Origin of the sequence: Bartonella sp. TS82HLJMH, assembly GCF_042193495.1 — a bacterium.
Classification (GTDB): Bacteria; Pseudomonadota; Alphaproteobacteria; order Rhizobiales; family Rhizobiaceae; genus Bartonella; species Bartonella grahamii.
This window is the reverse complement of the sequence record NZ_JBHILU010000009.1, coordinates 1-89474: the sequence shown is the minus strand read 5'-3', so window position 1 is coordinate 89474 and position 89474 is coordinate 1. Positions and strand designations below refer to the sequence as shown.

General features: G+C 38.9%; 62 protein-coding genes and 3 pseudogenes. 29 read left to right on the top strand and 36 right to left on the bottom strand.

Annotated features, from left to right (window positions below):
• Positions 1–1690: 1690 nt before the first annotated feature.
• The 5 genes from ACFIKO_RS06005 to tkt all read right to left on the bottom strand — a co-directional run bounded on the left by ACFIKO_RS06005 (position 1691) and on the right by tkt (position 8842).
• Positions 1691–1942, bottom strand: a complete 252-nt coding sequence (locus tag ACFIKO_RS06005) for a hypothetical protein (RefSeq protein ID WP_375673515.1) — start codon at positions 1940–1942, stop codon at positions 1691–1693.
• An 833-nt stretch (positions 1943–2775) separates the two neighbouring features.
• The gene (locus ACFIKO_RS06000) at positions 2776–3807 is read right to left on the bottom strand and encodes a class I fructose-bisphosphate aldolase (protein ID WP_375673514.1); all 1032 of its coding nucleotides are present in this window, start codon (positions 3805–3807) and stop codon (positions 2776–2778) included.
• A 130-nt stretch (positions 3808–3937) separates the two neighbouring features.
• Entirely contained in the window at positions 3938–5131 is a 1194-nt protein-coding gene (locus tag ACFIKO_RS05995; protein WP_375620052.1) for a phosphoglycerate kinase, read from the bottom strand.
• A gap of 515 nt (positions 5132–5646) precedes the next feature.
• On the bottom strand, positions 5647–6654 hold the full coding sequence (gene gap, locus ACFIKO_RS05990; RefSeq protein WP_375620047.1) for a type I glyceraldehyde-3-phosphate dehydrogenase: 1008 nt from the start codon (positions 6652–6654) through the stop codon (positions 5647–5649).
• Positions 6655–6835: 181 nt separating this feature from the next.
• Entirely contained in the window at positions 6836–8842 is a 2007-nt protein-coding gene (gene tkt, locus ACFIKO_RS05985) for a transketolase (protein WP_375673513.1), read from the bottom strand.
• Positions 8843–9177: 335 nt separating this feature from the next.
• On the opposite strand from tkt, the gene ACFIKO_RS05980 reads away from it, so the two are divergent.
• On the top strand, positions 9178–9453 hold the full coding sequence (locus ACFIKO_RS05980) for a DUF4164 domain-containing protein (RefSeq protein WP_005774573.1): 276 nt from the start codon (positions 9178–9180) through the stop codon (positions 9451–9453).
• Between the two features lie 12 nt (positions 9454–9465).
• Entirely contained in the window at positions 9466–9849 is a 384-nt protein-coding gene (locus ACFIKO_RS05975) for a cell division protein ZapA (protein ID WP_375620045.1), read from the top strand.
• A gap of 1394 nt (positions 9850–11243) precedes the next feature.
• On the opposite strand, the gene pyk is transcribed toward ACFIKO_RS05975, so the two are convergent.
• Both pyk and ACFIKO_RS05965 read right to left on the bottom strand, forming a co-directional pair.
• Positions 11244–12680: a pyruvate kinase gene (pyk, locus tag ACFIKO_RS05970; protein WP_375673512.1), complete on the bottom strand. Its 1437-nt coding sequence runs from the start codon at positions 12678–12680 to the stop codon at positions 11244–11246.
• On the bottom strand, positions 12677–13165 hold the full coding sequence (locus tag ACFIKO_RS05965) for a DUF1036 domain-containing protein (protein ID WP_375620043.1): 489 nt from the start codon (positions 13163–13165) through the stop codon (positions 12677–12679). The genes pyk and ACFIKO_RS05965 overlap by 4 nt, the downstream gene beginning before the upstream one ends.
• Positions 13166–13429: 264 nt before the next feature.
• Between ACFIKO_RS05965 and ACFIKO_RS05960 the strand changes: the two genes are divergently transcribed.
• Positions 13430–13690 carry a DUF2312 domain-containing protein gene (locus ACFIKO_RS05960; protein WP_039760779.1) on the top strand — a complete coding sequence of 87 codons (261 nt, stop codon included), beginning with the start codon at positions 13430–13432 and terminating at the stop codon, positions 13688–13690.
• Positions 13691–14226: 536 nt separating this feature from the next.
• On the opposite strand, the pseudogene rimJ reads toward ACFIKO_RS05960, so the two are convergent.
• From rimJ to ACFIKO_RS05940, 4 genes and pseudogenes are all read right to left on the bottom strand, one after another.
• Positions 14227–14790 (bottom strand): annotated as a pseudogene (rimJ, locus tag ACFIKO_RS05955) (ribosomal protein S5-alanine N-acetyltransferase).
• Positions 14791–15326: 536 nt separating this feature from the next.
• Complete coding sequence (locus ACFIKO_RS05950) at positions 15327–17189, bottom strand: ABC-F family ATP-binding cassette domain-containing protein (protein ID WP_375673517.1); 1863 nt, start codon at positions 17187–17189, stop codon at positions 15327–15329.
• Positions 17189–17575 carry a hypothetical protein gene (locus tag ACFIKO_RS05945; protein ID WP_375673511.1) on the bottom strand — a complete coding sequence of 129 codons (387 nt, stop codon included), beginning with the start codon at positions 17573–17575 and terminating at the stop codon, positions 17189–17191. Before ACFIKO_RS05945 ends, ACFIKO_RS05950 begins: the two co-directional genes overlap by 1 nt.
• A 103-nt stretch (positions 17576–17678) precedes the next feature.
• On the bottom strand, positions 17679–18314 hold the full coding sequence (locus ACFIKO_RS05940; RefSeq protein WP_375620041.1) for a thiamine diphosphokinase: 636 nt from the start codon (positions 18312–18314) through the stop codon (positions 17679–17681).
• A 153-nt stretch (positions 18315–18467) separates the two neighbouring features.
• On the opposite strand from ACFIKO_RS05940, the gene ACFIKO_RS05935 reads away from it, so the two are divergent.
• Complete coding sequence (locus ACFIKO_RS05935) at positions 18468–20045, top strand: M48 family metalloprotease (protein WP_375673510.1); 1578 nt, start codon at positions 18468–18470, stop codon at positions 20043–20045.
• Positions 20046–20359: 314 nt separating this feature from the next.
• Here the strand turns inward: ACFIKO_RS05935 and ACFIKO_RS05930 are convergent, their stop codons facing one another.
• The gene (locus ACFIKO_RS05930) at positions 20360–21271 is read right to left on the bottom strand and encodes an RNA polymerase factor sigma-32 (RefSeq protein WP_015856975.1); all 912 of its coding nucleotides are present in this window, start codon (positions 21269–21271) and stop codon (positions 20360–20362) included.
• Positions 21272–21845: 574 nt separating this feature from the next.
• Here ACFIKO_RS05930 and ACFIKO_RS05925 point away from each other — a divergent pair.
• From ACFIKO_RS05925 to ACFIKO_RS05915, 3 genes are all read left to right on the top strand, one after another.
• Positions 21846–23432, top strand: a complete 1587-nt coding sequence (locus tag ACFIKO_RS05925) for a hypothetical protein (RefSeq protein WP_375673509.1) — start codon at positions 21846–21848, stop codon at positions 23430–23432.
• Positions 23433–23453: 21 nt separating this feature from the next.
• Positions 23454–23795, top strand: a complete 342-nt coding sequence (gene fdxA / locus ACFIKO_RS05920) for a ferredoxin FdxA (RefSeq protein ID WP_375620038.1) — start codon at positions 23454–23456, stop codon at positions 23793–23795.
• 304 nt (positions 23796–24099) lie between these two features.
• Positions 24100–24684: a CarD family transcriptional regulator gene (locus ACFIKO_RS05915; RefSeq protein ID WP_273787664.1), complete on the top strand. Its 585-nt coding sequence runs from the start codon at positions 24100–24102 to the stop codon at positions 24682–24684.
• Positions 24685–25963: 1279 nt separating this feature from the next.
• Here ACFIKO_RS05915 and ACFIKO_RS05910 read toward each other — a convergent pair.
• Together ACFIKO_RS05910 and rpmF are read right to left on the bottom strand one after the other, a co-directional pair.
• Positions 25964–26092: a hypothetical protein gene (locus tag ACFIKO_RS05910; RefSeq protein WP_375620053.1), complete on the bottom strand. Its 129-nt coding sequence runs from the start codon at positions 26090–26092 to the stop codon at positions 25964–25966.
• 268 nt (positions 26093–26360) lie between these two features.
• Positions 26361–26540, bottom strand: a complete 180-nt coding sequence (rpmF, locus tag ACFIKO_RS05905; protein WP_005774555.1) for a 50S ribosomal protein L32 — start codon at positions 26538–26540, stop codon at positions 26361–26363.
• A 373-nt stretch (positions 26541–26913) separates the two neighbouring features.
• On the opposite strand from rpmF, the gene ACFIKO_RS05900 reads away from it, so the two are divergent.
• Positions 26914–27816, top strand: coding sequence for a polyprenyl synthetase family protein (locus ACFIKO_RS05900; protein ID WP_375673508.1), 903 nt, complete (start codon positions 26914–26916; stop codon positions 27814–27816).
• Between the two features lie 1899 nt (positions 27817–29715).
• Here the strand turns inward: ACFIKO_RS05900 and ACFIKO_RS05895 are convergent.
• From ACFIKO_RS05895 to ispG, 3 genes are all read right to left on the bottom strand, one after another.
• Positions 29716–30093: a hypothetical protein gene (locus ACFIKO_RS05895; RefSeq protein WP_375673507.1), complete on the bottom strand. Its 378-nt coding sequence runs from the start codon at positions 30091–30093 to the stop codon at positions 29716–29718.
• A gap of 775 nt (positions 30094–30868) precedes the next feature.
• Positions 30869–32020 (bottom strand): MFS transporter, encoded by a 1152-nt coding sequence (locus ACFIKO_RS05890; protein ID WP_375620035.1) that lies wholly within the window; start codon positions 32018–32020, stop codon positions 30869–30871.
• 491 nt (positions 32021–32511) lie between these two features.
• On the bottom strand, positions 32512–33753 hold the full coding sequence (gene ispG / locus ACFIKO_RS05885) for a flavodoxin-dependent (E)-4-hydroxy-3-methylbut-2-enyl-diphosphate synthase (RefSeq protein WP_375620034.1): 1242 nt from the start codon (positions 33751–33753) through the stop codon (positions 32512–32514).
• A gap of 869 nt (positions 33754–34622) precedes the next feature.
• Here ispG and ACFIKO_RS05880 point away from each other — a divergent pair.
• On the top strand, positions 34623–34907 hold the full coding sequence (locus tag ACFIKO_RS05880) for a hypothetical protein (protein ID WP_375620033.1): 285 nt from the start codon (positions 34623–34625) through the stop codon (positions 34905–34907).
• Positions 34908–35383: 476 nt separating this feature from the next.
• Here the strand turns inward: ACFIKO_RS05880 and ACFIKO_RS05875 are convergent, their stop codons facing one another.
• The 8 genes from ACFIKO_RS05875 to ACFIKO_RS05840 form a co-directional block, all read right to left on the bottom strand.
• The gene (locus ACFIKO_RS05875) at positions 35384–36391 is read right to left on the bottom strand and encodes an HlyD family secretion protein (RefSeq protein WP_375673506.1); all 1008 of its coding nucleotides are present in this window, start codon (positions 36389–36391) and stop codon (positions 35384–35386) included.
• A gap of 29 nt (positions 36392–36420) precedes the next feature.
• Complete coding sequence (locus ACFIKO_RS05870; RefSeq protein ID WP_375620031.1) at positions 36421–38049, bottom strand: MFS transporter; 1629 nt, start codon at positions 38047–38049, stop codon at positions 36421–36423.
• Between the two features lie 24 nt (positions 38050–38073).
• The gene (gene atpC, locus ACFIKO_RS05865) at positions 38074–38490 is read right to left on the bottom strand and encodes an ATP synthase F1 subunit epsilon (RefSeq protein ID WP_015856985.1); all 417 of its coding nucleotides are present in this window, start codon (positions 38488–38490) and stop codon (positions 38074–38076) included.
• Between the two features lie 108 nt (positions 38491–38598).
• Positions 38599–40242: a F0F1 ATP synthase subunit beta gene (atpD, locus tag ACFIKO_RS05860; RefSeq protein ID WP_375620030.1), complete on the bottom strand. Its 1644-nt coding sequence runs from the start codon at positions 40240–40242 to the stop codon at positions 38599–38601.
• Positions 40243–40261: 19 nt separating this feature from the next.
• Complete coding sequence (locus tag ACFIKO_RS05855; RefSeq protein WP_375620029.1) at positions 40262–41173, bottom strand: F0F1 ATP synthase subunit gamma; 912 nt, start codon at positions 41171–41173, stop codon at positions 40262–40264.
• A gap of 20 nt (positions 41174–41193) precedes the next feature.
• A complete protein-coding gene (gene atpA / locus ACFIKO_RS05850; RefSeq protein ID WP_026500438.1) occupies positions 41194–42729 on the bottom strand; it encodes a F0F1 ATP synthase subunit alpha in 1536 nt (511 codons plus the stop codon).
• A complete protein-coding gene (gene atpH / locus ACFIKO_RS05845; protein ID WP_375620028.1) occupies positions 42729–43313 on the bottom strand; it encodes an ATP synthase F1 subunit delta in 585 nt (194 codons plus the stop codon). The genes atpA and atpH overlap by 1 nt, the downstream gene beginning before the upstream one ends.
• 1880 nt (positions 43314–45193) lie before the next feature.
• Positions 45194–47401 carry a primosomal protein N' gene (locus ACFIKO_RS05840; RefSeq protein WP_375673505.1) on the bottom strand — a complete coding sequence of 736 codons (2208 nt, stop codon included), beginning with the start codon at positions 47399–47401 and terminating at the stop codon, positions 45194–45196.
• 1140 nt (positions 47402–48541) lie between these two features.
• Here ACFIKO_RS05840 and fsa point away from each other — a divergent pair.
• A complete protein-coding gene (gene fsa, locus ACFIKO_RS05835) occupies positions 48542–49195 on the top strand; it encodes a fructose-6-phosphate aldolase (RefSeq protein ID WP_375620026.1) in 654 nt (217 codons plus the stop codon).
• Here the strand turns inward: fsa and ACFIKO_RS05830 are convergent.
• On the bottom strand, positions 49192–49788 hold the full coding sequence (locus tag ACFIKO_RS05830; RefSeq protein WP_375620025.1) for a hypothetical protein: 597 nt from the start codon (positions 49786–49788) through the stop codon (positions 49192–49194). The genes fsa and ACFIKO_RS05830 overlap by 4 nt on opposite strands.
• Positions 49775–52417 carry a leucine--tRNA ligase gene (leuS, locus tag ACFIKO_RS05825; protein WP_375673516.1) on the bottom strand — a complete coding sequence of 881 codons (2643 nt, stop codon included), beginning with the start codon at positions 52415–52417 and terminating at the stop codon, positions 49775–49777. The genes ACFIKO_RS05830 and leuS overlap by 14 nt, the downstream gene beginning before the upstream one ends.
• A 165-nt stretch (positions 52418–52582) precedes the next feature.
• On the opposite strand from leuS, the gene ACFIKO_RS05820 reads away from it, so the two are divergent.
• The 6 genes from ACFIKO_RS05820 to ACFIKO_RS05795 all read left to right on the top strand — a co-directional run bounded on the left by ACFIKO_RS05820 (position 52583) and on the right by ACFIKO_RS05795 (position 60869).
• Complete coding sequence (locus ACFIKO_RS05820; protein WP_375673504.1) at positions 52583–53272, top strand: YggS family pyridoxal phosphate-dependent enzyme; 690 nt, start codon at positions 52583–52585, stop codon at positions 53270–53272.
• Positions 53273–54390: 1118 nt separating this feature from the next.
• Positions 54391–54684, top strand: a complete 294-nt coding sequence (locus ACFIKO_RS05815; protein WP_375673503.1) for a hypothetical protein — start codon at positions 54391–54393, stop codon at positions 54682–54684.
• Positions 54685–56086: 1402 nt separating this feature from the next.
• Positions 56087–58030: an acetate--CoA ligase gene (gene acs, locus ACFIKO_RS05810; RefSeq protein ID WP_375673502.1), complete on the top strand. Its 1944-nt coding sequence runs from the start codon at positions 56087–56089 to the stop codon at positions 58028–58030.
• A 557-nt stretch (positions 58031–58587) separates the two neighbouring features.
• Positions 58588–59247 (top strand): cell division ATP-binding protein FtsE, encoded by a 660-nt coding sequence (gene ftsE / locus ACFIKO_RS05805; RefSeq protein WP_273723097.1) that lies wholly within the window; start codon positions 58588–58590, stop codon positions 59245–59247.
• Positions 59240–60193, top strand: a complete 954-nt coding sequence (locus ACFIKO_RS05800) for a cell division protein FtsX (protein ID WP_375620020.1) — start codon at positions 59240–59242, stop codon at positions 60191–60193. Before ftsE ends, ACFIKO_RS05800 begins: the two co-directional genes overlap by 8 nt.
• A 4-nt stretch (positions 60194–60197) precedes the next feature.
• Positions 60198–60869: a YdcF family protein gene (locus tag ACFIKO_RS05795; RefSeq protein ID WP_375620019.1), complete on the top strand. Its 672-nt coding sequence runs from the start codon at positions 60198–60200 to the stop codon at positions 60867–60869.
• Between the two features lie 1354 nt (positions 60870–62223).
• On the opposite strand, the gene ACFIKO_RS05790 is transcribed toward ACFIKO_RS05795, so the two are convergent.
• The 8 genes and pseudogenes from ACFIKO_RS05790 to ACFIKO_RS05755 form a co-directional block, all read right to left on the bottom strand.
• On the bottom strand, positions 62224–67185 hold the full coding sequence (locus tag ACFIKO_RS05790) for a DEAD/DEAH box helicase (protein WP_375673501.1): 4962 nt from the start codon (positions 67183–67185) through the stop codon (positions 62224–62226).
• A gap of 970 nt (positions 67186–68155) precedes the next feature.
• Positions 68156–70165, bottom strand: a complete 2010-nt coding sequence (locus ACFIKO_RS05785; RefSeq protein ID WP_375620017.1) for a MacB family efflux pump subunit — start codon at positions 70163–70165, stop codon at positions 68156–68158.
• Positions 70166–70168: 3 nt separating this feature from the next.
• Positions 70169–71395 carry an efflux RND transporter periplasmic adaptor subunit gene (locus ACFIKO_RS05780; RefSeq protein ID WP_375620016.1) on the bottom strand — a complete coding sequence of 409 codons (1227 nt, stop codon included), beginning with the start codon at positions 71393–71395 and terminating at the stop codon, positions 70169–70171.
• Positions 71392–72873, bottom strand: a complete 1482-nt coding sequence (locus tag ACFIKO_RS05775) for an efflux transporter outer membrane subunit (protein ID WP_375620015.1) — start codon at positions 72871–72873, stop codon at positions 71392–71394. The genes ACFIKO_RS05780 and ACFIKO_RS05775 overlap by 4 nt, the downstream gene beginning before the upstream one ends.
• Before the next feature lie 61 nt (positions 72874–72934).
• Positions 72935–73750: an exodeoxyribonuclease III gene (locus ACFIKO_RS05770; protein WP_375620014.1), complete on the bottom strand. Its 816-nt coding sequence runs from the start codon at positions 73748–73750 to the stop codon at positions 72935–72937.
• 30 nt (positions 73751–73780) lie between these two features.
• Positions 73781–74389 (bottom strand): outer-membrane lipoprotein carrier protein LolA, encoded by a 609-nt coding sequence (locus ACFIKO_RS05765; RefSeq protein ID WP_375620013.1) that lies wholly within the window; start codon positions 74387–74389, stop codon positions 73781–73783.
• Positions 74390–74521: 132 nt separating this feature from the next.
• Positions 74522–74784: pseudogene (locus tag ACFIKO_RS05760) on the bottom strand (DNA translocase FtsK); the annotation flags it as partial.
• A gap of 717 nt (positions 74785–75501) precedes the next feature.
• The gene (locus ACFIKO_RS05755; RefSeq protein WP_375673500.1) at positions 75502–77943 is read right to left on the bottom strand and encodes a DNA translocase FtsK 4TM domain-containing protein; all 2442 of its coding nucleotides are present in this window, start codon (positions 77941–77943) and stop codon (positions 75502–75504) included.
• A 731-nt stretch (positions 77944–78674) separates the two neighbouring features.
• Between ACFIKO_RS05755 and ACFIKO_RS05750 the strand changes: the two genes are divergently transcribed.
• Entirely contained in the window at positions 78675–79952 is a 1278-nt protein-coding gene (locus ACFIKO_RS05750) for a ubiquinone biosynthesis hydroxylase (RefSeq protein ID WP_375673499.1), read from the top strand.
• 1547 nt (positions 79953–81499) lie between these two features.
• On the opposite strand, the gene ACFIKO_RS05745 is transcribed toward ACFIKO_RS05750, so the two are convergent.
• Positions 81500–81787: an H-NS family nucleoid-associated regulatory protein gene (locus ACFIKO_RS05745; protein WP_015857007.1), complete on the bottom strand. Its 288-nt coding sequence runs from the start codon at positions 81785–81787 to the stop codon at positions 81500–81502.
• Positions 81788–81915: 128 nt separating this feature from the next.
• Between ACFIKO_RS05745 and ACFIKO_RS05740 the strand changes: the two genes are divergently transcribed.
• The 12 genes and pseudogenes from ACFIKO_RS05740 to ACFIKO_RS05685 all read left to right on the top strand — a co-directional run.
• Positions 81916–82530 carry a hypothetical protein gene (locus ACFIKO_RS05740; RefSeq protein ID WP_375673498.1) on the top strand — a complete coding sequence of 205 codons (615 nt, stop codon included), beginning with the start codon at positions 81916–81918 and terminating at the stop codon, positions 82528–82530.
• Positions 82530–83153 (top strand): TrwN protein, encoded by a 624-nt coding sequence (locus tag ACFIKO_RS05735; RefSeq protein WP_375673497.1) that lies wholly within the window; start codon positions 82530–82532, stop codon positions 83151–83153. Before ACFIKO_RS05740 ends, ACFIKO_RS05735 begins: the two co-directional genes overlap by 1 nt.
• Positions 83154–83277: 124 nt before the next feature.
• Complete coding sequence (gene korA / locus ACFIKO_RS05730) at positions 83278–83577, top strand: KorA family transcriptional regulator (protein ID WP_015857010.1); 300 nt, start codon at positions 83278–83280, stop codon at positions 83575–83577.
• On the top strand, positions 83540–83863 hold the full coding sequence (gene trwL, locus ACFIKO_RS05725; protein ID WP_375673496.1) for a VirB2 family type IV secretion system major pilin TrwL: 324 nt from the start codon (positions 83540–83542) through the stop codon (positions 83861–83863). Before korA ends, trwL (ACFIKO_RS05725) begins: the two co-directional genes overlap by 38 nt.
• 80 nt (positions 83864–83943) lie before the next feature.
• The gene (gene trwL / locus ACFIKO_RS05720; RefSeq protein WP_375673495.1) at positions 83944–84261 is read left to right on the top strand and encodes a VirB2 family type IV secretion system major pilin TrwL; all 318 of its coding nucleotides are present in this window, start codon (positions 83944–83946) and stop codon (positions 84259–84261) included.
• A gap of 79 nt (positions 84262–84340) precedes the next feature.
• On the top strand, positions 84341–84661 hold the full coding sequence (trwL, locus tag ACFIKO_RS05715; protein ID WP_375673494.1) for a VirB2 family type IV secretion system major pilin TrwL: 321 nt from the start codon (positions 84341–84343) through the stop codon (positions 84659–84661).
• An 81-nt stretch (positions 84662–84742) separates the two neighbouring features.
• Positions 84743–85066: a VirB2 family type IV secretion system major pilin TrwL gene (trwL, locus tag ACFIKO_RS05710; RefSeq protein WP_375673493.1), complete on the top strand. Its 324-nt coding sequence runs from the start codon at positions 84743–84745 to the stop codon at positions 85064–85066.
• 240 nt (positions 85067–85306) lie between these two features.
• Positions 85307–85621, top strand: coding sequence for a conjugal transfer protein (locus ACFIKO_RS05705; protein WP_375673492.1), 315 nt, complete (start codon positions 85307–85309; stop codon positions 85619–85621).
• A 12-nt stretch (positions 85622–85633) separates the two neighbouring features.
• Complete coding sequence (locus tag ACFIKO_RS05700) at positions 85634–85942, top strand: type IV secretion system protein VirB3 (protein WP_375606609.1); 309 nt, start codon at positions 85634–85636, stop codon at positions 85940–85942.
• A gap of 2 nt (positions 85943–85944) precedes the next feature.
• Complete coding sequence (locus ACFIKO_RS05695) at positions 85945–88416, top strand: VirB4 family type IV secretion/conjugal transfer ATPase (protein ID WP_375673491.1); 2472 nt, start codon at positions 85945–85947, stop codon at positions 88414–88416.
• Entirely contained in the window at positions 88413–89177 is a 765-nt protein-coding gene (locus ACFIKO_RS05690) for a type IV secretion system protein (RefSeq protein WP_375673490.1), read from the top strand. Before ACFIKO_RS05695 ends, ACFIKO_RS05690 begins: the two co-directional genes overlap by 4 nt.
• A 189-nt stretch (positions 89178–89366) precedes the next feature.
• A pseudogene (locus ACFIKO_RS05685) lies at positions 89367–89474 on the top strand (trwi protein); the annotation flags it as partial.

The following is an 89474-nucleotide window of genomic DNA, read 5'->3' as shown; positions in this document are numbered from 1 at the left end:
TTTTCATAACAGCACTGTCACGTTGATTTATAAGGATAATTCATTGTTTTTCATGAGAGATCATGAATACCATAGGATTTTCTCATGTCAAACCCTCATAGTGAATCAAACAAAATCTCTTGGCTTGCACATCACAAGCGGAGTGAGCATGTGGAGTGAAACTGTACAAAAAAGAACAAAATGCCTATCTTACCTCTTTTAATACCAAAGGCTGTCACAACATTGGGGCGCTGACAAAAGAGTATACGCTGGAAAAAAATATAATGGTGCTCGTTTTCTGGAGGTCCTTATGCGGCTCACTTGATAGGCTATAGGGACACAAGCTCTATCCTAAAGACTCATCACACTCTTTAAAAAACTTAATACGAAAAATTTTTCATACCCTCTATCACCGCCCTAAACAATAGTGTTTACCGAAAATCATGACAAATTGTAATTCACAAATAGGCTTTTCTCATCTACAAGAGTATCCTTTATTCTCTTTCAAAAGAACGAAGACTCTTTTAGCGCTTTTGGGCTTCTTATAACTTTTTTGTGAGCGCGTATAAGCAACAGCTTTTATAATAAACCAGCTGTTGGCAAAATCGTAAAATTTTATCAAATTTATTGTTTGTAAATATTACCACGACCACTGTTTTGCTCTTGCAGACACACAACCTCAAAACACTTTCTCTTTGCTCACAAATTGTCTCTCCAGCTCTCTCTTCCAGTCATAACCTACAAAAATAAGGATAGAATGCTTCGATTGGACACCATCTTCCCACACCACCACCAATCCCATCATTTATATATTTACAGCCCTCAACTTTATAGCACCCCCTGTCGTGCTTTAAGAAGGCACGTTAACGATAATAGAAACATGTACAATGAGAATATATCTTTACGGTATTTATGTTTTAAAGCTTGCACCAAAGCATAATTTTTTTGCATAACTGACCAAGCCTATGCAGAACTGACACCCTAACCCTTTCAAATCATTCAGCTGTTTTAGTAACAGATAAGCCAAGTTCTATGATTATATCTTCAACCACAAATTCACCGAGGTGCAGAGAGGTTTTTCCATCATTTTTTAGCACTCCCTCTTCAGTAATCCTCTAGATAATCAACTAATTCGGCATCTATACCAGCAAAGCGAAATATTACGTGCTAACTTTCCTTTACAATCATTAACTAATAGCCCTCAAAATGATCTTTTAGTGAATAGAGCTAAAAGGCTAAGTCATTCAAAATCATTTGGTGATATAGCTATATCAAAAGCACCTAAAATACGCCTTAGTTGCTGAGTATAAGCGATTTTCCCCCTTTTTATCGTATCAGTCTTGTAGAAGACTTTAAATCCTTTATGTTCAAATCAAAAAATCACAATTGGATTATATTGCATAAAAACGCTTTTTCTCATTTTTCCATTTAACACACGATAAGGTACCATTTAGGCACCATGAGAAGCTTTCCTCTTATATCATGATTTCAGAGCCGCATGAGAAAAACAAAATAAGCCATTTGGGGGTCTTAGGTCAAGGATACCGTTAGGCGCAACCTTTAAAGGATTGCCTTGAGCTTAATGACCAAGGCTTGTTAGTCCCTTCATTAAACGCGGGTCTGATGTCATGATTTTGGAGAGCAGTTATTAAGAATTTGAGAAGAAGACAGCTTCTCATTTTGATTTGTACACAAACAAAGTGCGCCCTATTTATTCAGGGAGAATAAGAACATACCCAGGAGGTGCTAAACGGAATAAGAGAGCGTCGTAACCCCACGCAGCAGACATGCAGCAAATAGAAAAAACGCCTTCACCAATTGCTAAGAGTAACGTGAGCGATATACCGGCTTCATCTGCTGTTGCTTCGCGGCGTTGTAAGTAGTATCCGATAAAAAAGAAAAAGCACGCTAATCCACTCGCACCCGAAAAGAAGCCTAATGCGGTATGAACCAATCCACGCATGCGGAACAGGATAAGAAAAATTATGAAAGTAAACACTCCAAATATTATAGCGAATGTTCTACGCACCATATTGCACAATTTTCGCATCATAATTACAGAAAAGCTCTGTTCTGCGTATCGATTTTTTCTTTTGATGCTTGTATTCTTAGAAGATATGCTGTCCACAACTCCCCCCATTTTAAGCCAAAATGCTGTAAAATTAGTTATTTGTAATTATATCATCATAAAATACAAGAAAAATTTATTCATTTTAACGAAAAATAGGTGTTTTATTGAGGTGCAAATCTATTTTGTTAGCAAGAGTTATTCAATCCGTTCGTCAATAAAAAGCCACCCACCTTGCAGAGGAAGCTATCCTGACGCACAAAAACTTCATAAGCTATATATCCAATCCACTTAGACATCGCAACTCTCTAATCTACCCGCTTTTCCACCTTTGAAACTGCAATCAAATGAATTCTGCTAATGACAAGTAATGATAACATGAAAAAGAAAAAATATCACAAGATCAAACTATTCAATACAGTATTAGCTTTATGATTTTCACTCAAAAAGTAAGTGCCACCTCATGAGTGACAACACACTAAGATGCTGCGCATTCATAAATTCCCTTTAAAGCACCATCTCCCCTTCCCGAAATTGCACCTCTCCCGCAATCTTATCTCTCGATAGCACCCATTAAAGACTTTTAAAATATCCAAGAAGAAAACTCTCTGAAAAGGCTTTCAAGCCTAAAATGCCCTCGCCATTTTTATCATGATGAGAGCACCCCAAATCACGCAGAAACATGTAAAATCTCTCCGCATTTAGGCACTAGGCACAGAGCTTGTGCTTCAAGCGCACACTTTTTCTTGTTCTGTTGTCCATTGTCCCAAAGCCGCAAGATGATTCATCCGAGCCCGATGACTAAATGCCTTCTGTGCAACAGCAATATTCTCATCTTTTCCAGCCCATGCTTTTAAAGCAGCTGCTTGCAATGCTCGTCCATAAGAAAAAGTCAATTTCCAAGGCAATGCGCCCAAAGAATTCATGGCAGATAAATGCGCCGTTGCTTCCTGATCAGACTGCCCTCCAGAAAGAAAGGCAATTCCTGGAACAGCGGCAGGAACAGTCTGTTTAAGTACCTGGACGGTCTTTTCAGCCACTTCTTCAACAGAAGCGTTGCGGGCATCCTTTCCATCAATCACCATATTGGGCTTTAAAATCATCCCCTCCAAAACAACACGAGCTTCAAACAATTCTTTAAAGACTGTCTGTAAGACAGCTTTTGTCACCTCAAAGCAGCGTGTAATGGAATGCCCACACGATGGTCCATCCATCAACACTTCCGGCTCGACAATCGGCACAATCTTGAACTCCTGACACAACGCAGCATAGCGTGCAAGAGCTTGTGCATTTTGTCTTATTGCTCCTCTTGTTGGCAAAGTGTGTTCATCAATAGCAATCACCGCACGCCATTTAGCAAAACGTGCTCCCAAAGCATAATAGTCTTTTAGCCGCTCACGAAGACCGTCCAACCCTTCTGTAATCGTTTCCTGAGGAAAAGCCGCTAAGGATTTGGCACCAGTATCAACTTTAATCCCTGGCAAAGCACCTGCATCCCGAATAAGATCCGTCAACATTTTCCCAGTTGATGCTTTTTGCCGAATGGTTTCATCAAATAAAATAACCCCAGAGATAGTGCTTTCCATTGCTTCTTTTGTACTAAAAAGAATTTCACGATAAGCACGGCGCCTATCTTCATTGGATTCAACACCAATGCTTTCAAAACGCTTTCCAATGGTCGCCGTACTTTCATCTGCCGCCAAAATACCTTTACCCGCATGCACCAAAGCAAGTGCAATATCTTCAAGCCGTTCATTCATAAAAAATTCCTCTTTATTTTGTCTTAAAATTTCATTTTGTCTTAAAACTTCCAAAAGTGCGCAACACATTAAACACAGTCTACACAACGACACACAGCTCTTTTTTAAAGCTGCTCTTTCAATAAACTCTCTAAGCCTGCATAAGGGCAAGAATGCCAGGCAGAACCTTACCTTCCATCCATTCTAAAAAAGCCCCTCCAGCAGTCGAGAGATAAGTAAAATCATTGGCAACACCAGCATGATTAAGAGCAAAAACTGTATCGCCCCCTCCCGCAATTGAAACCAACTTTCCCGTCAAACTACGTTCTGCTGCATGGCGTGCAACTGCAATGGTTCCCTTATCAAAAGGAGACATTTCAAAAACACCAAGGGGTCCATTCCACACAAGAGTAGCAGCTTTATCTATCACAGTATTGATATGCGCAATAGAGCGTGTCCCAATATCCAATATCATGCCATCTTGTGGAATATCTTCAATGTCATAAAGACGATGCGGTGCATCTTTTTCAAAGCGAAATCCAACGACAGCATCCTGAGGGAGCAGAAGCGTACATTGACACTCTTGCGCTTTTTTGATGATTTTTTTTATCGTGTCCATCAGTGCATGTTCACACAGTGACTTACCAACAGACACACCTTGCGCTGCTAAAAAACTGTTAGCCATGCCCCCACCAATCACGAGATGATCAACCTTTTCCACCAAATGATTGAGCACAAAAAGCTTGCTGGAAACTTTCGCTCCTCCCACAATGGCAACCACAGGGTGTGTTGGATTGCCAAGTCCTTTCTCTAATGCCTGCATCTCACCTTGCAAAGAGCGCCCTGCATAAGAAGGCAACAAATGCGTTATTCCCTCCACCGAAGCATGGGCACGATGAGAAACTGAAAAAGCATCATTGATATAGAGATCCCCATTATGGGCCAAAGCTTCCGCAAAAGAACAATCATTCTTTTCTTCACCAGCATAAAAACGAACATTTTCAAGCAGTAAAACACCCCCATTTTGTAATGACTCAACCGCAACCTGCACCGCCGAACCGATACAGTCAGGAGCAAAAGAAACAGGCTGATTAATGATCTTTTCCAGCACTTGCACAACAGGACGGAGTGAAAACTCTGGCTCTACCTTTCCTTTGGGGCGACCACAATGAGAAAGCAGAATAAGTTTAGCACCCCGCTTTTGTAGCTCAACGAGTGTCTCTTTATGTCGCTCTAAGCGCGTCGTATCACAGACCTCGCCCTGCGCCATTGGCACATTAAAATCCACCCGCACAAGAACACGTTTTCCAGTGACATCAACATCATCAAGTGTACGAAACCCCATCACTGCTTCCTCTTCACTTTCCATTATTTCAAATAAAAACGTATCCAACAACCCTGCCCACTTTTCTTTCCACTTATCCCCCTCTTTGCTTTTACAAGAGATCCAAGACAACCTATCTCTCACCCTCTGCTTGAAAAGCCGAAGCTTTCATCATCAAATGTACAAAAGTCTACCATTGCTCTTAATCTTCATATCCTATTGCGACAAAAAAAAATGCATTGGCTCAATTTGATCTCTATTAAAGCTTCCTTTTACTTCTAGGCAAAAGAGTTTACATCTCCTATTTTCTGACGTTTTCTCAAAGGGCATCTCGTTCAGATCTTACTTTTTCAAAGTTTACTCTTTCATGCAGCTTGTAAAAGCACGTATTAATCCAGTATTAAAACAAAACACATCATCAATTTTTCAATAGTTTCTTCTCTCTAGCGCATGAAAACAACAGCCTCTATCTGTTTTTCTCAAAATTGTACAAAAATGAGACTTTTTCCTATAAAAAGAAGGACCCTGAGGTCTTCTTATATTGTCTTAGCAAAAGCCACAGCCGTATCACTCATACGGTTAGAAAAGCCCCATTCATTATCATACCAAACCAAAACGCGACAGAGCTTACCATCAATCACTTTTGTTTGATCATTGTGGAAAATAGCTGAATGAGGATTATGATTAAAATCACAACTTACGAGTTTTTCTTCTGTATAATCCAAAACGCCCTTCAAAGGACCTTGTGCAGCAATAGCAATGGCTGTATTAATTTCTTCGATTGTTGTGGAACGCTTAGCGGTAAATGTCAAATCAACCACAGAAACATTAGGGGTCGGAACACGAATCGATACACCATCAAGCAATCCCTTTAATTCTGGCAAGACCAATCCCACAGCTTTTGCCGCTCCTGTTGAGGTAGGAATCATAGAAAGAGCTGCCGCACGTGCACGATAAAGATCACGATGCATTGTATCCAACACAGGTTGATCACCCGTATAAGAATGGATTGTTGTCATAAAGCCCTTTTCAATGCCCACCGTGTTGTGCAAGACTTGTGCAACAGGCGCCAAACAATTGGTTGTACAAGAAGCATTTGAAACAACGCGATGCTCGCTGCTTAAAGATTGATGATTAACCCCATAGACAACCGTAAGATCTGCTCCTTCAGAAGGCGCAGAAACAAGAACACGCTTTGCCCCCGCATCCAAATGAGCACTTGCTTTATCACGCGCAGTAAAAATGCCCGTACATTCTAAAGCAATATCGATATCCAAATCTTTCCAAGGCAATTGAGCAGGATCACGCTCTGCGCATACCTTTATTAAACCACCCCCCACATCAATGGCATCCCCTACCACCTTAACGTTCCTAGGGAAACGCCCATGAACTGAATCATAGCGCAATAAATGGGCATTTGTTTCCACCGATCCCAAATCATTAATTGCGACCACTTCAACATCTTGCCGTTCACTTTCCACAAGTGCACGTAAAATATTGCGACCAATACGACCAAACCCATTAATTGCAACACGAACTGTCATTTCACATGTTTCCTCATCAATTTTTTTAAGCACAACATTTAAAACACAATAAATGGGTATTTCACCAATCTAAAATCATTAATTCCCACAATGTCAATATCTTGATCACTCACTCACTTATCCACAATAATGCACAGAATATGATGCCCTAAAACCACCCCATTCATGACAACACAAACTGTCATTTTGTCTTTTCCTCTTTGATCTTTTCAAGCTCTTTTTCAACGGTAGCGACCACATTCTCACAAGTAATACCAAAATGCGCATAAAGGGCATCAATTGTTCCACTTGCCCCAAAGTCCTCCATACCAATAAACACACCATCACAGCCAATAAAACGGTCCCATCCTTGCCGGATAGCAGCTTCAATGGCAATTTTAATCGGCGCATCTCCAATGAGAGCACGCTGATAGGAGCAAGACTGTTGAGAAAAGAGTTCAAAACAAGGCACAGAAACCACACGCGTTGGGATGCCTTTTTCTTCTAACACCGCATGTGCCTCCACCGCAATTTGCAGTTCCGAACCAGAAGCAAACAGCGTCACTTGTGCATCATCGCTAGCTGTTAGGAATTCATAAGCACCAAGCATACAGAGATTTTCTTCTTCATACTCTTGACGCAAAAGCGGTAAATTTTGTCGGCTCAAAGCCAAAGTAGAAGGCGTTTTGCGTGCTTTCAAAGCCAATTGCCAACACTCGACTGTCTCCATAGCATCAGCAGGACGAAACACAAGATGATTAGGCATTGCACGCAAGGAAGACAAATGCTCTACGGGTTGATGGGTCGGACCATCCTCACCAAGGCCAATAGAATCATGAGTCATGACATAAATCACCCGCAATCCCATAAGAGAAGAGAGCCGCATAGCAGGACGCATATAGTCAGAAAAGCATAAAAAGGTTCCCCCATAAGGAATAAAGCCGCCATAAAGGGCAAGACCATTCATCACAGCCCCCATTACATGTTCGCGAATTCCATAATGCAGATAGCGCCCTGAAAAATCTTCAGCAGAGATACTTTTCATCTGGCTGCTTTTTGTATTATTAGATCCGGTTAGATCAGCCGAACCACCAATGGTCTCAGCAACGACTCCATTGATAACTTCAAGAGCCATTTCCGAAGCTTTACGCGTAGCAACAACAGGGCGCTCTTCAACCAGTTTCTGTTTATAAATATCAATAGCGCCATCAAATCCGCCCACGAGATCGCCTCGCATCAATCTTTCAAACTCCACACGCTCTGAGACAGGAAGATCAGCAAATTTTGCTTCCCACTTTTGGCGTTTTTTAGCAGCATTGAGACTAGCCAAGCGCCAATTATCGAGAATATCAGCTGGAATAACGAAAGGCTCAGCATCCCACCCTAAAGCGATACGGGTTTCAGTGATTTCTCGTGCACCCAAAGGAGCTCCATGAACTTTATTGGTACCCGCTTTATTTGGCGCTCCAAAACCAATTGTTGTTTTACAAGCAATCAAAGTCGGTTTATCGGAATTTTGTGCCGCCTCAATAGCCCGTGCAATTGCTGCTTGATCATGCCCATTGACTTTATGTGTCTCCCAACCAGAAGCTTTAAAACGCGCAATCTGATCAGTACTGTCAGCAAGGGAAATCTCTCCATCAATGGAAATATTATTATCGTCCCACAACACAATAAGCTTATTGAGTTTCAAATGACCAGCAAGGGAAATCGCTTCTTGAGATATCCCTTCCATAAGGCATCCATCGCCCACCAACGCGTAAGTGTAATGATTGATGAGATCACCAAAACGGGCATTTTGCAAACGCTCCCCAAGAGCCATTCCCACGGCATTTGCCAACCCTTGTCCAAGAGGACCAGTCGTTGTTTCGATTCCCGCCACATGCCCATATTCTGGATGCCCAGCAAGCTTTGCCCCTAATTGGCGAAAATTTTTGAGATCCTCAAGAGAGAGATCTTCATAACCAGAAAGATACAAAAGAGCATAAAGCAACATAGACCCATGCCCCGCCGATAACACAAAACGATCACGGTTAGGCCAGCGAGGATTTTTAGGATCATGAGCAAGGAATTGTGTATAAAGAACCGTAGCAATATCGGCTGCCCCCATTGGCAAGCCCGGATGACCAGAATTTGCTTTTTCAATCGCATCAATAGCAAGAAAACGGATAGCATTGGCCATCTGATTCTGTTGGTGGGTATTTGTCATGAATAATCGACCATTTCGTTAAATACGTTATTCTGTTGCTTTTTCCGTATTCTCTTAAAAATTCTCAAGAAATACTATTTTCTAACCATTAGCGTGAGACTTTTTGCCACCACTTCAATAACATTAATAACATTCCCCTCACGCGTCCTGTATATCCATGTCATTTATGCCAATACGCGCAAAAAATCCAGCTTTTAATTTATATCTATCCCCTGCTTTGCTTGCTAAAATATCCTACATACTTAAAAATAAAATGCACACAATACAAGAGTGAAAGTGATTCGTTTTTGCATAACACATTGATAAAGGATACAATTACCCAAAGGATAAAAGCAATGAACCAAGAAACGACGGTTCTACAAGATGCTCTAGAGCACCTAGAAAAAGCACTTAGAACTTTAGAGATCACCATAATAAACCGCAATGCCGTTATTGATAAAAATAACGAATGGGAAGAAGAAATTCAACGAATGAATGCTGACCGCAGCCATCTTGCCCAAGCGCTTGACAAAGCTGAAGCCCAAATTGAACGCTTAGAGTCCGTAAACAAAGAAGTTTCCAAACGTCTTATTAAAGCAATGGAAACAATTCGTGTTGTCATTGATAGATAAAGGTTTGAATGTATGGAAACTGTTTCCGTTACCATTGATGGTAAAATTTACCGCATGGCTTGTGATAAAGGACAAGAACGTCGTCTTATTGCGCTTGCTGCTCAATTGGATCAATATATCACACATTTAAAGAACAATTTTGGTGAAATTGGCGACCATCGTTTATCGGTTATGGCTGGCATAATGATTATCGATGAAATGGAAGAAATAAAACGAGAAAATAAAAAATTACAAGAAGACTACAATGCTCTTTTACGACTCCACAACGAAAAAGACCGCACCATGGGGAAAATTATGCGTGACACCACACAACGCATTGAAAATCTCACCAACCAATTGCTCAAAGATGATCAAAACAGCACAAACATTCAAGAACAAGAACAGGAAGATTTCTAAACGTACATCAGCGCGTAACAAACCAGTGATTTGACTTGTCCGCTACACCCCACAGGATAAAAATTCTTAAACCACACCAGTCTGTAAATGGTCCGGTTTTTTATAGAGAGGATTCCAGCTACTCACCACTTATGGGATTAACTTAAAACTCAACAAGAAAACCCGACTCTGAATCTTTCATCTCCGCACAAACACTTCTTATATCAAGGAGGCAACCTTATACCACAACACTTCAAATGAGATGTCTTTTAACAGCGCAACAAGATAACAAAACCAACATCATTGTAAAAAAAATCATATAAATGACAACAGTAACAAACAAATAAAGCATCCTTCGAGAAAAAGAACTATATTCATATTCCCTATGAATGCATACCAAAAGTCCTTTCCCTTAGATAATATCAAGCAGATTCAATATATATTAAAAATATATTAAAAAAATAACCTTATCTATTATTCCGTAAAACACCGCCATTTGATAATATAAGCACCATGCAGTCTTTGCACCTGAAATGTCCATCCGATGAAACCCACCGAAAAGAGCCGTATCATTTATAAACCAGCGTGAATTAAGTATTTTCATCCTTTAGAGCAGGAAAAAAGTCAAACCCGAAGAGTATGTTAATCTCATACAACCTCAAACATCATAAACAACAATAATAGCTCTTAAAAACATCCTCTACCGCTATTTTTATCCTTATAACAAATAATCCATATTCCTCTCCCCACCCCTCAAAATCTCCACGCTTAATAAAAGAGGAAATCGGCACCATCATTATAGCCAGCCCTCAATATTGCGACAGCCCTTAACACTTGAAACGATTCATAAGAGGCATTTTTAGTCATTTTTGTACAATTTTTACCCATATGGACCACTCACTTGTGACGTGCAAGCAAATAGTTATGATTAACAAAACATAAATAAATTTAAGAGAATCTTACGGTATTCGGACTTCTAATTCAAGTTTAATCCAGCATGACTTTTTAGGCACATAATTCTAATTTTATTCATTTTTATTTGCAAAAGTTTAAAATGAGAAAAATTTCAAGGCTCTCATTCAAAAAGCAAAAGAATGAACTCTCATTATCAATGAACATCTCGCTCATATAACCATCAATAAAGCAATCCCCAATATGCCTCAATGAAATAAAAGGGGGGATCCCATTAAATGCCCTACCGTAAAAGCAGTTTCCTCAGAACTAAAACGAAATCAACAGACAACATCACTGCATCTGCTCCCATTCCCAAACCTGACGACCTAACGCAGCACCTTTCTATCTTACGATAGGAGATAAAAAATAATGGGTCTAGGGAGGCATTCACAAGAGGCGCACAGCCGTTGTTTTTTAAAGCCTGTTCAAAAACGCATGAAAAAACACCATGCGTAAACGGCTCAAATCCCTTTCGTTCCATCTTGAGAGACAGAAGCAATACGCAAGAGATTTGTGGCACCAGGCGTTCCAAGGGGAACACCAGCTGTCACAAGGAAACGATCTCCCCCTTTGCAAAAACCTTCCTGAAATGCAATGGCTGCTGCACGATCAACCATATCCTCTAAACTCCGCGCATCTTGCGTGACCACACAATGAAGCCCCCAAACTAAGGCCAAACGCCGAGCTGTTTCCACAATGGGAGATAAAGCAATAATCGGTCTATTGGGACGTTCACGAGAGGCGCGCACCCCCGTTGTTCCTGAAGCCGTATAGGCAACGATAGCGGATAGCGCAAGTGTTTCAGCAATCTGACGCGCAGCAAGAGAAATCGCATCCGTTCCTGTTGATTCTGGTGCTGGATGTTGTGCCCCAACCTGAGCTGCATAAGTATGATCTTGTTCGATTTGCCGCGCGATTCGGTCCATCATAAGCACAGCTTCTTCAGGATAACGACCAGAAGCAGATTCAGCAGACAACATCACCGCATCTGTTCCTGCATAAACTGCTGTAGCAACATCCGACACTTCTGCGCGTGTCGGAACAGGAGATGTGATCATTGATTCGAGCATTTGTGTTGCCACCACAACAGGCTTTCCTGCTAAACGACAAGCTTTTATGAGCTCCATCTGAAGTGCTGGGACCCTTTCCAAAGGCATTTCCACTCCAAGATCACCCCGTGCAATCATAATACCATCGGATACCTCAATAATTTTCTCTATATGCTTTAAAGCTTGAGGCTTTTCGATTTTAGCCATCAAAGACACCTTGCTTTTCGTCAACCGGCGCACCGCTATAATATCTTCTGGACGTTGAATAAAAGAAAGAGCAACCCAATCAACAGGCTGCTGTAAAAGAGCCTGAAGATCCTCCTTATCTTTTGACGTCATCGAATCAAAAGGCAAAATTGTATCGGGAAAACTGACACCCTTTCGATCAGAGATATGAGTTCCAGCAACCACGCGACACTGTACAGAATGACCATCACACAACTCAGCACGCAGTTCCAGTTTTCCGTCATCAATCAATAACCGATCTCCTGGTTTAACAGCCGAAAATACATCCTCATGAGGGAAAAAAACACGCTGTGCATCACCCAACACATCGCGATTATCTAACGTAAAGCTTTGCCCAACACGCAAATCCTCTTGACCCTTAGTAAAACGACCCACACGCAGTTTTGGCCCCTGAAGATCCACTAAAATACCTATGGGTCGCCGAACTGTTTTTTCAACTTCTCGTATAGACTTGACCAAATCACCCATCATATCACGGTCAGTATGGCTCATATTAAGACGAAAAACATCTGCTCCTGCCCTAAAAAGCTTCTCAATCATCAAACGAGAAAAAGAAGAAGGACCAAGAGTCGCAATAATTTTTACTTTACGTGCACGTTTCACGGTGGAGAGTTTCCTGAAAGAGAAGGTATGACTGAATTGTTTAATAAAGACTCATCCGTCAACTGTACCATCCAACTGGTTTGATTTCCGGTATCGATTTCTTTAAATTCAGCCTTTTGATATCCTCGAGGGAAACAATCATGAACCCCTTGAATGGTAAATTGGCTATCTTGCACACACATGGTTACAGAACCTGCCCAATTCCCTTTTTTTTGTGCCCCTTCCGCATAAAAATAATAAAACCGTGAAGCAAGAGGCCCTTCAATTAAGGTTTTACACTCCGTCACTGGTACCGTCCACCAGCCTTCGCTCACCCACCCTGAAAATGTACGATATCCAAGAGCAACCCCTACAGACTGTTGAGTTGTATTACAAACCCTAAAGTCAGCTTTTGCAAAAACAACAAGGGGAAACAAGAGCAAAATGCTCAAGAAAAAAACCTTTAATCCTTTTTGAAATACCCAATATCGTTTTTTTAAAATCACAAAACTTCCTCTATGATGTCAAATTTTCAAAACAAATTACACATTTCTTTTTTCAAAAGCTTTTCAAGCCTAAAACGTATATTTTTATATTTTTCTTTTTATAGCCCTTTTATCAATGCATATATCTTAAAAATTTTACAAAATATTTAAAGTCAATTTGTAAAAAAACTGTGTAGCTTGATTTACTTTTTGTTTTTCAAGCTTTTTCAACATAAATTCGTCGTCGAAAAATAACTTAAAATATATAACTTGGAGAAAAATACAATGAACGATACAGTAACCGATCAAACACACGCTATATCCGTCAACCAATTACGCTCTTTTATCGAACGCATTGAACGGCTAGAAGAAGAAAAAAAAACCATTTCTGATGATATTAAAGACGTTTACACTGAACTTAAAGGCTCTGGTTTTGATAGTAAAGCCGTTCGCAGCATTATACGGTTGCGTAAAAAAGAAGAGCATGAACGAATGGAAGAAGAAGCAATCATTGAGCTTTATAAAAATGCGCTTGGTATGAGTTAAAGCTATTGATAAAATTGGAATTTTTCTTAAGAAAAGAAAATGCAAAAAAACAAATGAATGTATAAAAATTTCACCCAATAATAAGCTGTTTGTGTAACTTGTAACGAGACTATCGGTCACAGAATACACAATATTGCAACAGCCCTCACATTAAAAGGATTTATACAGAGCATTTTTATCCTTGTCCTCCAATCATTTTTATCCACACAACCCCTCACTTGTACGCCAATCCAATTTGTGATGTGCAAGAGAGGTAATTTTTATGATTAAACATTAATAGATTTGAAATGAGAAAGTCTTACGATATTGAGGACTCTCTTCCTTCAAATTGAAAAATGAATTATGATGATAAATCAATTCATTATCTACGAAAAGAAACATATAAAGTGGTCAGCAGTTGAAATCCGCTAAATATAGAGTCTGAACTGTTTACAAAAGAATAGCTGGTTAAGGATCTTTATCTTTTAGGATAGGGAAAAATTCAGCATATTTACACATTTGATAAAAAGCCCCTTCATAGAACTTTTAACAAAACTTTATTCGAATCTATTGACTGACTCATAGAGATCATTGATTCGAGAAGTTAGAATGTGGTCTCTCCATTTTCCAGAAATCATCAAATAGTCTTTGGCATAGCCTTCTTTTTCAAAATGAAGGCGCTTTCATAAACGTTCGCTTTTTATGTTCTCAGGTCTATAATTTGCCATCACTCTATGTAGATGATAAACATGAAAGATATGCCGGATTAAAGCCGATAAACTCTCAAACATGAAACCTTTGCCTTGTTGTTGTTCATCAAGAGAAAAACCAAGATGACAAGCTTGAAAAACACCCCGAACCACATTTGTAAAATTCACAACACCAATGACTGTGTTTTCATTTTTTAATCGTACGGCATATCGGTATGCTTGTCCTTGTGCACTTTCATAAGCAAATTCATTAGCTCGTATTTCCCAAGCTGTTAGGCTGTGGTAACCATCAGATCTTAACGGTTCAAAAGGACGCAAATGATTCGCATTACGGAGGTAATAAGAAGACAGTTCAGCTGCATCTTCTAAACTGATCAATGTGGAAATTGTTCGCTTTGTTTTAATTGCCATCATTTTCTCTTCCTAGAAATGTTACAACAACACGTTGATTTATACTGACAAATCATCATTTTTAAACTTAAATCATAACGTCGAATACAGTAAGCTTTCCTCATCACAACACTTCTCACAGTAGAATCAATGAGGATCATTTGCTTTTCCGTCATAAGCGGGGATGGTGTATTTAGGGTATAAGGTAAAGACAAGGAAATATTTCTTATGGATGCCCTCAAGTTCCAAAGGGGCTGTAGAAACATTGGGAACTGGCGTGCTTCCATATACGAAATTTTGAAAAAACTCACGGCAAAGGTAGTTTTGTTTCTTTGCCTTGTAAGCTCAGAGCATGCTTGTTTTGCGCTATCATATCACTGCACCCACATACAAATCCCAATGACCATCGCTTTGAGGTGCTATAGTTACAGTGCGATCTAAAAGTCTCTGCCATAACTCGTCAACAACACTGTTTCCGCTAAATCAGCCATAAACTCTTGTAACAAATCGAAGAAACCGTAATAATGCAATACAAATCTTTTAAAATGTCTTAGACATTACCGTGAACAAGCTTCCATTTCTTCGCGTAAAATTTCAAGTTCTAACCATTCTTCTTCTTTTTGTGTGCAAGTATTTTTCTTTTTTTCCAACGCTGTTGATAAACGCTCAAAACGCTCTTTATCACTGCGATAAAGAGCTGGATCAGAGAGTTCTTGCTCAATTTTTTTGATTTCATTTTGCAAAACAGCAATTTCTTCAGGCAATTTTTCCAATGCATAAACCTGCTTATAAGACAATTTACCTCGTGTTTTTTTCTCCCGCACTATCAAGCTATGATCTGTTGATGAATCCTGCTTTGAAAGCTCTCCCGCATGAGATTTTGAAGGTGCTTTACGCTGCGATAATTCTGTTTTTCTGCGTTGTAAACTCAGAGCATGCTGATTTTGCGCCATCATATCACTATAGCCGCCCGCATACAAAACCCAATGACCATCACCTTGAGGTGCTAACATATGCGTTACAGTACGATCTAAAAAGTCTCTGTCATGGCTGACCAACAATACTGTTCCCACAAAATCAGCAATAAATTCTTGCAACAAATCCAAAGTTTCCATATCTAAATCATTGGTCGGTTCATCAAGAATCAAAAAGTTTGCAGGACGTGAAAGAAGTCGTGCAAGCATGAGGCGTGCTCTTTCTCCCCCCGAAAATTCTTTAAGGGGAGTGCGTGCTTGTTCAGGCAAAAATAAAAAGTCTTTCATATAAGAAACTACATGCCGCTCCAGCCCATTGATCACAAGAGTATCACCCCTTCCTCCCGTTAAATAATGCGCTAAAGTTTCCTCTTCATTTAAAATACGTTGCTGATCAAGCAATGCCATAGAGAGGTTATAGCCATGCCTCACCGTTCCACTATCCACGGCTTCTTGCCCAATTAATGCAGAAAGGAGCGTTGTCTTTCCGATACCATTGGGTCCTACCAACCCGATTCGATCACCACGCTGAATACGCAAAGAGAAATCTTTCACGATAATGCGATCACCATAGGATTTTGAAATTTTCTTTGCTTCAAGCACCAATTGCCCAGACTCATGACTTTTCGTTGCTGTCAAAAGTGCATTTCCCGGCTGCCCTTTATAGTTTTGATGACGCTGTCTTAAGTTTTTTAATTCCCCCAAGCGCCGTACGTTACGCTTACGCCGTGCGCTCACGCCATAACGTAACCATTGCTCTTCACGGGCAATTTGGCGCCCCAATTTATGCTGCTCGATGGCTTCTTCTTGCAACGCCTTATCACGCCAACTTTCAAATTCTGAAAAACGCTTTTCCAGTCTTTTGGTTGTGCCACGATCAAGCCATACCGTTGACCGTGTAACATTTTCTAAAAATCGCCGATCATGGGAAATCACCACAATCGCTGAACGCAAAGACGATAAAACCGCTTCCAGCCATTCAATGGTTGGTAAATCAAGATGATTGGTTGGTTCATCCAAGAACAAAATATCGGGTTTTGCAGCAATGGCCTGTAATAATGAAACACGCCGCTTTTCGCCTCCCGAAAGCGTTTCCAATTTTTCCGCCCCCGAAAACCTTAAATTTGTGCGAAGCGTATTGATCCACTGAACATCAGATGTATCATCCAGCCCCGCTTCCATATAAGCGTTAATATCTTCAAATCCTGCACAATCCGGATTTTGTGAGACATAACGGAGCGTCACTCGCGGGTGGCGAAAAATTTCACCACCATGAGGCTCTAATATCCCTGCGGCAATTTTTAACAGGGTTGATTTTCCACAACCATTACGACCGACCAACGCGATACGCGCCCCCTGCTCAACCGATAAACAAGCTTGATTGAGCAAAGGCGTTTTTCCAAAATTTAAGAAAATGCGGTCAAGCCGCAGAAGCGGCGGCGCCATTAACGAACGCGGTGCGGACAAGGTGCTTTATACATCACCCCTCTAGAATCACGGTAAGAACACAATTGTCGTACAGGGACTCTTTGGGCACAAGGTGCTTGGTAAACATGTCCTCTACGACCACGATACGTACACAATTGTGATGCCTGTCTTTGTTGTTTTCTTTGATTTGCAGCCGCACCTGTTACTGTTCCAGCCAAAGCACCAAATGCTGCACCGGTAAGTGCTGCTCCAGGAGTACTTCCAGCAATAGCAGTTCCAGCCAAAGCACCGATTGCTGCTCCTCCTACGCCGTAACGTGCAACGCGTTCATCGTTTGTGGTACAAGCGACTGAACTGAAACCAATGGCTGAAACAACTGCCACTTTAAAAATTGATTTTAACATATCAAAACCTTTCCTTCTCAAGATCAATACATAATATATCGTTTATGTCGGCACTTAATCACTAGGCCCCCCCCTGCCTTATTCAAAATATATTGGAAGAGCTTTATGGAATAGGCACAGACGCTAACAATATAGCTTTTCCAGAACCTAAATGGCAAGAAAAGGTTCCACAAATACGGTTAGAAAGTGTTAAAGAAGAGCCAAATGACACATTTTTGTCACAAATCGGCCATTTTACCCCTGCAAGAGTTAAGCCTTCTAAATCAGAAAAACCGATAATACTAAACAAACATCCCTTAGGCAAATCATACGAACAAGGTTTCGACAAAACCGGCCAACCTTCTTCTAAACCACTTGTCAACAACACTGAAATACCCCTTTCAGCCATCATCAACGCTTGCGTCATATGAGAAAGGCTATGATCACTTCGCTCACCTGCCAAAGCACCGCATAAAATAAGCTTTTTAGCGCCATTTTGCAACGCTCTTTCACATGCCAGAGCACTATCTGTCATATCTTTATCAGAAGGAAAAACTTCACGCGGAACATGACTATATTCGCGTATTAAATTCTCATCCGATGAATCAAAGTCGCCTAACCACAACTCAGGCGACACATTAAGCGCTGCCGCATGACGCATACCACCATCGGCAGCAATCACCCGACTGTTTTGAATTTGATTAAGCAAGCGATCAGTGATACAAATGTCTCCATTTAACAATATCGTAAATGTTGTCATGCCATACTTTGCCTTTCACAAAATTTCCTTTATAGCTATAGCGCACCCTTTTATAAGCGAGAGTTATTTTTTATAAACAAAAAGCATGATATAGCCAAACGAGTCCTTATCCCTAATGACTCTCTTAAAGAAACATACGATACAAAGATACAAATGCAATTTGCCAAATTACTCCGCAAAAACAATGTGCACCATGGTCCAACGCACCCCATTTTTCAACGCAATCTTCTTTTTCGCTCGCGCCTGTATAAAGCAACTTTCATAAGTTTAATGTTTCTCCTTTCAGCTTGTCATACGCCCCTCTCTCAAAATGATAAGCTTTCTTCCACATCTTCTAAAACGATCAAACGTACCAACAATCACAATATCTATGTCACATTAAGCGCTCGGCAACACCCACGTATTTTGAAAATGTATGGCGGCGCTTATTATAATGCAAAACTTGAACACCTTTTAGCAAAGATTGTCCATAAACTGACAGTTGCATCACATAGTTCTCATCAAAGCTATTCTGTAACAATTTTAAACTCAGAAAGTATTAACGCATTTGCGCTCCCCAATGGTGCGATCTACATCACTCGTGGTATGCTGGCATTAGCCAATGATTCTTCAGAAGTTGCAGCCATTTTAGCCCATGAGATAGCACATATCAGAGCCAATCATGGCATTTTACGCCTGCAAAAAGAAGCTCAATTAAAGATGACAAGTCATACATCTTCACGTCTTCTTTCTTCTATTGGCAAAAAACTTCATAACCCTATGCAAAACAAGCAACAACTCGCGCAATTTTCCCGCAATCAAGAGCTGGAAGCTGATTCCCTTGCACTTGAAATGCTCCAACAAGCAGGATATGATCCATTTGCTTCACCGCGCTTTCTTCAAACAATGGAAGCCTATAGTGCTTTGCGTAATATCTCTGGCACCCAAAATGCCTCTCTAGATTTTTTAGCCTCCCACCCAACCACCCCTCAACGCATTCGACTTGCGATAGAAAAAGCGCGTAAAATCAGTAAAGGGAATAGTAAAACAACTGATCGCGATTCTTTTCTCAAAAGCATTGATGGCATGATTTTTGGAGGAGGCTTTTATACAGGTTTTGTACGAGGCAACCAATTTATTCACCCACAATTGCGCATAGCTTTTTCTGTTCCAAACAATTTTACAATAGAATATTCAGCACACACTGTTTGGGCCAGTGGACCAGATAAAATTGCGATTCGTTTTGATGCTATTCCGCATCCTGCTGGAATATCTGCGAGTGATTATTTGAAAAGCGGCTGGATTATCGGGCTAGACCAATCATCTATCCGCCCCATCAAAATTCAGGGGCTCCCCCATCAAGAATTTACGCGTCAAGGATTTCAAAGCCAAAGTTTACTTGGAGCACAAGCCCATGCTACCAATGAGCAATGGCAATTTGATGTAGTTGTCATTCCATTCAACAACCACATCTTTCGTTTTCTGACAGCCGCCCCACATAATTCTCAAAATTTTGTAGAGGTTGCACAAAAAACTCTACAAAGCTTTCATTCTCTTTCATCTTCACAATTAAAAAAACTGAAGCCCTTAAAAATCCGTGTTGTTCGCGTAAAACAAGGAGAAAACGTTGCAAACCTAGCCAATAAAATGCAACACACACCAGATAAAGAAAAACTCTTTCGCATCCTCAATGCCCTCTCACCAACACAAACTTTATCCGCAGGTACAAAAGTGAAAATTATTACAGAATAAGCCTTTTTTCTCATCTGCTACAGTTTTGATTCTTTTCTATCTGTATCACGCCCTCCCCCTTAAAGCATATTCGCAAATGAAGAGGACATTTTAAAAACCAATTTCATCATACCTTCATACGACTCCGTTTGATACATACTTCCTAGAACTAATATCACCCCCAATCCTCCTCTGTTCATCAATAGCACCAAACGCATCCCCAAGGAGGCATATCCCTAGACAAATCTGGCAATCCCTAAATCCAACTTCACCATACTCTCATATACCCCTACTTATACGTTCTCTCTCTGTCCTCCCACAAAGCCTTTCACTGCTTATATATCGTAAGCATCTTCTGAATGAACCGTAAGAAGAGCAGAACGCAATTTCTGCAAAGCCCGAGCTTCAATTTGACGCACGCGCTCTTTCGAGATTCCTAACTTTTCACCCAAAACTTCAAGAGTCGCACCCTCTTCATTTAAGCGACGAAAGCGAATAATTTCCAACTCCCGTTCATTGAGAATTTGTAACGCATCGTAAAGCCATTGTGTACGCCGTTGACCATCAATTACTTGCTCAATTAAAGCATCAGGAAGAGGACTATCATCCACCAAAACATCCATCTTAGCAATGGGATTATCACTGTTTTCAGAAACAGAAACACTCAAGGAATTATCAGAACTGGAAAAACGAAAATCCATTGTTTCAACATCGCGCACGGAAACGCCAAGCTTTTCAGCGATTGTGCGAAAAATATCCTGTTTTGACAAAGCACTATCATCTTGTATCAGTTTTGCACGCAAACGCCTAAGATTAAAGAAAAGTGCTTTTTGCGAAGAACTAGTTCCCCCTCGAACGATTGACCAATTTCGCAAAATATAATCTTGAATAGAAGCGCGTATCCACCACGTTGCATACGTTGAAAAACGCACTTCCCGATCAGGTTCAAAACGTGCAGCTGCTTCCAATAGCCCCACATACCCTTCTTGTACCAAATCCCCCAATGGCATTTTGAAACGTTTAAAGCGGTTAGCAATAGCAATCACTAAACGCATATGAGCCGCTGCAATTTGATGCATGGCATCATCATCACGTTTGTCTTTCCACCGCAGAGCCAAATCATGCTCTTTTTGTCGTTCAAGATAAGGTGCTTGCATAGCAGAACGCATCATATTACGTCCTAAGCTTTTGTCTGCATCGCTATAATTTTTGCTGCTTTTATAAACAGCATTTGAAAGATTACCCATAATAACCCCTTGCGATTAAAATTATCAAAATTGATTTGGCAACGACATCATTGTTCTTTGCATTGTTCTTTGCTTAAAAAGAACGCAAAAGTTGTTAACTTCCGCACCCACTACTTTAACGTGTATTTTTATAATCGCAATTGTTTTTTTTACTGTCATGGTAAAATTTCTTGTCATAAGACACAATTTCACCTGAAAAATGCCTTTAAAATATGCCTTTTAGCCTATGAAATATTTGAAAAAACTTTCTCTGCACCTTTCATAACAAAACAGCAAAAAAATAAAATGATCATGTAAAACAAAAGCTGTTTTTTGATAACCGGTTCTATTTCCTTTTAAATTGAAGAATTTATTTAGGCTTTCAGCTTTACAATACAACTAATAAGTGTAATTTGCAAATATAAAGCATCAAAACTGAATAAAAAAAAGAATCATCCAAGTTTTAAAGACGCAAAAAGAAACAGCAAAAAACGACAAGAGTGATTGAAGCAAACGCAACAAACGTGTTAAAGAAAAAGAAGCATTATGAAATTGTCGCAAAAAGCTTTTGACCAATTTCGCACTGAGAAAGAAAATGATCATGGATAGCAAGATTGTTCAACAGGATGAAATTCTTCAAGATGATATTCTCATTGAAAAAAACGGAAGGGGTAAATTTGAAGGTTTTCGTTTTTATGCCAACAAAAACAGTACTGATCAAATAGCTGAGAAGCAAATTTCAACAGAGAATGAAAATTTGATTCTTGCTTTTTCCAAACGCGCGACACGTTTTTGTGCTTGTGCAAATGGAGATTTTACCCTCAGTTCTGATGGAATTGTGCGCTGGATTGGTCAACCCGTAGGACAGCTTGTAGCAACAGAAGATTTTTTCAAACCAAAACTGATTGTTTTAGCAGATGAACAACTCACAGGAGAATCCCGCAATAACGTTGTGAAGCGATTAGAACGCTTTGTCACCTTTCATTTTGAAACGACTTTAAAACCTCTATTTGATTTGCGTAATGCTGATAATTTAACGGATTCAACAAACAGTCTTGCTTTACAACTTTTTAACTCTTTAGGGATTTTACCACGCCGCGAAGTCTTAGACATTGTCAAAGAACTTGCGCAAGAATCACGTGCTGTGCTTCGGCGTCTAGGCGTACGTTTTGGCGCTTTTCACATCTATGTTGCCGGAATGCTTAAACCTGCTCCGGTTCAAGCCATTACTCTCCTGTGGAATCTTCAAAATGCGGGACAAGATCAAACTGGTTTGGGTGAAATTTTGTCAGCATTATCTGCTGGTCGAACCTCTTTGATTGTTGACCCTACCTATAACCGCCAATTTTATCAATTAGCCGGTTACCGAATCTTAGGACAACGTGCTGTACGGATTGATATTTTAGAACGTCTCGCCAATCTCATCCGCCCCGCACTTCATTGGAAACAAGGAAGTGATCCCAAACCCGATGGCGCCTATGATGGCAAAAGTTTTTTTGTTACACCAGCCATGATGTCCATTCTTGGAGCCAATGGAAACGATATGGAAGAAATCCTCAAAGGACTTGGTTATCAATCGTACAGCATAAGCAATACTGTTTTTGAACAAAATCTCCTTGCACACCAAGCCTCTTCCCCTGTCAATGAGACAATGCAAGATGTTCCTGCAGCAGAATGCGTTGGCAGTCAATGGAAAACAATAAGCGATTCAGAAACAACACAAGAAGAAAAAAATACCTCATACCCAAATACTTTATCCTCTGGTATTGAAAAACATCCCCATAAAACCAATCGTTTACCGGTGGCTGAACCTGTTGGGAATTTTGCCAAAACCCCTCTCCCTACACAAGAAGATAAAGTTATTTTACTATGGCATTATAGACATCAATTTCACCACCACGCACAAAAAAAACGTGATAAATTAGGAAATAAGTGGCAAAATAAATCGAAGAACGCTGTAAAAAAAGGGGAACACACAAATGAAAATTTCCCTCAAGCAGCACCATCACAAACAAAACGCTCTTATAAGTTACACAAATCCCAAGGCAAACATGCAAATCATAAGCCTTTACAAAAAGAAAAGCGCTTTAATCCTGATTCACCTTTTGCGAAACTAGCTATACTACGCGATCAACTCACCAATCATAAAAATACGCACACACTTTCCTCTAAAGAGAATTAAAGTAACAAATGGAGTTTGATCTTGACCCACGTAGTAACCGACAACTGCATTCACTGCAAATATACGGATTGCGTTGAAGTCTGCCCTGTTGATTGTTTTTATGAAGGGGAAAACATGCTTGTTATTCACCCCGACGAATGTATCGATTGTGGTGTTTGTGTGCCAGAATGCCCAGCAGAAGCGATTTTACCTGATACAGAACCAGGATTAGAAAAGTGGTTAGAACTTAATCTTCATTATGCAAACAAATGGCCTAATCTAACCACCCAAAAAAATCCTCTTCCTCAAGCAAAAGAAATGGATGGCGTTCCAAATAAATTAGAAAAGTATTTTTCAGAAAATCCAGGAAGCGGCAAAGAGTAATGATACAGTGTACACCCTCCTCCTTCAACAATTGAAAGACTTCTCTTGTAAAAATAAAAAAATCCTTAAGCGAAATGATTGATTCTTTGAAAGTTTGATGTTAGTGTTATTTTAACATGATCATCTTTCTAAGTATTTTTCTTTGCTTTTTATAGTAAAGCGACGTATTTTTTTTGGATTTAAAAGTACTCGGCTTTTATGCTCACTTAATTGGTACAATATACTTGGTTAAAGAAAACTCAACCCTCAGGTTTATAACCTGTTTTCCGATACATTTGTTGATCATAAGGGAGTAAACTAAAATATGGCATCCCAACATGGAACGTCTTCCAAGACCAAAGAATTTGCAACCTCTGAATATATCGTCTACCCTACGCATGGAGTAGGGCAGATTATAGCGATTGAAGATCAAGAAGTTGCAGGACATAAATTAAAACTTTTTGTCATTCATTTCGCGAAAGATAAGATGGATGTCAAAGTTCCCATTGCAAAAGCCCTTTCCGTTGGAATGCGTAAATTATCTGCTAGTGATTCTGTCGAACGCGCCTTAAAAGTTTTACGTGGAAAAGCACGCGTTAAACGAACCATGTGGTCACGTCGTGCACAAGAATATGATGCTAAAATCAACTCAGGAGATCTTATTTGTATCGCCGAAGTGGTACGTGATCTTTTCCGCTCTAATTTACAGCCTGAACAATCTTACTCTGAGCGCCAACTTTATACAGCTGCTCTTGAAAGAATGGCCCGCGAAATTGCGGTTATTAATAGTCTTTCTGAAACAGAAGCTATTAATCTCATAGAGATGCATCTCTCCAACAAGCCAAAACGCGAATTTAAAACTGAGAGAGAAGAAACAGATGAAAACAGTAAAGCTGTCTACGCTGCGTAACACACTCTTTCATCATAATGATGATATTTTGATAAAACCAGCTTTTCGCTGGTTTTATTTTTTTAACATCCTCTCTGCCCTTAAGGACGAAGTTTCTTAACCAGCGCCAACCTATAAACAATCTAACTTTTCGACAAATTCCTCCTCCTCATTTTCTTGCTTGATAGATAACAAATTGATTAATCATCATAATCTAGAATTATTCATATTAAATTAGAATCTTGAATATCGTAAGATTTCTCATTTCAAATTTTTTTCATGCTGAATCAATCAAAATCTCTTGCTTTTCAGTCACAAGCGAGGCTGATCTGTGGATAAAAACTGTACAAAAAGAGCTAGTAGAACTGTCCAAGCACCAAAGGATATACCAACATTGGAATCTAGCAAAATGTGTAAGGGGCTGCGGACTTGCTTTTTCATTAAGCGTAAAGACCATAGTGCCGTTTACACACTGCACCGAGACTTTACCATTTACCCTTCTACAAAACCATTATAACATTCAAAAACGCTGTCATAAAATGGATGCAACAAATATTGAAAAATATTCCTTTTAAAAAAACGCGTGACGGTACAACATAAACATATTTTGTCTTGGGCGCTCTATTTTGCATGAGAAGCATTCCCCATTAAAGAACACGATAAAGAAAAGCATAAACTAAAACATCATCTCCATTCTGTAAAAGGCATTCCAAATACTTTTGAAAGTATTCATTATAGACATTTTGTCCTTTCTTATAGAATGTTCATCCACATGCCAGCCCCACTTGTGACCGAAAAGCAAGTGATTGCCATTGATTCAACATGCAAGAAATTTGAAATGAGAAAATCCTACGATAGACCTTTCATTCAAGGCACAAAACAACGAATGAACTTTATAAATCAATGTGATGTAAATCTCTATTTTTATGGAGAATCACATGTCACAATATAAGCCTATAGACAAACCATTGCCTTAAATATTCTCATAAAAAACACCAGTATGCTTAAAACCTTATATGGGTTAACCACCTTAAACGACGATATTTACGGTCTAATAGGATTTCCTTCTAGAGTGAGTAAAATAAGTGCGATACAAAATAACTCCATTACTGACCTAACTTATATCAATACCCCAGCTCTTAACGAAATCATCATAAAAGACACTGACACAAGCAATCCTTTATAGCCTCTCAAAAAAACAAAAAAATCATCTCCCACAATAGAATCATTTTTCTATGGCAAAGCCTTATCCCACACATGTTCTCAAGAAAAAGCGAAAAACGCATCTTACCCAATGCATTCACTCATGAATCAAAGGAAGCTTACCACTGGAAAAAAGATAAAACGCTAAAGTTTTAACCACTAAAACGGAACGCCCGCGATACATTCCCGTTTTCAAATCAATGTGATGAGGGCGACGCAAGGACACCTCAACATCCATCTTAAAGCGAAAATGCACGCCCCAAACGTGCATTCACTCATGAATCAAAAGAAGTTTACTACTGGAAAAGAGATAAAACGCTAAAGTTTTAACCACTAAAACGGAACGCCCGCGATACATTCCCGTTTTCAAATCAATGTGATAAGGGGCGACGCAAGGACACCTCAATATCTATCTTAAAGCGAAAATGCACGCCCCAAGCGTGCATTCACTCATGAATCAAAAGAAGCTTACTACTGGAAAAAAGATAAAACGCTCAGTCTTTAACCACTAAAACGGAACGCCCGCGATACATTCCCGTTTTCAAATCAATGTGATGAGGACGGCGTAATTCACCAGAATTTTTATCTTCGATATAAGTCGGCGCCTTCAGAGCATCAGCCGAACGGCGCATGCCCCTCTTCGCTGGAGAGGTTTTTCGTTTAGGTACAGCCATAAAAAGACACTCCAAATCCACTAAAACAGAAAAAGCAATGTCAAAAATGACAATGCTTCATTTAAAAACACCATAAAATTTGAGGATGTTATACACTGATAAAAAAGAAGAGGCAATGTCAAAATGAACAAATGAATATCAAAAACACCACAAAATTTGAAAATTTTATACACCAATGAAAGCATTCTCATAAGACCTTCATTCAATTTTTATTTGGCTTAAAAAGGGATTTGCACATACAATAGAGATACGGATAAAAAGAGAAATTGATTTTTAATAAAAAGCGACGCCAATTTATGAAAACAAGAAAAAGCAACAACATTTCTCTTTAAAACTTCATAATTTCATTTTTGTAAAAACAAAGGAAGCAAGAATGCACGAATTTACCACCCTTCTTGCAAAACACGGACACACCGTTGAAAAACGGCTTGATACCCTGTTAAGTGATCAAATCGAAAATGGTGAAATTTCACGCCCTAAAAAATTAATCAATGCCATGCGCTATGGTGTGCTGAACGGTGGAAAACGCCTACGTCCTTTTCTTGTGATTCAAAGTGCTGCACTTTTTGATATTCCTGTAGAACATTCTCTTGATGTTGCATGTGCCTTAGAATGTATCCATTGTTATTCGCTCATTCATGATGATCTTCCCGCTATGGATAACGATATACTCCGGCGTGGAAAACCCACCGTCCATATAGCATTTGACGAAGCAACAGCAATTCTAGCAGGCAATGCCCTCTTAACATTTGCCTTTGAAATCATTGCCCATAAAGCCAGTACTCTATCTACAGACATTAGAATCAAACTGATCACGTCTCTTGCACAATCGGCAGGACTTGGGGGTATGTTAGGTGGACAAATGCTGGACCTTGAAGCTGAAAAAAGACCGCAAGAAAGTACTGACATCATCACTCTACAACACATGAAAACAGCAGCCCTGATAAGCTTTGCTTGCCAAGCAGGCGCCATCATTGGCAATGCATCTAAAGAATTAACCGAAAAACTTACTAATTTTGGTACCTATCTTGGTTTAGCCTTTCAATTAACCGATGACCTTCTTGATGTCACCGCCAACACGCAAACCTTAGGAAAAACTGCTGGGAAAGATGAAACGGCACAAAAAGCAACTTTTGTTCATCTTTATGGCATTGAAGAAACCCAAAAAAAGCGAGATACACTCATCAATAAAGCAGAAGCATTCTTACATCCTTTTGGCGCTAAGGCACTCCCCCTCCAACAAGCAGCACACTTTAGTGCAATACGCAAAAATTAAACTTCATCCGCTCTTTTGCACATAGTGTACACCATCATCTTTGTTGAATGCATAATAAATCTTTCAAAGAAACGTTACCATTAATCTCCATTATAGTCCTTCTCATGAAATGAGATGCGACAAATATTGAGAGGAATTTCATTAAAAAAAACGCGTGAATTTATAACACAAGTGCATTCCAGGTATCCTATTTTGCATGAAAAATACCTTCCATTAAAGAATGAACGAAAAAAAATGTGAAACAATGCGCAATCACCATACTTTAAAAGATATTACCGTGAATGCTTTAAAGCCGAATAAAAACGACCGGAAAAAAGAAAACTCGTTTTCTCTTTCATGTCTTTAATCTTCTAACGATAAGGCAAAAAATAAACAGGATAAGTATCAAACAAGGCATTTTATAAACCTGTAAAAAACAATAAAATAAGTACAGTGCCCTAAGTAAATGCCCTCAGTAGAGAATCATAATTTTTATGCCTTTCCACGCTATCTTGTTATAGAAGATCAAATATGGTTACATTCTGTAAATTCACTCGTATATTGCTTTCTCTCTAAAAACACTTTTACAAAAATGCTCGTTGTTTAGTTCAGGCATCATTTTTTTGAAGCCCGTATTTAAAATATCAGAAAAAATGAACACAATGGCTATTTTGATTTTTATGCCACCCTCAAAGAACAAAGTTTTTTAACCCAATCTGCTCTGTAAACAGTCTAGATTCTTAACCGAGTAAGTTCCTCTAGCTTTCCACGCATGCGATTCACTTAAACTAAAGACTCGATAAACAAGACTTAAGAATATTTACCATGCAATTTTTAAAATACTTAATGTGTCAAACAGGCGACCTTCACCACCCCTCAAATGACAGTGTGTTACGGCATAATAGGATAAATAAAGTCATCAATTTCAATAGAACGAAAGACCAAAGCAGTATTATTACTGATCTCTCTTTTCTTCGCAAGAAAGCTACAAATAATTTATTTATAATGATAATTCAACGTTATTCAACTTGAATAAGAACCCTGAACACCGCAAAATTTTTTCATTTCAAATCTGTATATGTTGAATCAATCAAAACCATTGGCTTGCGTCACAAGCTGGACTTGGAGTGTGGATAAAAAACACCAAAGAAAGAGCTAAAAAACACCTCTTATGAATCGTCTCAAGAGCCAAGAGCTGTAGCAACATTGGGGGACAGCAAAGTGAATGATAGTGTCGGCGCGCTCCTTCAAAAGTAGAAACATTTTTACAAAACTATGGAATAATTTCAATTTAATAATAATCACGATCACTGTAGAACTTTAATTCGTCACGCTCTTTATCTCGTTTATTCAATTCATCACATAAAAAGAGAATTGATAAGATTAAACAGAGAATGATCATTGCAACAGAAAGATAAAAAAGATCTTATTATTATATGTAATAGCGCAATTTAATTGATGATAAGTACTTTTTTCAAACTAAGTTTAAATTTCCTCCTTTAAGTGAAATTTTCTTATTAAGATGAAAAGCATCATTGTAAATGAACCTATGCCTGTTGCCAAAGCTGGAAAATATGTCCACCTTTTGAAGCCATAATGAACAAATATGCAACATGGATAAGAAAATGCTGCGATTATTAAGACTATTATAGCCATTTAATATCCTTCGAGAAAGTTTTACCCATTACCCATTAAATGTCATTTGTAAATTCTTCTTGGTTTCATCATGTCATATATCGTATTGAGCTCTATACAAAAACGCGCTATTTGTTTAGTGTTTTCATTATGACCAGCTCTCATACTAGACATAAAGTCAATAACTTGTGTTATTAGGCTAATACCATTTCCGCTTGAAGAATTAAGAAATTTTTTCGCATAATCAATCATGGGGTCGGTAGAATTCATAGACATATTATAAGCCTAGATAAAATCGCTTTCTCTCCAATTATAGTCATAACGCAAACTGCTTATGACATTGGGTAGCATTGCCCATGACATCTCCTCATTGTAATCACCACGTAATAAATTAACAAAGCGTCCACATAAAACAATAAGTATGTGACGATGCCATATAATATCAAATTTGGGCGCTATATTCTGATAACCACGGCTATAGACGAAATTTCTTGCTTGTTCTTGCTTTTGAAAATGTTCAAAATCCTCGTATTTTTCACTGATGTATTCTTCGTAAAGTTTATTGTACTGCTCTAGACTATCTACGCGCGTACATCCCAACAACACAGATACAGAAAAAAGAGTTGTAAATGTTACAATATGCGTTATGGATAACGATTCCATCACTTTACCTTTTAATAACCATAATTTGTACGGCTTAACAAATTCCTATCAAATATATCAAATATGGGTTGGTTTCTTATGGCTTATTTATAGCAAATTGTACTCAACAATATTTCTGTACTTGGTTTTATTCCTTCTCAAAGAGGAGGATGTCATTCAAAGTTTCCATAGATAAGTTTATTATCTGGATCAGAAATTCTATGACATCAGAAAATACAGAGCTAACGCCACAACCAAAGAGAAAATACTCAAAATGAGAATGAACAACGTAAAAAATTATCTCAACAAGATGATTGATATTTTAAAGAAAACAGCAATAAAACGCGTTAAATATATCAATAATAAAATCAGTCATGAGGAAAGCCTATTTAAACAGGCTATAAATTGTCCGACTGCTTAAATTAGCTCTAATGAGATAAAGTGTTACCAGCCAGTAACCAATGAAAATGGGAAAACTGCTCCATCACCATTCCTTAATAAGCATATAATCCGGTACAATCATTTTCTTTATCAGCATCCAATCTTGTCAGCAACTCTTGGTGCAATATTCATGAGAAGCATTTTTATTTCCTTTTTAACGATTGTGATGCCACGCCCACTTATAACGTATAAGCAGATGACTTTGATTGCTTCAACATACATAGATTTGAAGTGAGAGTAACTGACACTATTCAGCTTTCTCATTCAACATGCAAAAACAACGATGCGCCTTAATAAATAAAAGCCTTGATCCACTATAAACCCCATGAAACACACGTGAAATACGTTACTATTTTCACTGAGATTTCTTTAGGGCTCCTTCTAAAAAAAACATTGCCAACAGATAAACCAATAAATAGATACCAAAAACATAAACGAGTGAGAAAAAGCCAAATATATCGACCATATACGCACTCATGTAAAAAAATACCAATAAGCTAAATCTCCCAACAGTTGACAAGAAAGATTCATATGTAGCCCTGAAATGATCACTAATGCTATCGTGCAAAACAACTTCTACACGCAGATATGTATACTTAATTAAGTAAAAAATCATACAGACTAAAATAACAGCAATTTCTTTTTTCGGCTCAAAGAAAACCACTGTAAAAATCAGTGAAACCAAAAGAAACAGCAATAAAATAAAATTCACTCTTTCACTTAGTTTTGTAAAGAGAAAACTAGCCAAGAGCTGAGAGAGCAATATCAGTGAAAATGTCACACCAAGATCAAAATAAGTGACATTAATATTATGATCTTTAAATATCCACTGCCAATACTGCGAGAATATATTGAAAAAGATCAGTGAAAAATAAAAGCATAAAGAGATATAAGGAACTTTAATAAAAATAGACAACATCTCTTTAGCATCATAAATGAGAGAATTCGCTTTATTTGGTTTTTTCTCTCCCTTCAGGTCATCAAGAAAAAACAAACCAAATAGTGTTGTCATCAACATTAAAAACGCCGCGATATACCATATATATTGGCTAGAATAATCAGCAAAATATGCGCCAATTAAACTGAATATAAACATGCCGATGTAATTATATTGAGAGCTCGCTCCCAGCACTTTTTTAGTCGATGTCAATTTTTCTTTTGCATATTGAACAAGTAAAGCATTATAGGCGCCAGCAATCAATGTCAGCGATAAGGCATTAAAAGATTCTGCCAAAAGAAATCCATAAAAGCTTGTAGAAAATCCCATGAGACATAGCCATGTAGCAGCAAAAGCCGCTGCCAAAACGATCGATATTTTATAACTTTTTCTATCGGCAAAATATCCCAGAGGAATATCGGTCACCATCATAATAAAAGCCTGAAATGACTTAATAATCCCAATATCAATAAGAGTTAGCCCTTTTTCAAGCATATAAAATACAATAAAGGCACCTGTTAAAATTCTTATACCGTTAAATAAAAATCCAAATGCTAATATACTGGTCATGCATTCCCCCAATAACGCCCCAAAAGACACCCGTATACATCATTTTATATCAACATAAAAGCTTACATTTTACGACAAATAGGGCAATAACCGCTATAAGGATCTTCGATCCTATCAATTTTATAGCTGGAAAATGCCGAAACAATACCGAAACAATGAATGAATAATGTTTTTTCTATAATTTGACATTTGAAAAATCCGTTATTACTACCTCAAGAGCAGTCAAAGAACCAGCAACAACATTTACGGATCTATCAAAGTATTCATATAGTTTTGCTTAATAGTCTTAACAAACTCATTAACATCCTTCATATGATTCTGATTCACACATGCATAACATCTGGTTTTACCTAGAATAATAAAGCCGCCCAATAACAATATTGACCGTAGCTAAAGCAACATATAACAGCATCCTCTTCACATTGAAGACAGCTTGTTTTTAAAAAACAACATCACCACCTTTTTTACTCCAACCTTATGCGACTTTTACCTCAACCTTGCCCAAAGCGTGTATGAATATAATCACTCAAAAGCGCTTCAAATTCTTCAGCAATGTGATCACCCCGCAAAGTTTTTACCTTTTGTCCCTCAATAAAAACAGGTGCCGCAGGACTTTCCCCCACTCCAGGCAAAGAGATTCCAATATCCGCATGTTTTGACTCCCCCGGTCCATTGACGATACACCCCATCACAGCAACTTTCAAACTTTCAACGCCAGGGTATTTTTCACGCCAAACAGGCATATTTTTGTATAAATCTGCTTCAATTTTTTGCGCCAATTGTTGAAAGACCGTTGAAGTTGTGCGCCCACAACCAGGACAAGCCGCAACCACGGGCAAAAATTGCCGAAAACCCATCACTTGCAAAAGTTCTTGCCCCACCTTTACTTCTCGTGTCCGATCACCACCAGGTTTTGGTGTTAAGGAAATTCTTATCGTATCGCCAATCCCTTGCTGTAATAAAATGCCCAAAGCCACCGAAGAAGCAACAACGCCCTTTGTTCCCATCCCAGCTTCCGTTAATCCCAAATGAAGAGCATAATCACAACGCGCCGCCAAGGTGGTATAAACAGCAATAAGATCTTGAACATCACTCACTTTAGCAGAAAGAATAATTTTATCACGTCCCAATCCCATCTCTTCAGCCCAAAGAGCCGATTGCAGAGCAGACTGCACAACAGTTTCCCGCATCACTTCAGCAACCGATAAAGGATTTTCTTGCTGTGCATTTTCATCCATAAGCCGTGTTAATAATGCATTATCAAGAGAGCCCCAATTCACGCCAATGCGAATAGGTTTATGATACCGACAAGCAATCTCTATAATTTCTGCAAATTGACGATCTTTTTTTGCGCCAAAACCAACATTTCCAGGATTGATGCGATATTTTGCAAGCGCCTCAGCACACGCAGGATGCTCAGATAAAAGCTTATGACCAATATAATGAAAATCCCCAACCAATGGTACAAAAAATCCTAACCTCTCCAATCGCTCCCGTATTTTTGGTACAGCTGCCGCCGCTTCATCGCGATCAACAGTAATTCGAACCAATTGTGAACCAGCTTGCCAAAGAGCAGCCACTTGAGCAACAGTTGCATCAACATCAGCTGTATCCGTATTGGTCATTGACTGTACAACTATCGGGCTCTGCCCCCCAACGATCACATCACCAACAGCAACACCAATAGACCGACGACGCTCAAGTGGTTTAGATAAAAAATAGGTCGTACTCATCAAGTCCTCAAATTTTTAAAACCTGCGCTATCAATCATCATTTACATTGACTTCCTCCGCGCTTCAAAGGACGAAAATTACACCGCCCCCCAATCTTAACCGATTGCTCTCAAAAGGCTCCACCTACTAACCACTGACGCAATTCAACTCATAGGTGCGATTCATCCTATAGACGCACCGGATAAGTTCTACTACTTCTGTTCAAGTTTATACTTCTACACTTGGTTGATTCAAAAAGAAACCGAAACCAAACAGAGACAATACTGTATTTTTAAGTTGTATGCCTATCACTTAACATCCACGTCATCGCAAAACAGTGTTTTACAACGCAACAGATAACGGCGATCAAAGCACAATTTTTAAAAATGCATGAAAAACACCATCCAATTAATCCAACATACTGATTTATAATAATCTATTTTTTACAGATTTGAACGGCAACCCCAAATATCGTAAGATTTTCTCATTTTAAATCTTCTTAATTGAATCAATCAATACCACTCCCTAAAGCCACAAGAGAACACGTAGATAAAAACTTCTTATAAACTATTTCAAGTGCCAAAAGCTATCCCAACACTTTAAACAAACAAAACAATGAAGACACCGGCTTACATCTTTATGAAATAAAGATGATTGAATGAATCTTACACCATTTTGTAAAAATTTTTACCTTACATCCTTAACAAACACCATCATGAAATGAACTCGAACACATTAAAAAATGCCTCATTAAAACCAAACTCTTAATTCTCATCTCACCCACGCGCAGCATTATCAATGCAACCTTTCAATTTTCAAGCCGTTATAGCAAAACCCCAAACACAATTCCAACTGCCACGCAACAATTTAACACATGAAGGAGTCAATAAATGTGTCTATTTTCACCCAACGCCAAAAATGCTAAAATTAAAAAACGTATAGCACAATTAAAAAGAGAGCTGGTCCCCGTAAATCATTGGAGTTCTCAAAATGATAACTTTGAAAACATTTCTGAGCTGTTTAACACATGGAAACAAAAAGTCCGTCACGCGCTTTATCACCTCAACGAACATGCTACAGAATTAAAGAAAAAAGCAAAAGAAAATCCTAAAAAAACCCTCGCACTAGCAGCGGGAGTCGTTTTAGTAAGCTTCTTGCTGATCCGTAAAAATTAATAACACACCCAACAACCTTCCCTTTTAATGCCCGATTCAAAGCGGGCATTTTTTATGGTTTACAAAATATAAACTTTACGTCTTTCCCCCTAACTTTACATTTTTCTTCAAAAGATAAGTTTTCCATCCATCTCGCCAGTCTATTATCCAATTTTTTATCTGGCAATCCCCTACCCCTGTCCTCAAAACATGCGGTGGCACCACTTCTCAAAGGGCAGTGTTGTGAGAAACTATAAGAAAAGTTTTCAACATTGCATCTATCCCCCCTACTGAGTTATTTCAAAAGAAATGGAAGTGAGTAAAGATGCATGCGCTTTAATATTCTAAGAAACATTATTTTACATCATGATATAGGAGTATAAGAAGCTTAAGAGCTTTAAAAGATGTATCATAACAAACCAAACGAAATCTTCCAACGTGAAGAGCCATTTACTATAAGTAAATGGCACAAGAATTAAACTGAAAAAACCCAAAATTTATCCTCCAGAATCGACCCGCTGCGAAGTATCCACATACGTAACCACAGACATCCCAGGAATGAGCTTTTCAATCCCCTCCTGCCCAGGATCTAAAGAAATCCGTACTGAAATACGTTGCGCAATTTTAATAAAATTACCAATTGTCGTATCTGTTTTTAACAATGAAAACTCTGAACCTGTCGCTGGAGCAAAACGAACCACACGCCCCGTTAACTTTTTGTTGTTCAATGCATCAACAGAAAAAACAACCGGCTGTCCCACACGCATCTGAGAAAGTTGCGTTTCCTTATAATTAGCAATAATCCAAATATCATCAGAAATAACAGAGACCAATTGCGTACCCGGCATAACATATTGCCCTACCCTAGCGCCAACCAATCCAATATAGCCTGTTCTAGGAGATAAAATCTTTGTATGATCGAGATTAAGTTTTGCCAATTCAACACTCACCTTTGCTCCCGAAACTTCTGACTGTAAACTTTGTTTTTCAAGATTTAATTGTTTTTGCAATTGTCGTTTTGTTTCTAGAGCTGCTAAGAGTTGTGAAAGAGGGCGAGAAACAGAAATTGCCGCATCACCAAAGCCTAACTTTTTACTATCAGGAACAACATTAGAGAATGCTCGTGAACGCGCTAATTCTGCTTCTGCAGCATTAACTTCTCCCTGTAAAATCTGAGCTTGCAATTCAATACTTGCCAGTTTTGCATTTTTTGAATCGAGAACAGCCTGTGCTCGTGCAAGCTGCTGACGAAAAAGAGAATCATCAAGCTCAAAGAGCAGCATTCCTTTTTCAACACGTTGATAATCTTGCACATAAATCCGTGCAATCACCCCAGAGATCTGTGAACTAACCAGAGTAACATTGCCCTTAATGGAAGCATTATCCGTTATTTGAATGTTATTTACAAAAGGAGGAAGTCTCCAAGCCCACAAAATTAGCAAAATACCCGTAATACCTGACAGGAATGCAACAATCGTAGCTTTTGACCGTAATGCTTTTATCATTTTTTGCACCCCTCTTCTATAATATCACTCTACTTTTCTAACGCCCGCAAAGAGCATGACTTAACAACCATTGTGACAAGAAAGATAATGAATACAACCATTGAAATATAAAAATAAAGCCGAAAAACGTCATCATAAGCAAAAATATTTGCTGTTAACTTAAATTTTTCTATCAACATAGAAGTACCCTGTTCACTCCCCAAGCCATGGGGAACAGAAGCACCATAAGAAGGTGAAAACAAAGTATTCATCTCACCAGAAATAAGCGGATCAGTCACAACAATATTTTGTGTTAAGGACTCAAAGTTTTTATGGGCAAAATAAAACTGTAGGCTGCCAAAAAAAGCTGATCCCATCAATCCCCCTGTCACTTGCGTTAGCAAAAAAATCGCAATAAAACTCAAAACATAACGCGGTCCTCGCTCACCAGCAATCACAAACCCTTTGAAAAGAGCAGGAGGCAAAAAAAGTGCATAACTAAAACTCACCAACCCTTGGCTCAACATCATATCTTTCGGACGCGTTAAATAGTTCACACGACTATCTAAATAAGCTCCCAGCGCCAAACAACCTAAAGATAACAAATAAAAATAATCTTCACGCCCCGCCCGTAAAAAAAAGACACAAACAGCTCCCCCTAACAGAATACCCAATGTCACCGCAAGATACATGGGTGCCATTTCACGATTAAGCAAACCAAAAAGATTAAAAAAACCTACAGGCAAATTTGACCGCTCCAACAAAAAAACATGAAAGATCAATAAAATAAAAACAGATTGAACCATTTCTTTACTGAAAATCCAACGTAAATCAATCAACGGTTTTTCTCTATTAAGCTCAATAATAATAGCAATAACCAATGAGAAAATAGCAAGTGCAAGCCCCCAACCAATCCATGGTGCTTCATACCACCAATACAATATGCCAACAGACATAATCACGGCATTTAATCCAAGACCAAGAGCAATCAAACCATAACTTATCCAATCTAACTTTTGAATAACCTTACTGCGGACAACAGGCGTTAGAGGCAAAGTATAGATACAAACCAAGCTGATGAGAACCAACCCCATTTCTAGAGCGGAAAGACTGGAAAAACCACCATTTTCCAGTAAATTAGGAGAAATCAAACGTGATAAAGGTGCCGCTAAAGCCGCATTCATATAATTCAAACTAAGACCAACAGTAAACTTCTTTGCTGGAGCAAAAGCCTCCATCATATAAAGTAGCGCAAGCGAAGCCAAAGGAGCAGCAGCAATCCCAGCAAAAAAGCGAATAATCAATGCAGAACGCAAATCCGTAACAAAGAGTTGTAACACGCAAACCAAAACGAAGCCAAGGATTGATAATTCAGCAAAAGCACGCAACCCAAATTGATAGCGGATTTTGATCAACATAATCGCTACACTCACATTTGGCGCCATATAGGCCGCTACCAACCATGTTGTCTCGGTCAAAGTTGCGTGAAAATCACCCGTAAGATGGACAATGTTAGACTGAACAATATTAGCCCCTAAACCATAAGCCCATTGCAAAATAAGAGAAGCAAAAATATAAACAAAACATTTTGGCAAAGGTCCTGCAAAAATACGACCAGGATGAGGAAAAGGTTTTCCACCCCTTTTAGCAAACACAACCGTACTCTTTTTTCCGCTCATGTCACCTTTTTCCTGTATACGCAGCTACGCTTCTATCAACACAGCACCATCAGCTGACAATTGCTGGAAAAAAGCCTCTATTTTATGATTATCCTCATCTCTTGTCCCCCCTTCTAATGTCGCTTGAACCTGCAAAATCCGCTGTTCCAATACATCAAAAGAAAGATGCTCTACAGCCACAACGTGCTCTACCAATAAAGAGCAGCCCGAAAAGGTAATATTTGCAACGCCTCCGCATACAGCAAATAATTTTTCACCCAAAGAGGTGCGAACACGCACACTACCCAACACAATGCTTGCCACCAATGGCGCATGATGCGCCATAACTGTCAAAGAACCTGAAGCTGAAGGAAGAACAACAGACACTACCTGCTCTGAAAACACAATTTTTTCAGGCGATACAAGCTCAAATAAAAAATGCTCTTCTCTATTGTTTTCCACAAAAGTCTCCACAATACCCGATATAAGGACTCTCTGTTTTCTTCAACGACTTGTCCTTTTTAACGAAAAATATTCATGACAGTTTTCTCTTGAACAAGAAGCTTCTTACTAAGACGCCTCTGCCATGAGACGCTTTCCTTTTTCAAGTGCTTCATCAATTGAACCAACCATATAAAAAGCAGCTTCTGGCAAATCATCATAATCGCCAGCACAAAGACCTTTAAAGCCTTTGATTGTCTCTTCTAAAGGAACGAGTTTCCCTGGTGAGCCAGTAAAGGCTTCCGCAACATGGAAAGGTTGCGAAAGGAAACGTTCAATTTTACGCGCCCGTCCTACCAGCAATTTGTCATCTTCAGAAAGTTCATCCATTCCAAGAATAGCTATAATATCCTGAAGCGCTCTATAACGTTGTAAAATGGTTTGTACTTGACAAGCAACAGTGTAATGCTCTTCCCCTACAATCAATGGATCCAACATACGCGAGAAAGAGTCAAGTGGATCAACGGCCGGATAAATTCCTTTTTCCGCAATAGAGCGCGAAAGAACAGTTGTTGCATCCAAATGAGCAAAAGACGTTGCCGGCGCTGGATCCGTCAAATCATCAGCAGGAACATAAATTGCCTGAACGGAAGTAATAGAGCCTGTTTTTGTACTGGTAATACGTTCTTGCAAAGCCCCCATATCCGTTGCCAAAGTCGGCTGATACCCCACAGCAGAAGGGATACGCCCTAAAAGGGCTGACACTTCAGCACCAGCTTGCGTGAAACGGAAAATATTATCCACAAAGAAGAGAACATCTTGTCCTTCATCACGGAAACTTTCTGCAATTGTCAATCCTGAGAGAGCCACACGCGCACGCGCTCCTGGTGGTTCATTCATTTGCCCGTAAACAAGGGCACACTTTGACCCTTCCGTTGAACCATTATTCTCTTTTGGATTCACATTCACGCGGCTTTCGATCATTTCATAATAAAGATCATTTCCTTCCCGTGTACGTTCTCCCACACCAGCAAATACAGAATAGCCACCATGTGCCTTTGCAATATTGTTTATAAGCTCCATAATAAGAACGGTTTTTCCAACACCAGCACCACCAAACAAGCCAATTTTACCTCCTTTAGAATAAGGAGCTAACAAATCCACAACTTTAATACCGGTGACGAGAATTTCTGAAATGGTTGATTGCTCAACATATGCAGGTGCCTCTTGGTGAATAGAACGCGTTTTGGTTGCAGGAATTGGTCCCACATTATCCACCGGCTCTCCAATCACATTCATAATACGTCCCAATGTTGCTTCTCCTACAGGAACGCTAATTTGCGTGCCTGTATCCACAACCTTTTGGCCCCGCATCAAACCATCAGTTGTATCCATAGCAATCGTACGCACGGTATTTTCACCCAAATGCTGCGCAACTTCTAATACCAAGCGATTGCCTAAATTCTCTGTTTCCAAAGCGTTAAGAATATTTGGCAATTCACCTTCAAATTGCACATCAACGACAGCACCAATAACCTGCTTGATCTCACCAACAGCGCCTTTTGCACGCTCTTCTTTTTTTGCGGATGTATCTTTTTTTACAGGTGTATCTTTAGCTGCACTACGCGCAGACGCAGAGGAAGCCTTTACATCCGCTGAAGCCGTTACATCCACTTGAGACTTCGAAGCGGCTTTTTTGACGCCGGAACGAGCAGCTGGTTTCTTTTTTTCACCTTTTTCTGTTCCTTTGCTTGAGGTTACTGCTTTTACCATCAATCCTTACCTTTTCCATTTAAAGCGCTTCAGCGCCCGCAATAATTTCGATCAATTCTGTCGTAATCTGTGCCTGACGTTGACGATTATAAGCTACCGTCAATTTATTAATCATTTCACCTGCATTGCGCGATGCATTGTCCATAGCTGTCATCTTCGCACCCATCTCACCAGCAATATTTTCTAGTAAAGCCCGAAAAATTTGCACCGAAAGATTGCGTGGCACAAGCGCCTCTAAAAGAGAAGCCGCATCAGGTTCATACTCATAAACAATTGATTGTGAACCTTTGCTATGATCGGTTTGCTCCTCAACATCTATTGCCTCAACAGCTGCTTTTGGAGCAATCATCGGAATCAAGCCAAAAGCTGTTGGACGCTGATTAATCACAGAAATAAATTCAGAATAAAACAGCGTACAGACATCGAAAGCGCCTTCATTGAATAAATCAACAATCCGTTGACTAATCATCACCGCCTCTGCAAAACCAATGCGCTTTACAGCATGCAAATCGATATGATCAATTATCAAGCCTTTGTAATCACGCGATAAAATATCCGCACCTTTTTTGCCCACAGTAATAATTTTCACTATTTTACCAGCTGCCAACAATGCCTTAATCTGTTCACGTGCACGACGAGCGATTTGCACATTAAAAGCACCACACAAACCACGCTCAGCAGTACACACCACCAAGAGATGCACATCATCTCGCCCCGTACCACGCATAAGAGCAGGCGCATCAACACCATCTACATCAGCAGCAACACTGGTCAAAATATCAGCCATCCTCTTCGCATAAGGACGCGCAGACTGTGCTGCCTCTTGAGCACGATGCAACCTCGCCGCTGCAACCATCTGCATAGCTTTGGTGATCTTTTGTGTTGCTTTAACCGAAGCGATACGGTCTCTAAGATCTTTTAGTGAGGCCATTCAAGCATTCCATCAATTCATCACGAGAAATTTTTCGCATAAGTATTAAGAACAGTTATCAACTTATCTTTCAGCTCGTCTGTTATTTGCTTTTGCTCAGCAATTGCCTTTAAGAGATCTTGATAATCACTACGCAAAAGTACCAAAAGTCCCTGCTCAAACCGCGCAACATCAGAAACCGCCAAGGCATCAAGATAGCCATTCACACCTGCAAAAATAACCACAACTTGTTCTTCTGTTTTGAGTGGAGAAAATTGTGGCTGCTTCAACAGCTCTGTCAAGCGTGCACCCCGATTCAACAGCCGCTGGGTTGACGCATCCAAATCAGAACCAAACTGCGCAAAAGCTGCCATTTCACGATATTGCGCCAATTCACCTTTAATTGAGCCAGCAACTTGCTTCATTGCCTTAATTTGTGCGGCAGAACCAACACGCGACACAGAAAGACCAACATTTACAGCAGGACGAATTCCTTGATAAAATAAATTAGTCTCTAGAAAAATTTGCCCATCAGTAATCGAAATCACATTTGTAGGAATATAGGCAGAAACATCATTTGCTTGCGTTTCAATAACCGGCAAAGCTGTCAACGACCCAGATCCATTTTCCGCATTCAACTTCGCAGCCCGCTCTAAAAGACGCGAATGCAGATAGAAAACGTCTCCCGGATAAGCTTCACGACCTGGAGGGCGGCGCAATAAAAGAGACATTTGACGATACGCCACCGCTTGTTTTGACAAATCATCATAACCGATCAAAGCATGTTGTCCATTATCACGGAAATACTCACCCATAGCACATCCAGCAAGAGGTGCAATAAATTGCAGTGGTGCTGGATCAGAAGCGGTCGCTGCAACAATAATAGAATATTCCAACGCTCCACGTTCTTCTAAAACTTTAACGAATTGTGCCACCGTCGAACGTTTTTGACCGATAGCCACATAAATACAATAAACTTTGTCTTGCTCTCGTCCAGCCCCTTTTTCATGAAAAGGTTTTTGGTTTAAAAATGTATCGAGCAAAATTGCTGTTTTTCCTGTTTGGCGATCACCAATCACCAATTCACGCTGCCCCCGTCCAATAGGGATGAGTGCATCAATCGCTTTCAATCCGGTCGACATCGGTTCATGCACTGACTGACGCGGAATAATTCCAGGAGCCTTAACATCGACACGACGACGCTCTGTTGCTTTAATAGGACCCTTACCATCTATAGGGTTTCCCAACGCATCAACCACACGCCCGAGCAAAGCGGGCCCCACAGGAACATCGACGATAGCGCCTAACCGCTTTACACAATCACCTTCACGAATATCGCGATCTGAGCCAAAAATGACCACACCAACATTATCAACTTCCAAATTGAGGGCCATACCGCGCACACCGTTTGGAAAAGCAACCATTTCCCCTGCTTGGACATTATCCAAACCATAAACGCGAGCGATACCATCCCCTACAGAGAGAACCCAACCAATTTCTGAAACCTCAGCCTTTTGGTCAAAGTTTTTGATTTGCTCTTTTAGAATTTTTGAAATTTCAGATGGTCTAATATCCATCAGCTGACCTCTTTTTTCAATGCAAGCTTAAGCGAAGACAATTTTGTGAGAAGAGACGTATCAATTTGAGACGACCCCACACGAACGATTAATCCACCAAGAATTGTTGGATTCACAATGCTGTGTAGCAAAACTTTTCCTCCAACGACACCTTCCAAAGCCTCACACAACTCTTGTCTTTGTTGAGAACTTAAGGGGCGCGCTGAAACAATTTGCGCAGTAATCTGCCTACGAGCGCGTGCAACACAACGCTGGAAAGCGTGTAAAATACCAAATACGGCACTAAGCCTACGGTTTATTGCAACAACGCGTAAAAAATCACCAATAACCTGCCCTGCGTTTTTATCAGCAAATTTGATGTTTGCACAAACAGATTGCATCACCTTAATTTGCTCTTTAACTGAAAAGAATGGACTAAGCACAAAGCGTTTTAAATCTTTATTTTGCTCCAAAACAAGTAAAAGATCTTCCACTGCCTTTGCAACCTTTTCAACGTTTCCGGCTTCTTGAACGCAATCAAAAAGCGCTTGCGCATAGCGTTGATCTACCAACGGCAGCGGTATGAGAGAAAATGAATCCGACACGAAATACCGCCTCTTTCCCTTGAGCGATTCTCTGATAGTTATCAGATGAAATGAAACAGACATTCTCAATCTTAAGAATCTTCTTCTTAAAACCTAGAACAAAAATCACTTGATTTCTAGCATAGACATAGCCGACTCGCAACACCACAAATCGCTGCTTTTTAAAAATTTTAATAAAATATTCAAAATATTTTTGAAAAGAATTTTTTTTAGATATACAGGATGGCATCACAGTTTTTTTATGCCTCTTTTTAACATTCTCTGAGCGATTTTTTCACTCTCTTTGATTTTTCTTCAAATGCTCTTGCCACCATAAAAAACACTTTTTCTCTAAAAACACTCCCTTTATCACCACAAGACCTTTAATGAGATGCGAATGCGACTGAAAAAGTCTATTATTGCAAACTGATAAGAAAGAATTGATCTTTTTTCTTCAAATACCTACTCCTTTTAAAAAATTTCACCAAGTATATTTTTTTGTAAACACAATCTTTAAGCATACAATGCATTGATTTATAAGGATAATGTATCATTTTTCATACCAGATGAGCCCCAAACATCGAAAGATCTCTCTTTTCAAATCTTTCTATCAAAATCACTCCCTTGCTCCATCACAAACAAAAAAGGAAATGATTAAAGAAAAAAACACCTCGTATAAACGCTCTCAAGTACCAAAGGCTTTCGTAATACTAAAAGATGAGGAGCCTTAACGCGGTTTTTTCATTCATGAAAGCTTTTACATTCTACACTCGAGAAACATCGTAAAATGAATTCAAGCATGCTGAGAAATATTTGCTTAAACCAGCATATGAATACAGTAATACAATAGATATTCTGTAATATTCCGTTTTGGACATTCTGCTTACATGAAAAATGTGCCCCCATTAGAGAATGAAAGTAACAAAAGCATGAAACAATGGATAATCTCCATTTCACGACAGCACCCATGAATGCTATAATGGTAACCTCATCGAGCAGCCTCATCTTTACACTTATGAAAGAACAAGCTGGCACCATCATATACTTTACCATCTCCCAATTTTACGACAGCCCTTAACACTTGAGATGATTGGGTATTTTAGTCCGTTCTTGTATAGTTTCACTCGACACAGTCCCCCGTCTGTAACATGCAAACGAATGGTGTTAATTGATCAATATAAACAGATTTGAAATAAGAGAATCCTACAATAGTTGAGACTCTAATGTGAATAACGGCATATTATCACTATAAATCAATATGTTATTATTTACAAAAATTATAATTATGGGTGCTTTTGAAAATTCTAGAGCCGTAAATAAGGATAACAACGATGAATACGCATTTTGACCTTTACGCTCCAAAATGAGTCTTCTATGTTCTCGTCAAAGATAAATAAAATAGATATATGCAATATTTTCGCCCTAATCTAGCATACAAAAGCAGCTACGACTCGTACAGCACTAATACACCTTATGAACGCTGCTTCATAAGGTTTTAAGGTTAAACAATATCAAAAACACGACCTTTTATGCCACATAGCTTCACTTTATATTGCAATATATTGCACTGTTTTTAGAAAAAGCATAGATCAATATCAATTTGAACCCGTATAGAATTCGATTTTTGGTGTATTTGCAGGCATCTTCAGCCCCTATAATCAACCATTATAAAAAGAATAAAGGATACTATCCCTAAAACAAAAAAGTAGTAAAAACCGAAATGATAGCGCCCTCGAATAAGAGAGACGCTTCTGCTGGTTTTATAACAAAAATATTTTTTCCCGTGGCGCTGCTTAATGCAATGCACATATCATATTCTGCTACTTGGATGCTTATTCTGAAATATATAATATTAAAAGCACCTTAAGCTAAAGAGACCTTCACTTTATGTGAGACTGGTTTTAGAAAAAACTTTGCGGATCAATATCAATTTGAACCCGAACGGAACTGGGCATTTTGGGTGTACCGCTAAGCATTGCACGTATAAACCCTTGTATATCAAAAGAGCGCTGTCCTTGCAGCAAAAGCCGAAAACGATAACGCCCCCGAACCAAAGCCAAAGGCGCTTCTGCTGGTCCCATAACCGAGATATTTTTTTCCCGTGGCGCTGCTTGACGCAATGCGCGCGCATAATGTTCTGCTGCTTGGCGCTGTTGTGCAGAAACGATCAAAGAGGCAAGCCGCCCATAGGGAGGCAAATGATAATGCTGGCGCGCCGCAATCTCACGTGTATAAAAATCTTCTGACTGACATGAAAGTAAGGCTTTAATGACCGGATGATCTGGTTGATAAGTTTGCAACAATCCTAAGCTTTCCAATCCCACACGCCCTGCTCTTCCGGTAACTTGGGAAAGCAGCTGGTAGGTACGTTCACTTGCGCGTAAATCGCCATTGGCAAGACCAAGATCAGCATCAATAACGCCAACCAAAGAGAGCTTGGGAAAATGATGTCCTTTAGCAACTAACTGTGTTCCAATAATAATGTCCACATCGCCATTTGCAATGGCTTGTAATTCGCTTCGCAACTTCCCAATCCCTCCTTTGAGATCTGTTGAAAGAATCAATGATCGCGCTTGAGGAAAAAGCATTTGTGTTTCCTCAGCAATTCTTTCCACACCCGGTCCACAAGCCACGAGATGATCTAATGTCCCGCATTCAGGACAGGCTTGAGGAAGTGGTTGATGATACCCACAATGATGACATTTCAGTTGCCCTTGCGCACGATGTTCTACCAACCAACTTGAACAATCAGTACAATGAAAACGATGTCCGCAAATTCGGCATAAAGTTAAAGGTGCATAACCACGACGATTAAGAAAAAGAAGAGCTTGTTCGCCCTTATCAAGCGTTTGTTTTAAAGCCCTTTCAAGAGCAAAGGAAATAAAGCGCCCCTTTTGCACCCCTCCTTGGCGCATATCAACCACCCGCAACTGTGGAAGTGCTACTTCTTTAAAACGGGAAGGTAAATGCACCTTTTGATAACGCCCTTTTAAAACATTGGCTTGGCTTTCAATCGACGGTGTGGCTGAAGATAAAATAACAGGAAAATGCTCAAAAGAGCCCCGTGCAACAGCCATATCACGCGCATGATAAAAAATGCGCTCTTCTTGTTTATAAGCGCTATCATGTTCTTCATCAACAACAATCAAGCCAAGCTCATGAAAGGGAAGAAAAAGCGCTGAACGAGCCCCCGCAACGACACGCACCCGCCCTTCTGCAACTTGCCGCCAAACACGTTCTCTACGACGTGGCGTCAAATCAGAATGCCATTCTGCTGCCGCAGCTCCAAAGCGTGCATAAAAACGATCTAAAAACTGCTGTGTTAAAGCAATTTCCGGCAATAAAATTAAAACCTGCTTGCCCCCTTTGAAGGCTTGAGCGACCGCTTCAAAATAAACCTCTGTCTTTCCTGATCCCGTAACACCATCAAGCAAAAAAACTTGAAACTGAGAAGATAAAACACCTTCCCGCAACATTGTTGCTGCTTCATTTTGCGCTCCCTGCAACTGAGGAGGACAAAAGTCAGGATCAGGCATTGCCACAAGATCAGGAGCAGGAACTATAATATCTTCAAAAACCCCTAGCGCTTTTAAACCTTCAACAACAGAAACCGAAGTTCCAGCCGCATGCGCAAGACCAGAACGTGTCCATATCTTCTCATTACGCACCAATTCCAAAACCCGTGATCGCGCTGGTGTGAGACGTTCTACATTTCCACCACAATATCGCAAACCCAGCATCTGCGCTTCCGGCTCTAAAGCAGCCGGTACAGATAAAACCAATCGCGCGACAAGACCAAAAGGCGCCATTGTATAGCGACTAACAAAACGCAAAAATGTGATCATTTCTGCCTTTAATGGGGGACAATCAAAAACATGAAGCAGAGAGCGTAATTTTTCACGCGCCACCGAACCAGACCTTTGCCCATCTGCTGCCTTCTCTCCAACATCCACAACAAAACCGCAAAGCTCACGCCCCATCACCGGAACCCGAACAAAGGAACCAACGTTCACCTCCATAGAAGATGGAACTTTATAACTATAAGCGTGAGCAACAGGAAGAGGAACCAATACGGATACAATCTCTTCCTCTATCACGTTTGAATGCATCTTTTAAACCAATCTACGACCTCTTGAGCACCAACAGGTCTACACCTTATCTTTAAACACTCTTATAAAATTCATTGCAGGATTCAATCTCTCCCCCCTATCACAACACTTTTCTCACAAAAATTCTTTTTAATACTCATTTCATCACCAAAGTGCCAATAAAAAAACCAATCTCATCGTCTATAACAAAAAAACTCTATAGCAAAAAAACCAGCGCCATTCTTCTGTGCAAATAAAGCTCATTACTATAAGCATTCAGCATGATATTGTAAGTGAGCTCTTCAACAAAGCTATCCCATAGTGTAACTTCTTCCCAACACACACGTTTATTTTTTTTACCGCCTCCTATCTCAATTTATCTTCAACAAACTGATTTATAAAGATATAATCATCATTTACCTATTGTAATAAAAATCCTCAATACGATGAATTTTTCTCATTTCAAACCCATCGAGGAACATTTGTAAATTCTTATTAATGAGAGAGTATCCCATGGTTTTAATTACAGGGAGAATAATATTGCAAATGGAACCGTTACAATAGTCACCTTAGCTTTGTGCCAAAACCTGGAAACATGTGCGTACATCTTTCAGCTTGATTGAGAATCAAGCAACAATACAAGCAGCACAAAAACCTATTATTAAAGAATGGGTAACACAGAATAAATCAATGTAATTGACCATAAAAAACACTTCATGTGTAAAATTTTACATATCTTCTTCAATGGTGTTTTACGATAAAATAAATCCATTCGCTTCTATCAAAAATGAGGTTAAACGTACCCCCTGAAAAAAGGAGGTATCTTATGATGCTCTCTCAAATATCAAGAGCAATCGCAAATAGGAAATGAACAAAGTGTGTGATAATGCTAGCTTATTTTCATAAGTATAAAAATACCGCTACGCAAAGATTCCAATACGCAAAAATGTTGGTACACAATAAGCCCTATGCCTTATTACGAGCAACGATATAAAATGGGTACGGAAACAATAAGTAATATTTCTTTACCGAAAACGGGTACATGGTTAACATCATAGCATTCTTGTTCTTTACACAGAGAGTAATTCTTTCTCTTGCTTTTGCAGTCAACAATAGCGCATAACAAAAAATAGGATAAAAGCTAAAAAGAAGAGGTTAGATATGAAGTTTTTTGTGGATAGCGCCAATATAGAAGAAATCCAAGAGTTACAGAATTTAAGCCTTGTAGATGGTGTCACCACCAATCCCTCTCTTATCCTAAAATCAGGACGCAATATTCTTGATGTCACAAAAGAAATTTGTGCTCTCATTAGCGGACCTGTTTCTGCTGAAGTTGCAGCAACGGAATTTGAAAACATCATGAAAGAAGCGGCTGTTTTAGCAAAGATTGCCGACAATATTTGTATCAAGCTTCCTTTAACACTCGATGGATTAAAAGCCTGTAAAGCCCTCACAAAAGAAGGACTAAAAACAAATCTTACACTTTGCTTTTCTGCCAATCAAGCCTTATTAGCAGCCAAAGCAGGCGCAACATTTGTTTCGCCTTTTATTGGTAGACTTGATGATTGCGGAAATGATGGAAGTGAACTGCTTCATGAAATTCGCACAATTTATGATAACTATAACTTTGAAACACAAATCTTGGCCGCTTCAATCCGCACCGTTAATCATGTCAAAGAAGCGGCACTAAGTGGTGCTGACGTTGCAACAGTTCCACCAGCAATCTTAAAAGCACTGGTCAAACACCCTCTCACTGATAAAGGGTTGCAAATATTTCTCAACGACTGGAAAAAAACAGGACAAAATATTGCTTAATATCTATAATTTTTATTGGAAAGATCTTTTGAAAGTAACAAAAAAATCTGTTCAGCCAACTCTTCGGCAACCCGTTTTTTTGCGTCTTCTTCTGCTTGCATCGTTGCATATTCTTGACGAAGTCGATCAAAAGATGCATTCATCATTGCTGTTCCTTTTGCAACAAGAGTGTTTTTCATATCCTGCAAAGTGTAAGAAGCTCTGCTCATAACAGTTCCAACAGAAGGTCGTCCTTTTCGTTTTTTCTCGAAATCAACCTCTATCTGCATAGATTCTCTTGTAGATACGGATATCTGCAATGCCAATCGATAAGCAGGTAGAGAAGGTTTACCCCCATTTCCATACAAAAGAAACAGCAGATGATTGCGCACCAATTGACCAAAACGATCCGAAGGCTCTTCCACAACAATAGAAGCAAGCTTTTGCGCAAGCCCCAAAGAAGCTTGCCCAGAAACAGGATTCCCATAAGAAGCAGAATCCATTGTCATTGCACTCTGCAACTCTTGACGATAAAGCGGTTCAACTTTGCATCCACACAACAGTGTGAATACGCCAGCTAAAACGACAAGAATAAAACTTTTAAAAAACGACATTCACAATCCTTTGTGGAACAATAATGATTTTTTTCACAGGCTTTTCCACCAGCTGTGCCTTTACAAAATCTAAAGCCAAAACCGCTTCTTTAATCATCGTTTCATTTGCTGTTGCTGCAACGCTCACCTCACCGCGTTTTTTACCATTAATTTGTACTGGCAAAGTATAGCATTCCGCAACGGTTAACGCGCGATCATAAACAGGCCAAGCAAGCGCAGACATTAAAGTTTTTCCCCCTAAAGCAGCATGACATTCTTCTGCTAAATGGGGCATCATCGGTGCAATCATGGCAAGAAAAAAATCCATGGCTTGACGTAAAGAAGCTTTCATTTCATCGTCAACACTTGCTATCTTGTTGAGCAACGGTGCCATAATATTCAAGAATTCATAAAGGCGTGCAATAGCCCGATTAAAAGCAAATTTTTCCAAATCATCTTCTACAGCGCAAAGCGTGCGATGTGCAACCTTTGAAAGTTCCAAAGCTGCCCCCTGATGCCCTGCACAAGGCGCCACATCCTTTAAAACAGAAGCACTCAAAGCCACACAACGCCAAACACGCTGTACAAAGCGATGGGCTCCTTCAACACCAGATTCTGTCCAGATGACATCCCTATCAGGGGGAGAATCTGACAACACAAACCAACGCACAGTATCAGCACCATAAGATGCGATAATATCATCAGGATCAATAACATTCTTTTTGGATTTCGACATTTTTTCAATCGAACCAATCATCACTTCACTTTGATCAGTCAATTTGTAAGCCTGTCGTTTTCCATCCTTTTCAACAATGGAAATTTCTGCTGGAGAAACCCACCCTTGATCATCCCGATAGGTTTCATGCACCACCATCCCTTGAGTAAAAAGCCCCTTAAAAGGCTCATCAACAGTCACATGACCGATCAATTTCATAGCACGCATAAAAAAGCGTGCATAAAGAAGATGCAAAATGGCATGCTCAATTCCACCAATATATTGTTGCACAGGCAACCATTCAGAGATTGCTTGTTTGTCGACAGGTTCCTGCGCAAGAGGAGCCGTAAAGCGTGCATAATACCAAGAAGAGTCAACAAATGTATCCATGGTATCTGTTTCACGTTTGGCAGATTGACCACAGGAAGGACAAGTAACATTCTGCCATGTTTCATGCCGTGCAAGAGGATTTCCAGGTTGATCAAACGTAACATCATCAGGTAACACAACTGGTAAATCGGTGCGCGGCACAGGAATCACTCCGCAAGATGTACAATGGATCATCGGAATGGGGCACCCCCAATAACGTTGACGTGAAATCCCCCAATCACGCAATCGAAATTGCACCGTTTTCTTCCCTTGCGGTTGCCCATTGAGCATTTGTTCTTCAAGCCTTTTGGCTGCTTCTTCAAAAGCTTGTTGAGGTGTCAAACCATTCAAAAAGCTGGAGTTGATCATCACACCATCACCCGTATAAGGTGTGTCAGCAATGACAAAATCTTCTGCTTGCTCTCCTTTTGGCAAAACCACCGGTTTTATTGGAAGATCATATTTACGCGCAAAATCGAAATCTCTCTGATCATGAGCCGGACAACCAAAAACAACCCCTGTTCCATAATCCATAAGCACAAAATTCGCTATATAAACAGGAATATGTACTGTTGAATCAAAAGGATGAACTGCCAAAAGGGGCGTGAGAAATCCTTGTTTTTCAGCTGTTTCAATTGCTGCCGTTGTCGTTCCACCACACCGACAGTTTTCAATAAAAGCACTCAACGTTTTATCTTTCTTTGCCAAAGCTTGTGCAATGGGATGGTCAACAGACAGAGCTAAAAAAGAGGCGCCAAAAAGTGTATCAGGACGTGTTGAATAACAAACAACCTCATCAAATGTCTCACAAATATCATCAACACCACTTGTTGCCTTTAAAGCCCAACGAATCAGCAAACCTTGCGATTTTCCAATCCAATTTTTTTGCATAGTGCGAACTTTTTCAGGCCACTGCTCCAGCTCTTCAAGCCCAGCCAAGAGCTCTTCACTAAAGTCGCTAATTTTGAAAAACCACTGCGTCAATTCACGCTGTTCCACCAACGCACCAGAACGCCAACCCCGCCCATCAACAACCTGCTCATTGGCCAAAACGGTGTGGTCAACAGGATCCCAATTCACCTTAGCCACTTTACGCGCAACCAAACCCTTTTGATAGAAATCAAGGAACAACATTTGTTGACGATGGTAATATTCCACATCACAAGTCGCAAATTCACGCGTCCAATCTAAAGAGAGCCCTAATTGCTTTAATTGCCCGCGCATCACAGCAATATTCTGATAGGTCCAAGTTTTAGGATGCACTTTACTTTGCAGAGCAGCATTCTCAGCCGGCATACCAAAAGCATCCCAGCCCATAGGATGAAGCACATTAAAACCCTTTGCCCTTTTATAGCGTGCCACCACATCCCCCATGGCATAATTGCGCACATGCCCCATGTGAATGCGGCCTGACGGATAAGGAAACATTTCTAAAACATAATATTTTTCACGAGCATCTTCTTGAACAGTCTGAAAAATTTTCTTTTCATCCCAAATTTCTTGCCATTTTTTTTCTCTCGCACGTGGATTATAGCGTTCGCCTATATTATAATGTCCAATCGTCATTCCCATTATACTCTTTTAATAAAACAGAACCAAAAACTTGTTTTATTATGCTTGACCATGGATTAACCTCATCGTCAACATTTTCGTGAAATTTTTTCCTAAGTATTTTATAAAACTTTTAAAAAAACGACCAACTCTTGAACAAAAAAGGTAAAGCACAAAAATATGAATACACAAACGCCCCTCAATGCCCCTTCCATTGAAGCATGGCAAAACCTTCAAAAAGACATTGCTGAAACATGTCAAGAACTACAACGCCCCGTAGAAGAAATTGAACTTATCGCTGTTTCAAAAACTGTTTCTTCTGTTGATATACGACCCCTTTTGCGAGCAGGCCAATCTTTGTTTGCAGAAAACCGCGTGCAAGAAGCGGCACAAAAATGGCTCGAGTTACGTCAACAATTTGAAAATATTAAGCTTCATCTCATCGGTCCCCTACAATCAAATAAAACAGCAGAGGCGGTCAAACTTTTTGATGTTATTCAAACGGTTGACCGTGAAAAAATAGCCAAAAGCTTATCTGAAGAAATGGAAAAACAAAAAAGGCATCTTCCTTGCTATGTTCAGGTTAACATTGGCTTAGAACCGCAAAAAAGTGGTGTTGCACCGCAAGAAGCGACATCTTTTGTCAACCAATGCAAAAACAACTATGGACTTGATATCATCGGTCTTATGGGCATCCCCCCTGTCGATGAAAACCCCGGACCCTATTTCGCGCTCTTAGCAAAATTAGCAAAACAAGCAGGTCTTCCAAAGCTTTCCATGGGTATGTCCAGTGACTTCAAAACTGCTCTACAGTTTGGCTCTAACGTCCTTCGCATTGGCTCTGCTTTATTTGGAAAACGCCCTGTGTAAAGCAATTTCCCCTAACATAAATTCATTCCCCCCCCCTCATATAAATTCCCATTGAAAATTCTACGAACAAGCCAAAAACAGCAGAAATGAGAAAAAATATTTCCTTCAATATCAATAAGAGCAATTCTAGCAAAAAAGATTCCAGTCCCTCTTTCATCCTGTTAGCAAAATAAGCAAAAAAGCTGATCTTCTCAAATTTCTCACCGGCACATCCACAACACATACAATAGCTTCAAAATAGCATTGCAATTTGGCTCTCATATTCTCGCACATTGGCTCTACTTCACCTCCCCTCTGAATGCTTCCCCAGCAAAAGCAACATAAAAAATAAATCCTTATATAAAGGCAAAATGATAAGAGGAGTGTTGCGCATGAATGAAAAAACTGTCGCGAAATAAATAATTGCAAAAGAACATTTAATACGATTATCGCAATGATTTCCATTAAAAACCACGAATTCTCTTAAACTTCTCAAACACGCGTAAACAATTTCCCCACATGCCAATGGCGTAAAGCAGGCAAAAAGAGGCTTATGGCTGCATAATACAGTAACAAAACTCTTTCATGTAAGCCACTTGAGCAAAATAAACATCTCAAATGCCCACAGAGCACCAAGAGCCGCGCTAAACAACATGCTAGCAATCTATAAGATCACAACGATAGCATAGAGGCTTTCTATGCTCTACAAAGCGTAAATACAGTCAATATCCGCTTGAAAAATAAAAGAACGAATCCCGTGCATATGCGCATAATATATGCATACAAAACAATGGCAATGAAACTGATTTCAATAACGATATTCCTTTATCATTATTCCTTTGTCGATCTCTTAAACAAAGAGAAAAAACTTCAACTTTTCATATACGCAATTTTTCTAAATTTAAACTTTAATTAAGAAAAAACGTTGGGTATTTCTTATATTTTAAAAAATTAAAAATAATATTATTATTTTTTTAAGAATAAAATTTCATATATACATAATTTATATATTATTTATACATTATTTTTATTGCTATTTTTAAAGTTTATCTTTGACATTTCTCTAAAAATACGCGATAGCCATTTGAAATGTATCATTATGATACTACTTTTAATGTAGATAATTAAGGAGAATTAATATGTTTGGTTCATTCAACACATTCGGTCATATGGTGACAAAGCCTTCTTTTGGTCATTCGCACAATTCAAGACCTACTCATGGAAATGCATGTAGTCCTGGTGCTTTTATGTCTCACATGAATGCACGTGGCAGCGAAGTAGGAGTTCCGGCAGGAGTAGTTGGTGCAATTCAAGGTGGTATAACTGGGGGACCAGTGGGTGCATTTACAGGTGGAATGGGAGCTTTGTCATTGGGATACATAGGAGGTGCTGCTTGGGGCTTTATAGAAAAAGGTCGTGAGTGTTGGTTCTAATTTATAGAGAATAGCGACAAAGATATCTCTGAAATTAATAGTTTTGTAAGTATATTTGAAAGAATATACCAAAGTTAAGTATCTACATCTATGGATAAAATATTTTTCAGGGATATCTATTGCGGATCACCTCTTATAATCAGGATTTTGTTATAATGAATATTCTTTATGAAATCATAAGACTGTTTTGCATTCTCATTGTCGTTATCCCTATATATGCTATTGGTTTAAAAAAAATTGGTGGCTACAGTTGGAAACTATCTATAAAAATAGCCTTATTGTCAGTTATTGTGTTTTTTATTTTTGATAGTTTGTGTAGATACTTCGGTTTATATTAATATTTATCGGATGAGTTTCGAGTATACTGAACAAATTTTTTCATAAGTATTTATTAATCTCATTAATATAACTAGGATTTTGTTATAATGGATATTCATTATGAAATTGTAAGAATGTTTTGCATGTTAATTATAATTACTCCTATAATTGCCATTTCTTTTAAAATATTCAATGGCGTAGGTTGGAGATTGTCTATTATAATGGCATTATCGTCATTTATTATGTTCTTTATTTCTAATTTTTTGCGTAGATACTTCGGTTTATATTAATATTTATCGGATGAGTTTCGAGTACACTGAACAAATTTTTTCAAAAGTATTTATTAATCTCATTACTATAACTAGGATTTTGTTATAATGGATATTCATTATGAAATTGTAAGAATGTTTTGCATGTTAATTATAATTACTCCTATAATTGCCATTCCTTTTAAAATATTCAGTGGTGTGAGTTGGAAATTGTCTATTATAATGGCATTATCGTCAGTTATTATTTCCTTTATTTCTGATATTTTGCGTAGATATTTCGGTTTATATTAATCTTTATTGAATGAGTTGCGAGCACGCTGAATAAAGTAGCAACGATACTATTAATGAGTGGTTATGATTTATAATGACAGATTTTACTCATAAAATTATTGAATCGCTTATAGTAACATTTTTTTTTGGTTTAATATATCTTTTTTATTATAAGTTTATTTATTATAGTTGGAAAGGTTCTCTAAAAAAATCATTATTAATAAGCTCAATATTCTTTCTTGTTAGTCTTTTATTTAACTATATTGGTTTATATCAACTTATAAGAAATATTTTATAATAGACATTTTTAAATGTCTTTATGCGTTTACAAAAAGCTCTATATCGCAATAGGTTTTGCCACATTTGAGTATCCTAAAAACATAGAATACTCTCTTTAATATCATCACATCAGATTTTAAAAATTGACTATTCTAATCTTTGTCATTTAGTCTAACCTCACAATGAAAAGCTTTTGGGAAAACTCTGCCACAAATATAAAAATACAATGGCTGATTTTTCTAAAAAATAAATAAAAAGAGGGAAGCATGACTGAAAAAATCTATCCAGTATCAGAAGAGATCAAAAAAAATACTTTACTTGATGAGGAAACTTATCAGCAGTGGTATCGAGAAAGCATCAATGATCCAGAAAGCTTCTGGGCCAAACATGGTCAACGCATTGAATGGTTTAAATCTTTTACAAAAGTAAAAAACACTTCTTTTAACGGAGATGTGTTGATTCAATGGTACGAAGATGGGATAACAAATGTTGCCTATAATTGCATTGATCGCCACCTGAAAACCCATGGAGACAAAATCGCGCTCATTTGGGAAGGGGATAATCCTTATCATGATAAAAAAATAACCTATAACGAGCTTTATGAACATGTTTGTCGTTTTGCCAATCTTTTGAAAAGTCGTGGCATTAAGAAAGGCGATAAAGTAACCATTTATCTTCCCATGATACCCGAAGCAGCCTATGCTATGCTCGCCTGCGCCCGCATTGGTGCTGTTCATTCGGTTATCTTTGCTGGCTTTTCTGCTGAGGCAATAGCAGGACGCCTTGTTGACTGCGAATCAACCTTCATCATTACCGCTGATCAAGGCTTGCGTGGCAGCAAACGAATCAACTTAAAAGACAATGTTGATCATGCTATTGAGATAGCAGCGCGCCAAAACGTGCATGTAGACCAAGTCATGGTTATACGGCGGACTTGTGGATCCATTCAATGGATAAAGGGGCGTGATTTTTGGTACCATGAAGAGATAGCTCATGCCCAAACAGATTGTGAACCAGAACCAATGAAAGCTGAAGATCCACTTTTTATTCTTTATACTTCAGGCTCCACCGGCAAACCCAAAGGTGTTTTACATACCACAGCGGGCTATCTTGTTTTCGCCTCGATGACACATCAATATGTTTTTGATTATCACCCCAATGAAGTTTACTGGTGTACAGCTGATATTGGTTGGATTACCGGTCATTCTTACTTGATTTATGGACCTTTATGCAATGGTGCGACTACTTTAATGTTTGAAGGCACACCAACCTTTCCTGACAAAGGAAGATTTTGGGAAATTGTCGACAAGCATCAAGTCAATACACTCTATACCGCACCAACAGCTATCCGCGCCTTAATGGGAGCAGGAAATTCGTTTGTTGAACACTCAAAAAGGACATCGTTGCGTCTTTTAGGCACGGTAGGAGAACCGATTAACCCAGAAGCATGGGAATGGTTTTATCATACAGTTGGAAATGACCGTTGTCCGATTCTCGATACATGGTGGCAAACAGAAACAGGAGGGCATATGATCACGCCCCTGCCTGGTGCAACCCCCCTTAAAGCAGGATCAGCCACACGTCCTTTTTTTGGTGTTCAACCCCAAATTGTTGATGCCCAAGGCAATATTTTAGAAGGTGAAGCAGAAGGCAATCTTTGTATCAGTGATTCATGGCCAGGACAAATGCGCACGCTTTATAAAGATCATGAGCGCTTTATTCAAACTTATTTTTCCTCTTATAAAGGAAGATATTTTACAGGCGATGGTTGTAGGCGCGATAGTGACGGCTATTACTGGATCACAGGACGAGTTGATGACATTCTCAATGTCTCGGGGCACAGGTTAGGAACTGCTGAAATTGAATCAGCCCTTGTTTCTCATCCCGCTGTATCAGAAGCAGCCATTGTGGGTTACCCGCATCCCATTAAAGGACAAGGAATTTATAGTTTTATCACCTTAATGGAAGGGACAGCTCCGAGTGAAGAGTTACAAAAAAAGCTTATTAAACATGTAAGACAAGAAATAGGCTCCATTGCCATATTGGATAAAATTCAATTTGCCCCGCAGCTTCCCAAAACGCGATCAGGAAAAATTATGAGACGTATTTTACGAAAAATCGCTGAAAACGATTTTGATACTCTCGGAGATATTTCAACCCTTGCCGAACCACAAGTTGTTGAAGATCTGATTGCTAACCGACAAAATTAAAGAACCCACGAAGAAATATAACATACGGTGGTTTTTGTTTTTCTGCTAAAATTATCCTAGCATTGTTACGAAAACCACCGAGGAGAATAAAAAACAAAACAATTCATGAAAAGCTCAATCATTCTAACAACAAACGCCTTTCTTCATAACAAATAAGAAACAATTGAAGAAAAAACTTCAAGATTGGAATATGTCAAGATTGAAATATGAATACGGATAAGAATAAAAAAGTGAGATAAAAAGAGCAACATAGCTTTTTAAAATTGCCCAGTACCCCCTCAATGCAAAAAAGCCTCTGAGAAAGAAGGAAAAATAGTTCTGATGTTTATGCTAGAATCACTTTGAAATTCCTGCTAAAATCATAAATAAAGCTAAAAAGAGAAAGTATAAGTGATAATATTTTTGAGCAAAAATATTTATCTATAACGAGGGTGTATAAAAAATATTGAAAACCATGAAATCTAAAATAACCAAGCTTACAACAAAAATTTAAAGTAATGAAAGTAAGAGTTCTTAGAATAAATGATGCAATATAAAATCAGGAGTAATAATAAAAAGTGATTCATTTTGAAAATGTCGGTCTACGCTATGGAATGGGACCTGAGGTCCTTCGTGATATTAGCTTTCATATTCCTCCTGGATCATTTCAATTTCTCACTGGCGCCTCTGGGGCAGGGAAAACATCGTTGATGCGTCTTATGTTTTTGGCACTCAAACCCACCCGCGGTCATATTGATTTATTTGGAACAGACACAGCATTACTCAAACGCCAAGAGCTCCCTGCACTGCGACAACGTATCGGTGTTGTTTTTCAAGATTTTCGTTTACTCGACCACATGACCACTTATGAAAATGTCTCCTTACCTTTACGCATTAAAGGACAAGAAGAGGCAACCTATCGCAGTGAAGTGGAAGATCTTCTCTGTTGGGTAGGTCTTGGAGATCATATCCATGTTTTACCACCAGTTCTTTCCGGCGGAGAAAAACAAAGGGTAGCCATTGCACGCGCGCTCATTGATCAACCTGAAATCCTACTTGCCGATGAACCTACCGGAAATGTCGATCCGCCCTTGGCAAAACGCCTACTCCGTTTGTTTATTGAATTAAATCGTTTTGGAACAGCTGTTATCATTGCTACCCATGATATTGCCTTAATGGAACAAGTTGCAGCACGACGTATGCTTCTCCATAACGGACGGATGACGATTCATGAATAAGTCTTTCCCCATTTTTACAAGCAATAAAAAAAATACAACAGCGATTATTCCCAGTGGTAATATTTCTGGAAAAGCATTGGTTGCCGTAATTGCTATTATGACATTTCTTTCAAGCCTCACCTTAATCGGTGTTGATTTAGTCCAACGTGCCGCCCAAAATTGGAGTAATCAGATTAGCTATGAAGCAACAATACAAATACGCCCCATGGACAATGTTGATATCAACAAAGCACTCCGTGATGCCGTCCAATTAGTTAAAACATTTTCTGGTGTACAAGATGCAAAAATTGTTGACCAAAAAGCTACCGAAAAGTTACTGGAACCATGGCTTGGAACAGGCTTCAATGTCAATGAACTGCCCCTTCCCCGCCTTATCATTGTGACCCTGAATGGGGATGAAAAAATCAATTTTGCAACCATTAATCACGCCATTAAAACCCAAATTCCAGGAGGTCAATTTGATGATCATCGTGTTTGGGTGCATCGTTTTGCGACCATGGCACACACCACTGTTTTTATCGGTTTTTCAATTTTAGCATTGGTTCTAGGCTCTCTTATTCTTACCATCATTTTTACCACCCGCAATGCATTGGCAGAAAATGCACATATTATCAATGTCTTATATTTCCTTGGTACTGAAACTCTTTTCATTGCCCGCCAATTTGACTGGCATTTTTTTAAAACTGCACTGCGTGGTGCTTTATATGGTGGCCTCACAAGCATATTCCTGTTTTTAGCCTTTTGTCTCTGGACGAATTATAACTTGGGAAGAGTGGAAGCTAGCCAAGTAACAGCTTTGTTTGGACATATTTCAATAAGTTCCATCCCCTATGGAAAAATCATTTTTCTTATTATTTTCGTTTCTTTTCTTACCACCCTTACAAACCGCATGACTATTTTAGCGCAACTGAAAAAAATCGATCAATGTGAAAACGGTTTATTTTAATTTTATGACTTACCACTCCTACCATTCCAACTCGTTGAGGCAAAACAATTTAGAACGTCCTCTTCCAAAACGACCCCATTATCGTTGGTCTGTGTGCTTTTTATTTCGCTATTTTCCACCGACAACACTTTCTCTTGCAATCATTGTTTTCATTTTCTGTGGCGGTTTTATTGTTTTTTCTGAAAAAACTGAACGACTTTCTCCCCCAAAGCCTCTCCCCAAAGCTGATGCCATCATTGTGCTGACAGGCGGAGAAAACCGAATAGAGACAGGAATCCATCTCTTACAAAAGGGACTTGGTTCACGACTCCTCATCAGTGGCGTAAACACCACAACCAATCTGAAAGGTTTCATGCATAACAGGCATATTACCCCACGGCTTGTCTCCTGTTGTATTGACATTGGTCATCAAGCGATTAACACCAGAGGGAACGCCGAAGAAAGTGCTGCTTGGATCAAAAAACACCACTATAAAACCCTTTATATCGTCACCCATGATTACCATATGTGGCGCTCGATGCGAGAACTTAAATATTTAATGCCTGATATTCATTTCATTGCTTATCCTGTTAAAAAGAGCGATGCTGAAAGCGCAATACAACAGATCAATCAAATCCGCATTCTCATATTCCAATATATTAAAACGCTCCAAGTCTATATCAGAACCGCATTCTAATTTTTATCCTTCTGACTTTTTTAAAAACCTTACCATCTTCTGACCGCTTCATACCGTTCTTTCCATACCCTTCCACACGAGGTTGCCTCTATAAAAGCCCGACAGAGCTACCCTCATATAACACAGAATACCCCAAATACACGTATCACTGTATTGCACGTTCACCCCAAGACATCTCTTACATCCCAAACATATCTCACAGCACGGGATCTGTACATACCATCCCAATATATAAGCTCTTGTAAATAGAGCCCAAAGACAACTATAAGATCTCCCGAATTGTTATAGAGATCTATTGATACCACCCTCTTTACGCTTCATAAAAAATGCAAACCGCCCCATCCTATATTTTGCCGCCCCCAATATTACGATAGCTCTTAAGCCACTTGGGATGATTGATAAGAGGCATGCTTTACACCTTTCTTAAACACGAACATACCAACCTCGTATGGCATACAAAGAAGTAATTGTAATAGATTTAAAATAAGAAAATTTATGATACTTAGATTTCTCATTCAACAGAGAGAATATTAAACTATCATTATAAATCAATATATTAGCAACTATTTCTTCATTCTACAAAGCATCTTCATAAGAGCATTTTAGATCACAGATAGGAATAATCTCAAAACACACACCGCCACGAACATTCCCCACTTTTTATAGCAATATCTTTTTGCATAAATCATTTCCCTCTAAAAATACTTTTTGTTTAGCGGCCTCACCAAAAAAACGAAAATTTTTAAACTCTATCGATCTGTAAATAATAACAATCCTGCTTCTTGTCTAACGCGTTCTCCCTGCTCACTTCAGATCAACCCCGCTCAAAGGACAGATTGCATGAGAGTTGTGATTTCCTCCCAACATCTCAAAGGACGATGACTCCCATCAGCAACGGTTTGTAAACAATCCTACTTCTCTGGGCAGGTTCCTCTCAGCTTCCCCATTTATATAGTTTACTCACATAAGGCTCAACGAACAAGCCTGCTCAAGAATATTCATCACTGTCACTAAAGCTCATACATCATCATTTTATCCGTCTACTACCTAAGATGTTTTATCACATGCAACACATTGATTTATAAGGAAAGTTTATACGCTACAACTTGAATGAGATCTCTCAATATCATCAGATTCTCTCATTTTAAATCTATTCTCTGTTGAATCAATCAAAACCATTTGCTTGCACATCACAAAGGACTAGCACATCCAAGAGAAGAGAGCTTGCGTGGCGTAAAACTATACAAGAAAGGCATGCCTCTTATGGACTTGTCTCAAGTGCCAAGAGCTATCGCAATACCCACGAGCTGGCAAAGCGTATGATAGTGCCAGTTTGTTACAACACAGCGCTGTTTTACCGCACAATGGATAACTTAACCTTTTCAGTTTCTCTCACTTCCAATTTTGGAAGACTGCGCACAATTTTCATTGTTTCCAAGCTTACCGTAATAACCCGCTGAAACAATTCCAGAGGATAGGCTGGATTACCCACCGTTTCAACAGCATAGCGATTAGAATCATTCACAATCCCACTTGCTTTGTCCGTTTTGACAATCTGCCGTTCCATAACCCATTCAAGAGCAGGCCTTCCATTGACAACATACTCATAAGCTTCAAGAGGAATATTCTGCATCGTGATATGCGCATTATAAATCACTGTACTTTTATCAATAGCACCACGCTTACCAGCAAATTTCATCGCTTCAACACGATAGAAACTCTTCTCATCAGAAATCATCCAAGTGCGTGGATCACCTTGTTTATAAGTAACGGGATAGGGCTCAACCTCTTCATAATTCATATGCAAATCACCAAGCTTTCGCCCCGCTGTCACAAAAGCCCAAAAATCCTCTACCTTTTTAACTGTTGGGATACGTGGCAATTGTTTAGACAAATTATGCGCATAACGAGCACGATAATCTTCAGAATGCAAAATCCCATAAACATAATAAAACAAATCATCCTTTGTTATCATTTCACTAGGATATGCTGCATTAAAATAAGCCAACCCTTCATCCGTGAGAGCATCACGCCGCTCTAAACCAGTTTCTTTGCTTTCCTCTGCAAAATTTGCAAACAAATGAACCTGATCCTTCTCTTTACCTCCTAAGGACGCAGCATCCTCATAAACATACCTTGGAAAACATTGATTACCACCATCCATCATATTTAAATCTGGTAAATTTTTAGTCATCAAAACAGAAAAAGTGCTTCTTGCTCCCAACCCTGTAATTTGTATTACCCTATTTTCAACCGCTGTTTCCATAGGGAATATACGCGGCATTTGATAAACCATTTCATTAAAGGTGCGATTATAATAGAGCCACTGTCGTGTAAAAGGACGATACAAACTTTGCGTAAGAGATACATCTTCAAATTCAAAAACCTTTCCTCTTACCAACTCTTGTTTGATAGCACGACTCCAGCTGATTTTCCTTGCATCTGAATTTACAAAATCGTTCACAGCATTTGCACGCATTTTGCGGTCAGCATGTGCATAAGCATTATTAAAACGTTCCACTTCACTATTATAGAAAGCAATCATATTGCTCATATTTTTTGCTAAAGATTCACGGCTTGAATTATAGGCCCATGCATCACGATTAGTCGCAATACCAAGGGAAAAATTTTCAAAAAGCTTTTTATCACTGCCCTTCTTATCACCTAAGGCTAAAAATTTTTCAAAATCACTGTTACGCTGATCCAGCCAATCTCCATGCTCATCTGGTGTAACCATCTGCCAGCCTTGTTCACGCTTGATACCGCCAACACTGCCCAAATGCTGAAGCTTACAGAGTTTCTCTTTTGTCGTGAGATTATCACCAATATCGTAATAGTGAATTTTGCAATGCTCGGTAACCTTTGGATTTTTAACAAACAGTGTCACAGCGATTCCTGTCATGCTTCCACTTCCGAAAACATTTTGCCCTTCTTGAGCACGCCCTTTGCTCATCATATTTTTGCGAATATCACCACGCAAATTGAGAACATAAATGCTCGAAAATTCTTCATTCAAATTTTTTCTGAGACCATCCATTGCTAATTTTTCAACATAACCCGAACCAGTCACAAAACCAATAACACCACAGTCTTTTATGCGATCACTTGCCCAGCGAATGGCACGAATATAACTATCATAAAGCATTTGCATAAGGCTTGCACTGGATTGAGCAGCATAAGTTTCACGGATGCGACGGTCCAATTTAGGATAACCAATATTTTGTGCATTGTCGTTTTCACTTTTTTGTCCAAAAGAATAAGGAGGGTTGCCAACAATAACACGAATATCCAGTTCCTTCTGGCGTGATCGACGTGTGCTGTTATCCACCAGCAAATCACTGATCAGGTCTTTTTCTTGCTCATAAAGCTGGAATGTATCGGTCAGACAAATTCCCTCAAACGGAACATAATCGCCCCCCATCAGACCATGATATGTCGTCTCAATATTAATGGCTGCAATATAATAGGCTAAAAGCACAATTTCATTGGCATGAATTTCACGACAAAATTTATGCTTCATCTCCTCTGGTGTAATCAAACCCGATTGTAAAAGCCGCGTGATAAAAGTCCCCGTTCCTGTAAAAGGATCCATGATGTGAATACCCGATGAGCCAAGCGTTTGCCCAAATTCTTGCTGCAAGATATCATTGACAGAGTGCAAAATAAAATCCACAATTTCAACGGGGGTATAAACAATGCCGAGTTTTTCTACAGTGCGAGGAAAAGCATAACGAAAAAACTTATCATAAAGCTCTATAATCAACCTCTGCTTTGCTTTTGGATCCGTAATTCCACTGGCTCGTAATTTTACACTTGCATAAAATTTCTCGAGATCTTTGGATTCCTTATCAAGATTGGCCTCATCAAGAACATCAAGCATATGCTGCATAGCACGCGAGACAGGATTCTCACGCGTGAACTGATATCCCTCAAACAACACCTGAAAAACAGGACGCGTGATAATATGTTGTGCTAACATCTCAATCGCATCAGCTTCTGTAATCGCATCATTTAAATCATCACGCAGTTCTGCCACAAACTTGTCAAAGGCTTGACGCGCTTCAGTGTTTGGCTCTGCCAGAATACCTGTTAAACGCGTGATATGATTCTTGGCAATCTCAGCAATGTTGCTCGCCCAATCTTCCCAATAATCACGTGTCCCACATTTCTTGACGATCTTTGCCAAAATCGCACGAGAAAGTTCATCCACTGAAAAAGAAAGCTCCCCTTGTATTTTCTCTGTACGAATTAAATCATACTCCGGTGTTCCAATTCCCGCTTGTGCCGGTTGTGCGCGTAGTGGAAGATTGTCTACAACAGCCGTAACAGCCTGTAACTCAGTACTCTGTGTAACGCCAATAATCTCAATCACATTGCTGATATCTTGCCCTAAGGATGCCTTATTAATCGTTGCATCAAAACGATCATCATGCGCACGCAAAGCATTTAAAATTTGCCAAACAACGCGATATTTATCATTGTTGTTCAAAGCCTGTTCCACTGGAATCCCAGAGGGAATACCAATTGGCAAAATGACATACCCCATCTTTTTGCCCTCAGATCGACGCATCACCCGCCCAACGGATTGCACAACATCAATCTGACTCTTGCGTGGATTTAAAAACATGATCGCATCAAGAGCCGGAACATCCACTCCTTCAGACAAACACCGTGCATTGGTTAAAATACGACAAACATCCTCACCACTCTCAGCTTTCAGCCAGTCAAGTAATGCACCACGATCCTTCGCATTGAAAGTGCCATCAACATGCTCAATTTCACACTTCAGAAAGTGCTCATTTTCCGTATCCTCTTTCGTATAATCAAGATATTCTCTAACAACCGCAGAAAATTCATCACGCACCAGTTTAGAACTTTCAATAGTTTTACAAAATGCCAAAGCACGACGCATGGGGTGTGGATCCGCACCAACATCAGCCTTCAGATCTTGTTTTGCCAGCGCCTTATAGCAGCCAATAATCTTCGTTGCATCATCAAGAACAAGTGAAGACTGGTCATCACTAAGACGCTTCTGAACAGCGGAACTGACCAATTTTTCATCCATTGCTAAGACAATAACCTTATAATCCGTTAAAAGATCATTTTGTACTGCCCATGAAAAGCCCCGATAAAAAAGGGTTTTACCAAAAAGCTTTTCATCATCCATCGAAGCAAGAACGGCATTAACTTCATTCGCGCGACTTTTTGCGTTATCACCAAAAATACGTGGTGTCGCTGTCATATAAAGGCGCTTCTTGGCACGAATAACATCATTGGAATGCACCTTAACAAAATTGGATTCATCCTCTCCAACCAGCGTTGCCCCTGTTGTCCGGTGCGCTTCATCACAAATGATAAAATCAAATGTTGGCAAACCATACTTTTTCTGAGCATCCGCAACAACCTGAATGGATTGATAAGTTGCAAACACAACGGTCATCTTATCTGCAACACTCTTACCCGCCTGTTCTGCAAGTTTAGCAGCATCGGTTGTTGCCGGAAAAGCAAGGTCAAACACATCAATTTCAGCAACATCATCACTATTTTTACGACGCTTTCCCACTTGTGTATCTGAACAGACAGCAAAGGATCTCAATCCGATTTCTGCATCCGTTGTCCATTCACGGACCGTCTGTGACATCAGCGCCAAAGAGGGTACAAGAAACAAAACAAACTTGCCTTCACCCGCCAAATCCTCAGCAATTTTAAGACTGGTAAATGTCTTACCGGTCCCACAAGCCATGATGAGCTTACCCCGATCTGCTTGAGCAAGCCCAGCACGCACATCACGCAATGCCTCCAATTGATGTGGACGGATTTTCTTTTTATCCTCCAAAACAACTTTGCCCTGGGCTGCAAAAGTTTCCCAACGGATCGGACTTTGTTGTATATCAGAAAGATTAATCCGTATAACGGGAATATCCTGCCCCCGTATCATTGTTTCAGCGTTGTCACTCCAAGCACTTTCAGTGCTATCTATAATAACACGCCGCTTAAATGGAGCTTTCCCTGATGCCGAAATAAAACTATCAATATCTGCTTTTCTAATCCGATATGCTGCATCATAAAATTTACATTGGATTGCTGCAAAACCCTCTTCATTACGAATCTTTGCCACAAGATCGATACCGGTATCATGACCATCCCAATCATTTTCACGAGCCCAATCTCTAAAGGTTTGAACCTTTTCATAACATCCAGACTGAAGAGGATCATGTGTCAGATAAGCAAGAGCAAAACGCTCAAAATATGTACCTTTGTCTCGTTCGGTACGCGCTTCGTCACGATATGTCTGTAAAAGCGATTGCAGCGTCATGCTTCCCCCCCCCCATTCAAAAACATCTCTAACTATCGAGTCTAGACAAATTGGTCAATGCCTATTGTTCCACCCAAAAGACTTTAGATAACTCGATTTACTAAATGAACCGATATTTACAATAGAATATGTACTAAGCAAAACAAATGAATAAAGTTTTACTTATCAGCAAAAGAATAAGAATCCGTTCTTCCCCCATCCCTGATAAATATCATGTAATCACTTACAAGAATGTAGAGATTTGCTTTATTATTTTGGTGAGCTTCTTTTTGATATTTATCTATTGAAAATAGTTTAAGCTCATATTCAGGAGATGCTAAACGCAATAAAAGTATATCAAAAACCAATAATCAGCTATACCAATACACATAATAATGAATACAGCAATTAACATTCCTAACAGCATGAGCCCATAAGTGTATTCATCTCATTCTCCCTACAAAACTGGAACTTCGTGAAAACCTATATCTCCGTCACATAAAGCCATAAAGAATCTCAAAACCAAACGTTACCAATACAAACATCCCTCTCTTTGCCATACAATTTGTGAGCAAAAAACAGGGCCACGAATAAACAAAAGGAAAAGAAAAACTATAGAGACCAACCCACCTCGTATACCCGTTCATTTTTTTGGATATAAGCTGTTTTTCGTTTAAATTTTCTTCTTTTTTATCCTGTTTGTTAACAGATATATACTCCACTTGCCCTCTTACTTTTAGGTTAAAATCCTAAAGTTCTCGTGCCTTGTATTTTATATAGCTATAAAAATAATAAGGGAAATTTATTCATGATACGTTGTGCCATAAAACTTCATCCTTTAACGTTATATAAAGCATGCTCCACTTAACGAACAAAGTGTTTTCTAAAATAGAACAGCAAATAATGCTAACTTTTCCCATCCATGTTTCGCTTCATAAATGTTTCTTCCAAGTGGAAAACATCACAACAAACACGCTTCAATTGATAAAGCTTAATCGCGTGAAAGAGCGACAACAGGGTCAAGCCGTGAAGCTTGCCGCGCTGGAGAAAAACCAAAACATATTCCAATGAGGGTCGAAAAAGTAAGGGATAGGATGATCGAATCAATCGTATAAACCAAGTGGATAGGGGCCTTAAACAGAAGAAATAAACCACCGATAGAAAGCCCAAACAGAATCCCCAAACCACCACCAATGACACAAACCAAAACCGCTTCAATGAGAAACTGCTGCAAAATATCACTTTGGCGTGCACCAACTGCCATACGCACACCAATTTCATTAATCCGCTCAGAAACGGTGACCAGCATAATATTCATCACCCCAATACCACCAACAATCAGGGAAATCGCTGCAATTGAAGAAATTAAAAGTGTTAAGATATGTGTACTCTCCATGATACGTTCACGAAAGAATTCTGAATTTCTAATGAAAAAATCTTCTCCACCATGCCGCATAATGAGAAAACGTTTCACCATGTTTTCCGCTAAATGTGAATCGACATCATCAGCAATCCTAACAGTAATCGCACGAACTTCTGTTGTGCCAAGAAAACGCGTCTGCACTGTTGTATAGGGCAAATAAAGCTGTAATGTATTTGATGTATTTCCATTTGCGTTATTTTGCGAATCAACAACACCAATAATACGCGCTGGAACATTACCCACATGCACCACTTTACCAAGAGGGCTTTCATGGCTATGGGGAAAAAGAACAGACAATGCTTCTTTTTCAATCACGAGATCAACCGCCCGATCATGCACACTTTTTTGATCAAAAAACTGTCCTTTGAAAACTTTAAGCCCCTGTGTCTGAAAAAATTGTTCTCCCACCCCCACAATGACAGCATTGACTTCAACTGCACCAAAACGCACTTTCGAGCTTGTTGAGATCTGAGGTGTTACACCAGAAACATAAGGTAACCCAGACAAGGCTTCTGCATCAGCTTCAACAAGAGTTGTTATTTTGTCCGCTTGTGGATCAGAAAAACTTTTGCCAGGTAAAATTGTTAATGTATTAGCACCCAAGCTTTTAAAATTTTCCAAAATTTTCTCTCGTGTACCATTCCCCAAAGCCACCATAGCAATAATCGCCCCAATACCGATAATCACCCCAAGCATTGTTAAAAAAGTTCGCATTCGATGTGCATTCATTGCCAACAAAGCCATAACAAATGCCTCACGAAACCGCTCAACAAAAGACCAAAAAGAGCCAAGCTGTTGTTTAACTTTTAGTTTCTGTTTTTCATAAAAAGATTGACTATCCGTTTTTATTTTTGCCCCCACTGCTCTTTTCTTTGCAACCTTTGTCATACTGTCAGCAATAATTTCTCCATCACTGATTTCGATAATACGCTCTGCTCTTTTGGCCACCTGCATATCGTGGGTTACAATGATAATAGTACGACCTTCTTGATGAAGCTCATCCAAAATACGCAACACTTCCTGTCCACTCTGTTTATCCAGTGCACCAGTTGGCTCATCGGCAAGAATAACCTCCGCATTATTCATCAACGCTCGAGCAATAGACACTCGTTGTTGCTGACCACCTGAGAGTTGATTTGGACGATGATTCACCCGATCACCCATGCCCAAGCGCGTTAAAAGATCTTGTGCACGCTTTTTCCTTGCTTCCACAGCACATCCTGCATAAATAGCCGGAATTTCAACATTCCCAAGAGCTGTCAATTCATTCAACAAATGATAGCGCTGGAAAATAAAACCAAAATGATTGCGCCGCAAAGCCGACAATTCATCAGCTGAAAGAGAGGCTGTTTCTTTCCCTGCAATCCAATAACGACCAGAAGTTGCCCGATCAAGACAGCCTAAGATATTCATCAATGTAGATTTTCCTGAACCAGAAGCTCCCACAATCGCTACCATTTCACCGCGCTTAATGGTAAGATTGATATCCTTCAAAATAGTAACAAATGTTTCACCCGCTGGAAATTTACGTACAATATTTTCCAACACAAGAACAGCATCCGCTTGGTTTGTGTTCATGGCTTAAATCTCGTCTTCACTATGCACATCAGAAGGTTCTGGCATCACTCCATCAGGCGAGCCGGTGATAACAACATCGCCCTCATTAAGTCCTGAAATAATCTCTGCCATCACCTTATTATTCAACCCAACACTCACCTGTTTCGTAACCACCTTGTTTCCCCCCTCCAAAACAGAAACCCATGCCTTATGCTCTTTTGTCTCATCGCGTAAAGCATCGCTTGGAACCAACAAGACATTTTGAGCACGCCCTAAGATAATATGAACTTGAGCAGTCATATAGGTTCGCAAAAAATTGTCGGCATTATCAACATGTAGAATTCCATTATAATAAATAGCTGATGAGATTAAAGCACTAGACCCCCCTACCATACCAGGGTTAATACTCACATCAGCACGAATTGCTTCAGGAGCAGGCTCTATCTTTTCTAAAACGCCCTCATAACGACGCTGTGAATTCCCTAAAACTGTAAAATAAAGTGGTTGTCCAGCCTGAATTTTAAGAACATCAGCTTCTGAGATTTGCGCCTTGATCGTCATCTTTGACAAATCGCCCAAAATAACAATTGTTGGCGCCGACTGAACCGCATTCACATTCTGCCCTTCTTCCACAACTGTTGCCAAAACCGTTCCCGCTGAAGGGGCAATGATACGTGTATAACCTAAATTGACCTCTGCACTATCCACATCAATTTGTGCTTGCACAATCTGCTGTTGAAGTTGAGCAATTTGCGCCTCACGTATTTTTACTTGTGTCGCAGCATCATCGAGATTAGCCCGTGAAACCGCACGTGACTCGATCATTTTTTTCTGACGTGCTAAATTTTTCTGTGCAAGAGAAAGAAGGGCTTCTTGTTCTACCAAACTCGCATAATAGTGAGATAATGCTGCTTTTTTTCTTTTTAAATCATTTTCTTGATCTGTAGGATCAATTTCTGCCAAGAGATCGCCTTCTTTCACAACACTCCCAGGAGAAACCCGCATTGACACCACACGCCCTGTTGCACGCGCACCAACAGCCACCAACCGATAAGGACGTACAAGACCAGAAGCTAAAACACTTTCCTCAATATCCCCACGCTTCACCACCGCTGTTACATAAGTTGGGCTAGATGTTCCAAAAACAACAGAACGCAACCATAAAAACAAGAGAAGAAGGAATATAGCAGTTAAAAAGAAGGAAAGTTTTTTGTGTTTTGTAATGAAATTTTTGAGTAAACTTTTTTTCATTTCCCTACCTTTGCACGCGAACGAGGTGCACCATCAACGACTTCCGGACGTGATACATCAACAACGCCATCCCAGCCCCCCCCCAATGCTTTCATCAACGTGATATATTGCGTAACCAAAGAAACACGGCTATCTTTAAGTGCCATTTGTGCAGAATAATAAGAGCGATCAGCGTTTAACAATTCAAGAAAACTAGTATTTCCATTCTCAAAAAGGCTCCGTGAAAGTTTTAAAGAATGAAGAGCAGCTTTATTCGCAACGATTAGCTTTTCTAAGCGTTGATGTTCTTTAGTTAATCTTATCAGCGCATTTTCTACATCTTCTAAAGCTCCCAACACAGCAGCGCGATAAGCAATAAAAGCTTGATCACGCTGCGCACGCGCTACCGCAATAGAAGCCTCAACCTGACCTCCATTAAAAAAAGGAAAACGCAGACCAGGTCCAAAAGACCAGCCAATCGTTGAATTTTTCCACAACTGATCAATCGCCGTTGCTGCTGTCGAAATATTACCTGTTAAAGTAAGTGATGGATAGCGATCTGCTTCACGTTGACCAATCCGCGCTGTCGCTTGCGCATATTGACGCTCTGCCCGTCGCAAATCCGGACGTGTTAACAAAATATCAGCTGGAATTCCTGCTGGTATCGGCCAGCACGGTTGTGGAATCTTTACATGCTTAGCATTTTTTTGTAAAAGATCCTTCAATGCCGTAGGCACACGACCAGTTAAGACAGAAAGGCGATGAACGCTCATTGCTAAATTTGCTTCCATCTGTGATATATCTGCTTCTGTATTTGCCATTTGTGCTTGCGCATTTGAAACATCGAGCTCAGAAACATCACCAGCTGTTAATCTAGCGCGCATCAATTCATAGGTTTTACGTTGTGATACAGCAATTTGCCGCACAATCAACAATTTCTGTTGCCAACCACGCATTTGTACATAATTTGTTGCCACATCTCCTAGCAATGTCACCATGGTAGCGCGCATATCTTCCACAGTCGCATCAAGACCATAACGCGCTGCTTCAACCGCTCGTTTATGCCCACCAAAAAAATCAAGCTCCCAGCTTGCATCAAAACCACTATGATATTGGGTTAACAATGCATCAGACTGTGCAGAATGACTACGAGTTCCTGAAATTGAATTGGACACATTTGGCAAAAGAGTTCCCACAACCTGTCCTAAACCCGCACGCGCCTCACGTACCCGGGCTTTAGCAACAGCAACATTATTATTTCCAGAAATCGCATAATCCATTAATGCATCTAGAACAGGGTCATTCAAACGCCGCCACCATCCGGCAAGTGCAACTGGCTGCCCTGCAGTCTGTGCAGATTTTTCTCCCCAAACTGCTGGAACACGAAAAGATGTTTTCTGGTAATTAGGACCAACCATACATCCTGACAAAAGCAAACACAACAAAACACTAGAAAGTAATCCACGAGAAGCGCCCCTTTTGAGATTTCTGATATACATCTAGTCTCCCGCATTCTTTCAGAATCATTATTTAATATTAATACTTTATTTACCTCTTATTTCAAACTTGACGTGAAAAATCAAATACAGTTTGCACAGGAATATGATCTGAAGGACGTGCCCATCCGCGCGCATCACGAAAAATCGAAAGATCTACAACAAAAGGTGCTAAATCAGGAGAAGACCAAACATGATCAAGCCGCCGCCCATAATCGGTAAATGCCCAATCGCGTGCACGATAACTCCACCATGTATAAAGCTTGGCAGGAGCAGGAATATGCAACCGCATCAGATCAACCCATCCACCTTGACAACACAAGTCCTGTAAACGCTCGGTTTCAATGGGAGTATGGCTTACAACCTTCAACAACTGCTGATGAGACCAAACATCCTCTGCCAAAGGAGCAATATTTAAATCGCCCACCAAAAGAGAAGAAAGACCATCTCCTTGATCCGCACGTATAGAAGACATTTCTTCTAAAAAATCAAGCTTATGACGAAATTTTTCATTTACATCAGCATCTGGAATATCTCCCCCAGCAGGAACATAAAAATTATGAATCCGCAAGCTTCTCCCATGGGCTTCCACAATAACTGAGATATAGCGGCAATCTTGGTTTTGGCAAAAGAAACGCTTTTCTACCTTTTTAAAAGGCAAACGAGAAACAATAGCCACCCCGTTATAAGATTTTTGTCCACTCAATGCGATATGCTTATAACCCGCTGCTTCAAAATCCTCCACTGGAAATAAAGCATCTGGACATTTTGTTTCCTGTAGACACAAAACATCTGCGGAAAAGAGTTCCAAATACTGAAAAACCTGTGCAAGACGCAAACGAATAGAATTAATATTCCAAGTTGCAATACGAAAGGACATCCATTTCAATCCCAATGAAATAACACAGCACTATTTCTTCGAAGGAAGTGTAAACATTCCATTAGCGAACCGGACGTCCGTTCGCACATTCATAATTTGCACAGTAGTTTCCAAATTTTGTTGATCAACAATTGTCCACTGCCGTAAAGCAGAGCCTTTAGAATCAAAAACCATCCTTATTTGCCCTGCCCCAATCGTTTTATCACGCAGAACAATCGTCACAGCCCCTGGATCTTCGCGAAATGCCAATAAACGCCCAGAAGATACATCAATTTTATCAGCTAATAGAAACTTCATTGGCGTTTGCGAAAGTTGTGAAAAGTTCCAAGTATTCAAAGCCCGATTGTTAATACCTACAAATTGGCCATCTGCAATAATCTGTAAAGGCATTTTCTTATAAATAAAACGAATTTTCCCTGGGCGCTCTAAATAAAATGTCCCCTGAGACATTTTTCCCTTTGGACTAAACTGAATAAAATCACCCGTCATTTTTTTGATTGCCGCAAAGTGATTTACAACATTTTGCGCCTTTATCACTTTATTAGACGCTTGAGAAAAAACAGGAAAAGTTAAACACCAAAAGATAATAATTCCCACCAACCCAAAGATTCTTCTTTGCGGTAAAAAAGACGTTTTCATAAAAAATGCTCCCAAGCAATACTTAATTGACTTTATAATTTATAACTTAAGTGATCAACGATGAATAATACCCTTCTTTATAAGATAACGATATTGTTTGAAAAAACTATCAAAAGATTTTTAAAAGTATTCTTATTCAACAGTCCCCAAAACTTTCCGCTTACCCATACTATTTGCTAGACTAATAACACCTTCTTCTTCCATCCTTTCAATCAATGTTGCGGCACGGTTATAACCAATGCCTAAACGACGTTGAATATAATGCAGTTGAAGCTTTACCATCACGAAGCACAATAGCAATAGATTGACAATAGGAATCATCTTCTAAAGAAAAAGCTAAAGAAACATCCTTCTTTATTTCTTGCGATCTCTTGCGGTATCGTTTCCAAATAATCAGTCTGCGTTTAAGTTTCCGAAAGCATCCAAATTTCCTGCTTTTCCGCTGATTTTCTAAACGCATAATCTATTCTTTCCCACCCCTAATCTGTGAAGCAACATAAATTATAGTCAATACATAACGGATTAAGTACTAAACATATTGCTCGCGAACCTGAAAACTCTTTTAAGTGGCAAAAATGCTTTTTTGGCTTCCTTCCAATCCAAAAGAATAAAAATTTGCACCCGAACCCGTCTGTAAACAGTTTAGCGTTTAGCAGATTTCACTTGGCTTCCCACCCCATATGATTCATTTATATAAGGCTCGACAGATAAGCCTTGCCCTCAATATTTAGAGCACACTTAAAAAAACACTTAAATATCAAGCCTTACATACTTTTATACCCCTACATTCGCAATGACATTATTTTATACTAGGATATTGATTTATAATAAATTATCTTTTTAACTTAAATCATAATGCCAAATACAGGAAGATTCTCTCATCACATACCCTCTCATATTGAATCAATTCAAATCATTTGCTTGCACGTTACAAGCAAGGTTGGTGTGTGGATAAAAGTTATATAAGATAAAGGATTCCCTTATAAAGAATCCCAAATGCCAAAGAGCTATCGCAAATCGAGAGCTGGTGTATAAAAATGCAGACTTTCTACGATATAGTGGGATAAACAATTGTTTTATAAGATATTATAAAAAACAACTATAAAGATTTTTCAAAAGCGTTCTTCTTCGGCAGGCACTAAAATTTCTCGTTTCCCTGCGTGATTTGCTGGACTAATGATACCTTCTTCTTCCATCCTCTCAATCAATGTCGCAGCACGGTTATAACCAATGCCTAAACGGCGTTGAATATAAGAAGTCGAAGCCTTACGATCACGAAGCACAATAGCAACAGCTTGACTATAGGGATCATCTTCTGAAGGAGAAGCCAAAGAAACACCAGCACCATCCTCTTCAACTTCTTGCGTAATTGTTTCCAAATAATCAGGTCGTGCTTGCGCTTTGAGATGCGCAACAACTTGCTCCACTTCATCATCCGCAACAAAAGGACCATGCACACGTCGAACACGTCCTCCTCCCATCATAAAGAGCATATCCCCTTGTCCCAATAATTGCTCAGCCCCCTGTTCGCCCAAAATTGTTCGGCTATCGATTTTTGAACTTACAGAAAAAGAAATACGTGTAGGAAAATTGGCTTTGATCGTCCCAGTAATAACATCGACGGAAGGACGCTGGGTTGCCATAATTACATGGATACCGGCAGCACGCGCCATTTGTGCCAAGCGTTGAACCGCTCCTTCAATGTCTTTACCAGCAACCATCATCAAATCAGCCATCTCATCAATAATAACAACAATATAGGGCATAGGACTAAAATCAAGTGTTTCCGTTTCATAAAGAGGCTCACCAGTTTCATGATCAAAGCCCACTTGAATTGTACGCACCATTGTCTCTCCTTGACTTTCTGACTCCTTGAGACGTGCATTAAACCCATCAATATTACGAACGCCCAGTTTTGACATTTTACTATAGCGCTCTTCCATTTCACGAACAGCCCACTTTAAAGCAGTCACGGCTTTTTTAGGATCTGTCACCACGGGCGTTAATAAATGGGGAATACCATCATAAACCGAAAGCTCAAGCATTTTCGGGTCCACCATAATGAGACGACATTGTTCAGGTGTCATCCGATAAAGCAATGATAAAATCATTGTATTGATAGCAACAGACTTTCCCGATCCTGTTGTACCAGCAACCAAAAGATGGGGCATTTTTGCTAAATCTGCAATAACAGCTTCCCCCCCGATTGTCTTACCCAAAGCAAGCCCTAATTTTGCTTTGCTTTCAATAAATTCCTGCGCCTGCAACATTTCTCGTAAATAAACCATCTCACGCTTTGCATTGGGCAATTCTATTCCAATCACATTACGCCCTGGAACAACCGCAACACGCGCCGAAATCGCACGCATTGAGCGTGCAATATCATCTGCCAAACCAATGATACGGGAAGACTTAATGCCAGCAGCCGGTTCAAATTCATACAAAGTTACCACCGGTCCAGGACAAACATCAATAATTTGCCCCTTAACTCCAAAATCTAACAAAACCCCTTCAAGTTCCTGAGAATTTGCTCTTAAAACAGCAGGAGAAAGTTTTGCATCCCTAACAGATAGTGGTGGAACCGAAAGATAGTCTACAAGAGGAAGAACAAAACCACCATTTGAAGAAGCTGTTAAAGACTTTCGATTTTTTACAGGAGAAACATAGGCTTTATTTTGATTTTCCTCACACTTTACTTTTTCACCCAAAAAAGTTGGCTCAATCCGATCAAATGGCTTTCCTTGCCCCTTACTCTGAAAACGCCTTTTAAAACAGAACAAACGAAAGAAACGCGCTTGTAAAAAATAAAAAAGATGTAAAAGGGCGCCAAAAGTTGTCGCAAAAAAACCATGATTTTCACGATCATCCTCGGCGGCATATTCCGTATCTTCTTCCAATTCAAAGACTGGATTAACGATTGCATCTTTTGGAGTGCTTTTTTCTTTTCTTTTCTTTGTTCGACGCCGCCATATCACATTGCCAGCAAAAGCAGCAGTGAAAAAACCTAAAAGAATAAAAACAACACTGAAAAACACCGTGTAAAGAGGAGAAAGAAAAAGAGGAAAGACTGAAGAAGCAACACTTAAAGCTTTATCTCCTACAACCCCTCCCAATCCCATTGGCAATGGCCAATAAGTAAAAGAAGCAACAGGTGACATAAGGGCAAAAGCAATTAAAAAGCAAATCGTTGATAGCACCCATAAAAAAAAGCGCAAAGTCAAATTATAGATATTCTTTTGCGCCAACAAGAGAAAAGACCAAAATAATGGCGGCAACAAAACAGGAAGACTTGCCAAGCCAAAAAACTGCATAATAAAATCTGAAAAAATCGCCCCCATCCACCCCATAAGGTTTGTAACCTCATTTGTACTTGCATGGGTTAAAGATGGATCCTCAACATTCCACGTCGCCAAAGCAAACACACAAAAAATAATAAAGCCCAAAAGCCCAAGCCCAATAAATACCCCTATCTGACGTAAAAACATCTCAATAAGACGCGAACCTTGAGAATTTCGCACTTCTAATGAATCATAAGGAGAAGAACTTCGGTGCATCTATCAATTCCAAATACAAAACTTTCATATTTTAAAGAGTTATAACTCCCTCTCTCTTAAAAACGGATGAAGCTTAAACTCTGTGCCGATCTGTAAACAAATAGCCTGTAAACAATCCGACGTCTTATCTAGCGCGTTCTACCTTCTAACCACTTCATATCACTCATATATCACCACCCTAAGAGACAATCCTTCATAAGGCGCACAAAAAGCTCTCCCAGAATATTTATCACACGATCAACTAAAAAACACCTCATGTGTAAAGTTTTACATGGGTCCTATAGGCGCCTTCCTAAACAGATGATGTTTTTTACGCCACATCATGATAACAGCAAAATATGAATACTGTTTTAACTATCACGAATGAACACAATTTTTTATCTATCATACTAACTAAATATTCCCCTTCAGTGCAAACATACTAAAGTAATTCATACAACTTAAAAAATATACGATCATCTTTGTTTATTTTTAGTTTTCTTTTTTATCAACCAAGTGTAAAAAGAATTGAAGAGGACATTCAAAAAAGCTTATCCAATAAATCTGTAAAATGAATCACATAAATGATGAAGCAAAAGAACTATGAAAAATCAATCTGTCATCAGATTGGCGCCAAAAAGAAACCTCGTTTTTGTAAAGCAGAGAGAAAAGTAAACGTTAAGATATTTTAGGCAATTTAAAAAGATATTCTTTTTAAAAGAAAGCAAACTGTAAACAATGGAAGAAGTATTGTGTGTTCTAATCGCAATAAAGACGTAAAACCCAATAAAAAAATTAAATCTCATAAAAATAAACAATGTGATCTTCTCATTGCAGGGGGGGCGGCTGTCGGTTTAACCTTAGCGATAGCACTCAAGCAAACAGCCCCTAATCTGAAAATAAAAATCGTTGATGCTGCTTCACAAGGAGATACTCCTGCTTCTAACATACGAACCATTGCCCTTACTGCTGCTTCTATTCGTATGTTAAAACAATTACAATGTTGGGAACCTATAAAATCCTATGCGCAACCCATTCATTCAATGATCATAACAGATACAAGCACAAGTGACCCTGTCAAACCCACTCTTTTAACCTTTGAAGGCGACATTAACCCTGGTGAGCCCTTTGCTGCTATGATAGAGCATAGAGAACTCATAAACACTTTAAAAAAGCGTGTCAAAGATCTCAATATTCCTGTTATTTCAAACACGCGTGTCATTGATTTTCATCAAGAAGACCAACATAAAACCATCACTTTAAATAATGAAGAGGTTTGGCAAACAAAATTGCTTATTGCAGCCGACGGAGCCCATTCGAAATTACGCCAAAAAGCAGGTCTTAAAAACTTCTCTCATCCCTATAAACAAACAGCAATCATCTGCACAGTTGAACATGAAAAACCCCATAATGGTCAAGCAATTCAACATTTTTTACCTGCCGGTCCTTTTGCTCTTCTCCCTCTCAAAGGCAACCGATCCGCCATTGTGTGGAATGAAGATCATAAAACTGCGCAATATTATCTCAAAGCTAATACCCTTATTTTTGAAACAGAACTCGAAAGACGCATTGGCCATCGATTAGGCAAACTCTCTTGGAATGGCGAACGTCAAGCTTTTCCTTTGAGTCTTTCTTTAACACGTCAATGCGTTAAGCCACGTTTTGCTCTCGTTGGCGACGCCGCCCATACCATCCACCCCATTGCAGGACAAGGACTCAATTTAGGATTACGCGATAGCGCTGCCCTCGCTGAAGTAATTATTGAAACAGCACGACTAGGTCTTGACATTGGCTCCCTCACTGCTTTAGAGCGCTATCAAAGCTGGAGACGTTTTGAAGTTGTCCGTATGGCTTTAAGCAATGATTGGCTTAATAAACTCTTTTCTAATGATAGCCTTCTTTTACGAATGCTCCGCGATACCGGCCTTGGAATCGTTAATCAAGCGCCAAAAATAAAAAAATACTTTATTCAAGAAGCTGCCGGTCTCACTCCAAATGCCCCACGTCTTCTACACGGCTTCCCACTTTAAGCAAAAACTCATCCTATTTCACTTTTTTTACAACCTTTGCCTCCCTCCTTCAAAGAACAAAAAATTCCTATCTCATCTAATCTGTTTACAAACCAGATTCCTGTCGAGTAATTTTCTCTTGACTTCCTCCTCCCATATTTCACTTAACATAAGACTCGACAAGCGAGATACATTCTAAGAATATTCACCACGCACTGAAAAAAACATTTAATGTCTCAAAGAGGTTGCCTTATATCACCACACCTTAAAAGAAGCCATTTTACGGCATAACGAAATAAACAAGACTTTTTTAGCACACAACATTTTATTTATAATAATAAATTCATTGTTCTCATATTGAGTGAGAAATCTAACGATCATAAAATACCCTTAATTCAAATCTCTCTCATGTTGAAGCAATCAAAATCATTCACTTGCACATCACAAGCGAGAATGTCGTATAAATAAAAACAATTAAACAAAGCAATAAAAAACCTCACCCTCTCAAGTACTAGGTTTTAGTAACATTGGAGGCGAGTAAAGTGTATAATGGCGCCGACTTATATTTTTTATTGAAATAAAAATGCTGGCGTACAAAAATGGATTTTATGTAATCATAGGGACTTTCACGTTATACTATTCACGAAAAGCACCATAAAATAAGCTTCGTTGCATTGAAAAATTTTTCTTTTAAAAAAAGCGCGTAAATTGGTAACACAACTGTATTCCGTTTGGGGTATTCTGCTTCTCAGACAAACCCTTTAACTTATTGTGGAATACCACACGATTTTAGAAAAAATATTCTAATATATAACAAAATGTTCCGCACTCTATACCATTACACACAATTGTAAACTTGCATATCACCCCCCTATTTTACACCATAAAAGAAGATAAACCGCAATAGAAATGACTCAATCCTTTTATTTTCAAATATGCTCTTTATTCATTATTCATAAATGCTCATAAATGAATTTTAATCACAAATGCTCAGAAATATGTCATAAATTCTATAAACCCCATAACAGCCATAGAAATTTTTCATTTCCCACACACTCACTCATCTCAACAAAATGAATAATAAATAAAGTAAATGCCTCACATATAATCTTACAGAAAAAAGAGCAAACAAAATCTACAACATCAGGCTTGTTCTACAGAACAATATTTCAAAAATATAAGTATGCTAATTTATTAACATATTAATTGATAAAATTATCATTTTACATATTGAGTGAAAATCCCTATGCAATAAATTATTCTCATTTCGACCATTTTTATAAATAGAGTCAATAAAACTATAAAAAGAAGTAAAATATCCCCCTCTCTCAAATGCCAAAAGCAATTGCAATATTTTAATCTGGCATCATCATGATGCTTACCAGATTATAACAACAAAACCCTTTTCATTTAAATACATTTGTTCATGCCCCCTATCATTTTATTTGATCACTCAATACCTTAACATATTCGTTCAGTATGTTTATACAATCAAATTACCCAAAAGAGCATACTTCTTGCATTTACATTCCTTGGTATTCCCTTATCTTGTAAATATCGCACACGTGTTATGTTACTTCAAGTTCATCAAGTGTATACCCATTCTCCAACCACTCTTTAATCCACTTAGGTCTACGTCCACGCCCATTCCATAATTCCCATTGGTTATTGGGATTTCTATAATGGCGCTCTTTGCTTACAAGATCAGCGATATCAATTCCATGGGCATTAGCAATTTCAAGAATTTTTCGTCGTGCATTTTGCTTTTCCTTTGCTTGCCGTTTTTTTAATTCCACATCGATTTGTGTACGCATCTCTTGTAGTTCATCAAAATTCATATTTTTGAGATCATTCACCTTAATTACTCCCCTTGCAAAAAAGAATTTTTTCTTGCCATATTTTAAACACAATTATAGACAATTTCTGTCTATTTATTATCGAAATTAAAATTACGATACATATATCACTTTGACGGAGATGTGCTTTGGACCACAAAGAACTGTTTATTGGTATATCAATTACCACCACTGCATCTTTTTTCAGTTCAATCGCTGGAACTACTAAATGCAGTGCTCAAACACCATTACACCTCTCTGACTCTCATGAATCAGTAGTCAAAAGTAAATATAAATCGTCACTCTATAAGTTATGGCAATACGCAACAAAGAACAAGCCCTCTCTGTATAATGATAGTGTAGTTCATTATGACAATAAAACCTCCCCTCATACACAACGGCTTTTTACTTCGTATAAATTTTTTTTGAAAAGATTTTTGCAACTAGAGAATTATATAAAACAAGCAGCTTCAATACAGTATCGAAGATTATTATTTTTTAAAAGCAGCGCCTTTTTTCGTGATTCCAATAATATTGATTGGCGTAATGTGCTCTATTTTATTCCGCACTTTCATCTTGTTGGTTGGATATTCGCCTATATTAGAAATATTCTTAGAAGAGAACAAAACAATAATCACAAGGAATATTCTAAGCTAAATAATCTCATTCTGCAAATTTATAAAATCAAAAAACAACGAGAAAAAGCACCACAAAGAATTAGTATTTGTATTAATAAAATTCTTAATAATAAGGTGTATTGCTAATGATTGTTCCAGACTTCACCTTTTTTGCTGCTGCATACATATCCAATACGCCTCCCATAACATTTTCAGTTATTGCCGAACAAGAAGCGCGTGACAATGTCTATACGACACATGGTAAAGATAACTTCTTCTATCAATCATCTCAGCTTAAGGAAACAATCGCAACAGCTGAACAAAGTGAACATAATTTTAACATAATTTTAGGGCAAATTGATGTTGGAAATGTGAAATTGTTTTCTCTTTTTGATGCATTTGATTTTTACAGAAATATTACAACTGTACAAAGCACTTTAACTTACTGCTATGAACAAACAACATCAAAGTGCATCTTTGAAAAAGCGACTTTCCAGTCTGTGCTAAATTTTTACAACACAGAAAACTCAAACCACACCTCTATGCAGAAATTTACTTCATATATTGGAGTAAAATCTGCTGTACGAGGGAATGAAGACTTGCAGGAGCCTGTAAAGCTTAAAAAAGAAGAACCAAAACAGACAACTAACGTAGATTCTCTTCCTCTCGCTTCAAAAGGAGAGGAAGATGCATTTACACATAAAGAAAGTGGCACCAGCGATGCTTTTTCAACTGAAGATTCTTCTTCATCGAGAGGATCGTTAGAGTGACAACTGATATTTTCACGAAACCCTAGAATTTTGATAGGATATTATAATGAAAGGTAGATAAGAAAATGTTAAAGCTCTAATTAGTAAGATTGGACAAAATCTCTTCTAATTGAGGGCAAAGATAATGAAAATGATAGAACAAAACAGTGTTGATATAGCATTTAGTCAAAAAGCAGCACGTGAGATTACAGTCGTAATGCTTTCAGAAAGAGAATGGTATTTTACGTTTATTTCCGATGATCCAATCACCGGAAAGCCAAATAAATATACGTTACTTACACAAAGAGGAAAACTAAGAACTTGGGCTGATCCAAAATATCTTTTTAAGTTTCTTCATGAACGAGGGGTCATTTGTGGGAGTTTTAATCTTAATCAGGATAAAGAACATGAAACAATTAAATATTCTTCACACAACAGCTCGTAATAAAATTGCTGCATTTTCTGCAGCTTTAACTGTGTTTTTTATGGCTAGTTCAGCTCATGCACAAGCCCAAGCAACAACTTTACAAAATGCATCGAAAGCTCTAACAGATTTACAAGCAGACTTAAAAGTGATTATCCCTATCGCTGCTGCCGTGATACTGTTGTGCTTAGCAATTGGTTATGCAGGACGCTACATCGGAAAAGACACATTTGTACGGTGGGCAATCGGGGTCGTTATCGCTGGTTCAGCAACCCAATTTGTTACAATGCTATTTAAAACAACGTAATAATGGCATCAATTATAAATTTTAAAATATAATATGTTTATTTATATAAAAATATTATCTAGATTTAATAAGAGTGAAATATGCAAAAGTTAATTAGTATTCAATCGAAAAGTAATAACAAAATCATCGCAATTTCTGCTGCTATGACTGCGTTCTTTATGAATAGTTCTGCTTATGCCGCCAACGCAAGTATTTTAACAAATGCAGAGAAAGCTCTAGAAGATTTACAGGGCGATATTCAAAAGATTATCCCTATCGCTGCTGCCGTTATACTGTTGTGCTTAGCAATTGGTTATGCAGGACGCTATATCGAAAAAGATACTTTTGTACGGTGGGCAATCGGTGTTGTCATCGCAGGTTCTGCAGCCCAGCTTGTTACACTGCTATTTAAGCCATAATGGAATTAATTATAAATTTTAAAATACAATATATTTATTTATATAAAAATATTATCTAGAATTTTAATAAGAGTGAGATATGAAAAAATTAATTAATCTCAAACTGAAAAGTAACAATAAAATCATCGCAATTTCTGCTGCTATAACTGCGTTCTTTATGAATAGTTCTGCTTATGCTCAACAAGCAGCCATTTTAAAAAATGCATCGAAAGCTCTAACAGATTTACAAGCAGACTTAAAAGTGATTATCCCTATCGCTGCTGCCGTGATACTGTTGTGCTTAGCAATTGGTTATGCAGGGCGCTACATCGGAAAAGATACTTTTGTACGGTGGGCAATCGGGGTCGTTATCGCTGGTTCAGCAACCCAACTTGTTACACTGCTATTTAAAACACCGTAATAATGGCATCAATTATAAATTTTAAAATACAATATATTTATTTATACAAAAATATTATCTAGATTTTAATAAGAGTGAAATATGCAAAATTTAATTAATCTCAAATCGAAAAGTAACAACAAAATCATCGCAATTTCTGCTGCTATAACTGCGTTCTTTATGAATAGTTCTGTTCATGCACAAGCCCAAGTAAAAACTTTAAAAAATGCATCGACTGCTCTAACAGAGTTACAGACAGACTTGAAAGCGATTATCCCTATCGCTGCTGCCGTTATACTGTTGTGCTTAGCAATTGGTTATGCAGGGCGCTACATCGGAAAAGATACTTTTGTACGGTGGGCAATCGGTGTTGTCATCGCAGGTTCTGCAACCCAATTTGTTACACTGCTATTTAAAACAGCGTAATAATGGCATCAATTACAAATAATACAACACAATACGTTTATACGATAGACAATCAGTTTTATTATCATGCCCTCTACAGCCAAACTTCTTACAATATTATTGAAAGGTAATTCATGAATCAGTATAATACGTAATGTTTTTAATATCCATCGATTATAGGTGTGTACCAGTAATAATGTAGCCATACTGAAAAAAGGAATAATTATTTATAGCAACTTTAATTAAAAGGGGATAAAGGATATGAAACAATCAAAGACGTTTCAAGCGAAGACGTACAATAGGATTAACGTTATTATTATTATCACTTCAATGATGTTATTAATAACGCAGTCTGCATATGCTCAGACGGAAACTGAGAGCTTGGATGCCTTCATAGGAATGCAATATGGATTAAGTATACTTATTCCTATCGTCGCCATCATTAGTCTTTTATTTCTTTTGCTTATTTATATATTTCGCATCATTGCAAGAGCTACATTTATGCGATGGGCATTCAGTGTCATTATTGCTGGTGCAGCCTTTTATATTAGCCACATATTATTTCACCTCCACTGACAAGAGCACCCCATGAAATCACAAGAACAAAAAGAATTCCCCCTATTCAAAGGAGCAACACGTGTTCCAACGATATGGGGTGTCCCCATGATGCCATTTATCGTTATGGTTATGGGGGTCGCTGTTATTGCCATGACAGTAAGTATCTTTTTGTGGATTATGGCACCTCCATTATGGTTCATTATGGTGCAAATTACTAAAAACGATGATAAGGCGTTTCGTATCTGGTGGTTATGGATCGATACTAAATTTCGCAATCGCAACAAAGGTTTTTGGGGCGCATCAAGTTATAGTCCCTCTGATTATAGTAAAAGGAGATAAACATGACAGCTGTTGAAAGCAGCAAACGCCTTGCATCAGAGGCACCTGTAAGCCTGTTTCTGCCTTATTCACATCATATTACAGATACGATTATTTCTACTAAAAATGCGGAATATTTGTCAATTTGGAAAATTGATGGGCGTTCGCATCAAAGCGCTTCAGAAGAAGATATTTTTCAATGGATAAAAGAGCTTAACAATACTCTACGGGGTCTTGCATCAGCCAATTTATCATTTTGGACGCATATTGTGCGCCGCCGTGTTTATGAATATCCTGATTCAACATTTGATCAAATGTTTTGCTATCAACTTGATGAAAAATATCGACAAAGCTTTACTGGTTATAATTTGATGGTCAATGATTTATATCTGACTGTCATTTTTCAACCGATAGCGGATAAAATTATGTCGTTCTTTTCTCAACATGAACGTGAAACGCTTGATCAAAAAAAGATGCGACAAGACTCATGTATCAAAGAACTCAATGACATCAATCGTACTTTAGGCCAATCTTTAAACCGTTACGGTGCAGAACTTCTTGGTGCTTATGAAAAAAATGGGCATGCTTATTCTTCTGCACTTGAGTTCCTTGGAATGCTTGTCAATGGTGAATATCGCCCCATGCCAATTTGCCAGGACCGTTTTTCTGACTATATGTCTGTCAATCGACCTTTTTTCTCAAAATGGGGCGCTCTTGGTGAACTGCGAACAACCAGTGGAATGCGTCGATTTGGAATGCTGGAAATTAAAGAATATGATGCAACAACCAAACCAGGACAATTAAATGTTTTGTTGGAAAGTGACTTCGAGTTCGTATTGACGCAGAGCTTTTCGGTGCTCTCCCGACATGCTGCTAAAGACTATTTACAACGGCATCAGCGTAACCTTATTGATGCACGAGATGTGGCAACGAGCCAAATTGAACAAATTGACGAAGCACTAAACCAGCTTATCAGTGGGCATTTTGTCATGGGAGAACATCACTGCACATTGACGATCTATGGTGATACAATTCAACAAGTTCGCGACCATATGGCTAAAGCGAGTGCAGCATTACTAGACGCTGCGCTACTCCCCAAACCTGTAGACTTAGCAATAGAGGCTGGCTATTGGGCACAACTTCCTGGCAATTGGAAATGGAGACCGCGTCCTGCTCCGATTACATCATTGAACTTTTTATCATTTTCATCTTTTCATAACTTTATGTCAGGAAAACCCACTGGCAACCCATGGGGACCAGCCGTTACAATCCTTAAAACAACCAGTAAAACACCGCTTTATTTCAACTTTCATGCCTCCAAACTTGAAGAGGACTCAACAGATAAGCGTTTGCTCGGTAATACCGCACTTATCGGACAATCCGGTTCCGGTAAAACCGTGTTACTCGGATTTTTGGTAGCACAAGCACAAAAATTTAAGCCAACAACAGTTGTTTTTGATAAAGATCGTGGCATGGAAATTGCCATTCGAGCAATGGGTGGAAAATATTTAACATTCAAGCCAGGCAGGAGAAGTGGTTTCAATCCTTTCCAACTCCCCCCCACACAAGAAAATCTGATTTTTTTGAAACAATTTGTTAAAAAATTAGCAGAAGCTGGTGGTGAGGTCACGCATCACGACGAGGAAGAAATTAACAAAGCGGTTATGTCTGTTATGAGCAGTAACATTGACCACTCACTCCGTCGTTTGTCTTTTCTGGTACAATTTTTACCAAATCCACGTTTAAGTGATTATAATGCTCACCCATCTGTTCATGCTCGCTTACTAAAATGGTGTGAAGGTGGTGATTATGGATGGTTGTTTGATAATCCTCATGATGCTCTTGATCTCTCAACACATCAAATTTACGGCTTTGATATCACGGAATTTTTAGATAATGTTGAAACTCGCACTCCAGTGATGATGTATTTGCTTTATCGCACAGAAGGCATGATTAGCGGACAGCGATTTATGTATATCTTTGATGAGTTTTGGAAGCCTTTGCAAGATCCTTACTTTGAAGATTTGGCGAAAAATAAGCAAAAAACTATCCGTAAACAAAATGGTATTTTTGTTTACGCAACACAAGAGCCTAGCGATGCCTTGGAAAGTAATATTGCCAAAACACTCATTCAACAGTGTGCAACTTACATTTTTCTAGCCAATCCCAAAGCAAATTATGAAGATTATACAAAAGGCTTTAAACTAACAGATACCGAATTTGAACTCGTTAAAGGACTTGGTGAGTTTAGTCGCCAATTCCTCATTAAGCAGGGTGATCAATCTGCGCTTGCAGAACTGAATCTTGGTAAATTCCATCTGACACGCGATGGAAAAACCATCGAACACGACTTTAGTGACGAGCTCTTGGTGTTATCAGGAACGCCTGATAACGCAGAGTTAGCCGAAAGCATTATCGCAGAAGTTGGTGATGATCCAGCAATATGGTTACCAATTTTCTTACAGCACGCAAAAAATGACAGGAGGGAAACATGAAAAAAAAGGTCATTTCAATAGTAGTTGTAATAACTTTAGGGATTTCAAACCCAGCGATGGCTTGGGTTTGGGGCGCTGGGGCGGCGGATTTGGGAGCATCAATTCCAACGACGTGGCCCAATTTTTTTGGCGGTTTATCTTCACGTAAACCAACACCTAAAAAACCTCCACAACAAAAGAAAGCGCCACCTGACCCACTTCTCGATACACTAAAAAAACAACTTGAGGAAGTAAAAAAGATACACGAATCTATAACGGGAAGCCAAAAATTCGACACTAAAAAACTTAAAAACGCACAAACAGATCACGGCAGTTTTTTTCTCAAAAATCCGGAGACGCTCTACAATAGAAATAAATCTTCTGCTCTAGCTACATCACTTAAAAATATTTTAAAAGAAGAAGAAATTCCTGTCTCTGTCCATGAATCTAGCAATTTTATCAACAAGCGTAGCCAATATGCAGCCATCACTGATAAAGCCGTAAGTCTAAAGACTTTTGAAGAAGCAAACAATCGTTTTCAGCAAATTGAAAAACTATTAAACGAAATCACGACAACAAAAGATCTAAAAAGTATTGCTGAGTTACAAGCACATATAATCGGAATGCTTGCTATGCTACAAAATGAAACAGCAAAACTACAAATGGTCACACATTTACGCAATGCTGAATATACACTTATCAGACAGCAGAAGGATAAACATAACATAAAAATTTTGAATAGTAAAAACACGAAAATGCCTACCATAAGATTTATTAGATAAGGCTTTTTATAACAATATTTCGTATATTATTTTTCCTGTATGCTCATAAAAAGCAAAGGTTAGTGCATAATATTCAGTTCTCTCTCATAGACTGAAAAGATCTACGAAATTTAATTCTATCCTAAAAAACTCAACGAAAAATGCTTAAAAATCATATAAAAAGTTGAAAATTCGTTAAAGAGGAATTCCATGGACTTTACAGTGTTCACGCAACTTTTCAATAAAATTGATCAGATAACAAAAACATATGTCACGGATATTTCCTCAAAAACAATAGCTACAATTACGCCCTTTGTA

Bases quoted from the DNA above. Each gene is read 5' to 3' on its own strand.
- ACFIKO_RS06005 (WP_375673515.1), bottom strand. From the start codon at position 1,942: ATGCGTGGATTGGTTCATACCGCATTAGGCTTCTTTTCGGGTGCGAGT.
- ACFIKO_RS06000 (WP_375673514.1), bottom strand. From the start codon at position 3,807: ATGAATGAACGGCTTGAAGATATTGCACTTGCTTTGGTGCATGCGGGT.
- ACFIKO_RS05995 (WP_375620052.1), bottom strand. From the start codon at position 5,131: ATGGGGTTTCGTACACTTGATGATGTTGATGTCACTGGAAAACGTGTT.
- gap (WP_375620047.1), bottom strand. From the start codon at position 6,654: ATGACAGTTCGTGTTGCAATTAATGGGTTTGGTCGTATTGGTCGCAAT.
- tkt (WP_375673513.1), bottom strand. From the start codon at position 8,842: ATGACAAATACCCACCAACAGAATCAGATGGCCAATGCTATCCGTTTT.
- ACFIKO_RS05980 (WP_005774573.1), top strand. From the start codon at position 9,178: ATGAACCAAGAAACGACGGTTCTACAAGATGCTCTAGAGCACCTAGAA.
- ACFIKO_RS05975 (WP_375620045.1), top strand. From the start codon at position 9,466: ATGGAAACTGTTTCCGTTACCATTGATGGTAAAATTTACCGCATGGCT.
- ACFIKO_RS05960 (WP_039760779.1), top strand. From the start codon at position 13,430: ATGAACGATACAGTAACCGATCAAACACACGCTATATCCGTCAACCAA.
- ACFIKO_RS05950 (WP_375673517.1), bottom strand. From the start codon at position 17,189: ATGGCGCCGCCGCTTCTGCGGCTTGACCGCATTTTCTTAAATTTTGGA.
- ACFIKO_RS05945 (WP_375673511.1), bottom strand. From the start codon at position 17,575: ATGTTAAAATCAATTTTTAAAGTGGCAGTTGTTTCAGCCATTGGTTTC.
- ACFIKO_RS05940 (WP_375620041.1), bottom strand. From the start codon at position 18,314: ATGACAACATTTACGATATTGTTAAATGGAGACATTTGTATCACTGAT.
- ACFIKO_RS05935 (WP_375673510.1), top strand. From the start codon at position 18,468: ATGCAATTTGCCAAATTACTCCGCAAAAACAATGTGCACCATGGTCCA.
- ACFIKO_RS05930 (WP_015856975.1), bottom strand. From the start codon at position 21,271: ATGGGTAATCTTTCAAATGCTGTTTATAAAAGCAGCAAAAATTATAGC.
- ACFIKO_RS05925 (WP_375673509.1), top strand. From the start codon at position 21,846: ATGATCATGGATAGCAAGATTGTTCAACAGGATGAAATTCTTCAAGAT.
- ACFIKO_RS05915 (WP_273787664.1), top strand. From the start codon at position 24,100: ATGGCATCCCAACATGGAACGTCTTCCAAGACCAAAGAATTTGCAACC.
- rpmF (WP_005774555.1), bottom strand. From the start codon at position 26,540: ATGGCTGTACCTAAACGAAAAACCTCTCCAGCGAAGAGGGGCATGCGC.
- ACFIKO_RS05900 (WP_375673508.1), top strand. From the start codon at position 26,914: ATGCACGAATTTACCACCCTTCTTGCAAAACACGGACACACCGTTGAA.
- ACFIKO_RS05895 (WP_375673507.1), bottom strand. From the start codon at position 30,093: ATGGAATCGTTATCCATAACGCATATTGTAACATTTACAACTCTTTTT.
- ACFIKO_RS05890 (WP_375620035.1), bottom strand. From the start codon at position 32,020: ATGACCAGTATATTAGCATTTGGATTTTTATTTAACGGTATAAGAATT.
- ispG (WP_375620034.1), bottom strand. From the start codon at position 33,753: ATGAGTACGACCTATTTTTTATCTAAACCACTTGAGCGTCGTCGGTCT.
- ACFIKO_RS05880 (WP_375620033.1), top strand. From the start codon at position 34,623: ATGTGTCTATTTTCACCCAACGCCAAAAATGCTAAAATTAAAAAACGT.
- ACFIKO_RS05875 (WP_375673506.1), bottom strand. From the start codon at position 36,391: ATGATAAAAGCATTACGGTCAAAAGCTACGATTGTTGCATTCCTGTCA.
- ACFIKO_RS05870 (WP_375620031.1), bottom strand. From the start codon at position 38,049: ATGAGCGGAAAAAAGAGTACGGTTGTGTTTGCTAAAAGGGGTGGAAAA.
- atpD (WP_375620030.1), bottom strand. From the start codon at position 40,242: ATGGTAAAAGCAGTAACCTCAAGCAAAGGAACAGAAAAAGGTGAAAAA.
- ACFIKO_RS05855 (WP_375620029.1), bottom strand. From the start codon at position 41,173: ATGGCCTCACTAAAAGATCTTAGAGACCGTATCGCTTCGGTTAAAGCA.
- atpA (WP_026500438.1), bottom strand. From the start codon at position 42,729: ATGGATATTAGACCATCTGAAATTTCAAAAATTCTAAAAGAGCAAATC.
- ACFIKO_RS05840 (WP_375673505.1), bottom strand. From the start codon at position 47,401: ATGCATTCAAACGTGATAGAGGAAGAGATTGTATCCGTATTGGTTCCT.
- fsa (WP_375620026.1), top strand. From the start codon at position 48,542: ATGAAGTTTTTTGTGGATAGCGCCAATATAGAAGAAATCCAAGAGTTA.
- ACFIKO_RS05830 (WP_375620025.1), bottom strand. From the start codon at position 49,788: ATGTCGTTTTTTAAAAGTTTTATTCTTGTCGTTTTAGCTGGCGTATTC.
- leuS (WP_375673516.1), bottom strand. From the start codon at position 52,417: ATGACGATTGGACATTATAATATAGGCGAACGCTATAATCCACGTGCG.
- ACFIKO_RS05820 (WP_375673504.1), top strand. From the start codon at position 52,583: ATGAATACACAAACGCCCCTCAATGCCCCTTCCATTGAAGCATGGCAA.
- ACFIKO_RS05815 (WP_375673503.1), top strand. From the start codon at position 54,391: ATGTTTGGTTCATTCAACACATTCGGTCATATGGTGACAAAGCCTTCT.
- acs (WP_375673502.1), top strand. From the start codon at position 56,087: ATGACTGAAAAAATCTATCCAGTATCAGAAGAGATCAAAAAAAATACT.
- ACFIKO_RS05800 (WP_375620020.1), top strand. From the start codon at position 59,240: ATGAATAAGTCTTTCCCCATTTTTACAAGCAATAAAAAAAATACAACA.
- ACFIKO_RS05795 (WP_375620019.1), top strand. From the start codon at position 60,198: ATGACTTACCACTCCTACCATTCCAACTCGTTGAGGCAAAACAATTTA.
- ACFIKO_RS05790 (WP_375673501.1), bottom strand. From the start codon at position 67,185: ATGACGCTGCAATCGCTTTTACAGACATATCGTGACGAAGCGCGTACC.
- ACFIKO_RS05785 (WP_375620017.1), bottom strand. From the start codon at position 70,165: ATGAACACAAACCAAGCGGATGCTGTTCTTGTGTTGGAAAATATTGTA.
- ACFIKO_RS05780 (WP_375620016.1), bottom strand. From the start codon at position 71,395: ATGAAAAAAAGTTTACTCAAAAATTTCATTACAAAACACAAAAAACTT.
- ACFIKO_RS05775 (WP_375620015.1), bottom strand. From the start codon at position 72,873: ATGTATATCAGAAATCTCAAAAGGGGCGCTTCTCGTGGATTACTTTCT.
- ACFIKO_RS05770 (WP_375620014.1), bottom strand. From the start codon at position 73,750: ATGTCCTTTCGTATTGCAACTTGGAATATTAATTCTATTCGTTTGCGT.
- ACFIKO_RS05765 (WP_375620013.1), bottom strand. From the start codon at position 74,389: ATGAAAACGTCTTTTTTACCGCAAAGAAGAATCTTTGGGTTGGTGGGA.
- ACFIKO_RS05755 (WP_375673500.1), bottom strand. From the start codon at position 77,943: ATGCACCGAAGTTCTTCTCCTTATGATTCATTAGAAGTGCGAAATTCT.
- ACFIKO_RS05735 (WP_375673497.1), top strand. From the start codon at position 82,530: ATGATTGTTCCAGACTTCACCTTTTTTGCTGCTGCATACATATCCAAT.
- korA (WP_015857010.1), top strand. From the start codon at position 83,278: ATGAAAATGATAGAACAAAACAGTGTTGATATAGCATTTAGTCAAAAA.
- trwL (WP_375673496.1), top strand. From the start codon at position 83,540: ATGAAACAATTAAATATTCTTCACACAACAGCTCGTAATAAAATTGCT.
- trwL (WP_375673495.1), top strand. From the start codon at position 83,944: ATGCAAAAGTTAATTAGTATTCAATCGAAAAGTAATAACAAAATCATC.
- trwL (WP_375673494.1), top strand. From the start codon at position 84,341: ATGAAAAAATTAATTAATCTCAAACTGAAAAGTAACAATAAAATCATC.
- trwL (WP_375673493.1), top strand. From the start codon at position 84,743: ATGCAAAATTTAATTAATCTCAAATCGAAAAGTAACAACAAAATCATC.
- ACFIKO_RS05705 (WP_375673492.1), top strand. From the start codon at position 85,307: ATGAAACAATCAAAGACGTTTCAAGCGAAGACGTACAATAGGATTAAC.
- ACFIKO_RS05700 (WP_375606609.1), top strand. From the start codon at position 85,634: ATGAAATCACAAGAACAAAAAGAATTCCCCCTATTCAAAGGAGCAACA.
- ACFIKO_RS05695 (WP_375673491.1), top strand. From the start codon at position 85,945: ATGACAGCTGTTGAAAGCAGCAAACGCCTTGCATCAGAGGCACCTGTA.
- ACFIKO_RS05690 (WP_375673490.1), top strand. From the start codon at position 88,413: ATGAAAAAAAAGGTCATTTCAATAGTAGTTGTAATAACTTTAGGGATT.